This is a genomic window from Nocardia jiangsuensis (assembly GCF_042650385.1).
In the GTDB taxonomy this organism is placed as follows: Bacteria; Actinomycetota; Actinomycetes; order Mycobacteriales; family Mycobacteriaceae; genus Nocardia; species Nocardia jiangsuensis.
The window spans coordinates 168,716-281,072 of sequence record NZ_JBHSAX010000007.1 but is presented as its reverse complement, the minus strand read 5'-3'; the positions used below and the strand labels follow the sequence as shown (position 1 = coordinate 281,072).

Here is a 112,357-nt window from a genome sequence, read left to right as displayed (position 1 = left end):
GAACGGGACATCGGCGCATCGCGCCGCCGATGCCGCGCCGTCCCCCGCGGACACAGCGATCCCGAGGCGGCGGGCGGCCGCAAACGGGCAGGCCGAAGCGGGCGCTGCCGCCGACGACGATGGACCCGGGCGGCGCGCCGCCGGCGAGCCCGCGGAGAACGGGCGGGCGCCGGGGCACGACGTGGAGAGCGTCGGACGGCGGGCCACGGAGGGGAACGGACGGGCCGAGAGCGCGGGCTCGCCGAGCGTCGATCGGGTGAGTACCGGCAGGCAGGCGGCCGAGGCGAACGGGACCGGCGAGTCCGCCGATATCCCGCGTCGGCGGCGGGCGCCGGAGGAGAGTGCCGCCGGAACGTCGGGGTCCGGCCGCCGGGCGGCCGAGCCGAGCGGTTCCGAAACCTCCGCCGTCGAGCGGCCGGCGGGCGCCTACGGCCCGACCCGGGGCGGCACCCAGCCGCCCGCCGGTCCCGAGGCACCGGCCGAGACCGCGACGCCGCGCGTCCCACGCCCGCGGTACGCCGCGGGCTCGACCAGGCAGCGCATCGCGGAGGCGCGCGCGGAATCCGCGGGCAGGGTCCCGGCGGAGCGGAGCGAGCCGTCCGCTTCCGGGCTCTCCGCGGACCGCGGCGAACCGGGCGGCGGCGCACGCCGCTCGGCCGACCGCAGCGAGCTGTCCGGCCCCACCGCACACTCGGCGGACCACATCGAACTGCCCGCTCCCACCCGTTCGTCGGCGGACCGGAGCGAGCACAGCATCCCGGCCCGGCTCTCGGCCCCGGCCGAACCCGAAGCGGCCGCACCGAGCACCGACGACGAACCCGCCGGCCCGAACCTGCGCGCGGCGGTGGAGGCGCGCCGCGCCTCCGGACGCCTCCCGCAGCGCGGGACGGCCCCCTCCCCGACCCCGCCCGGCGCGACGGCGAGCCAGGCCCCGCCCACCCCGGAGCGCACCGAACTCACCAGCCCGGACGAACCGGACCGGTGGAGCGGCCCGCGCCGCAACGGCAGCTCGCTCGGTCTCGGCGAGACCGTCGCCGCCGCCTACGACCAGGGCCTGCGCGACGGCTTCACCGGCCAGCAGGACGGTTACCGGCAGGCCCCGGCCGCGGGCTACCCGCTGGAGGAGTCCGGCGACGACTTCGCCCCGTTCGCCGACCGGCAGACCCGGGACGCGCACACCGAGCAGGTCGGCCGCCCCGGCCTCACCTCCGGCGCGATCGAGCGCCCCGGCACCGGTCAGAGCGGCCGCCCCGCCTACGACGCCGCGGCCGATCGCTCCAACTACGCCGATTTCGGCAACGGCTTCACCGGCGCGACCGCCGAGGAGACCGCGCACGCGGACAAGGTGCAGGCGATGCTCGACGAGCTGAAGCGCACCGCCGCCGCCATGCCGTTCGGCCCGCCGACCGGGGAGCAGCCGGACCAGCGGTAGTCAGGCGATGCGCTCGGCGTCGTGCGCGGCGCCGGTGATCGCCTTGGCGACGGTCACCCGGTTCTCGGCGCGCAGCAGCCGCCGCGGCCTTGCCTCGGGCGCCCGCTGCGCCCGCAGCAGCCGCTCGAGCAGGTCGCGCAGCCAGCGGTGCCCCTCGTCGGCGGTGTGCCGCGGATGCCAGGCCAGGCCGATCGGCACCTCGGGCAGCGGCAGCGGGATCTCGAAGGCGCGCAGCCCGAGCGGGCCGAGCAGCGAGGTCACCGCGGAGGCGGGCGCCGGGCACACCGCGGTGCCGCCGCGCACCGCGAGCAGCGCGGTGGTGAGGTCGGGGACGGTGCCGATCACCCGGCGGGTGCGGCCGTGCAGCGCGAGCCGGTCGTCGATGGCGCCGCGCACCCGGCCCTGCCTGCTCACGCTCAGGTGCGCGGCGGCGGCATAGGCGGCGACCGTCACCGGCTCGGTGACCAGCGGGTGGTCGGCGGCCGCGACCCCGATCAGCCGGTCGCCGTAGAGCCGCCGCAGCACGGTCTCCGGGTCGCTGCGCTCGATCACCCCGGCCTGCAGGTCGGTGCGGCCGTCGCGGAGCGCCCGCGGGTCGTCCTCCGAGCCGGCCACCAGGTTCAGCGTGACGCCGGGCGCCTCGCGGCGGACCGCGGCCAGCAGCGGCCCGGTGAGCTCCGGCCTGACCTCGTCGCCCGCGCGCACCACGAACCCGCGGCGCAGCGTGCCGGCGTCGAACTGCGGACGCGGCGTCAGCAGCCCGCGCCCCTGCTCGACCAGCCCGTGCACCTGGTGCCGCAGCTCCAGCGCGCGCGGGGTCGGCACGAGCGCCCGGCCGGAGCGGACGAGCAGCGGATCACCGAGCACCTGCCGCAGCCGCGCCAGGGTGCGGCTCATGGCGGGTACCGAGGTCTGCATCCGCTCGGCGGCCAGCGTGACGCTGTTGGTCTCCAGCAGCGCGTCCAGGGCCACCAGCAGGTTCATGTCCAGCCGGTCCACTCCTGAATTATCCCCGTATCCCGGCCGCGACCGGCGCGTTGCCACGCCGGTCGTTACCCGTCAGTGTTGAACGGCGGCCACCTGGTCGACCGGGCGCGGCTGGGTGTTCAGCTCCGGCTTGGGCGCTCCGATGACCTTCAGGTCGTCCGGGGTGACCGGGCGGAACCACTGGGCGAAGCGCTGCCTGGCCGGGAACTCCGCGTGCAGGTCGGCGAGGAGCTCGTCGATGTGGTGCACGCCGAACGGCCCGGTCTCGGTGCCGTGCGTGCCGCCGCCGGTGCGCTCGGCGAGCCAGCTCAGCCGTTCGTCCAGCGCCTCACCCATGGCGGTGGGGCCGGGCAGGTCGAGCCGGTGGGTGAGCAGCGCGGCGGTCCAGTGCGCGCCGACCTCGGCGGCGACCGCGCTGAGCGCGGAGCCGCCGTACCCGGCGAAGCTCAGCCGCGGCACCGTCGGCGGCAGGATCTGCCGGTAGAGCCGGAAGTTGCCCTCGTCGTCGGTGAGCCTGCGCTGCACGAACGGCGTGAGGAACGGCACCCGCTGCTGGTACCCGGTCGCGCAGATGACCAGGTCGGCCGGGATGGTCTGGCCGTCCGAGAGGTGCGCGACCGGCACCTTCTCGGCGCCGAGCGCGCTGATGGTGGTGTCCCGGACCACGGTGAGCCGACCGGCCCAGACCTGCTCGGTGAAGCCGTCGACCGCGAGGTCGACGGTGCCGTGCGCGACGGTGCCGAAGGGCTCGTCGGGCACCAGCTCCAGCTCGCGCAGGTGCAGGCTGCGGATGGTGCGCTCCTGGACGAGGTCCAGGTTGCTGTCGCGCACCGAACGGGCCGGGCCGTTCAGGAACTTCTCCGGGCGGCGCTGCTGCCGGTAGCCGAAGTGGCTCTCGCCGAAGCGGCTCTGCAGCAGCCGCTCCGCGTCCAGGAACCGGCCCGCGCGGCGCGGCAGCTTCCAGCGCAGCCTGCGCGCGACGACGGTGGTGGAGGCGGCGACGTGGCTGACCGCCTCGGCGATCTCGCAGGCGGCGGTGCCGTAGCCGACGACGACCACGTTCCGGCCGCGCGCCGCCGCCAGGTCGGAGAGCAGCGAGCTGTGCCCCATCTGGCCGCCGGCGCGGTGGAAGTCATCGCTGCCGGTGAACTCGGGGACCAGCGGGTCGGAGTGCACGCCGTTGGCGATGATCAGGTGGTCACAGGAGGTGCGGTGCACGCCGGTGCCGTCGCGCGCCTCGAGCAGCCAGCCGCTGTCCACCGGGTCGGCCGCGACCACCTCGGTGTTGAGGCGCAGCGCGTGCCCCAGGTCGAAGCGGCGCACGTAGCTCTCCAGGTAGGACTGCATCTGCGCGCCGTCGAGGCGGTCCGGGAAATCCTCCGGCATCGGGAGGTCGGAGAACCGGTACGTACGGCTGCTGTTCTGGGCACGCAACCCGGGGTAGCGGCGCGTAGCGCTCCACACGCCACCGACATCCGGCGCCCGGTCGAAGACCTCGACCGGAAAGCCCTCCTGTCTCAGCACTTTCGCGCAGGCCAAACCCGCTATTCCGGCGCCGACGATCGCGACACGGCTCCTGCTGGTCATGCGGCAGAGACTACCGGCTCCCCCGGACCCGCACGGCGCCGCTGTCAGGAAAGCGAGATCGGACAATCCCGCCACCCGTGTTTCACTGGACGAATGAGTGAAACGACGCTCGTCGTCGGCCCGGCCGGGCTCTGGGACGCCGAGGCGCTCGGCGACGTCGCCGCCGCCACGTTTCCGCTGGCCTGCCCACCGGGGACGGCTCCGGATGACATCGAGGCCTTCCTCGCCGCGATGCTCTCCGCGGAGCGTTTCGGCGAGTACCTCGGCGACCCGGACCGGATCGTGCTGCGCGCCGCCGAGGACGGCGAGATCGTCGGCTACGCCATGCTGCACGTCGGGACGCCGGAGGATCCGGCGATCGCCGAGGCGGTCGGGCTGAGCCCGGCGGTCGAGCTCAGCAAGCTGTACGTGCTGCCCGGCAGGCACGGCAGCGGCGTCGCCGCCGCGCTCATGCGGTCCGCGCTGGAGCACGCCGCCGCGGCGGGCGGGGCCGGGATCTGGCTCGGGGTGAACCAGCACAACACGCGCGCCCAGCGCTTCTACACCCGCAGCGGCTTCGAGCGCTGCGGCACCAAGACGTTCCGGGTCGGTGCGGAGCTGCACGACGACTTCATCATGCGGCTCCGCTTCCGAAGCCCTGGACCGCCGGGACCCGCTCCGCGGCCAGGAAGTCGACGAGCGCCCGGTGGAAGTCCGGGGAGGTGACCGCCATCAGGTGGTCGCCGGGGACGGTGACCAGGTGCGCGTCCGGCAGCGCGGCGGCCAGCCGCTCGGGCTCGGCGGCGAGCGGGTCGTCCTCGCCCGCGAGCACGAGTACCGGGAGCGTGAGGTCGGCGAGGTCGCCGATGGGGCGCTCGTCCAGCCCGGCCAGCACCGCGGCCATGGCGTCCCGGTCGGCGTGCACGGCGTCGGCGAGCAGGCGGAACGGCCTGGCCCGCGCGGTGGCGGTGCTGCCGTCGCCTGCCATGGCGGCGCGCAGGTCGTCGGCGTCGACCACCCGGCGATCCACACCGCCGCAGTCGACGACGCCGGAGCCGACGCCGCCGATCGCGAGCCGGCGCACCCGCGGGTCGTCCCCGGCCACCAGCAGCGAGACCACCGCGCCCATGGAGTAGCCGACCTGGTCGAACTGCTCGCCGCCGAGCTCGTCGTAGAGCGCGCGGACGTCACGGGCCATGGCCTGCCAGGAGTAGGCGGCGGGCTCGTGCGGCTTGGCCGACCGGCCGTGGCCGCGGGCGTCCAGGGAGACCACCGGGCGGCCGGTCGCGCGCAGCGCGTTCACCACGCCGGTGCCCATCCAGTTGGCGTTGGTGTCGGCGACGACGCCGTGCTGCAGCACGATCGGAATGCCGTCGCCTTCCCACACGCGATAGCTGAGTTCCAGGCCGTCCCAGGTGCTGAAGGTGGTCATGCCCGCGATGGTAGGCGGCCGCGGGTCAGCTGGTCGGCACCTCGAAGCGGGAGAGCGCGAGCAGGCGGGAAATGGCGCGCAGGTACTTCTTCCGGTAGCCGCCCTCGAGCATGTCGGCGGCGAAGATCTGGTCCAGCTTGGCGCCGGAGACGGTGACCGGGGTGCCCGCGTCGTAGAGCCGGTCGGCCAGCACCACCACGCGCAGCGCGACGGCCTGGTCGGTCACCGGGGCCACGTTCTCCAGGAAGACCGCGGAGACCCCGGCGATCAGCTCGCGGTACTTGGAGGGGTGCAGGGTGGCCAGGTGCGCGAGCAGCGCGCCGAACTCGTCGAGGGTGGCGTCCGGGGTGGCGGCGGCGCGCTCGCGCAGGGCGTCGGTGGCGCTCGGCTCGGGAGCGGGCGGCAGGTCGCGGTGCCGGTAGTCGGGGCCGTCCACCCGGACCGCCTCGAAGATCGAGCCGAGCTTCTTGATCTCGCGCAGGAAGTCCTGGGCGGCGAAGCGGCCCTCGCCGAGCTGGCCGGGCAGCGTGTTCGAGGTGGCGGCGATCGAGACACCGGCCGCGGAGAGCTCGGTGAGCAGCCGGGAGACCAGCATGGTGTCGCCGGGGTCGTCGAGCTCGAACTCGTCGATGCAGAGCACGCTGTTGCCGGAGAGCCGCTCGACGGTGGCGGCGAAGCCGAGCGCACCGACCAGATTGGTCACCTCGCCGAAGGTGCCGAACGACTTCGGCGCGGGCGCGCTGTGGAAGACCGAGGCGAGCAGGTGCGTCTTGCCGACGCCGAAGCCGCCGTCCAGGTACAGCCCGGCGCCGCTCACCTGCTTTTTCCTGCCGAACAGGGTTTTCTTCTTCGCGGCCTCGGTGATCCGCGCGACCTCGCCGGCGAAATCCTCCGCCTCGCGCACCGCGGCGGCCTGGCTCGGCTCGTTCGGGTCCGGGATGTAGGAGGAGAAACTGACCTCGTCGAACATGGGCGGCGGCACCATCTGGGCGACGAGCTGGTCGGCCGGGACCTCCGGGTGACGGTCGACGAGGCGTGCTGGCATGGACGAAGCCTAGAGACGTGGTGTGAGCTGTCCCTATGCAGCGTACGCACAATGCGATCCAGCTCACAGCCATCGACGACGACGAGCTGGCGCGGCTCTACGCCTACCCCCGCCAGCTCGACGCGCCGTGGCTGCGGGCGAACTTCGTCTCCAGTATCGACGGCGCCGCGACCAGCGGCGGAGTCTCCGGTGGGCTCGGCACCCCGGCCGATCGCCGGGTCTTCGGCACGCTGCGCGAACTCGCCGACGTGGTGCTGGTCGGCGCGGGCACGGTGCGGGCGGAGAACTACGGCGGCGCGGCCACCGACCCGGAGCGGCGCAGGGCGCTGGCCGCGCTCGGCTACGGCGGCGACGCCGAGGGCGCGCCGCCCCCGATCGCGGTGGTGACGGCGAGCGCGTCGCTGGATCCGGAGTCGCGGCTCTGCACCGACACCGACGTGCCGCCGATCGTGCTCACCACCGCCTCCGCGCCGTCGGATCGGGTGGCGGCGCTGATCGCGGCCGGGGCGAAGGTGGTCGAGGTCGGCACCCATGCGATCACCCCGCGCGGGCTGCTCGACGCGCTGGCCGAGCTGGGGCTGTACCGGGTGCTCTGCGAGGGCGGGCCGCACCTGGTCGGCGAGTTGATCGACGCGGACCTGCTCGACGAGCTGTGCCTGACGACCGCGCCGATGCTGGTCGGGGGTTCGGGCGGGCGAATCGCGCTGTCGTCGGGGGAATCGGCCCATCCCATGGTGCGGCGGCACGTCCTGCTGGACGACGACGGGACCGTGCTCACCCGCTGGGCCCGCCGCTGAGCACCGACGCCGGACAGCGGCCGGACCCGCGCCCGCCGCGAGCGCCCGGCCCGTCCGAGGTCACGACCGGTTCGCGCGGCGCCGCATCGCGACCGGGCAGCGCCACGGCCGGTCCGGCCGGCCCGCCCCCCGACCGCCGGTGAAACCCCGTTCGTGAAAGAACCGCCGGTATACGGCAGGCTGTAACGCATGCGCTGGACCCGGGCCGCCGTGCTTGCCACCTCCCTGACGTTCGTGCTCGCCGGTTGCGGTGCGGGGCCGTCGGATCGGCCTGGCGTCGCCGTCGAGCACCCGGTGGCCCCCGGCGGCGGGGCGGGCACCTCGGAAGCGCCGCCCGCCCCGCCGCGGGCAGGGGTGCCGACGACCGACCTGGCCTGGTCGGACTGCACTCGCGGCACCTTCGACCAGCTCGGCCTCGGGGCGCCGCCGAACGGGGTGCTCCTGGAGTGCGCCGAGTACTCCACCCCGATCGACACCGCGGGCACTGTGATCGGCAACTTCCGCAACGGCGCGGTGCGCGCCCGGCTCCCGCAGACCCCGGCGGACGCGGCGCCGCTCGTCCTCACCTCCGGCGCCGACCGCGCCTCGTCGGCCACGCTCGCCGCGCTGACGGCGGGGCCGCCGAACGGCATCCTGGCCACCCGCCCGATCGTCGCGGTCGACCGGCGCGGCATCGGCACCTCGCAGCCGGTGGACTGCCTGCCGGCCGAGGTGCGCCAGGGCTTCGCCGACAATGCCCAGTTCACCCGGATCGGCGATGCCGCGGCGCAGGCGGAGGCGCTGGTCGGCTTCAGCCAGGACGGCACCATCGCCTGCCGGGACTTCCTGCAGCCCTACGAGAACACCTTCGACGTCGGGCACGCGGCCGACGACATCGAGCAGCTGCGCAAGGAGTGGCAGGTCGACCACATCGATCTGCTCGGCACCGGTAACGGCGCCGAGGTCGCGATCAGCTACGCCCGCAAGTTCGGCGACCACCTCTCCCGCCTGGTGCTCGACTCCCCCACCAGCCTCGGCGCGGACGCCACCACCGTCGCCGAGCAGCGCGTGCAGGGCGCCGAGGCCGCGCTCACCGCGTTCGCGCAGCGCTGCGTCGCGCTCGGCTGCGCGCTCGGCCCCGACCCGAGGGCCGCGATCACCGACCTGGTGAACCGGGCCGCGGCGGGCCGGCTCGGCGATCTCTCCGCGAACGCCGTCACCACCGCGCTCACCGGCTTCCTCGGCAGCCCGCGCGCCGACCAGGCCGACCGGGTGCCCGAACTGGCCGACGCGCTGGCCGCCGCCGGGCGCGGCAACCGCGGCCCGCTGCTCGCCCTGGTCCAGCGGCAGTCGGCGGCGATCGCCAACGACGGCGAGTTCGTGAACCGCTGCGCCGACATCGAGCAGCCGCCGACGCCGAGCCGGGCCGTCGAACTCGCCGGTGACTGGGCGGGCAAATATCCGGTGTTCGGCCGGAGTGCCGCGCTGGCGCTGCTCACCTGCGCCGCCTGGCCGGTCGGGACACCGCCGGCGGCGATCGCGGACTTCGCGCTCCCGGTGCTCGTGCTGGACGGCGCCGCCGACCCGGTGGCAGGCGGTGTCGGGCAGGCCGCGGTGACCGGGGCGCTGGCCGGTGCGGGCGCCCGCACCGCGGTGCTGCGCTGGCAGGGCTGGGGGCATCCGGTGAGCGCGCGCTCCGGCTGCGGGCAGCGCGCCGTGGTGGAGTACCTGAACGAGGCGCGGCTGCCGCAGGACGGCTCCGTCTGCCCCGCCTGACCCGGGCGTAAGCCGCCGCCGCGCCGATCCCGGCAACCACCCCGGCCGGGTTCCGGTGTACCGTGCCCGGGTGCTCCTTCGACAGCTCGAGCCACGCACGGCTCGCACCACCGCCGAGGTGATCCGGTTCGCCCTGTGGCCGCTGGCGGTCATGACGGTGCTGCACCGGGTCTTCATCAAGGCTGTCAATGGATTCGTCACCGACGACTACCGGCCGGTGTACAACGCGTCGTTCCAGTTTCTCAACGGCAACCCCGTCTACACGGCCAACTTCGACTCCGTCGATCCGCACTACCTGTACCCGCCGAGCGGCACGCTGCTGATCGCCCCGATCGCGATCATCGACTACGAGAAGTCGCGCTGGCTGTTCATCCTGCTGAATGCGATCGCCATCCTGATCGCCTGGTACCTGCTGCTCAAGCTGTTCCGCTACACCGTGAACTCGGTGGCCGCGCCCGCGCTGCTGCTGGCCATGTTCGCCTCCGAGACCGTGATCAACACGCTGGTCTTCACCAATGTGAACGGCTGCCTGCTGCTCGGCGAGCTGATCTTCCTGCACCTGCTGCTCGCCCGGCGCGACCTCTGGGCGGGCGCGGTGCTCGGGCTGACGATCGCGGTGAAACCGACGCTCGCGCCGCTGCTGCTGATAGCCGCGGCGCGCGGGCAGTGGAAGGTCTTCGTCACCGGCTGCGGCGTCCCGCTCGCGCTGACCGCTGCGGCCTGGCCGCTCATGGTGGACCCGGAGAAATTCTTCACCCGCGTCTTGCCATACCTCGCCGAGACCCGCGACTACTTCAACAGCGCTATCTCGGGCAATGCGGCGTACTACGGGCTGCCGCCGTGGCTCACCCTCGGCATCCGGATCACCATGGCGCTGATCGTGCTCGGCTCACTGTGGCTGCTCTACCGGTACTACCGCGAGGACGAGCTGTTCTTCGTCTGCACCGCCTCCGGCGTGCTGCTCACCGCGGAGTTCCTGCTGACCTCGCTGGGCCAGATGTACTACTCGATGATGCTCTTCCCGTTCCTGATGACGGTGGTGCTGCGCAACTCGGTGCTGCGCAACTGGCCCGCCTGGCTCGCCATCTTCGGGTTCCTGAGCTACGACAAGTGGCTCTCGGATCGCTGGCAGGACGTCGGGCGCAACCTCGAGTACCTGCGCATCACCTTCGGCTGGGGGCTGCTGCTGCTCGTCGTGTTCTGCGTCCTCGCCGACCGGTACCTGGCCGCCCGCGCCGCGGGGACCCTGGACAAGGGGCTGGATCAGGACTGGATGCGCACCGCGCCGGACCCGCGCGGGCCGGTGAGCGAGGATGCCGAGCCCGCCGTGGGTGCGCCGACGCCGGTGGGCGAGCCCGGTCCCGCCACCGCGAACGGCACGGCCGCTACGGTCGAGCCCGCACCTCCGGCTACCGAGGTACCGGCGGGCCATCGCCCCTGACGGCTGCCGCGGGGCACGCTGCCCTCGCGCGGGTCGCATCCGTCGTAGCCGCCCGTCGACCTGCCCGGACGACCCCTCGACCGGGTCGGCGGCGCGCCGAGCGGCACGCGATTAACCTCGAAGCATGACCGATGCCGACACGTCACTGCCCACCCCGCGTATCCAGCTCACCCCGCAGGAGTGGCGCTCGAAGCTGAACCCCGCCGAATTCGCGGTGCTCCGCGAGGCCGCCACCGAGCGACCCTTCGTCGGCGAGTACACCGACACCAAGACCGACGGCGTCTACAGCTGCCGCGCCTGCGGCTCCGAGCTCTTCCGCAGCACGGAGAAATTCGACTCGCACTGCGGCTGGCCCTCGTTCTTCGACCCGGCCGATTCGGACGCCGTCATCCTGCGCGCCGACGACTCGCTCGGCACGCACCGGGTCGAAGTGCTGTGCGCGAACTGCCACAGCCACCTCGGCCACGTGTTCGAGGGCGAGGGATACAACACGCCCACCGACAAGCGCTACTGCATCAACTCCATCGCCCTGACGCTGCACCCCTCGGACAGCGGCTCGGCACGGTGAATCGGCGCGGCGCCGACCGTAGGGTACCGAGCGGTCCGCGCGCGGCGCATGCCCCGCAAATCCTTGGCACCGGAACTGGGACGCGGGGTCAGGGCAGCGAGGCGACGAGCGCGTCGAGCTCCACCCGGGGGCCGGTGTAGAACGGGATCTCCTCGCGCACGTGCAACCGGGCCTCGGTGGCGCGCAGATCGCGCATGAGATCGACGATGCGGTGCAGCTCGGGGGCCTCGAAGGCGAGGATCCACTCGTAGTCGCCGAGGGCGAAGGAGCTGACCGTGTTGGCGCGCACGTCCGCGTAGCCGCGGGCCTTCTTGCCGTGGTCGGCCAGCATCTTGCGGCGCTCCTCGTCCGGGAGCAGGTACCACTCGTAGGAGCGCACGAACGGGTAGACGCAGATGTAGGCACCCGGCTCCTCACCGGCGAGGAAGGCCGGGATGTGGCTCTTGTTGAACTCGGCCGGGCGGTGCAGGGCGACATTGCTCCACACCGGGGTGCTCGCCTTACCCAGTTCCGTGGTGCGGCGGAAGTCGGCGTAGACGGCCTGCAGGTCCTCGACCCGCTCGGCGTGCGTCCACAGCATGAAGTCGGCGTCGGCGCGCAGGCCGGAGACGTCGTAGATGCCGCGGAGCACCACCTCACGGTCGTCCAGGCCCTCGAAGAAGGCGGTGGCCTGCTTCAGGGCCGCCTCCCGGTCGTCGCCGAGCACTCCGGGGCGTACCTGGAACACGGAGAACATCAGGTACCTGATGGTGGAGTTGAGGGCCTGGTAATCGAGTCGTGCCATGCGTCCATGGTGCCACTAGCGTCCGGACGACCGGACCGGTGTCCGCAGCCGGGCACATCGGTCGGGCGCGAAGCGGGCGATTCACCGCCGGAGGCGGACCGTCAGACGAGGACGGATGCCGCGCGGGTGGCGGCGGCGGTGCCGGAGGCTACGCAGGCGGGGACGCCGACGCCGTGAAGGTAGGCCCCGGCTACGGCGAGGCCGGGGAGATCGGCGATGCCGGACTCGAGGGCGGCGATGCGCTCGGTGTGCCCGGGTGCGTACTGGGCGAGTCCACCGGGCCAGCGCTGGACGGCGAACCCGTCGGGGGCGACGGGCACCCCGGTCACGACTCGCAGATCCTCCACGGCGGCGGTGACCAGTTCCTCGTCGGTCCAGGAGAGCGGCGCCGGATCACCGAACCGGCCGAACGAGGCACGCACGAGCGCACCGCCGCGCGCGGCGAGATGCGGCCACTTCCGGCTGGAGAGCGTGAACGCTTTGGCGCGCAACCCCTCCCCGGTGCCGATCAGCACGCCGGAGTTCTGCGGCAGCTCCGTCGAGCCGGGCAGCGAGAGCGCCACCACCACCGACGAGGACAGCTCGATGGCTCCGGCCGCGGCGCTCGCCTCGGGCGCGACGGAGGCGAGCAGCCGCGCGGTGACCGGCGCCGGGGTCGCGAGGACGACGGCGTCCACCTCGCCGATCGGGTCGAGCGCCCACCCGCGCTCGGTGCGGGCCAGCGACCGCACCGCGGCGCCGGTGCGGATATCGGCCCCCGCCCGCGCGGCCAGTGCCTCCAGCAGCACGCGATACCCCTCCCGCAACCCGCCGAACACCGGCGCGGTGGATGGCGGCGGCAGCACCGACCTCACCGCGGCGGTGAGGCTCGCGGCCCCCCGGTCCAGCGCGGCGGCGAGGGTGGGCAGCGCCGCACGCACCCCGATCGACCGGGAACTCCCCGCGTACACCCCGCCGAGCAGCGGATCCACCGACCGCTCCGCGACCTGCGCCCCGAACCGCTCCGCCACCAGCGAGTACACGTCGATATCGCCGCCGACCCGCCACGTCGGCGGCCGCTCCGGCTCGGTGCGGACCCACGCCAGCGTGGCCGCGTCGACCAGCCCGTGCAACGTCTCCGCCGCGGACGGAATCCCCATCAGGGTGCGCTCCGGCAGCGGGTGCGCCCGGCCACCCGCCCAGACCAGCGGCCGCAGCCCGGACGGCGTGACGAGCTGCTCCTCGAGCCCGAGCTCACCGAGCAGCGCGGGAACCTCCGGCCGCCGCCCGACGAACGCCTCCGCCCCGAGATCGACCGGCCCACCGGCCAATTCCCCGGTGTACAGCACACCGCCCGCGCGCGGGCTCGCCTCGAGCACGGTGATCCGCGCCGCCTCGCCGAGCAGCCCGCGCAGCCGGTAGGCCGCCACCAGTCCGCTGATCCCGCCACCGGCCACCGCGATTCTCATGACATCGACGGTAGCCCCCGGGCGGCTCAGAGTTCGTGCACCAGCTGCACCAGCGCGGTGAGCACGCCCGGGTCGGTGTCCGGCAGCACGCCGTGGCCGAGGTTGAAGATGTGCCCGGTGGCGCCGAGCGCCAGGGCGGCGTCGGCCTCGTCCAGGATCCGCCTGGTCTGCGTGGCGGCGGCGTCGTACCCGGCGAAGAGCACGGCGGGGTCCAGGTTGCCCTGCAGCGCCTTGCCCGGCCCGACCCGGCGCGCCGCCTCGTCCAGCGGCACCCGCCAGTCCACCCCGACCACGTCGGCGCCCGCCTCGCCCATGGCGCCGAGCAGCTCGCCGGTGCCGACGCCGAAGTGGATGCGCGGCAGCCCGCTGTCGGCCAGCTCGGCGAAGACCCGCTCGGAGTGCGGCAGCACGTAGTGCCGGTAGTCGGCGGCGGAGAGCGCGCCCGCCCAGGAGTCGAAGAGCTGCAGCGCGTCCACCCCGGCCTCGATCTGCGCGCGCAGGAAGGCGATGGTGACGTCGGTGAGCAGGCCGAGCAGGGCGTGCCAGGTCTCCGGGTCGGCGTACATCATGGCCTTGGTGCGCTCGTGGTGCTTGGACGGCCCGCCCTCGACCAGGTAGGAGGCGAGCGTGAAGGGCGCACCGGCGAAGCCGATCAGCGGGGTGTCGCCGAGCGCGGCGGTGAGCAGCCGGACGCCCTCGCTCACCGCGCCCACCTCCTCCGGCCGCAACCGGGGCAGCGCCCGAACGTCGGCGACGGTGCGCACCGGCTGCGCGACGACCGGCCCGACGCCGGGCACGATGTCCAGGTCGATTCCGGCCGCCTTGAGCGGAACCACGATGTCGGAGAAGAGGATCGCGGCGTCGACGCCGTGTCGGCGCACCGGCTGCATGGTGATCTCGCAGACCAGTTCGGGGTCGAAGCAGGACTCGAGCATGCCGATGCCCTTGCGCAGCTCGCGGTACTCCGGCAGCGAGCGGCCGGCCTGGCGCATGAACCAGACGGGTCGGCGGCTCGGCTCGGCGCCGGTCGCGGCGGCCAGGAAGGGGGCATCGGACAACCGGCGGCGGGTATGCGTACTCATCACCGCCATCGTAGGCGGCGCGCCTCCGCCCGCGGTGAAACGTCACCGTCTACCGTCGGTCGGTGTGACACCGCTCGACTTCCGCGAGGGCGCCGCACCGGCCGAAGGGCCACACGGCGAACCCGCTTCCTTTCGCGCCGCGGTCGAAGCGATGGGGTCCGCAACCGTGCATCCTCGGATCGAACTGGCGCCCATTCGCCCGCCGCAGCGGCTGGCGCCGTACTCCTACGCGCTCGGCGCCGAGGTGACGCACGCCGACGCCGCCGCCGTCCCGACCGACTCCGAGGGCGACGCCTTCGGCAGGCTGATCCTGCTGCACGACCCGGAGGGCGACGAGACCTGGCACGGAACGTTCCGGCTCGTCGCCTACATCCAGGCCGACATCGACGCCTCGCTCGCCACCGACCCACTGCTCCCCGAGGTGGCCTGGAGCTGGCTGGTGGACGCGCTGGAATCGCGGCCCGACCCGTTCACCGCACTGGGTGGCACCGTGACCAGCACCAGCTCGGTGCGGTACGGCGACATCGCGGGGCCGCCGCGGGCGCACCAGCTCGAGCTACGCGCCTCCTGGACCGCGGTCACCGCCGAGATCCGCGGCCACGTGGAGGCCTTCTGCGAGGTACTGGCCTACTCCGCGGGGCTGCCACCGGCCGGGATCACGAGTTTGCCACCGCAGCAGCACATCGATCACGAACCGAGCTGACCGCCACGTATTGTTCTGGGCTATGCCGGTAGCCGACGACAGCCCCGCGGAGCCTCTGCTCGCCCCCGCCGACGGACTGCCGCCCGTGCTCGGTACCGCCGCCGAGGTCGCGGCGGCGGCCGCCCGGCTCGCCGCGGGCACCGGCCCGCTGGCCGTCGACGCCGAGCGGGCCTCCGGTTTCCGGTACTCCGCGCGGGCCTACCTGATCCAGTTGCGCCGGGCCGGAGCCGGCACCGTGCTGATCGACCCGATCCCGGTGACCGGTGGGCTCGGGCCGCTGGCCGACGCGATCAACGGACTGGAGTGGGTGCTGCACTCGGCCGACCAGGACCTGCCCGGCCTCGCCGACCTCGGGCTGCACCCGGACCGGCTCTTCGACACCGAATTGGGCGGGCGGCTGGCCGGATTCGAGCGGGTCGGGCTCGCGGCCATGGTGGAGAACCTGCTCGGGCGCGGGCTGCGCAAGGGGCACGGGGCGGCGGACTGGTCCACCCGGCCGCTGCCGGAGGAGTGGCTGAACTACGCCGCGCTCGACGTCGAGCTGCTGCTGGAACTGCGGGACGCGGTCGCGGCGGAGCTGGAGGCGCAGGGCAAGGCGGAGTGGGCGGCGCAGGAGTTCGAGCACGTCCGGCTCAGCAAGCCGGCGCCGCTGCGGCCGGATCGGTGGCGGCGCACGTCCGGGATTCATACGCTGCGGCGGGCCAGGCAGCTGGCGATCGTGCGTGAGCTGTGGGTGACCAGGGACGAGCTGGCGCGGGGGCGGGATGTGGCGCCTTCGCGGATTCTGCCGGATTCGGCGATCGTGGCGGCGGCCGGGGCCGATCCGAAGACGATCGCGCAGTTGCGCACGTTGCCGGTGTTCGGGGGGCCGCGGCAGCGGCGGTACTCGCGGGAGTGGTTGGCGGCTGTCGATCGGGCTCGAGCGCTCGCCGACGGGGAGTTGCCGCCTACCGCGCAGCCCTATGACGGGCCGCCGCCGGTCAATCGGTGGGAGCGGCGGGATCCCGTCGCCGCTGCTCGGTTGACCCGGGCTCGGGGAGCGATGGCGGAGTTGTCCGAGGAGCACTCGATTCCGGTGGAGAACCTGTTGTCGCCGGAGTTGGTGCGCAGGTTGTGCTGGGACGGGATCTCGTCCTACGAAGCATCCGGGACGTTGCCCGACGCGGTCGACGCGTTCCTGGCCGCCGGCGCGGCCCGCGCCTGGCAGCGCGAACTGGCCGTCCCCCGCCTGGTGGCCGCGCTCCCCGTGCCCGCCGCGGACTGACCACCCCTGTCGCATCGCCGCCGGCGGCGATGCGATATGCGTACGGACGGTGCGCGAGCGCGCGGCTCGGTCAGGTGGCGGAGAGCCAGCCGGTGATGCGGCGGGCGATGTCGGGGGCGGTGAGGCCGAGCTCGGCGTGCAGCTCACCGCGGGAGGCGTGGTCGAGGAACTGCTGGGGGACGCCGATGTCACGGGTGGGGACGTCGATGGCGGCGGTGCGGAGACGGGCGGAGACGGTGGAGCCGATGCCGCCGTGCAGTCCCCCGTCCTCGAGCGTGACCACGAGACGATAGTTCTCGGCCAGCTTCACGACGGTGTCGGAGACCGGGAGCACCCAGCGCGGGTCGACGACGGTGACCGACAGCCCGTCGGCGTGCAGGATCTCGGCCGCCGCCAGCGCGGTGCCCGCGAAGGCGCCGACGGCGAGCAGCAGCACGTCGCCCCGCGCGGTGCGGGCGGACCCGGCCTCCGGGTCGGCGAGCCGGAGCACGTCCAGCCCCTCCAACCGCTCGACGGCCGGAATGTCGGCACCGACGCTGCCTTTGGGGAAGCGCAGCGCGGTGGGCCCGTTGGCGACGGCGAGCGCCTCGGCCAGCTCTTCACGCAGCGTCGCCGCGTCCCGCGGCGCCGCCACCCGGATGCCGGGGATGATCCCGAGCACGGAGAGATCCCACATACCGTTGTGGCTGGCACCGTCGGTGCCGGTGATCCCGGCCCGGTCCAGCACCAGGGTCACCGGCTGCTCGAGCAGCGCGACATCCATGAGCAGCTGGTCGAAGGCCCGGTTCAGGAAGGTCGAGTAGATCGCCACCACCGGGTGCATGCCGCCGAGCGCCAGCCCGGCCGCCGAGGCCATGGCGTGCTGCTCGGCGATGCCGACGTCGAACATGCGATCCGGGAAACGTTCACCGAACGCGGCGAGCCCGGTCGGCCCCGGCATGGCGGCGGTGATCGCGACCACATCGCTGCGGCGTTCGGCGTGCGCGATCAGCTCCTCGGAGAAGACCGAGGTCCACCCCTGCGCCTTGGGCCCGCCGAGCGCCACGCCGGTGAGCGGGTCGATCGGGTCGCAGGCGTGCATCTGGTCGGCCAGATGATTCTCGGCGGGGGCGTAGCCACGGCCCTTCTGGGTGACCGCGTGCACCACCACCGGGCCGCCGAAGTCCTTGGCCCGGCGCAGCGCCGCCTCCATCGCCACCACGTCGTGGCCATCCACCGGCCCGACGTACTTGAGGCCGATGTCGCCGAAGAGCTCCTGCGGGCTGACCGCGTCCTTGATGCCGGCCTTCACCGCGTGCACCATCGAGTAGGCCGAATCCCCCACCCGCGGAATGCTCTTGATCAGCCGCTTGCCCGCGTCCAGCGCGTGCTCGTAGGCGGGCTGGGTGCGCAGCGCGGTGAGCCGCTCGGCCAGGCCGCCGATGGTCGGCGCGTAGGAGCGGCCGTTGTCGTTGACCACGATCACCACCGGCCGGTCCTGCGCACCCGCGATGTTGTTCAGCGCCTCCCAGCACATGCCGCCGGTGAGAGCGCCGTCGCCGACCACGGCGACCACGTGCCGCTCGCGCCCGCTCAGCGCGAACGCCTTGGCCAGGCCGTCGGCGTAGGAGAGCGCGGCGGAGGCGTGCGAGGACTCCACCCAGTCGTGCGGGCTCTCGGCCCGGCTCGGGTACCCGGAGAGCCCGCCCTGCTTGCGCAGCGAATCGAAGCCGCCCTTGCGGCCGGTCAGGATCTTGTGCACGTACGCCTGGTGCCCGGTGTCGAAGATCAGCGGGTCGGCGGGCGATTCGAAGACCCGGTGCAGCGCGATGGTCAGCTCGACGACGCCGAGGTTCGGGCCGAGGTGGCCTCCGGTCGCCGCCACCTTCTCGACCAGGAACTCGCGGATCTCGGCCGCGAGTTCGCGCAGCTGCGGCACCGTGAGCCCGCTCAGGTCTTCGGGCGACTCGACCCGGGAAAGCACTCCCACCTGACTTCGCTCCCTCCGGGGACAACCCCTGTGATTCGGAACAGTCTACGGACGCCGCCGGACGGGGCGAACCGGCGACCGCGGGGCGCGAACAGGGCTGGGCGCCGCGCGGTGCGTTTCGGTTCACGGTACCCGCTCACCGGCCACCCCCGCCGTGCCGTGAGAATCACACCGACGGCGACCACGGCGAGGGGAGCGAGCGGTGAGCGGGAAGAAGCACGGCGGCGCGGGGACGATCACGGTGACCGGGCACGGCGCCGCGCGCGGTGTGCCGGATGTCATGCGGGTGGACATCGCGGTGGAGACGCGCGCCGACACCGTCGCGGTGGCCTACGGCCGGGCAGGCGAGCGGATCGCGGCGGTCACCGCCGCGCTCCGCGGGCACGGCGTGCGCACCGCCGACATCGGCACCAGCAGGCTCTCGGTGCGCACCGAGACCACCTGGCAGCAGGAGCACGGCTCGCAGATCGTCGGCTACGTGGCGGACGCGGCGCTCGCGGTGTCGCTGCGCGAGCTCGGCGACGACGCCGACCCCGGCCCGGCGGCGATCATCGCGGCCGCGGTGGAGGCGGGCGGCGACGACGTCCGGCTCGGCGGGCTCACCTTCGGGCTCGCCGACCCGGAGGCTGTACTGGTCACCGCGCGCGACGCGGCCTGGGAGAACGCGCTGGCCAAGGCGCGGCGGTACGCCGAGAAGGCGGGGCGCGCACTGGGTCCCGTGCGCGACATCGTGGAGGGTTCCGGGGCGGGTGCCCCGGTGCCGCAGCTGAAGATGGTCGCGGCGGCGCCGGGCGGGGCCGAGTCGGGCTCGGTGCCGGTGGAGCGCGGCGAGCAGGAGATCAGCGCGCACCTCCAGGTGACCTGGGAGCTCGCGGCGCCCGCGCCGGACCGCGACGTATGAGACCGGCCGGAGGCCCTACCGCCTCCGGCCGCTGAACCGTCGGCCCGCCTCCGTCCGGGTCACGGAGGCGGGGGCGGCCGCGAGCACGGCACAGCGCGGCTCCGCCACTCGGCGCCGCGTTCAGCGCTCCAGCAACGCGAGGCACTCGACGTGGTGCGTGCCGGGGAAGGAGTCGACGACGCGCAGCTCGGTGAGCTCGTACCCGGCCTCCCGGTACAGCCCGAGGTCGCGGGCGAAGGCGGCGGGGTCGCAGCCGATGTGCACGATCCTGGCAGGCCCGGCAGCGGTGAGCGGCGCGATCACGTCGCGACCGGCGCCTGCCCGCGGCGGGTCGAGCACGACGGCGTCGGGCAGCGGCGGCCTGGCGGCGAACCACTGCTCGACCCGCAGCACCTCCAGGTCGACCCAGGGCAGGTCGGCCAGCGCGGCCTGACCCGCGGTGACGGCGCCTGCCGCGGACTCCACCGCGTGCACCGCGCCGCCCGGCCCGACCAGCTCGGCCAGCCCGGCGGCGAAGACCCCCGCGCCGCTGTACAGATCCCAGGCCCGCTGCCCGGGCGCCAGCCCGGACCACTCGGCGACCCGGTCGGAGTAGTACCCGGGCGCCGCGCGGTGCGCCTGCCAGAAGGCGGTGGCCGGCAGCTCCCAGCGCCGCTCCCCCACCACCTGCACGGCACTGCCGTCGCCGTGCAGCAACCGGGTGGCGCGCGGGGCGTGCGCGGCGGTGCGGCGGGCAGCGGCATTGCGCCGGGACTGCTCGACCCGGCCCCTGCGCGCGGCCGTCCGCGCCGCCTGGGCGGGCGGCGCGATCTCCACCACGTGCCTGGTTCCGGCGGAGTCGACGGCGACGACCAGATCGGCGCCGGGGGTGAATCGCTCCTGCTCCAGCCCATCGACCGCGCCCGCGACCGGCTGCGGGCAGCGCAGGTCGGGCACGATGTCCGAGCTCCGGTGGCCGTGCACCCCCGCGCGGCCGTCGGCGTCGACCACCAGCCGGAGCCTGGTCCGCCAGCCGCCGGTCTCGTCCGGCGCGCCGAGCGGCTCGACGGTGATGTCGCGCTCGATCAGCGCGATTCGCCGCAACTGCTCGGCGACCACGCTCGCCTTGAGCTGGCGCTGCAGCGCGGGGGTGGCGTGCGTGAAGTCGCAGCAGCCCGCGCCGCCGGGCCCGGAGACCGGGCAGGTGGCGGGCACCCGGCCCGCGACCGCCTCCACGATCTCGACCGCGTCGGCCCGCGCGAAGGAGCCGCCGCGATCCTCGGTCACCCTGGCGCGCACCAGCTCTCCGGGCAGCCCGTGCCGGACGAAGACCACCCGGCCCTCGTGCCTGCCGACGCAGAAGCCGCCGTGCCCCGGCGGCCCGAGCCGCACCTCGAATTCGTCGCCGACGCTCACGAGCGGTCCTCGTATCCGCGGCGCACCGCACCCGGCGCGTTCACCACACCCTGCTTTCTCGCCTTGGCCGAGGAGCTGAGCTGCCACGGCACGCTGGTCACCATGACGCCGGGCTCGAAGAGCAGCCTGCCCTTGAGCCGCAGCGCGGACTGGTTGTGCAGCACCTGCTCCCACCAGTGGCCGACCACGTACTCCGGGATGAACACCGTCACCACGTCGCGCGGGGCGTCCTTGCGCACCCGCTTCACATAGTCGAGCACCGGTTTGGTGATTTCCCGGTAGGGCGATTCGACCACCTTGAGCGGCACCGCCATATCGCTGCGCTCCCACTCGCGCACCAGCTTGCGGGTATCGGCGTCGTCCACGTTCACCGTCACCGCCTCCAGCGTATCGGGCCGCATGGCGCGGGCGAAGGCGAGTGCGCGGCGGGTGGGCAGGTGCAGCGTGGAGACCAGCACGATGGCGTGCGCGCGGCTGGGCAGCACGCCGTCCCACTCGGTCTCGGCCAGCTCGCGGGCGACCGAGTCGTAGTGCTTCCTGATCAGCTTCATCACCACGAAGATCGCGACCATCAGGAAGATCGCGATGTAGGCGCCCGCGAAGAACTTGGTCATCAGCACGATCACCAACACGGTGCCGGTGGCGGAGAGGCCGATGGCGTTGATCACCCGGGAGCGCTTCATCCGCCTGCGGTGCTCGGCGTCGGTCTCGGTGCGCAGCAGCCGGGTCCAGTGCCGCAGCATGCCGGTCTGGCTGAGCACGAACGAGACGAAGACGCCGACGATGTAGAGCTGGATGAGCTTGGTGACCTCGGCCCCGAAGAACACCACGAAGGCGATGGCGGCGCCGGAGAGGAACAGGATGCCGTTGCTGAACGCCAGCCGGTCGCCGCGGGTGTGCAGCTGGCGCGGCAGGTAGCGGTCCTGGGCCAGGATCGAGCCGAGGACCGGGAAGCCGTTGAAGGCGGTGTTGGCGGCGAGCACCAGGATCAGCGCGGTCACGATGGTGATGAAGAAGAAGCCGACCGGGAAGCCGGCGAAGACCGACTCGGCGAGCTGGGCGATCAGCGTCTTCTGGTGGTAGTCGGCGGGTGCGCCGATCAGGTGCGCCGGATCGTGCGCGTAGACGACGCCGATCCGCTCGGCCAGCAGGATGATCCCCATGAGCAGCACGATCGCGATGCTGCCGAGCAGCAGCAGCGTGGTCGCGGCATTGCGCGACTTGGGCTTCCGGAAGGCCGGGACGCCGTTGCTGATCGCCTCGACGCCGGTCAGCGCGGCGCAGCCGGAGGAGAAGGCGCGCGCGATCAGGAAGGCGAAGGCGAGGCCGTAGAGGTGCTCCTCCTCGGCGTCCAGCCCGAAGCCGGCCGACTCCGCGCGCAGGTCGTCGCCGAGCACGTACACCTGGAACAGCCCCCAGCCGAGCATGACGAACATGCCGACGATGAAGGCGTAGGTCGGCACCGCGAAGGCGGTTCCCGACTCCCTGACCCCGCGCAGGTTCACGGCGGTGAGCAGCGCGATGGCGACCACCGCGAAGAGCACCTTGTGCGTGGCGACGAACGGGATCGCGGAGCCGATGTTGGAGGCGGCCGACGAGATCGAGACCGCGACGGTCAGCACGTAGTCGACCAGCAGCGCGCTGCCGACGGTGAGCCCGGCGTTCGGGCCCAGGTTGGTGGTGGCCACCTCGTAGTCGCCGCCGCCGGAGGGGTAGGCGTGCACGTTCTGCCGGTAGCTGGCGACCACGACGGCCATCACGGCGGCGACGGCGAGCCCGACCCACGGCGCGTAGAGATAGGCCGAGATCCCGGCGGCCGAGAGGACCAGGAAGATCTCCTCCGGCGCGTACGCCACCGACGACATCGCGTCGGAGGCGAAGACCGGCAGCGCGATCCGCTTCGGGAGCAGGGTGTGCCCGAGCGAATCACTCCGGAACGGCCTGCCCAGCAGCACGCGCTTGGCGGCCGTCGTCAACTTGGACACCGGAGCGAGCATAGAGTGCCGTCCGGTCTCCCGCCCGCCCGACCGGGGCGTTTCCGGATGGAGGCGATCCGGCCGCGACGCCGGCCACGCCGGTGTTTGCCGGGCAGGCGCGCGGGGAAACGTGCCGGGAGGACAGTACGGGCGGTACGGTTCGGATGCCGGATCGGCCGCGGACCGAGCGCCACGGTTCAGGAACGAGGTTGTGGTGTACGTAGTGATCATGGGGTGCGGGCGGGTCGGCTCCTCGCTGGCGCGCGCGCTGATCCGGGTCGGGCACGAGGTGACGGTGATCGACCGCGACCCCAGCTCGTTCCTCCGCCTCGGCACCGACTTCCCCGGCCGCCAGGTGGTCGGCGTCGGTTTCGACCGGGATGTGCTGACCAGGGCCGGGATCGAGCGCGCCGACGCCTTCGCCGCCGTCTCCTCCGGCGACAACTCCAACATCATCTCGGCGCGGGTGGCGCGTGAGATGTTCGGCGTGGAGCGGGTCGTCGCCCGGATCTACGATGCCAAGCGCGCCGCGGTCTACGAGCGGCTCGGCATCCCGACCATCGCCACCGTCCCGTGGACCACCGACCGCTTCCTGCGCACCCTGATCGCCGACACCAGCACCACCACCTGGCGCGACCCGACCGGGACGGTGGCGGTGACCCAGCTGGCGCTGCACGAGGAGTGGTCCGGCCGCACCGTGCGCGACCTGGAGCGCGCCGTCGGCGTACGGGTGGCGTTCGTGCTGCGCTTCGGCCGCGGGCTGCTGCCGGACACCAAGACCATCGTTCAGGCCGACGACGTCGTCTACGTGGCGGTGCCATCCGGCAGCGTCGGCGAGGCCGTCGCGATGGCCGCCAAGCCCCCCGCGAGCGAGGACTGAGTATGAAGGTCGCCATTGCCGGAGCAGGCGCCGTCGGCCGCTCCATCGCGCGGGAACTGCTGCGCGGCGGGCACCGGGTGATGCTGCTCGAGCGCGAGCTGTCGCACCTCGACGAGGAGGCCATCCCGGACGCGATCTGGGTGCACGCCGACGCCTGCGAGCTCTCCCTGCTGGAGGAGGCGGGGATGGAGACCTACGAGGTGGTCATCGCCGCGACCGGCGACGACAAGGTGAACCTGGTGCACAGCCTGCTCGCCAAGACCGAGTTCGGGGTGAGCCGGGTGGTGGCGCGGGTGAACGATCCGCGCAACGAATGGCTCTTCGATTCGTCCTGGGGCGTGGACGTCGCCGTCTCCACCCCGCGGCTGCTTGCCTCGCTGGTCGAGGAGGCCGTCTCGGTCGGCGACCTGGTGCGGCTGATGACGCTGCGGCAGGGGCAGGCGAACCTGGTGGAGATCACCCTGCCGAACGACACCGCGCTCGCCGGCAAACCGGTCCGCTCGCTGCGGCTGCCGAGGGACACCGCGCTGGTGACGATCCTGCGCGGGGGCCGGGTCATCGTGCCGCAGGCCGACGATCCCTTCGAGGGCGACGACGAACTGCTCTTCGTTGCCTCGGTCGAGGCCGAGGAAGATCTGCGAGTAGCCCTCGCAGACCACGGCATCAGACCCTGAGCAGTGCGGGGCCGCGCTCAGGCGGCGGTCTGCAGCTCCTTGCGGAGCTTGTTCAGCGCGCGGTGCTGCATGACCCGGACCACGCCGGGGCTGGTGCCGATGGCCTCGGCGGTCTCGGCCGCGCTCCAGCCGAGCACGATCCGCATGACCAGCACCTGGCGGTGCGCGGGGGCGAGCACCTTCATCAGCTCGCGGGTCTCGGTCCTGCGCTCGGAGGCCAGTGCCCACTCCTCGGGGCCCGCGGCCGGGCAGGCGGTGTCCGGCAGGTCGGCGGTCGGGTAGGCGGTCAGCTGGCCGCGGCGGAAGGCGTCGGCGACCTTGTTGGCGGCGATGCCGTAGACGAAGGCGAGGAAGGACTTGCCCTGGTCGCGGTAGCGCGGGATGGCATTCACGGTGGCGATCAGGATCTCCTGCATCACGTCGTCGGCGGTGACCTGCAGGTGCGCGCTGTTGCCCAGCCGGGCCAGGCAGTAGCGGCGGACCAGCGGCTGCACGATCCGCAGGATCTCGCCGACGGCCCGCTGGTCGCCGGCGGCGGCGGGGCCGATCAGCGCGTCCAGCTCGGCGCCGATCCGCCTGCTCTCGGAGTTCACCGCGGTGGCGGCCTTGGCGGGACGGCTCGAAGAGATCCGGGTGGAGTGCGTCGCGGTGGTGTGCTCGGTGGCCATTGCTCCGAGGTCCTTTCTCGCCGTGTGGTATTCGGTGACGAGAAAATCGTCCGTCGAAACGGAGCTCGGAAACAGGTACCCCAGGGTGGGGAACACCCCCACCTCCCGGTGGTCCGGGCACCCCCTAGCGGGCGGCGTGCCGCCCGGCGGACTTCGCGGACCCGACCGGGGCGTGCCCGGCGCGGCGCACCGCCCACACGGTGACCACCAGCGCGACAGCGGTCAGCGGCCAGCCCATCCCGATCCTGGCGACCGCGAGCCAGCCGGTGTGGTCGGTGTCGTACAGCTCGGACTGCACCAGGTAGCGGGCGCCGAAGACGACCACCCAGGCCAGCGTGGCGAGGTCGTAGAGCCGCACGAAGGCGGGGTCCTCGCGCCAGGTGGAGCCGTGGCCGTTCAGCACGCTCCAGATGACCCCGACCAGCGGCCTGCGCACCAGGATCGAGGCGAGGAAGATCCCGGCGTAGACCAGGCTGGTGTAGATGCCGAACAGGAAGTAGCCCTTGGCCTCACCCACCCGATAGGCGATGAGAGCACAGATCCCGACGCCGATGAAGCCGGAGACGGCGGGCTGGATCGGGCTGCGCCGCACCAGCCGCCAGACCAGGATCGCGGCGGCGACGCCGAGCGCGGCCCAGACCGCGGCGGTGAGCCCCCACAGCGTGTTCACCGGCACGAAGACCAGCACCGGGAGGGTGGAGTAGATCAGGCCGCTGATGCCGCCGAGTTGTTCCAGGAGGGTCTGTTCGGAGCGCTCCGCCCGCGCTTCGGGTTCGGCGGCGGGCTCGTCCCTGGTCCCGGTGTCGTCACTGGTCGGCATACGTCAGCTGTTCCCACGCAGTTCGTAGTAGGGGTTGAAGATCACCTTGCGGCCGTCCCGCTCGCCGACCCGGCCGCGCACCAGGATCTTGCGGCCCGGCTCGATGCCCGGGATCCGCTTGCGCCCGATCCACACCAGGGTGATGGCGTCGGTGCCGTCGAACAGCTCGGCCTCGATGGCGGCGCCGACCGCCTTCGAACAGGCCTCCACGCTGCGCAGCCTGCCGAGCATGGAGACCTCCTCGCCGCGGCGGCATTCCGAGGCGCGACACGCACCGGAGGCCTCGGCCGACTCGGCCAGCTCCTCGGCGTCCAGATGGTCGATATCCGCGGTGAGCCGGCGGCCGAGCCGTCGGAAATATCCCGAGGCAGCGGATGACATGGCACGCTCTCCTGGCATTCGCGACGTGGGTTGCACGCCGTCGTTGGGTCCTCGCGCCGGCCGGTTGTGGCCGTACTCCGCCAACTGTAGATGGCGGGGAGTTACCCCGCTACGCTCGGCCCGATGTTGCTCTCCCCCGAACCGGCCGCGGTGGTGGCCCTGCCCGGTACCGGCTCCGATTCGCACTTCGCGCAGCGTGCCTTCGGGGCCGCGTGTGCCGCCCGTGACCTGCGGATCGTCGCGGTACAGCCGGATCCGGGTGCGGTCGTCGCGAGCTGCCTCGAGGCGCTGGATTCCGCCGCCCGGCGGCATGGGCGGGTGGTCGCGGCCGGGATCTCGCTCGGGGCGGCGATCGCGGTCGAGTGGGCGGGCGCGAATCCGGAGTCCACGGCCGGGGTCGTCGCGGGGCTGCCCGCCTGGACCGGGGGGTCGGGCGGGGAGTCTCCGGCGGCGCTGAGTGCCCGGGTCACCGCGGAGTCGGTGCGGGCGGACGGGCTGGAGGCGACCATCGCGCAGATGCGCGCCAGCAGCCCCGCCTGGCTGGCGGAGACGCTGACCCGCTCCTGGCGCGGGTACGGCTCCGCGCTCCCCGACGCGCTCCTCGAGGCCGCGGGCTACTCCTGGCCCACCGAACCGCTGCTGCGTTCGCTCGCCGTGCCGACGGTGGTGGTCGGAGCCGTCGACGACCCCATCCACCCGTTCCCCGTCGCCGAGCGGTGGGCGGCCCTCATCCCCGGCGCGGTCCTGCACACGATGACCCTCGCCGAATTCGGCGCCGACCCCGCTCTGCTCGGCCACCTCGCCATCGGCCCCCGCTGATCGAGCGGGTCAGTTGCGGTTGAGCTGCTGCATGGCCGAGCCCTCGGCACCCCGGCGCGGCTGATCCGGCACCGGCTGCGGGACGACGGGGCGCGGTGCGGCCGCGGCGGCAGCGGCGGCCTGGGCGGCGGCTTGCGCCTGGGCCGCCTCGACCTGCTGCTGGTGCGCGGCGGCCAGCTGCTCGGCGAGATCCTTGGGCAGCACGACGGGCAGCGGGTCCCGGACCGGAAGCGGCTCGGTGCCGCGCCGGACGACGGTCTCGCTCATGATGGCCCGCGCCGCCCGCACGAGCGGCCCGTCGTCGGCGACCGACCCGGTCGGCCCCGCGGCGACGAGCCGCACCATCCAGCGGTACCCGTCGACGCCGATGAACCGCAGATCGGCCCCCTCGGTGACGGCGACCAGCTCGCGCCCCCACGGCCCGTTCTCGGTGGAGACCTGCGCGCCGTCCTTGCGCAGCGACTCGGCCAGGTCGGCGGCGACCGTGCGCCACTGCCCCGAGGTCTTGGGCGCCGCGTACGCGGCGACGGTGAGCCGCCCGTGCTCGGTGGCCAGGTGCACCGCCTGCGGCGTGCCGTCCCCGGCCATCTCCACCTGCAGCTGCCCGCCCGGCGGCACCGGGATGATCACCGAGCCGAGGTCGAGCCGCTGCTCGGCGATCGCCTCCAGCTCCGCGGTGACATCGGCGTAGTCGTACGGCCCGCGCGGCTCGTCCCCGCTCGCACGGGCGACGGGCGCCTCGGCCGCCACCTCGGCCTCCGGCACGCTGTGCTCGGACCGCCGCGGCGCCGCTTCAGCGGGCTCGTCACCGGCGCGCCCCGGACCGCCGGCGCGCCTGCGCCTGCCCCCGCGGCGCGGTGCGGGCTCCGGCTCGGCGGCTACCTGCACGGGGTGCTCGTCGGTGTCGTAGTCGTCCGCGAACGGCTGGAACCCCGGATCGCCCGGGTACAGCACCGGGATCGGGTGCTCGTCGGTGTCGTACTCGTCACCGAAGTCGTCGTCGAAGTCGCCGTGCTCGCCGGCCCGGCCGCTGCCCTTCTTCCCCCGTCCGAAGATTCCCATCACGCCTCCTCGGCGAGGCTCGCGTGCCCGCCGCTCGATCCGTAGCCCCCCGCGCCCCGCGCGGTCTCGTCCAGCGTCTCGACCTCGACGAAATCCACCAGCTCCACCCGCTGCACGAGCAGCTGCGCGATCCGGTCACCGCGGCGCAGCTCGATCGCGGTGCGCGGATCGTGGTTGATCAGGCAGACCTTGATCTCGCCGCGGTAGCCGGCATCGATCGTGCCCGGCGTGTTCACCACCGAGAGCCCGGTCTTCGCCGCCAGCCCGGAGCGCGGATGCACCAGCCCGACCGTCCCCCGCGGCAGCGCGACCGCGACGCCGGTGCCGACCAGCACCCGCTCCCCCGGCTCCAGCACCACGTCCTCGGTGGTGCACAGATCGACCCCCGCGTCACCGGCATGGGCGCGGGCGGGAAGGGGGATGCCGGGGTCTGTCCGCAGCAGGGGTATCGGTGACAGTGCGCTCACGGTGGACGAGCCTACGCGCAGGCGAGGCGGGTCCGTCGCCTAGTGTTGAGTCGTGTCCGACCTGCCCGATCCCGTGAGCAAACCCGCGAACCCGGGTGCCGACCGGCGCGCTTCCGCCGCGGCGCCGACACCGGCGACGCGGCCCCCCGCACCGTCCTATCGGGAGCGGCTGTGGGTGCCGCTGTGGTGGTGGCCGATCGGCTTCGGGGTGGCGGCTCTGCTGGCCGCGGAGATCCACATGGGCGGGCACGGCGTGCGCGCCTGGCTGCCCTACGGGGCGCTGCTCCCGGTAGCGGCGTGGGTGCTGCTCTGGTTCGGCAGGCATCGCATCGAGGTCGCCGCCGACGAGCGGGGCAACCCGGAACTGCGGGTCGACCGGGCACACCTCCCGGTCGAATTCGTCGCCCGTGCGGCGATCGTCCCCCCCGCTGCGAAGAGCGCGGCACTGGGTCGCCAGCTGGACCCGGCCGCGTATCTGCAGCACCGCCCGTGGGTGCGGCCGATGCTGCTGCTGGTGCTCGACGACCCGGACGACCCCACGCCGTACTGGCTGATCAGTACGCGGAGGCCCGAACGGGTCCTCGCCGCGCTCGGCTTGCCGAGCGCGGTCGATTGACCGCGTGCTCGCTCAGGAGCCGCAATCCATGCAGATCAACTGATTGCCCTTCTCGCTGGCGAGCCTGCTCCGGTGGTGTACCAGGAAACAGCTGGAACAGGTGAACTCGTCCGCCTGCTTCGGAATCACTCGAACGCTCAGCACTTCCTCGGACAGGTCCGCGCCGGGAAGCTCGAACGACTCCGCGGTATCGGATTCGTCGATATCCACGACGGCGGACTGCGCCTCGTTGCGACGAGCCTTCAGCTCCTCCAGCGAATCCTCCGACACGTCGTCGGATTCGGTGCGCCTCGGTGCGTCATAGTCGGTTGCCATGTCGTCTTCCCCTCGTCCTTACTCCGTATATCCCGGTTCGGCGTGGTCACACCGATCCCCGCTGGGAATCGAGCTGACCCACACCGCCCCGCCGGTGGCACACATCACACGGCTACCGGCTCTCCACCAGGAGCGGATCCGAGGATCCACGCCCGGCGGCGCTTGGTGAACGCGGGACATGCCCTGCTTGTTCCCGCAACCGACCACGCCATTCCACCTGGGTGATTCGATCTGGGCCGCCAGACAATAGCGGACCACGGGGGAAAAGTCGCAACCGAAACACACTCGCCACACAAACGACCTTTCACCGACGTCCGGCGACCGCTCGTCGCGCGCCGAACGGCCGCATCGTTACGCGCGGCGCTGCCCCGCCGTGACATTTCGTAGAGTGTCCCCGTGGTTTCACTGATCACCGAAGGACGCGCATCCGACCGCAGCGGTCGGCCCTTCATCCGCCGGCGCATCGAACCGTGGCTCATCCTCGTCGGCGTCCTGGCGTTGGTGTCGACGGTGATCTGGATCAAGGCACTCACCATGGAGGACACCGACACCACAGCGATGAGCTGCAACTCCCCGAGCCCCGCCACCGACCAGGGCGCCACCGCCCCGCCTGTCGCGCTCGGCCAGCGCGTCGGCGCGGGCCGGCTCGACGAGGTGGAGCCCGCGCCCCTGCAGAGCACCAAGGTGCGCGTGCTGAACGCCAACAACCAGCGCGGCCAGGCCTCGCACGTCGCCGCCCAGCTGGGCGATCTCGGCTTCGCCGGGGCGCCGGGTCAGCCGGTCGGCAACGACCAGGTCTACGTCAACGGCGATCTGGAGTGCACCGGTCAGATCCGGTTCGGGGTGAACGGCCGCCCGGCCGCCGCCTCGGTGCAGCTGGTGGTGCCGTGCGCCGAGCTGATCGAGGACCAGCGCGGCGACGACACCGTCGATCTGGTACTCGGCTCGCTCTTCCGGGACATCCGGCCGAGCACCGACGCCGAGGAGGTGCTGCGCTCGCTGAAGAACCCGGCGCCGGGCGGCGCCGCGCTGGACGTCGGGCTGCTGGACGCCGCCCGCAAGGCCCAGTGCTGAGCCACTGACTCGGCGCGGCGCGACAGTCGCCGCATCCGGTCCGGCGGCGCAGGCGTCGCCGGACCGGCGCGGCTCAGGGCTGGGGGATCGGCGCGGCCGCGCCGGTGCGCTCGAAGAGCGCGAGCAGTTCGTCCGCGATCCCGGGCGCGGCGGCGAGCACCAGGTCGCCCGCTGCGCCGCCCGCGGTGGCGGGGGGCAGCACCAGCCGCGCCCCCGCCTCCGCGGCGACCAGGGCGCCCGCCGCCCAGTCCCAGGTGTTCAGCCCGTGCTCGTAGAAGGCGTCCAGCCTGCCCGCGCCGACCAGGCACAGATCCAGCGCGGCGGCGCCGAGCCTGCGGATGTCGCGCACCGCGGGCAGCAGCTGGGCCACCAGCCCGGCCTGCTCGGTCCGGCGCGCGGTGCCGTAGGCGAAGCCGGTGGCCACGAGCGCCATCGACGCCTCCCGGACCGGGGTGCAGCGCAGGTGCTCGACGGTGCCGTCGGAGTCGACGCGCAGCGCGCCGAGTCCGCGCGCCGCGCTGTAGGTGGCGGCGCGCTCCACGTCGACCACGGCGCCGGCCACCGAGCGCCCGTTCCGCATCGCGGCCACCGAGACGGCGTACCCGGGCAGGCCGTAGAGGAAGTTCACGGTGCCGTCGATCGGGTCGATCACCCAGGAGATCCGGTCGCCCGCGTTCGCGAGGTCGCCGCCGCCCTCCTCGCCGACCACCAGGTCGTGCGGGCGCTGCTCGGCGAGCAGAGCGCGCACCAGCTCCTCGGTCTCGGTGTCGACCACCGTCACCGGGTCGGTCGGGGTGCTCTTGGCCTGCACGGCGCCCGCGGCGACGATCCCGGCCGGGCCGAAGACCTCGGGGCGGCGGGCGCGGACGTGCGCGGCCGCGCTCTCGGCCAGGTCGACCGCGATCCGGCGCAGTTCGGCGGGGTCGGTGGTGGTCGCGTCGGTGGCGGCGGTGTCGAGCGGGGCCGGGCGCGGTACTGAGGTGGGATGCGGCACGGCACCATGCCATCACAGATCCCGGCCGGGCGCGCGAGGGCGGTCGGCGATCATGATCGGACGCGCCCGACTACCCTTTGTCGTGCACGACACAGCGCCGTCGTCGGGCAACCCGACGTCACGCGGCACCGGGGACCTGTGCGGCGCGATGTGGACCACGACACCGGCACAGGAACGAGGGGTTGAGAGATGTCCGCTCGGGGGCACGCATTCGGGATCGACATCGGCGGCAGCGGTGTCAAGGGCGCCGTGGTGAACCTGGACACCGGTGAGCTCGCCCAGGAGCGCATCAAGATCGCGACGCCGCAGCCGTCCACCCCGGAGGCGGTCGCGGCGACCGTGGCCGAGCTGGTCGCGAAGGCGGACTGGGACGGCCCGGTCGGCATCACGCTGCCCGCGGTGGTGCTGGACGGTGTCGCGCGCACCGCGGCCAACATCGACCGCGGCTGGATCGGCACCGACGCCCGCGCGCTCTTCGCCGACGCGCTCGGCGGCAGGCAGGTCACCGTGCTCAACGACGCCGACGCGGCGGGGCTGGCCGAGGACCGCTACGGCGCGGCGCGCGAGTACGCCGGCTCGGTCCTGCTGCTCACCTTCGGCACCGGGATCGGCTCCGCGCTGATCTACCGCGGCGCGCTCGTGCCGAACACCGAACTCGGGCACATGGAGGTCGGCGGGATGGAGACCGAGCACCGCGCCGCCGCCTCGGTGAAGGAGCGCAGGGAACTGAGCTTCGCGCAGTGGGCCGCCGAGGTGAGCACGGTGTTGATCGCGCTGGAGAATTTGTTCTGGCCGAATGTCATCGTGGCCGGTGGCGGCATCAGCCGGGACAGCGACCAGTGGATTCCGCTGCTCACCAACCGGACCCCGGTGATTCCCGCGCACCTCAGGAACACCGCGGGCATCGTCGGCGCGGCCATGGCGGTACACGACGGCATCACGCCCTGACGCGGAACGGCGCCACCCGGGCGCGGGCCGCGAATCTGCCCGTCGTTGGCATGGGTACCCTGGTTCGATCGTTACAATGGAACCTGTCCGGCGGAAAGCCGCCAACCCCCACCCGGCACACCGGCTCGCGCCGGTGCGAGCCGACAGCCGGCGCTCCGCCGGCGCCACCCGACAGACCGCTCCGCCGGATCACTCTGGCGTGACGCCGCACGAGACCGTCACGAAAGGGCGTACGTGGTAGCCACGAATACCCGTCAGACCGCCGAATCGGCCGACGCCGACTCCGCGGAAGCAATCGCCGCGCGGCCGGTCCGCAAGGCACCGGTGAAGAAGGCGCCTGCCAAGAAGGCCGTCGCCAAGAAGGCACCGGCGAAGAAGGTGGCCGCCGCCAAGAAGGCGCCCGCGAAGAAGGCGGGCACCAAGAAGGCGGGTCCGGACGGCGAGCCGGGCGCCGACGAGGGCACCGAGGAGGAGAACCTCGAGCTCGAGGATCTGGAGATCTCCGAGGACGAACTCGCCGAGGACGCCGAGGAGCCGGTCGAGGAGGCCGCCGAGGCCCCCGAGGCCGAGGGTGCCGCCGAACCGACCCCCGCCGACAAGGCCTCCGGTGACTTCGTCTGGGACGAGGAGGAATCCGAGGCGCTCCGCCAGGCCCGCAAGGACGCCGAGCTCACCGCCTCCGCCGACTCGGTGCGCGCCTACCTCAAGCAGATCGGCAAGGTCGCGCTGCTCAACGCGGAGGAGGAGGTCGAGCTCGCCAAGCGGATCGAGGCCGGGCTCTACGCCGCGGAGAAGATGCGCGAGTTCGCCGACTCCGGCGAGAAGCTGCCGGTGGCCACCCGCCGTGACTTCAACTGGATCATCCGCGACGGCAACCGGGCCAAGAACCACCTGCTCGAAGCCAACCTGCGGCTCGTCGTCTCGCTCGCCAAGCGCTACACCGGCCGTGGCATGGCGTTCCTGGATCTGATCCAGGAGGGCAACCTCGGCCTCATCCGCGCGGTGGAGAAGTTCGACTACACCAAGGGCTACAAGTTCTCCACGTACGCCACCTGGTGGATCCGGCAGGCCATCACCCGCGCCATGGCCGACCAGGCCCGCACCATCCGCATCCCGGTGCACATGGTCGAGGTCATCAACAAGCTCGGCCGCATCCAGCGCGAGCTGCTCCAGGACCTGGGCCGCGAGCCCACCCCGGAGGAGCTGGCCAAGGAGATGGACATCACCCCGGAGAAGGTGCTGGAGATCCAGCAGTACGCCAGGGAGCCCATCTCGCTCGACCAGACCATCGGCGACGAGGGCGACAGCCAGCTCGGTGACTTCATCGAGGATTCCGAGGCGGTCGTCGCCGTCGACGCGGTCAGCTTCACCCTGCTGCAGGACCAGCTGCAGTCGGTGCTGGAGACGCTCTCCGAGCGCGAGGCGGGCGTGGTCCGGCTGCGCTTCGGCCTCACCGACGGGCAGCCGCGCACCCTGGACGAGATCGGCCAGGTCTACGGCGTCACCCGCGAGCGGATCCGGCAGATCGAGTCCAAGACCATGAGCAAGCTGCGGCACCCCAGCCGGTCGCAGGTGCTCCGGGACTACCTGGACTAGGCACGGCGCGCCACGAGGGCCCCACGGTTTCCGCCGTGGGGCCCTCGTCGCGTTCCGGGGTCAGCCGAGCTCGGCGCGGTCCGCGGCGCCGAGCGGCAGCGAATCGTCCTTGAGGTCGACGCCGGAGCGGCCGAGCGCGCGGGCGCCCTCGATCAGGGCGGCGACGATCCGGGCGGCGCGCTCGTAGCCGAGACCGTCGGGCGGGTGGATGTTGGAGAGGCAGTTGCGTTCGGCGTCGGTGCGGCCGGGGCGCGGGTGGTGGGTGAGGTAGATGCCGAGGCTGTCGGCGACCGAGAGGCCGGGGCGCTCGCCGATCAGCAGGACCAGGGTGGTGACGCCGAGCGCGGCGCCGATGTGGTCGCCGAGCGCGACCCGGGCCTGGGTGGCGAGCACCGGCGGGGCGGTGCTGAGCGCGGGGGGTAGCGCGGTGGTCAGGGCGGCGAGGGTGGCCGGGCCGTGCTCGGCGACGGCGAAGGCGGAGAGGCCGTCGGCGAGCACGAAGCCGACGTCCGCCGAAACCTTCCCGGGCAGCTCGGAGCCGGGGAGCCTGCCGAGGTCGGGGCGGCGCAGGTACTCGTCGCGGTCGCGGGCGCGGCTGGCGACGACGGTGGCGTCGCCGAGGCCGCGGGCGGCGAGATCGGCGGCCAGCGCGGCGGTGTCGAGGGCGGCGTGCACGGCGTCGCGGGCGGCGGAGTGCGCGGCGCGGAACTCCAGCACCCGCTCGGTGGGCAGCGCGTCACCGGCCCGGCCGAGCCCGATCCGCGCCTGCGTGCTGCGGCGCAGCGGCTCCCAGAACTCCGCGCTGCTCATCGCCCGGCCGCCAGTGCGCGCAGCGGCGAGGCGGCGGCGTCGACCGGGAGGATCCGGCCGCCCGCGTCGATCATGCCGAGCCCGCGCAGCCAGTCCGCGAACTCCGGCGCGGGGCGCAGCCCGAGCACCCGCCTGGCGTAGAGCACGTCGTGGAAGCTCAAGCTCTGGTAGCCGAGCATCACGTCGTCGGCGCCGGGCACCGCGATGACGAAGGCGGTGCCCGCCGCGCCGAGCAGGGTGAGCAGGGTGTCCATGTCGTCCTGGTCGGCCTCGGCGTGGTTGGTGTAGCAGACGTCGACGCCCATGGGCAGCCCGAGCAGCTTGCCGCAGAAGTGGTCCTCCAGCCCGGCCCGGACGATCTGCTTGCCGTCGTAGAGGTACTCCGGGCCGATGAAGCCGACGACGGTGTTCACCAGCAGCGGCTCCAGCTCCCGCGCGACGGCGTAGGCGCGGGCCTCCAGGGTCTGCTGGTCGACGGGGCGGTCGCCGGCGCCGAGGTGCGCGCCCGCCGAGAGCGCCGAGCCCTGCCCGGTCTCCAGGTACATGACGTTGCCGCCCACGATGCCGCGGCCGAGCGAGCGCGCCGCCTCCGCGCCCTCGCGCAGCAGCGCCAGATCGACCCCGAAGCTCCGGTTGGCGCCCTCGGTTCCGGCGACCGACTGGAACACCAGGTCCACCGGCGCGCCGGTCTCGATCAGCCGGAGGGTGGTGGTGACGTGCGCGAGCACGCAGGACTGCACCGGGATGTCGAACCGGGTGCGCACGTCGTCGAGCAGGCGGAGCAGCTCGCCCGCGGCGTGCGGGGAGTCGGTGGCCGGGTTGATGCCGATCACGGCATCGCCGCAGCCGAGCAGCAGCCCGTCCAGCACCGCGGCGGCGATCCCGCGCGGGTCGTCGGTGGGGTGGTTGGGCTGGAGCCGGGTGGCGAGCGTGCCGGGAGCGCCGATGGTGGTGCGGAAGGCGCTGGTGACGCGGGCGGCGGCGGCGACGGCGATCAGGTCCTGGTTGCGCATGAGCTTGCAGACGGCGGCCACCATCTCCGGGGTGAGGCCGGGGGCGAGGGCGCTCAGGGTGGTGGCGGCGTCGTCGGTGGCGGCCACCGTGAGCAGATGGTCGCGCAGCTCGCCGACGGTCTGCGCGGCGATCGGGGCGAAGGCGGCGCGGTCGTGCCGCTCCAGGATCAGCCGGGTGACCTCGTCGGTCTCGCCCGGCACGACCTGATCGTCCAGGAACGTCCGGAGCGGGACGTCGGCGAGCGCCCACTGCGCGGCGGCGCGCTCGGCGTCGGATTCGGCGGCGCAGCCGGCGAGCTCGTCCCCGCTGCGCCGCGGCGACGCCTTGGCCAGCAGCTCGACCAGGCCGTCGAAGCGGTAGCCGGTGCCGCGCAGTGGCTGCGTGAAGGTCGGCACGGTCACTCCCTCCTTCCGGCCGGATGCCGGGATCGCCCCGATTCTCGGCCGCCGGTGTTGCCCCGGCGTTACGGGTCAGCGACGGCGGCAGACCACGGCGACGATCCGGTCACCGAGCGATTCCGCGACGTAGAAGTGGTCGCCACCGGCCGCGGTCGCCGCCCTGGCGATCTCCTCGACGGCGCGGTGGATATCGCTGTGGCCGTAGCGGTTCAGCTTCAGCTCGACGGTGCCGATGGCCTCGTACCCGGTGAGATCGGCCCGCTGGATCTCGACAGCCCTCGTGCGCCGCATCACGTCAGGGTAGCCCCGGCACCGGCGCGCGCGAGCGGATTCCGGGCGGGGTTCCGGCAGACTGGCCGGGTGCCCGACTCGCCCCCCGCACCGTGGTTGCGCACCCTGGACGCGACCGACTGCGTGCGGGCGGTCACCGGCCGGCTGCGGGCGCCGGGGCTGCCGCGCCGGATCGGGCCAGCGGTGCGGGCGCACTTCGCGGGCGCGCCGGCCAGCACCGCCTACGTGTTCACGCTGCTGGTCACCTGGTGGACGCTGCGCGGGCTGAGCCCGCAGGCCGAGCGGGCGCTGATCCTCTCCGCCTCGACCAACCTGCACAACATGCGGGAGAACCCGATCCAGGTGCTGGTGGCGTCGGCGTTCTGGACCGAGGGCGGCTTCCCGTACTGGGTTCTCCCGCAGTTCCTGGTGGTGACGGCGTTCGCCGAGCGCAGGCTCGGGACCGCGCGCTGGATCGCGCTCTTCGCGATCGGGCACGTGGGGGCGACGCTGCTCACCGTCACCGCCATCTCCTACGGCATCGACCACGGGGTCATCCCGTACCGGGTGGCGGTCGCGGCCGACGTGGGCAGCAGCTACGGGGGCACCGCGATCATGGCGGCGATGTCGTTCCTCTTCCGCGGAGGGTTGCGGCTGGCCTGGGCCGGGACCCTGGTGGCCGTGCTGGCGGCGGCCTACTGGATCGGGCCGACCTTCACCGACTACGGGCACCTGTGCGCGGCCGGTATCGGCCTCGTCGCCGGTGCGGCGGGCAGCGCGTTCCAGCGCAGGCGCGCCCGCCGCGCGGGACAGACCGTGGCGTGAGCCGCGAGCGCGCGAGATCCGGAGGTCGAACGACAGCGGGCGGGCCGCGGGGTCACCGGCCGACGGCGGCAGCGGGCGGGCCCCGGTGCAGCAGGGCGTACGCGGGCTCGGCGAGCCGCGCCGCGACCGGCCCGATGATCGCCATGAGCAGGACGTAGGCCGAGGCGAGCGCGGCGAGTTCGGTGGCCGCGGTGCCGATGCCGATGGCGAGCCCGGCGATCACGATGGAGAACTCGCCGCGCGCCACCAGCGCCGCCCCCGCCCTGGCCCGCCCCGGCGCCCTGATCCCCTGCCTGCCCGCCGCCCACCACCCGGTGGCCACCTTGGTCACCGTGCTGACCACCGCGAGCGCGACCGCCCAGCCGAGCACCGGCGGGATCGCCGCCGGGTCGGTGTTCAGCCCGAAGGCGACGAAGAAGATGGCGGCGAAGAGATCGCGCAGCGGCTCGAGCAGCTTCACCGCCTGCCGCGCCGTCGCGCCGGAGATGGCGATGCCGAGCAGGAACGCCCCGACCGCCGCCGAGACGTGCAGCGCGGAGGCCACCCCGGCCACCAGCAGCGCCGCGCCGAGCAGCTCGAGCAGGAACACCTCGCGGTCGTCGCTGGCCAGCAGCGCCGAGACCTGCCGCCCGTAGCGCAGCGCGAGCAGCAGCACCACGGTGACGCAGGCCAGTGCGGTGCCGAGCGCGCGCAGCCCGCTGAGCACGCTCAGCCCGGCCAGCACGGTGGTCAGGATCGGCAGGTACAGCGCCATCGCCAGATCCTCGAAGACCAGGATGGAGAGCACCACCGGGGTCTCCCGGTTACCGAGCCTGCCCAGGTCGGCGAGGACCTTCGCCACGATCCCGGAGGACGAGATGTAGGTGACCCCCGCCATCGTGATGGCCCCGGTCGCGCCCCAGCCGAGCAGCAGCGCCACCACCGCGCCGGGCGTGGCATTGGCCACCAGGTCGACCAGCCCGGCCGGCCAGGAGCGGCGCAGCCCGGTGACGAGCTCGGGCGCGGTGTACTCCAGCCCGAGCAGGAGCAGCAGCAGGACGACGCCGATCTCGGCGGCCAGGTGGCCGAAGTCGTTGGCCCCGCTCAGCTCGACGAAGCCACCCTGCCCGAAGGCGAGCCCGCCGAGCAGGTAGAGCGGGATCGGCGACATCCCGGCCCGCCCGGCCAGCCTGCCGAGCAGGCCGAGGACGAACAGCACCGCACCGAGCTCGAGCAACGCGAGCGCGGTGCCGTCCACCGGTCAACCGTGGGTGAGGATCTTCGCGGCCGTGTCGAGCCCCTCCGGCGTTCCGACGACCACGAGCAGGTCGTCGGCGCCGAAGGTGAAGTCGGGGCCGGGTGAGGGGTAGACCTGCCCGGCCCGCATCACGGCGACGATCGACGCCTTGGTGCGGGTGCGCATACCGGTCTCCCCCAGCGTGCGGCCCTCGTACGGGGAGTCCGCCTTGATCGGCAGCTGCCTGGTCAGGATGCCGGGCATGTCGCGGTGGTCCTCGCGCAGCTGGGCGACCAGCTGCGGGGCCCCGAGCAGGTTGGCCAGCACCGCCGCCTCGTCCGCCGTGAGCGGGATCTCGGCCGCGCAGGCGTCCGGATCGTCCAGCTTGGAGACGATGAGGTCGATGCCGCCGTCGCGGAGATCGACCACCCCGATCCGGCGGCCGGACCGGGCCTGGAAGTCCTTGCGCACCCCGATCCCGGGCAATGCTGTGACATCGACGTTCACGGACTCCAGCGTAGACCTGCCGACGGCCCCCGTCGCGGGTGACCGTCCGGCTGGTCGGTTCGGCGGAATCCCCGCCCGGTGCCCGCTAGCGCGCGAGCGGCGCGAAGACCCCGTCCCCGTCCGGCCGGTACTCGTCGATGGCGGTGACCGCTCCCGCCGGCAGCGGGCCGTAGAGGTGCGGAAACAGCATGGACTCCGGGTCGGTGGGTACCCCGGGCTCCCACTTCACCGGCGCGCCGAGCCGGGCCGGGTCGATCCGGAGCAGCACGAGATCCCGTCGGCCGGAGAACAATCGGTTGGCGGGCAGGTGCGCCTGCTGCGGGGTCGACAGGTGCACGAACCCGGCCACCTCGAGCGAGGCCGGGCGCAGCTCGCCCGACTGCCGCGCCGCCAGCCAATCCGCCAGCGTGCAGATGTGAACCAGGGTGTGAGTGTCATAGGTCACGGGTAGTCTCCCGGTAGACAACTGGATCGGACTGTTCGAGTACGAGATTGGCGTGCTTTCGGAGCTGAGCAGGGATGTTCGCCCACGGCGGAAATCCCAGGTCGTGTTATCGAAAACACATCGGATCCTCACCGGGAACAAACCCCGGACCCCGAACGTCTGTCAGAGTAGTCATACCCCTGCTGGGAAGTAGCGGATGTGAGCCCGCGGAGTGACCACGGGCCCGACACCAGGTGAACGGACTGTGTGCCGGAAGCCAGGACGGAGGAGTCATGCCAGGAACCCTGACCAGCACCCCACTGACCGCGGTCGATCGCTGCGACCGGTGCGGGGCCGCTGCCCGAGTGCGTGCCGTTCTGCCAGCGGGTGGAGAGTTGCTCTTCTGCCAGCACCACGCCAACGAACACATGGAGCGCCTGCGCGAGCTCGATGCCGTGATCAACACGGAATCCGCTCCCGCTCTGTAGACCCCCTCCTCGCGTCCGACACAACAGCATCCGACAACAGAATCCGCGACAGCGGGCGATCCGATCCGGATCGCCCGCTGTTCCGTCTCCGGGGTCACGCTCCGGCCGCCGCGCCCGGCTTTCCGCTCAGCAGGATTCCATCGATCAGCACGTCGAGGCCGTATTCGAAGTCGCCGTCCGGGTCGCCCGGCGCCTGGTACCGCTCACCCACCGCGGCCCCGACCCGCGCCGCCGTCGGGAACTCGCGCTCCGGCATGACGGCGGCGAGCAGCGGGCCGTGCGCGGCCCACCAGGCGGCGTCGTCGCCTGCCCGGCGCGCGGCCACCGCGGTCCCGGCATTGCCGGTGGCGAACTCGGTCAGCACGCGCACCGACCGGTCGAGGGCGACGTCGTCCAGCCCGAGCCCCGTCAGCGCGGCCAGCTGCCGGTCGTAGCGGCGCAACCGGCCGGGGCCGAGCACCAGCCGCCACGGCGAGACCTCGAGCAGCCACGGGTGCGCGAGCAGCTCGGCGCGCACCTGGCGGGCCACCGCCGCCACCCGCTCGCGCGGGGCACCGCCCGGCAGCGGGCCGTCGCGGGCAGCCAGCTCGTCCACCATGGCGGCGAGCAGCTCGTCCTTGCCCGGGACGTAGGTGTAGAGGCTCATGGGGCGCAGGCCGAGCTGCGTGGCGACCGCGCGGATGGAGACCCCGGCCAGGCCGTCCCGGTCGGCCAGCGCCACCGCGGCATCGATCACGGCGTCCACGTTCACCGTCTGGCGGGGGCCGCGGGTGGGCGGGCGCGGCGGCAGGTGGCGCCGCCACAGCAGGGCGATGAGCCGCGCGGCGCGCTCGTCGGCGGTCGGCTCGGCCACGGCTCCCCCTTCCGGGAACAAATCCCGTACGGTGTACGTTGTCGGTTTTCCGTACACCTTACGCTGTTCTCCGAAGGGGGCCGTACCCTGTCCGCACTGCAAGCCACCTACCTCCCGGACCGGCACCTCGTCGCGCTGTGGACCTGGGCAGGCGGCCCCGGCGCCGCCCCGCCGGGGGCCGGGGAGCGGGAAACGCTGCCGCTGGTGCTGCCCGGCCCGGACGGGCTCGCGGTCACCGACGTGCCGTGCGCACTGCTCACCCCGGCCGAGTTCACCGCCGACCCGCGCACCGGCGGGCCGTCGCACACCGCCTGGACCGCCGCCTTCACCGATCCGGCCGCCGCGCCCGCGCTGCCGCCCGCGGCGCACGCCGTGCCCAATGCCACCGGCACCGCCGTGCTGGCCCCCGAGCGCGCGCTGGCCGTCGCGCGGGAGACCGCCTCGGTGCCGGAGCGGCTGGCGGGCAGGCTGCACGTCGAACTGCGGCCGTACCAGGCGCGCGGGATCGGCTGGCTGCACGAGACGGTCGCCGCGCACGGCGGCGCGGTGCTGGCCGACGAGATGGGGCTCGGCAAGACGGTGCAGGCCATCGGCTTCCTGGCCGACCGGGCGGACGGGCCGAACCTGGTGGTGGCGCCGACCTCGCTGGTGGGCAACTGGATTCACGAGATCACCCGCTTCGCGCCGGAGCTGCGGGCACGGGCGTGGCGCCGCGGCCCACCGGCGGCGGCACCGGGGACGGTGCTGGTCACCGGCTACCCGACGCTGCGGCTGCACCACCGCGAGCTGGCCGGATCCCGCTGGGAGACGGTGATCTTCGACGAGGCGCAGGCGCTGAAGAACCCGCGCACCCAGGTCGCGGTGGCCGCGCGCGGGCTGGACGCCGCCGCGCGGGTCGCGTTGACCGGCACCCCGGTGGAGAACGACCTGGACGAGCTCTTCGCGCTGCTGCACCTGGTGGCGCCGCGGCTCTTCCCGCACCGCAGCCGGTTCCGGCGGCGCTACGCCAAGCCCATCGCCGAGGGCGACGCGGGCGCGGCGGCCCGGCTGCGCGACGCGCTGGAGCCGGTGCTGCTGGCCAGGCGCAAGTCCCAGGTGGCCGCCGGGCTGCCCGCCAAGATCCGCAGCGACCTGCTCTGCGACCTCACCGCCGAGCAGGCCGCGCTCTACGACCGGGTGCTCGACGAGGCCGCGGACACCGGGTTCGGCACCGGGCTGCAGCGGCACGGCCGCGTGCTGGCCGCGCTCACCGCGCTGAAGCAGGTTTGCGACCACCCGGGGCTGATCACCGGCGACCTGGCCGAGATCGGCGGACGCTCCGGCAAGATCGACCTCTGCACCGACATCGTGGCAGCCAACCTGGCCAACGAGGCCCCGACCCTGCTCTTCACCCAGTACCGCGGCGCGGGCGAGCTGCTGGTCAGGCACTTCGCCGAGACCTTCGGGCTCGCCGTCCCCTTCCTGCACGGCGGGCTCGACCCCGCCGCGCGGGCCGGGATCGTGCGGGACTTCCAGCGCCCGGACGGCCCACCGGTGCTGGTGCTGAGCCTGCGCGCGGCAGGCACCGGGCTCACCCTGACCCGCGCCGCCGACGTGGTGCACGTGGACCGCTGGTGGAACCCGGCGGTCGAGGCGCAGGCCACAGACCGGGTGCACCGGATCGGGCAGACCCGCACCGTCACCGTCACCACGCTCACCACCGCCACCACCGTGGAGGAGCACATCGCCCGGCTGCACGACCGCAAGGCCGCGCTCACCGACCTCGGCGACAGCGCCGGGATCGCGGCGCTGGCCCGGCTGGACGACGCCGGGCTGATGGAGATCCTGCGCCGCTCGCGGGGTGCCGCCTGATGCCGGAGAACGAGTTCGGCTACACCCGGTGGGGCATGGACTGGGTGCGGCTCGCCGAGCCGCTGCGCAGCACCCGCCCGGAGCCGTTGCTGCCGCGCGCCCGCAGCATCGCGCGCAACAGCGGGGTGCGCACGGTGGTCGACGGCAGGCTGGTGCGGGCGACCATCCAGCGCGGCGGGCAGGCCTCGGTGACGCACCTCGAGGTCGCGCCGCCCGCCAGGGCCGCGGTGGCGGCGGTGGCCGGGCTGGTGCCCGACCCGGCGCTGCTCGGCGACGACGCGCACGCGGCGCTGCGCGCGGCCGGGATCGACCCGGCTCCCGTGCTCGCCGCCACCGACTGCTCCTGCTCGGCGCGGCGCGAGCGCTGCGTGCACCTGCTCGCACTCTGCTACGAGGTGGCGCGGCAGGTCGACGCCGAGCCGGCGCTGGCCCTGCGGATCGGCGGCTTCCTCGATCCCGCCGCAGGCGCGCCGGATACCCCGGCGGCCCCGCGCCGCTGGATCCCGCTGGACGACATGGACGCTGCGGGCTGGTTCGACACTCCGCCGTGAACCATCGGCTCCGCCGGCCGGATCCCCGCCCCGCCGGGCGGCCGCATGCGGCGCACCGAGCTCGAGCGTTGGTGCCCCGAGCGGCGGCATCCCTACGGCCCGGCGCGCGGCCCGCGCGACGTCACCGGCGGCGCAGGGCCGCTATCCGCTCGTGCAGCTGATCGGCGCTGGCCAGCGCGGTGGGCGGGCCCCCGCACTCGCGGCGCAGCTCACCGTGGATGACGCCGTGCGGCTTGCCGGTGCGATGGTGGTGCATGGCGACCAGGCTGTTCAGCTCGCGGCGCAGCTCGCCGAGCGCGGCGGCGGTGGCGACCCGGTCGGCGGCCGCGGCGGCGTGCGGCGCCGGCTCGGGGATCGCGGGCGGGGTGGCCGAGCGCTCGGCCACCTGCTTGGACTGCCGCTCGCGCAGCAGCGCGCGCATCTGCTCGGCGTCGAGCAGCCCGGGGATGCCGAGGTAGTCGGCCTCCTCCGCGCTGCCGGTGAAGGTCGCGGTGCCGAACGAGGAGCCGTCGTAGATCACCTGGTCCAGCTCGGCGTCGGCGGCCAGCGCGACGAACGGCTTCTCGTCCTCGCCCGGCTCGTCCTGCTGCTTGTCGGCCTGCTCGAGCAGCGCGTCCTCCAGACCTTCGGCCTGCCGGTGCGGCTTGCCGATGACGTGGTCGCGCTGCAGCTCGAGCTGCGCGGCGAGGTCGAGCAGCACCGGCACCGACGGCAGGAAGACGCTGGCCGTCTCCCCCGGCTGCCTGGCGCGCACGAACCGCCCGATGGCCTGGGCGAAGTACAGCGGGGTCGAGGCGCTGGTGGCGTAGACGCCGACCGCGAGCCGCGGCACGTCGACGCCCTCGGAGACCATCCGGACCGCGACCATCCACGGCTCGTCGCTCGCGCCGAAGCTGCCGATCCGGGCCGATGAGGTCGGGTCGTCGGAGAGCACGAGCGCGGGTCTGCGGCCGGAGATGTGCTCCAGCAGCTCGGCGTAGTCGCGGGCGCGCTCCTGGTCGGTGGCGATCACCAGGCCGCCCGCGTCCGGCATGCCGGAGGCGCGCAGCTGACGCAGCCTGGTGTCGGCGGCCTGCAGCACCTTGGACATCCAGTCGCCGGCCGGGTCGAGCGCGGTGCGCCAGGCGCGCGCGGTGTGCTCGGCGCTCAGCGGCTCGCCGAGCCGGGCGCTGTACTCCTCGCCCGCGCTGTCCCGCCAGTGCGCCTCCCCGCTGTAGGCGAGGAAGACCACCGGGCGCACCACGCCGTCGGCCAGCGCGTCGGAGTAGCCGTACGAGTGGTCGGCGCGGGAGCGGTCGAAGCCGGACTCGTCCGGCTCGTAGACGATGAACGGGATCCGGCTGTCGTCGCTGCGGAACGGGGTGCCGGTGAGCGCCAGCCTGCGGGTGGCGTCGCCGAAGGCCTCGGCGACGGCGTCGCCCCAGCTCTTGGCGTCGCCGGCGTGGTGGACCTCGTCCAGGATCACCAGCGTGCGCTTGTTCTCGGTGCGCACCCGGTGCTTGAACGGGTGCGCCGCCACCTGGGCGTAGGTCACCACGACGCCGTGGTAATCGCCGGAGGTGCCGCCGGTGGTGTTGGAGAAGCGCGAGTCGAGCGCGATGCCGGAGCGGGCCGCGGACTGCGCCCACTGGTGCTTCAGGTGCTCGGTCGGCGCGACCACGGTGATCTGGTCGACGGTGCGGTCGGCGAGCAGTTCGGCCGCCACCCGCAGCGCGAAGGTGGTCTTGCCCGCGCCCGGCGTCGCCACCGCGAGGAAATCGCGCGGCCTGGCCGTCAGGTACTTGGTCAGCGCACGCCGCTGCCAGGCCCGGAGCACGCCCCCGCCGCCGGGGGCCCCCGACGTCGTCGCTCCGGCCGCCGTCGCGGCACCACCTGACCCGGTCACGTCGTAGACCCTAACGGCCGGTCGCGGCGTGTCGCCAAACCGACGCGGCGGCGGGCGACATCCGTCACAGCCGCCCGGCCCGCGCGGGTTTCACCGGCCGGATGCCCCGCCGGTCCGGTGCGCGAGCGACCGGTGAGTAATGCTGTAAGGACCATGACCGACACCACGCCCACCGGCTCCGGCGCGTCCTCGGCAACCGGGCAGCAGCCCGGCTCCGACCCGGCGCCGGTGCGCGCGCGGCTGCGGCGCGCGGGCGGGCAGGCGCTGCGGCTGATCGTGCGCACCGCGGTCAAGAGCTGGGACGGGTCGATCTTCGCCAAGTCGGCGGCCGCGGCCTTCTGGCAGACGCTGTCGCTGGCCCCGCTGCTGCTCGGCGTGCTCGGCAGCCTCGGCTACGTCGGCGGCTGGTTCGGGCCGGACACGGTGGACATCGTGGAGGGCAAGATCATCGCGTTCAGCCGCGACCTGTTCAGCCCGGCGGTGGTGGAGGAGCTGATCGAGCCGACCGTGCGGGACGTGCTCGGCCGCGGCCGCGGCGCGGTGGTGTCGTTCGGCTTCGTGCTCTCGCTCTGGGCCGGCTCGTCGGCCATGGCGACCTTCGTGGACGCCATCGTGGAGGCGCACGACCAGCACGAGGCGCGGCACCCGGTCTGGCAGCGGATCTTCGCGCTGCTGCTCTATCTGCTGTTCCTGGTGGCGGCGGTGTTCATCCTGCCGCTGGTCGCGCTCGGCCCGGTGATCATCGGGCGGGCACTGCCGGACGGCTGGCGGGAGCCGGGGCTGCGGCTGCTCGACGGCTTCTACTACCCGGGCGTCGGGCTGCTGCTGATCGTCGGGCTGACCACGCTCTACAAGCTGGCGCTGCACCGTTCGCTGCCCTGGCTGCGGCTGCTCGGCGGAGCCCTGGTGGCCGGCGTCTTCTTCATGGCGGCCAGCGAGATCCTGCGCCGGTACCTGGCCTGGATCACCGCGTCCGGGGTGAGCTACGGAGCGCTGGCCACGCCGATCGCCTTCCTGCTCTTCACGTTCTTCCTCGGCTTCGCGGTGATCCTCGGTGCCGAGTTCAACGCCGCCGTGCAGGAGCTGTGGCCCGTCCACGGGTCGCGGTTGGACCGGACCAAGGAGTGGCTGGCGCACCGGGTGCTCGGGGACGGCATCGTGCGGCGTCCGCGCCCCGGCGGACGCCGCAGGCCGGCGCGTCGCGCGGCGGAGCCGCGGCGAGCCGACGACTCGGCGCCGCCGCGGCCTGCCGAGACACCAGCACCGGGGCATGCGGAAACGACCGGGGCCTGAACGCACCCCGGCTGCCGGACGCCTGGTCTCAGTCGCCCTTGCGCAGCTGCTCGTAGACCTTCTTGCAGTCCGGGCAGACCGGCGAGCCGGGCTTGGCGGAGCGCGTCACCGGGAAGACCTCACCGCAGAGCGCCACCACGTGCGTGCCCATCACGGCGCTCTCGGCGATCTTGTTCTTCTTCACGTAGTGGAAGAACTTGGGGGTGTCGTCCGCGGTCGTCTCGTCGGTGGTGGTGTCCGGCCGCGCCAGGGTGTCAGTACTCACGCCCTCCATGATGCCGCACATCTCCCACCCCGGCCGATGCGCGCGGCGCCGAACGGTGGAACACTCGAACACATGCATCAGCACGGCGACCACAGAGACGCCGACGAGCGCCGCACCGACCACTCCGCCACCGACACCGAGCACGAACCCCGCGCCACCCGATCGCGCGGCTTCTTCCGAGCGGGCGCCGACACCCCGGTCCTGATCACCGAGGCCGCGCCCTCGCTGGAGGAGCAGCACCGCGCCCGGGTCCGCCGGTACACCGTGATCATGGCGTTCCGCATCCCGTGTCTGCTCGGCGCCGCGCTGGCCTACAGCCTGTGGGCGAACGCGCTCATCTCGCTGCTGATCATCGCCGTCTCGGTCCCGCTGCCCTGGATCGCGGTGCTGATCGCCAACGACCGCCCGCCGCGCACCAAGGACGAGCCGAGCCGCTGGGACCGCCCGCGCCCGGCGCTGGAATCACGGCCGCACCGCGCCGTCGAGTGACGGGGCCTGCGGGCGCGCGACGAGGATCGAGAGCACCGCCGCCAGCCCGCACAGCCCGCCCGCCAGGTACCAGGCCGGCGTGTAGCTGCCCTGCAGGTCTCTGACCACGCCCGCGCCGGTGGCCGCGATGGCCGCGCCGACCTGGTGCGAGGCGAAGACCCAGCCGAACGCCACCGGCCCGTCCTCGCCGAAGATCTCCCGGCAGAGCGCGACGGTCGGCGGCACGGTGGCGATCCAGTCCAACCCGTAGAAGATCACGAAGACCCACATGCTCGGCTCGGTCTGCGGCGCGAACAGGTGCGGCAGGATCAGCAGCGAGAGCCCGCGCAGGCTGTAGTAGCCGACCAGCAGCAGCCGCGGATCCACCAGGTCGGTGAGCCAGCCGGAGCAGATCGTCCCGACCACGTCGAAGACACCGACCAGGGCGAGCAGCCCGGCCGCGGTGGTCACCGGCATGCCGTGGTCGTGCGCCGCGCTGACGAAGTGTGTGCCGACCAGCCCGTTGGTCGAGGCGCCGCAGATGGCGAAGCCGCCGGCCAGCAGCCAGAAGCCGGGCTTGCGGGCCGCGAGGCGCAGCACCGTGAGCGCGCGCAGCGCACCGCCGGCGACCGCGACCCTGGTCCCCGCGGTACTGCCGTCGGGGGCGCCGTAGGCGAGCCGCCCGACGTCGCTCGGGTAGTCCCGGACGAAGCAGAGCACCAGCGGCACCACGGCCAGCGCGACGGCGGCCACCACCAGCGCGGGCAGCCGCCAGCCGTGCCGGTCGGCCAGCCAGGCGATCAGCGGGAGGAAGACCAGCTGCCCGGTCGCGCCCGCGGCGGTGAGCACCCCGGTGACCAGCCCCCGGTGCCGGACGAACCAGCGGGAGGTGATGGTCGCGACGAACGGCATGGACATCGAGCCCACCCCGACGCCGACCAGCAGCCCCCAGGTCGCCACCAACTGCCAGGGCTGGGTCATGAACACCGTGAGCCCGCTGCCGAGCGCGACCAGCACCAGCGCGCAGGCGACGACGAGCCGGATGCCGAAGCGATCCATCAGCGCCGCCGCGAACGGCGAGATCAACCCGTAGAGCAGCAGGTTCAGCGAGACCGCCGTGCCGATGGTCCCGTGCGACCAGCCGAACTCGTCGTGCAGCGGATCCATCAGCACACCGGGCACCGAGCGGAAAGCGGCCGCGCCGATCAGCGCGACGAATCCTACGGCGGCCACGGTCCAGGCCGGGTGCGGCCACCGGCCCGCGGCGTCCGGGCGGCGGGCGGTACGCAGTGAGGTCACCGGCAGATCCTGCCGGAGGTGGAGCACGCCCGCGAGTGGCAGTTCCGCCAGGTTCCGCCGATATCCCGCCAAGCTCGACAGCAGCCGCGGCCCCGCTCTAGTGTCGGAGCGAATCGACACGAGGAGCTGCGAATGATCCAGTGGGTCTGGGCTTTTCTCGACCGTCCCGCCGCCGGGTTCGACGAATCGGCCCGGTTCTGGGCGGCGGTCACCGGCACAGCGGTGTCCGCGAAGCGGGGCGAGTTCTCCGAGTTCGTCACGCTGGAGCCCGCCGCGGGGCCGGGCACCCTGAAGATGCAGGCGGTGCCGGAGGCCGGCCGCGTGCACCTCGACCTGGATGTCGCCGACGTGCCCGGCGCGCGGGAGACCGCCACCCGGCTCGGCGCCGAGCTGGTGTTCGAGCACCCGGACTACGCCGTCTTCCGCTCCCCCGCCGGGCTCACCTTCTGCCTCACCCCCGACGGCAGGGCCGAGCCGGGCGAGCGGCCGCTCGTGTCCGGCCCCGGCGGCCTCACCACCCGGCTGGACCAGGTGTGCCTCGATATCGGGGCGAGCGATATCGAGCGCGAGACCGAGTTCTGGCGCAAGCTCACCGGGCTGCCCTACCGGGTCGGCCGCCGCCCCGAGTTCGCGCTGCTGCGCGGCAGGCCCGGCCTCGGCTACGACCTGCTGCTGCAACGGCTGGACGAGGACCGGCCCGCGAGCGCGCACCTCGACTTCGCCGCCTCCGACCCGGCGGCCGCCGCCGAGCAGCACACCGCGCTCGGTGCCACCGTGCTGCGCCGCTTCGAGCACTGGATCGTGATGTCCGACCCGGACGGCCACCCCTACTGCCTCACCGCCCGCGACCCGCACGGAGTCTGAGCACCGGCGATGGCAGAGTAGCTGCGTGCCAGACGCCGCGAACCGCCTCGCCACCCGCACCGATCCCACCGCCGCGCCGCTCGTCGCGCTCTGCCCCGGCCTGCGCACCGCGCTGGAGCGGGCGGAATACGACGCCGACACCCTGCTCGCGGTGCTCGGGCCCGCGGCGCACGCCGCGCTCGGCCGCTCCGAGCCGGTCCCGGTGCGCCGCGCCGCCCGCGCCGCCGGCGACCTCGGCACGCTGATCGCGCTCTTCCTGCTGCACGACGACGTCCCGGTCGCCGCGGCGACCGCGGCACTGGCCCCGGTCGAGATCGCCGACGCGGTCGCAGCCGGGCTGCTCGAGCGGGACGGCGAGACGGTGCGCGCCGCGCTCGACCTGCGCCCCCTCGACGCCGGCGCCGGCACCCGCTGGATCATCTCCGACCTGGACGACTCCATGCGCCGCCGCACCCTGACCGAGGAGCACGTGCTCGGCGTCGGGCACGCCTCGCTCTCCCTGCTCCGCGCCACCCCCACCGATCCGGCGGGCACCGTGCTCGACCTCGGCACGGGCTGCGGCGTGCAGGCCGTGCACGCCGCCTCCGCCGCGGGCGCCGTCACCGCCACCGACGTGAACCCGCGCGCGCTCGCGCTGGCCGCGGCCACCTGCGCGCTGAACGGGCTCGAGGTCGAGCTGCTCGCGGGCTCCTGGTTCGAGCCGGTGGCCGGGCGCCGCTTCGACCGGATCGTGGCCAACCCGCCGTTCGTCGTCGGGCCCGCCCGGGTCGAGCACACCTACCGCGACTCCGGGCTCGCCCTGGACGGCGCCAGCGAGCTGGTGATCTCGACCGCGCCGGAGCTGCTCGCGCCGGGCGGCACCGCGGCGCTGCTCGCCGCCTGGGTGCACCGTGACGGCGAGGACTGGCGGGCCCGGGTCGCGTCCTGGCTGCCCGCGCACGGGGTGGACGCCTGGGTGGTGCAGCGCGACGTCGCCGACCCCGCGCTCTACGTCGGCACCTGGCTGCGCGACGCCGGGCTCGACCCGCGCGAGCCCGAGGCGCAGCGCCGCGCGGAGACCTGGCTGGACGTCTTCGAGACGGAAGACGTCACCGGGATCGGCTTCGGCTTCGTCTACCTGCGCGCGATCGACGGCCCCACCGAGCTGCTCGCCGAGGATCTCACGCACGGCTTCGACGACCCGCTCGGCCCGGAGGCCACCGCCTACTTCGAGCGCTCGGCCTGGCTGCGCGCCGTCGCCGCCGACCCGGAGGTGGCCTGGAACGCGCGCTTCCTCGTCCCGGACGCCACCGCGCTGGAGCGCGTCGCGCTGGCCGGCCCCGACGGCTGGGAACCGCTGGTCGCGCGGGTGCACCGCGGAGACGGGCCACGCTGGCAGCACGAGGTGGACGAGGCCGGGATCGCACTGCTCGCGGGAATGCGGCCGGACGGTCTGGCGTTGTCCGATCTGACGGAATTGCTCGCTCTCGCACACGGCTCCGGAGAGACGGCCCCCGAGTTCGCGAGCGCGGTGCTGGCCCTGGTGACGGGGTTGGTCCGGCACGGTCTCGTAGTGCCGGCGTAGCCACGCGCAGGCGTTCGCCGACGGGGTGCCCTTCTCAGGAACTTCTCAGCCGAAGGTGATGGAAAGCGCAGGCCAGAGCCTGTTTACCCGGACCGTCCCCGGGAACTTTCTCACTGTCGGTTCCGTTGATCCGAGTGAGACACCACCGACAGGAGGCAAGTCATGACAAGCCCCGCCACGACTCGTGTGCGCCCCAGCGATGCCGATATCGACGCCCAGAGCCCGGCCGCCGACCTGGTCCGCGTGTACCTGAACGGGATCGGCCGGACGGCGCTGCTCACGGCGGCCGACGAGGTGGAGCTGGCGAAGCGCATCGAGGCGGGTCTGTACGCGCAGAACCTGCTGGAGACCGGCAAGCGGCTCTCCGCCACGCGCAAGCGCGATCTGGCGGTCGTCGTCCGGGAGGGCCAGGCGGCCCGCTCGCACCTGCTGGAAGCCAACCTGCGCCTCGTGGTCTCCCTCGCCAAGCGCTACACCGGCCGCGGCATGCCGCTGCTCGACCTCATCCAGGAGGGCAACCTCGGGCTGATCCGCGCCATGGAGAAGTTCGACTACGCCAAGGGCTTCAAGTTCTCGACCTACGCCACCTGGTGGATCCGGCAGGCCATCACCCGCGGCATGGCCGACCAGAGCCGCACCATCCGGCTCCCCGTGCACCTCGTGGAGCAGGTGAACAAGCTGGCCAGGATCAAGCGCGAGCTGCACCAGCAGCTCGGCCGCGAGGCCACCGACGACGAGCTGGCCACCGAGTCCGGCATCCCGGTGGAGAAGATCGCCGACCTGCTCGACCACAGCCGGGATCCGGTGAGCCTGGACATGCCGGTCGGCAACGACGAAGAGGCCCCGCTCGGTGATTTCATCGAGGACTCCGAGGCCACCTCGGCCGAGTCGGCGGTGATCGCCGGGCTGCTGCACCGTGACGTGCGCAGCGTGCTCGCCACCCTGGACGAGCGCGAGCAGCAGGTCATCCGGCTGCGCTTCGGCCTCGACGACGGCCAGCCGCGCACCCTCGACCAGATCGGCAAGCTCTTCGGGCTCTCCCGCGAGCGGGTGCGCCAGATCGAGCGCGAGGTCATGACCAAGCTGCGCAAGGGCGAGCGGGCCGACCGGCTCCGCGCCTACGCCAGCTGATCCCCTCCCGAACACCGACGTCCTGGGCCGATCCCTCCGATCGGCCCAGCGTGGCATCCGGGGCCGCTACTGCTGGTCGACCTGCACGTCGTAGTTGACCGTGTCGCCCTCCACGCTGGTCACTGTGACGGTGAGGCCGAGGGTGTCGCCACCCGCGCTCAGCGTGCAGCGCATGGTGGTGCCGACGCTGCCGTTCAGATCACCGGGGCAGTCGATGGAGTCGGGGGTCTGCCCGACCTCCTCGGCCAGCGTCTGCGACACCGACTTCTCCAGATCGGTTTCGTCGATCTTCGGATCGCCGCCGACCGACACCGAACAGGCCGACAGCGCACACCCCAGCGCGAACAGGGTGGCGGCGCCGACGAGCCGGGCCGTCCGCCCGCGCACGCGCGGGGCGGTACGAACAGACGGGTCGGTCTTGGTGATGGTCATGGGGTTCCCTCTCCGGTCAGACGCAGTGATCGCGACAAGATCGCCGCACCCGGGCTGGTTGTTACCCCCCGACCCGTGCGACCCAGATTGTGCGACAAGATCGCCCGGCGCGGAGCGTTTTCCGACGTCGTTCATCCGATGGATACCGCGATGCCCGAAGTTCGCTCCGCACCCCGCACGGTCAGGCCAATCGGCGCGGGCCGATATCGAAGCGGCTCGGCTCCGGGCCGAATCGTGCCCGCGCGTACAGGATCGAGGCCGCCTGGGGCGCGGCCAGCACCGGATCGAAGGAGATCTCGCGCAGCTCGGGTAGATCGTCGAAGAGCGCCGAGATGCGCTGCGCCAGTTCGATCAGCGCCGCCTTGTCGACCCGCGGGCTGGCCGGTGTACCGGAGAGCAGCGGGGCCGCCCGCGGGGCGTCGATCAGCGCGGCCGCCTCGTCCTCGGTGAGCGGAAGCGCCCGGTAGGCCCGGTCGCCGAGCAGCTCGATGATCAGGCCGGAGAGCCCGAACTCCAGCACCGAGCCGAACGACGGGTCGTCGGTGACCCGCAGCACGCAGCCGACGCCCTTGGTCGCCATCCGCTGCACGTGCAGCACCGGGTCGCCACTGAGCCGTACCAGGTCCGCGTAGGCCTGGCGCACCGCCTCCGGCCGCCACAGGTCCAGCCGCACCCCGCTCAGGTCGGCGCGGCGCCGCCACAGCTCACCGGTCGCCTTGGCCGCCACCGGGTAGCCGAGCTCCTCGGCCGCCGCGACCGCCTCGTCCGCGCTGTGCACCTCGCGGAACTCCACCACCTCGATGCCGTAGCAGCCGAGCAGCCGCACCGTCTCCAGGTCGGTGAGCCAGCGCCCCTCCGGCGCCGCCGCCTGCCAGCCACGCAGCAGCTCCGCGGCCCGCTCGGCGTCGATGCCGGGCGGGCGGACCACCGCGGAGACCGGGCGGGTGCGCCAGTCGGCGTAGCGCCACACCCGGGCCAGCGCCCGCGCCGCGCGCTCCGGGTCCGGGTAGGACGGGATGGAGCCGCGGACCGGGATGGCGTTGTCGCCGCGCACCGCGAGCAGATTCGGCAGCCCCTCCTCCGCCATGAAGGTGGTGAGCAGCGGCTTGCGCGCCTCCGGAACAGCCGCCGCGGCCGAGCGGATGGCGTCGGCGAACCCGGCCATGGGCAGCGGCACCGGAGGGGCGAAGACCGCGATCACCGCATCCACCTCGTCGCTGCGCAGCGCCGCGACCACCGCGTCGAAGTAGTCGCCGGGCGTGGCCTGCGGGCCGAGATCGACCGGCTCCTGCTGGTCCTCGTGGTCGACCCAGCGCTCGGTGGGCCGGGGCCGCCGCGGCCGGGTGCGGCGCTGCCGCACCGGCCGCTGCACGCGCAGCCCCTCGCCCCTGGCGGCGTCCACCGCGAGCCAGTTCAGCGCCGCGCTGTTGCCGACCACCGCGACCCGGGGCCCGGCAGGCAGCGGCTGGTAGGCCAGCAGCGCGGCGCAGTCGAAGAGCTCGGAGATGGTGTCCACCTGGACGATTCCGGCCTGCCCGAACAGGTCGCGCACGATCGAGCGGTCCATGTCGCCCTCGGGGGTGGCGCGGGCGGCGAGCCTGCCGCTGCTCACCGCGACGATCGGCTTGTGCCTGGCCACCCGGCGCGCGATCCGGTTGAACTTGCGCGGGTTGCCGAAGCTCTCCAGGTAGAGCAGCACCACCTCGGTGCCGGGGTCGGTGTCCCAGTACTGCAGCAGGTCGTTGCCGGAGAGATCGGCGCGGTTGCCCGCGGAGACGAAGGTGGAGAGCCCGAGGTTGCGGGCCGCGGCCTGACCGAGAATGGCGACGCCGAGCGGGCCGGACTGGCAGAAGAACCCGATCCGGCCACAGTGCGGCAGCAGCGGGGCCAGCGTCGCGTTCATCGCGACCGCCGGGTCGGTGTTGGCGATGCCGAGCGCGCTCGGCCCGACCACCCGCATGCCGTGCCCGCGGGCCTCGGCCACCAGGTGCCGCTCGGCGGCGACGCCGTCCTCCCCGGTCTCGCCGAACCCGGCGGTCAGCACCACCAGCCCCTTCACCCGCTTGGCGAGGCAGTCGTCGAGCACCGAGTCGATGGCGGTGGCAGGCACCGCCACCACCGCGAGGTCGACCTCGTCCGGGATGTCGCGCAGGGTCGGGTAGGCGTGTACGCCGCGCACCGAGCGCCGATTCGGGTTCACCGGGTAGACCGGCCCCTGGAACACCCCGGCCAGCAGGTTGGCCAGGACCACGCCGCCGACCCGGCCGGTGCCCGGCGTCGCGCCGATCACCGCGATCGAGCGCGGGGCGAGCAGGTTGCCGACGCTGCGCGCCTCCGAGGCGCGCTCGCGCGCGTCGCGCACCGAGACCAGCGCCTCGGTCGGGTCGATGGCGAACTCCAGGTGCAGCACCGAGCCGTCCCGCGACCGCTCCACCTGGTAGCCGGCATCCCGGAAGACCGTGACCATCACGGTGTTCTCGGCGAGCACCTCGGCGACGAAGGTGGCGATGTCGTTCTCCGCGGCCGCGCCGGCGAGATGCTCGAGCAGCACCGAGCCCAGGCCGCGGCCCTGGTGCTCGTCGGCCACCACGAAGGCCACCTCGGCGGCGCGCGCGCCGGCCCGGTCGAGCAGCTCGTACCGGCCGACGGCGATGATCGCCTCGCCCAGTTCACACACCAGCCCCACCCGGTCGCGGTGGTCGACGTGCGTCGAGCGGTACAGGTCGCGCGGCGAGATCCGCGGGTAGGGGCCGAAGTAGCGCAGGTACCTGCTGCGCTCGGAGAGCCTGCCGTGGAACTCCTGCAGCCGCTCCGCGTCGTCCGTGGTGATCGGGCGCACCCGTACCACGCCACCGTCCGAGGCGAGCACGTCGGCGAACCAGTGCTGCGGCGGCGGGGGCGGCACCGCAGGCGTGCCGGGCTCGTCGGGGTACGGCTCAGTCACGGGGATCCTCCGGGTCGAGGCCGAGCAGCCCGAAGGCGGCGCGGCGGGTGGCGAGCACCGCGGTGTCGACGGCGCGGCGGGCCCGGTCGATCTGGGCGTCGCCGGTCTCGACGGCGCCTCCCGGCCCGTCCCACGGCTGGTAGCGGGTGTCGCCGCCCTCCCCGATGACCGTGGGCGGCTCCACCCGGGGCGCGACTACCCGCGCCCGCTCCCGCCACGCCTCCGGCAGCGGCGTCTCCGGCGGCAGCGGCCGGTCGAGCGCGGTGGCCAGCAGCTGGGTCCAGGCCCGGGGCACCACCCGGACCAGCCCGTACCCGCCGCCGCCGACGGCGAGCCAGCGGCCGTCGGCGTATCGGTCGGCGAGTTCGCGCATGGCGAGGAAGGCCGCCGTCTGCCCGTCGACGGTCAGCTCCAGATCGGCCAGCGGGTCCTCCCGGTGCGTGTCCACCCCGCACTGGCTGATCAGGATCTGCGGCCGGAAGGCGGCCAGCGCGCCGGGCACCACCGCGTGGAAGCCGCGCAGCCAGGCGGCGTCCCTGGTACCGGGCAGCAGCGCCAGGTTCAGCGCGGTGCCCTCGGCGGGCCCGGCGCCGACCTCGTCCGGCCAGCCGGTGCTCGGCCACAGCGTGGCCGGGTGCTGGTGGATGGAGACGGTCATGACCCGCGGGTCACCGTAGAAGGCGCGCTGCACCCCGTCGCCGTGGTGCACGTCGACGTCGACATAGGCGATCCGGTCGAAGCCGTGGTCGAGCAGCCAGGAAATGGCGACCGCGGCGTCGTTGTAGATGCAGAAACCGGCGGCCGAGTTCGCCATCGCGTGGTGCATTCCGCCGCCGATGCTCACCGCCCTCCGCGTGCGCCCCTCGGCGATCTCCCGCGCCGCCGCGAGCGTGCCACCGACGATCACCGACGCGGCGTCGTGCATTCCGGGAAATACCGGATTGTCGTCCGAGCCGAGCCCGAAGAGCGGCGCCGACGGGCGATTGCCCGGCGAGCCGGAATCCGGGACGGCGTGTCGCACCGCGTCGATGTACTCCGGGGTGTGCACGCGGAGCAGATCCGGCATTCCGGCCGGTTCCGGGCGAACCGTCTCGACCCCGGCGAGCAGCCCGAGTTCCCCGGCCAGCGCCATGGTGAGGTCGAGTCGTGCCGGTTTCATCGGGTGCTCCGGAGTCCAGGTGTACTCCAGGAATCGATCACTCCAGACGACCGTCGCGGAGGGCTCCGTCGATTGAGTGGCCATGCTCGCAACGCTAGCGGGAAGCACGGAACACCGCGAAGCGTTGACATGCAGTAGAAATACACGGGAGTGCGTTTCCAGTGGCGTGGCCGTTCCCGGGTAGAATTCGCGTTGACGAAGGGGTGACTGGTGAAGGATCTGGTCGATACGACGGAGATGTATCTCCGTACGATTTACGACCTGGAAGAAGAGGGCGTCGTACCCCTGCGCGCCCGCATCGCGGAGCGCCTGGAACAGAGCGGCCCCACCGTCAGCCAGACGGTCGCCCGGATGGAGCGCGACGGCCTGCTGCTGGTGGCGGGCGACCGGCACCTCGAGCTCACCGACAAGGGCCGCGGCATGGCGGTCGCGGTGATGCGCAAGCACCGCCTCGCCGAGCGCCTGCTGGTCGACATCATCGGCTTGGACTGGCAGAACGTGCACGCCGAGGCCTGTCGCTGGGAGCACGTCATGAGCGAGGACGTGGAGCGCAGGCTGGTCGAGGTGCTCAACAACCCGACCACCTCCCCCTACGGCAACCCCATCCCCGGCCTGGACGAGCTGGGCGTGATCCCGGCGTACCCCGGGGAGGAGCAGCTGATCCGGCTCTCCGACCTGGTGCCGGGCCAGGTGCACGCGGTCGTCGTACGCCGGCTCGCCGAGCACATCCAGACCGACCCGGATGTCATCGGCAGCCTGCGCGAGGCCGGTGTGGTGCCGGATGCGAGGGTCTCCGTGGAGAACCGCCCCGGCTCGGTGCTGATCACGGTCCCCGGCCATCAGGGCTTCGAACTGTCCGACGAGATGGCGCACGCCATCCAGGTGAAACTGGTCTGATACGTGAAACTTCTGGTCACGGGTGGCGCGGGCTACGTCGGCGGCGTCTGCGCGCAGGTTCTGCTCGAACGCGGCCACCAGGTGGTCGTGGTGGACGATCTGTCCACCGGCAACGCCGAGGGCGTGCCCGCCGGCGCCCGCTTCGTCGAGGGCGACATCGCCACCGCGGGCGTGGAGCTGATCGGCTCGGAGAGCTTCGACGGCGTGCTGCACTTCGCGGCGCAGTCGCTGGTCGGCGAGTCGGTGCAGCAGCCGGAGAAGTACTGGCACGGCAATGTGGTGAAGACGCTGACGCTGCTCGAGGCGCTGCGCCGCAGCGGAATCGGGCGCCTGGTCTTCTCCTCGACGGCGGCGGTGTACGGCGAGCCGGAGCAGGTGCCGATCACCGAGGAGGCGCCGGCCCGGCCGACCAATCCGTACGGCGCATCGAAGCTCGCCATCGACCACGCCATCACCTCCTACGCGGTGGCGCACGGCCTCGCGGCGACCAGCCTGCGGTACTTCAACGTGGCGGGCGCCTACGGTGGCCTCGGCGAGAACCGCGTGGTGGAAACCCATCTCATCCCCCTCGTGCTCCAGGTCGCGGCCGGGCACCGGGAGTCGATCGCGGTGTACGGCACCGACTGGCCGACCCCGGACGGCACGGCCGTCCGCGACTACATCCACATCCGTGATCTCGCCGACGCGCACCTGCTCGCGCTGACCAGCTCCGAGCCGGGTACGCACCGGATCTACAACCTGGGCAGCGGCACCGGCTTCTCGGTGCGCGAGGTGATCGCGGCCGTCCGGCGGGTCACCGGGCTGGAGATCGCCGCGGTGGACGCGCCCCGCCGGGCGGGCGATCCGGCCACCCTGGTGGCCGCCAGCGAGCGCGCCATCCGGGAGCTGGGCTGGCGCCCCGAGCACAACGACCTCGACGAGATCGTCGCCGACGCCTGGGAGTTCCTGCGCGGCCTCGGCGCGCGGGCGCACTCCGCTCCCGCCGCCACCGGTTCCTGACGTTCTCCGCCACCGGTCATCGGCGCGGCCCCAGGTCCAGCCCGAGATCGGTGGCGGACTCGTATCCGCACAGCACCAGCCGGCGCAGCTGCGCCGGGCGCATTCCCGAGCGCAGCGAGTTCTCCAGCAGGACCGCCATCGGATGCCCGGGTAGCGCGTCGAGCGCGAGATCGAAGGCGATGCCCGCGAGAGGGCCGTCGCCGCGCAGGTAGGCGCTGTAGCCGAGCAGAACGGCGGCCTCGGCGCGGTCGGCGCCGGTGAGGGCGCGGGTGAGCAGCAGCCAGAGCCGCTCGGCGGCGGTGGCGTGCGGGCCCGCGGCGAGCGCGAACATGATGTCGCGCACCGCGCGGTCGCGCAGCCCGACTGCGATCCGGGCCAGCTCGCGCGGCTGCGGCTCCGCGCCGGACTCCGGCGCGGAGATCTGCCGGAGCACGAATTCGGCCGTCTGCCTGCTGTATTCGAGCGGGACCCCGCGCCGCACGGCGTCGGCGTAGTCGGCGCGGGTGGCGGCCGCGACGGCGGGGAGTTCGCGCTCGACAGCGGCCGTCAGGTCAGGGGCGGCCGCGACCAGGTCGGTGAGTTCGGTGCGGGAGCCGCGCAGCGGCTGGCCGGACAGCACGTGCCCGAAGGCCACCGGCGAATCCGCCGGGTCGGGGAGCGTGCCCGCGGCCGCCGGGTCGAGCAGGTCCCGCCAGCGGGCGCCCGCGGTGAAGCCGGACAGGGAGTAGGCGGCGCCGAGCGTGAGCCCGGCCGCACCGAGGTGCTCGGCCAGCCCGGTCACCAGTGCGCTCCCCCGCTCGTGCTGCCCGCGCTCGTCGACGACGACGGCGATGATCTGCTCCACCCGGCCGGGGCCCTGGATGTCGGCGACGCATTCCGCGACGGCGTCGGCGGGCAGCGCGACCCCGCGCTCGGACTCCAGATCGAAGCGGACCACCGCGTCCACCCGTGCCGTGCCCGGCGGCGCCTGCTGCCGGTCGCCGGGTACCCGCAGCACCACGATCACCAGCGAGCGTTCCGGGGTGAACCCGACCATCGCGGGCACCGAGGCCAGGAGCGCGCCGGGCTCGCCCAGGTAGACGGTGGGCGCGTCGAACGGGGGATCATCGCCCTCGCCGCAGGACAACGGGGGCATCGGTCCGGGCGGCGGACCGGGAAGGGAGTGCGCTGGAGTGGACATGGGGCCACTGTGCCCGGTGCCCACGTTCGGCTCCCGACGCCGACCTGGGCGGAAAGGAACCTGGGGACAACCGCGCCCCTGTGGACAACTCAGCGCTCGCGGACCCGCTCGACCGCGGTCTCGAACAGCTCCTGCACCGGCCCCGGCTCCGGCTCGGAGCCGCCGAACACCATGCCGGTGACGGTGATGCGCACATCCCCCACCTGCCCGATCACCGTGCGCATGGTCTGCGTGAGCGCGGCGCCGCCGCGATCCGGCAGCACCGTGCGGAGCAGCGCGAGCGCGTCGTCCGGGGCGGGGGTGGCGGCGGGCGGATCGTCGAGCAGGTCGGTGACGACGGTGGCGCCCGCGCCCGCCCGCTGCACCCGGATGCTCCCGCAGTCCGCGAGCCGGGTGCGCAGCCGGGCCAGCGGCTGATCGGTGCGGCTCAGCTCCACGGTGAGGCTGGCCCGCGACTCCTCGTCGGTGCCGACCGCGACGGCGGTGCTCCCGGGATCGGCGCGCGCGGCGGGCGGGGTGCAGCGCGCCGGCTCGACGGTCGCGCCCGGCCCGACCCCGTCCAGGTCGCCCGCCGCCTGCACCGCGGCCTCGGCGGGCAGCCGCACCGCCGGGTACCCGGCCGGGAAGGACTCCGGCGCGGGCACCAGCTCGGCCAGCTCCGCGCCGACCGGCGCGCCGATCCGGGTCTGCTCGGCCGATCCCGGAGCGCCGGGTACCACCGAACCGCAGCCGGCCAGCAGTACGGCCGCGGCCGACAGCCAGCAGGCGGGCAGGAGGCGGTGCCGGGGCAGCCAGACGGGGGTCACACCTTCACTCTGCAACACCCTTACGGCGTGCCGCGTCCTGCCACGCCGCGAATCGAAGGTGATGAACCAGGATCCCCGGGTACCCCGCCAGCAGATCAGGGAATGTCCCGGCACCGTCGGGGCGTTGACCGAGGCGGGTGCGCGACGACCGGGAACGGCCCGGTACGCGGCACGAGTTCCATGAGCGACAATGGAACAGGGTTCGCAGCACGACAGGCGGGCGTGTGAGCCGGAGAGTTCCCCCGCCCGGGTGTGGCGGATCGCGCAGGAAGGAGTACGCGATGGACAACGAGTCGCGGATGTACGAACTGGAGTTCCCCGCTCCGCAGCTGTCGGCGCCCGACGGCTCGGGGCCGGTCCTTGTACACGGACTGGAGGGCTTCACCGACGCGGGTCACGCCGTGCGGCTGGCCACCACGCACCTGCGGGAGAGCCTGGAGAGCGAGCTGGTGGCCTCCTTCGACGTGGACGAGCTGCTCGACTACCGCTCGCGCCGGCCGCTGATGACCTTCAAGACCGACCACTTCGCCGACTACGCCGAGCCGGAGCTGAATCTGTGGGCGCTGCGTGACACCGCGGGCACCCCGTTCCTGCTGCTCGCCGGGATGGAGCCGGACCTGCGGTGGGAGAAGTTCACCACCGCGGTGCGGCTGCTGGCCGAGCAGCTCGGCGTGCGCCGCACGGTGGGGCTGAGCGCGATCCCGATGGCGATCCCGCACACCCGCCCGCTCGGCGTCACCGCGCACTCCTCGGACCGCTCGCTGATCGGCGACCACCAGCGCTGGCCCGGTGAGCTGCAGGTTCCCGGCAGCGCCTCGTCGCTGCTGGAGTACCGGATGGGGCAGCACGGCTACGAGTCGGTCGGGTTCAGCGTGCACGTGCCGCACTACCTGTCGCAGACCGCCTATCCGGAGGCCGCGCAGACGCTGCTGGAGAACGTCGCCGACAACGCCGGGCTGACCTTCCCGCTGGCCGCGCTCGGTGAGGCCGGTGCGCGGGTCCGCGAGCAGGTGAACGAGCACATCGCGGGCAACCCCGAGGTGGAGACGGTGGTGCAGGCGCTGGAGCGGCAGTACGACAGCTTCGTCACCGCACAGGAGCGGCAGTCCAGCCTGCTGGTCGGCGAGGGCGAGCTGCTGCCGAGCGGCGACGAGCTCGGCGCCGAGTTCGAACGCTTCCTCGCCGAGCAGACCGGCACCGACGACAAGGACGATCCGGGCGACCGCTGACCCGCCGACCGAGCCGCCGCACCGGGAATCCCGGTGCGTAGGGTGGTCGGAGTGGATCTGACCGAGCTGCTCGACATTCCGGGCACCGACGCCGACGCGCTCTACGAGTCGTTCGGCGCCTGGGCCGCCGAGCGCGGGACGGCGCTCTACCCGGCGCAGGACGAGGCGCTGCTGGAGCTGGCCTCCGGCTCGAACGTCATCCTGGCCACGCCGACCGGTTCGGGCAAATCGCTGGTCGCCGTCGGCGCGCACCTGTTCGCGCTGACCCGAGGGGTGCGCAGCTACTACACCGCACCGATCAAGGCGCTGGTGAGCGAGAAGTTCTTCGCGCTCTGCGAGCTGTTCGGCGCGGAGCGGGTCGGGATGGTCACCGGCGACGCCGCGGTGAACGCCGACGCCCCGATCATCTGCGCCACCGCCGAGATCCTGGCCAACCTGGCGCTGCGCGAGGGTTCGGCGGCCGAGGTCGGCCAGATCGTGATGGACGAGTTCCACTTCTACGCCGACCCCGATCGCGGCTGGGCCTGGCAGGTGCCGCTGCTGGAGCTGCCCGGCGCGCAGTTCCTGCTGATGTCGGCGACGCTCGGCGAGGTCGACTTCTTCGCCGAGGATCTGCGCCGCCGCACCGGAAACGCCACCGCCGTGGTCAGCGGCACGGAACGTCCGGTGCCGCTGACCTTCTCCTACGCCCGCACGCCGATCACCGAGACGCTGGAGGAGCTGGTCACCACGCACCAGGCTCCGGTCTATGTCGTGCACTTCACCCAGGCCGCGGCGCTGGAGCGGGCGCAGGCGCTGACCAGCGTCAACTTCGCCACCCGTGCGGAGAAGGACGCGATCGCCGACGCTATCGGGAACTTCCGCTTCGCCGCCGGCTTCGGCCGCACCCTGTCCCGGCTGATCCGGCACGGCATCGGCGTGCACCACGCGGGCATGCTGCCCAAGTACCGCCGGCTGGTGGAGCGGCTGGCTCAGGACGGGCTGCTCAAGGTGGTCTGCGGCACCGACACGCTCGGCGTCGGGATCAACGTCCCGATCCGGACCGTGCTGCTCACCGGGCTCACCAAGTACGACGGCACCCGGACCCGCCGGCTCAAGGCCAGGGAGTTCCACCAGATCTCCGGCCGGGCCGGGCGCGCGGGCTTCGACACCATGGGCACCGTCGTGGTGCAGGCCCCCGACCACGAGGTGGAGAACACCCGGCTGCTGGCCAAGGCAGGCGACGACCCCAAGAAGCAGCGCAAGGTGCAGCGGCGCAAGCCGCCGGAGGGCTTCGTCTCCTGGAGCGAGGAGACCTTCCTGCGCCTGGTGGACGCGCAGCCCGAGCCCATGGTCTCCCGCTTCCGGGTGACGAACTCGCTGCTGCTCAACGTGATCGCGCGGCCGGGCAACTGCTTCGCCGCCATGCGGCACCTGCTGGAGGAGAACCACGAGCCGCGCCCGGCGCAGCGCAGGCACATCCTGCGCGCGATCCGGCTCTACCGCGCGCTGCGCGACGCCGGGGTGGTGCAGCAGCTGGACGAACCGGACCGGTACGGCCGGATGGCCAGGCTCACCGTCGACCTGCAGCGCGATTTCGCGCTCGACCAGCCGCTCTCGCCGTTCGCGCTGGCCGCGCTGGAACTGCTGGACCGCGCGGCGCCGAGCTACACCCTCGACGTGGTCTCGCTGATCGAGTCCACCCTGGAGGATCCCAGGCAGCTGCTGATGGCGCAGCAGCACAAGGCCAGGGGCGCGGCGGTGGCCGAGATGAAGGCCGACGGCATCGAGTACGAGGAGCGGATGGAGCTGCTCGAGGAGGTCACCTGGCCCAAGCCGCTGGCCGAGCTGATCGAGCCCGCCTTCGAGACCTACCGCGCCGGGCACCCGTGGGTCTCCGAGTTCGCGCCGGCGCCGAAGTCCGTCGTCCGCGACATGATCGAGCGCGCCATGACCTTCGCCGAGCTGATCGCGCACTACGAGCTGGCCCGCTCCGAGGGCGTCGTGCTGCGGTACCTGGCCGACGCCTACCGCGCGCTGCGCCGCACGGTGCCGGAGGCGGCGCGCACCGAAGAGCTCGACGACCTCACCGAGTGGCTGGGCGAGCTGGTGCGGCAGGTGGATTCGAGCCTGCTGGACGAGTGGGAGCAGCTCACCGCGCCGGGCGCCGAGGCCGATCAGCAGCAGCTCGCCTACGGCGCGGAGTCGGTGCGGCCGATCACAGCCAACGAGCGCGCCTTCCGGGTGCTGGTGCGCAACGCGCTGTTCCGCCGGGTCGAGCTGGCCGCGCTGCGGCGCTGGGCCGCGCTCGCCGAGCTCGACGCGGAGCCGGACTGGGAGACCGAGCTGGCGCCGTACTTCGCCGAGTACGGCGAGATCGGTACCGGGCCCGATGCCCGCGGCCCGCAGCTCTTCCTGGTCGAGCAGCGCCCCGAGTTCTGGCACGTCAGGCAGACCCTGGCCGACCCGGCCGGCGACCACGGCTGGGCGATCGAGGCGGTCGTCGACCTCGCCGAATCCGACGCCGCGGGCGAGGTGGTCTTCGACGAGGTCACGGTGGCCGCGGGGTGATCGACGGCTCGACCTCGCCGTACCTGGTCCTCTATCCCGACCGGGTCGCGGCGGCCTACCGCGCGCTCGGCGCGGCCCTGCCCGGAGCGCGGATCCGCTACGCGGTCAAGGCCACTCCGGTGCCCGAGGTGCTCCTGGCGCTCGCCGCCGCGGGTGCGGAGTTCGACGTCGCGAGCCCGGGCGAGATCGAGCTCTGCCTCGGGCTCGGGATCGCGCCGGAGCTGCTCTGCTACGGCAATACGGTGAAGAAGGCGGCGCAGATCGCCGGGGCGCACGCGCGCGGCGTGCGGCGGTACGCCTTCGACACCGCCGACGACCTGCGCCGGATCGCACGGCACGCACCGGGCGCCGAGGTGGAGTGCCGGTTCCTGCCCGCGACGCCGCCCTCGCGCACCCCGTTCGGCGGCAAGTTCGGCTGCGCCCCCGGCGAGGTGGCGCCGCTGCTGACCATGGCCCGCGATCTCGGGCTGGTGCCGGCGGGACCGTACTTCCACGTCGGCTCACAGCAGACCGACCCCGCCGCCTGGCGGATCGGGCTGGAGCAGGCGGGCCGGATCGCCGGCGAGCTCGCCGCCGCTGGGATTCCGGTGCGCAGCGTGAACATCGGTGGCGGGCTGCCGATCCCGTACGCCGAGCCGGCGCCCGGGCTCGCCGAACTCGGTGCGGTGATCACCGCGGCGGCGCGCGAGCACCTGCCGCCCGGCACCGCGCTGGTGGTGGAGCCGGGGCGGGCGCTGACCGGCGCGGCGGGCGAGCTGCACTGCGAGGTGGTCGCGGTGCGCATCGCGCCGGACGGGCGGCGCTGGGTGTACCTCGACGTCGGCCGCTACAGCGGGCTGGCCGAGACGGAGAACGAGTACATCGTGTACCGGATCGCCACCGAACGGGACGGCGATCCGCGCACCGAGGCGGTGCTGGCCGGGCCGACCTGCGACGGCGACGATGTATTGTATCAATGCACGCGCATCCTGCTCCCGGTCACACTGCGAGCGGGCGATCGCGTCCGAATCCTCGACGCCGGCGCCTATACCGCGAGCTACGCGTCGGTGTCCTTCAACGGTTTTCCGCCCCTGACGGTGCATGTCACGGGCGCTGAGCGAGAGTGGGTGCAGTCATGACGGCGGAGTTCACCGGCAGGCACGTGCTGGCCGAGTTCGGTGGAGTCGACCCGGCGCTCTGCGACGATCCCGAACGCCTGGAGGTCGCGCTGCGCGCGGCGCTGGCCGAGGCGGGCGCGACCGTCTGCGACGTGGTGCGCCGCAAGTTCGAGCCGCAGGGCGCGACGGTGCTGGCGCTGCTCGCCGAGTCGCACGCCTCGCTGCACACCTACCCGGAGACCGGCGACATCTTCGTCGACGTCTTCACCTGCGGCAGCCTCGGCGCCGGCGCCGAGCACGCCGTCGAGTTGCTGCGCAAGGCACTCGACCCGGCGGAGGTGCGGATGTCGACGGTGCCGCGCGGGCGCGCCGGGCAGCGAATCGAGGAGCCGCTGGCTCCCGGGCTGACCCGGGCATGGGATCTCGCCGAGGTCATCGTCGACACGCACACCCCCTACCAGCACATGGTGATCGCGCGGACCGCGCAGGGCATCACGCTGTTCTCCGACAACGACCGGCAGTCCGCCGAGACCGCGCAGCTCACCTACCACGAGGCCATGATGGTCCCCGCCTTCGTGCTGGCCGAGAAGCTGGACACGGTGCTGATCATCGGCTCCGGCGAGGGCGTCGCCAGCGGGATGGCGGTGGCGGCCGGTGTCACTCGGGTCGACCACGTCGACATCGACCGGCTGGAGGTCGAGCTGTGCGCGCGGCACCTGCCCTACGGCTACACCCCGGACGAACTGGACGCCGCGGTCCGCGGCGACGGCCCGGTCACCGTGCACTACGCCGACGGCTGGGACTTCCTGGCGCGGGCCGCCGCCGCGGGCACCCGCTACGACATCATCGTGATCGACCTCCCGGACGAGCGGCCGGAGGAGGCGCAGCACAACCGGCTATACGAGGCCGAGTTCCTCACTCGCTGCCGGGAGCGGCTCGCTCCGGGCGGAGTGCTCACCGCGCAGGCCGGCTGCGCGACGCTGTGGCGCAACGAGACCCTGAAACGCTCCTGGCAGCGCTTCCACGAGCACTTCGGCACCGTGGTGCACTACGGCAGCGACGAGCACGAGTGGTCGTTCCTGTTCGGCCTGGTCGATCGGATCGGCGACCCGGTGCCAGGCATGGTCGACCGGCTCGGCACGCTGCCCTACCGGGCGAGCACCGTCGACGCGCGAGCGCTGTGGCGGGGCACCATCGAGCCGCGCTCGCTGCGGGCCTGAACCGCTCAGCGCGGCCGGTATTCGCGGATCAGCGCGGCGAGCTGCTCGTAGTCGTCGCGGCGGCCGGTGGAGGAGCGGAAGACCAGCCCGATGGTCCGGCCGGGCGCGGGCGCGGCGAAGCGCGCGGTGTCCAGCGTGCCGCGCGCGGTCTCGGCGGCCACCGCGGACTCCGGGATGAGCGTCACGCCGAGGCCGCCCGCGACGCACTGCACCACCGTCGCGAGCGAGGCCGCCCTGGTGTCGCCGACCGAGCCGGGGTGCGCCTCCGCGGTGCGGCACAGCTCGAGGGTCTGGTCGCGCAGGCAGTGCCCCTCGTCGAGCAGCAGCAGCGGCAACGCGTCGAGCGCGGCGGGCGGCAGGTCGGCGCGCCCGCCGAGCTCATGGCCCGGCGGGGTGATCAGCACGAATTCCTCGAAGTAGAGCTCGATCTCGCGGACGCCGGGCGCCTCGGTCGGCAGCGCGAGCAGCGCGACGTCGAGCACGCCGGTGCGCAGCCCGTCCAGCAGCCGGGCGGTCTGGTCCTCCACCACCTGCGGCAGCAGCCCCGGCATGTGCTCGCGCAGCCGGGGCAGCAGCGCGGGCAGCAGGTAGGGGGCGACGGTGGGGATGATGCCGAGCCGCAGCGTGCCGCCGAGCCCGTCGCCGGTGGCCGAGGCGAGGAAGCGATCCGCCGCGTCCAGGGTCGCGCGGGCCTGCGGCAGCAGCCGCAGCCCGGCTGCGGTGACCAGCACCCGGCGGGTGCTGCGCTCGATCAGCTGCAACCCGAGGCCGTGCTCCAAAGCGGCCAGTGCCTGCGACAACGTGGGTTGGCTCACACGGAGCCGGGCAGCGGCCGTGCCGAAGTGCCGGTACTCGGCGACCGCGACGAACGCACGCAGCTGTGACAGGGTGGGCTGATAAGTCTGATCAGACACGCCTATCAGTGTAGTGCGACCGATCACCTTTACCTTTAACTGGCAGCCCGGCAAGATCGGCGGTGAGTTCTTTCCATTCCGAACAATCCCGAGGAGACCAAGAATGGCCCTGCTGACCATCGGCGACCAGTTCCCGGCGTACAACCTCACCGCTGTCATCGGCGGTGACCTGTCGAAGGTCGACGCTCAGCAGCCCGACGACTACTTCACCCGGGTGACCAGCGACGACCACGCGGGCAAGTGGCGGATCGTCTTCTTCTGGCCCAAGGACTTCACCTTCGTGTGCCCCACCGAGATCGCCGCCTTCGGCAAGCTGAACGAGGAGTTCGCCGACCGCGACGCGCAGGTGCTCGGCGCCTCGGTGGACAACGAGTTCGTGCACTTCCAGTGGCGGGCCCAGCACGAGGACCTCAAGACCCTCCCCTTCCCGATCCTGTCGGACCTGAAGCGCGAGCTGGCCACCGCGGCCGGCGTGCTGAACGCCGACGGCGTCGCCGACCGGGCCACCTTCATCGTGGATCCGAACAACGAGGTCCAGTTCGTCTCGGTCACCGCGGGTTCCGTCGGCCGGAACGTGGACGAGGTGCTGCGTGTGCTGGACGCGCTGCAGTCCGACGAGCTGTGCGCCTGCAACTGGAAGAAGGGCGATCCGACGATCGACGCGGGCGCGCTGCTCTCCGCCGGCGTCTGACCGTCTCCGCCCCCGCACCACCCGAACCACGAAAGAGGAGCTCCCGCATGAGCATTGAGAACCTGAAGAGCGCCCTGCCCGAGTATGCCAAGGACCTCAAGCTCAACCTGTCGTCCATCACCCGCAGCACCGTGCTCTCCGAGCAGCAGCTGTGGGGCACCCTGCTGGCGGCGGCGGCCGCGACCCGGTCCGCCACCACCCTGCGCGAGATCGCCGAGGAGGCCGCCGACACCCTGTCGGCCGAGGCGTACGACGCCGCGCTCGGCGCCGCCTCGATCATGGGGATGAACAACGTCTTCTACCGGGGCAAGGCGTTCCTCGGTGGCAAGTACGACGACCTGCGGGCCGGGCTGCGCATGCAGATCATCGGCAACCCCGGGGTCGCGAAGGCCGATTTCGAGCTGTGGTCGTTCGCGGTCTCCTCGATCAACGGCTGCCAGCACTGCCTGGAGGCGCACGAGCACACCCTGCGCGAGGAGGGCGTCTCCCGCGAGGTGATCTTCGAATCGCTGCGCGCGGCCGCCATCGTCGCCGGTGTCGGCCAGGCCGTGCAGTCGACCGAGGCGCTCGCCACCGCGGCGGTCTGACCCGCTCCCGCCCGGGCCCCGCCCACGCCGTGGACGGGGCCCGGGCGCGTTCTCGCCGCGGGTAGGCTGGCCCGACATGGGCATCCGAGTGGAAGTGGTCCGTGTGTTCACCGACGCGAGCGGCCGGTTCGGCAACCGGCTCGGGATCGCCCGCGCGGCCGACGTCGCCGAATCGGAGCGGCAGGAGCTGGCCCGGCGGGCCGGGTACAGCGAGACGGTGGTGGTCGCCGAGCCGGTCGACGGCATCGCGACGCTGCGGATCTACACCCCCGCCGTCGAGCTGCCCTTCGCCGGGCATCCCTCGGTCGGCACCGCCTGGTGGTTCCTGCGCCGGGGGATCCCGGTGACGGCGCTGCGGGTGCCCGCCGGAGACGTCGCGGTGGCGAACGCCGACGGCCTCACCTGGATCACCGCGAAGGCCGACTGGACCCCGGATTTCGTGTTCCACCGCTACCCGTCGGCCGCCGAGGTGACCGCCCTCGACCCGGCCGACTTCCCCGGCGGCCCGCACTACGCGTGGGCGTGGAGCGACGAGCATCGCGGCAGCATCCGCAGCCGGATGTTCGGCCCGACCATGGGGATCACGGAGGACGAGGCGACCGGCGCCGCGGCGGTGGCGCTCACCGCGCAGCTGCGCCGCGGGCTGCACATCACCCAGGGTGCGGGGTCGCACCTGTTCACGCAGTGGGATTCGGACGGCTGGGTCCGGCTCGGCGGGCGGGTCGCCGATGACTCCGTCGCCGAGTTCTGATCAGCTCCGCGGCCGCGGGTGCCTGAGCTCGCCGATCCCCGCCACCGCGGCCGCGAGCAGCACGAACACCACGGTGAGCAGGACCAGCCCGAGCGTCAGCGAGACGTACCCCTGCTGCCTCGGGTCCAGGAACGGATACGGGTACCAGTCCACCGCGGGGCCGCGCAGCAGCGTGTAGAGCGCGTACCCCGCCGGGTACACCAGCCAGGCGCCGATCAGGCCGGGGGTGATCCCGAGCCGGCGCGGCACCAGGATCCAGTCGGCCAGCAGCACCAGCGGCAGGATGCGGTGCAGCACGTCGTTGATCCAGCGATCAGTGAGCATGACATCGATATCGGCCAGCAGCACCGCGTAGACCACGCCGGTGATCACCAGGTAGAGCGTGGCCGCGCCGCGCAGCAGCTGCCAGCGCCTGCCGTCCGGGTCGAGCACGCCGCCGACCAGCAGCACCAGCACCCCGATCACGTTCGACTGGATGGTGAAGTAGCTGAAGTAGTTGCCGATCGAGAACTCCGGCACGTCCAGGTTGCGGAGCGGGATCCAGAGCAGCGCCAGCACCCCGAGCGCCCCGAGGACGACCCGTGCCGCGCGGATCCACCCGGCCGTGCCCGCACCTGTCATCCACCGATGATCGCATGCGGCCGGGCGGGCCGATGCTGGTGGGCGAACCCCCGGCTACCCCGCGGCGCACAGTCGGACCGCGCCGGCGGCGCCGTGCCCCCGGTCACCGGCTGCTGTGCCGCTGATCACCGGAGAGAAACGCAGGCGCGGGAACAGCACCGTCTTCGCTAGGCTGGTGGACGCAATGAGCAGCACAACCGCCACCGGACGCCGCGAGCTCCGCACCCGCCTGGCGAACCTCTCGCTTCGCGACGAACACCGGCTGCGCCGCAGGCTGGACCGGGCCGATGGCCCCGAGCAGGCCGCGCTGGAAGCCGAGATCACCGCCGCCGAACAGCGGATCGAGGCGCGCCGCGCCGCCGTGCCCGCGATCGGGTACCCCGAGCAGCTGCCGGTCACCGCGCGGCGCGCGGACATCGCCGCGGCCATCGCCGCCAACCAGGTGGTGATCGTGGCGGGCGAGACCGGCTCCGGCAAGACCACCCAGATCCCGAAGATCTGCCTGGAGCTGGGGCGCGGTATCCGCGGCACCATCGGGCACACCCAGCCGCGCAGGCTCGCGGCGCGCACCGTGGCCGAGCGGATCGCCGAGGAGCTCGGCACCGAGCTGGGCGACGTCGTCGGCTACACCGTGCGCTTCACCGACCAGGCCTCGGACCGCACCCTGGTCAAGCTCATGACCGACGGCATCCTGCTCGCCGAGATCCAGCGTGACCGGATGCTGCGCCGCTACGACACGATCATCATCGACGAGGCGCACGAGCGCAGCCTCAACATCGACTTCCTCCTCGGCTACCTGGCCCAGCTGCTGCCGCGCAGGCCCGATCTCAAGATCGTGATCACCTCGGCGACCATCGACCCGGAGCTGTTCGCCAGGCACTTCGCCGCGCCGGACGGCACCCCGGCGCCGATCGTCGAAGTGTCGGGGCGGTCGTTCCCGGTGGAGATCCGATATCGGCCGCTCTCGCTGGAGCTGCCGTCGTCGCGGGACGAGGACGACGAGGAATCCACCGTGGTGGATCGCGACCCCGTGGACGCCATCGGCGACGCGGTGCGCGAGCTCTTCGCCGAGGGCGACGGCGACGTGCTCGTCTTCCTCTCCGGCGAGCGCGAGATCAGGGACACCGCCGACGCGCTGCGCGAGCTGAAACTGCCGCGCACCGAGATCCTGCCGCTGTATGCCCGGCTCTCCGCCGCCGAGCAGCACCGGGTCTTCGCCCCGCACACCGGGCGGCGCGTCGTGCTCGCCACCAATGTGGCCGAGACCTCGCTGACCGTGCCCGGGATCCGGTACGTGATCGATCCGGGCACCGCGCGGATCTCCCGCTACTCCATGCGCACCAAGGTGCAGCGGCTGCCGATCGAAGCGGTGTCACAGGCGTCGGCGCGGCAGCGCTCCGGGCGCTGCGGGCGCGTCGCCGACGGCATCGCCATCCGGCTCTACAGCGAGGAGGACTTCGAGTCCAGGCCCGCCTTCACCGAGCCGGAGATCCTGCGCACCAACCTGGCCGCCGTCATCCTGCAGATGACCGCGCTCGGGCTCGGCGACATCGAGAGCTTCCCGTTCCTGCAGGCGCCGGAGCATCGCGCCATCCGCGACGGCATCGCGCTGCTGCAGGAGCTCGGCGCGCTCGGCGCGGCCGATGCGACGACCGAGGGGGCGGCGCGCACCGAGGCGCAGCGGCTCGTGCTCACCGCCGTCGGGCGGGAGATGGCGCAGCTGCCGGTCGACCCGCGGATGGCGCGCATGCTGGTCGAGGCACAGCGCACCGGGTGCCTGGCCGAGGTGCTGGTGATCGTGGCGGCGCTCTCCATCCAGGACGTGCGGGAACGTCCGGTGGAGCAGCAGCAGGCGGCGGACGCCAAACACGCGCGGTTCGTCGTCGAGGGCTCCGACTTCCTCGCCTTCCTGAAGCTGTGGGACCACCTCGGTGAGCAGCGGAGGTCGCTCAGCGGCAACCAGTTCCGCCGCATGTGCCGCGAGGACTTCCTGCACTACCTCCGGATTCGGGAGTGGCAGGACCTGCACGGGCAGCTGCGCACCATCACGAGGGGGCTGGGGTGGGACGCCGCGGGCGACGGCGCCGCAACCGGGTCCCGGCGGCGCGGGGCCGGTGCCGACGGTCCCGGCGTCCAGCGCGCGGACGACCGGCGCCCGGCGCGCGACGGCTCGGCGCAGACTCGTACCGCACGCGGCGCTACCGGCGACTCGAGCAACGGTGCGGCACAGGCCGACAGCGCGCCGGGAGCCGCAGGCGCCAAGAATCCTCGCCGCCGTGGCGGCCGACCGGCGCGCACAGCGGAACCGGCACCGAACCCCGCCGCGCAGGACGGCGAGACCACCTACGACGCCACGTCGATCCACCAGGCCCTGCTGGCAGGCATGCTCTCCCACCTCGGTCTCCGAGAGGCCGAGACCCGGGAATTCCTCGGGGCCCGCAACGCCAGGTTCATGATCTTCCCCGGCTCCGCGCTCGCCAGGAAGCCCCCGCGCTGGGTGATGGCCGCCGAACTCGTCGAAACCTCCCGCCTGTGGGGCCGGATGGTGGCGAAGGTGGAACCGGAGTGGGCCGAGCGCCTCGCGGGCGACCTGGTGAAGCGCACCTACTCCGAACCGCACTGGTCGGCCAGGCGCGGCGCCGCGCAGGCGTACGAGCGGGTCACGCTCTACGGCTTGCCGCTGGTCCCGCGCCGCGCCGTCGACTTCGGCCGGATCGACCCCGAGGTCTCCCGCGAACTACTCATCCGGCACGCGCTGGTGCAGGGCGAGTGGCAGACGAAGCACGAGTTCTTCCATCGCAACCGCGCCCTGCTGGAGGACGTCGCCGACCTGGAGCACCGGGCCCGCCGCCGCGACATCCTGGTCGACGACGAGGTGCTGTTCCAGTTCTACGACGAGCGGCTGCCCGCCGACATCGTCTCGGTGCGGCACTTCGACAGCTGGTGGCGCACGGCCCGCAGGACCGAGCCCGCGCTGCTCGATTTCGACACCGCCACCGTCGTCAACGAGGGCGTGGCCGCGCTCGACCCCACCGATTTCCCGGACACCTGGCGGCAGGGCGAGCTCACCTTCCCGCTGACCTACCAGTTCGAGCCGGGCACCGAGGAGGACGGGCTGACCGTCCGGATCCCGGTGGAGCAGCTGGCGCACGTGCGCCCGGTCGGCTTCGACTGGCTGGTGCCAGGCATGCGCGTCGAGCTCGCCACCGCGCTGATCAAGACGCTGCCGAAATCGCTGCGGCGCAGCGTCGTTCCGGCGCCGGATTTCGCCGCCGCCGCGCTGGCCGCGCTCACCCCGCGCGCCGAACCGCTGGTCACCGGCTTGGCCAGGGAACTGTCCCGGCTCGGCTCGGTGACCATCGCCCCGCGCGACCTGGACACCGCCGCGCTCCCGCCGCACCTGCGCGCCACCTTCGCCGCGCTCGACCGGGCTGGCCGGGTGCTGGATCGGGACAAGAGCCTGGCCGCGCTGAAATCGCGGCTGGCCGAGGATGTCTCGCGCTCGGTGGCGAAGGCCACCGCCGGCGCCGAGCGCGCACCGGCGGCGGTGTGGACCTCGGAATCGCTCGGCACCCTGGCGCCGACGGTGCGGCGCGAGGTCGCGGGCCAGACCGTCACCGGCTACCCGGCGCTGGTGCCGGAGCCTGCCGGTGTCGCGGTGCGGGTGCTGAGTTCACCCGCCGAGCAGGCCGCCGCCATGCGCGCGGGCACCCGCGCGCTGCTGCTGGCGGCGCTGCCGGGCAGTACGAAGGCGGTCACCTCGGGGCTGGCCCCTGCGGACCGGCTGGCGCTCGGCCGCAATCCGTACGGTTCGCTGGATGCCCTGGTCGAGGACTGTCGCGCGGCGGCCGCCGACGAGCTGCTGGCCGCGGAGGGCGGGCCGGTGCGCGACCCGAAGGAGTTCGCGGCTCTGGTCGCCCGGGTGCGTCCGCGCTTCACCGGCGCCGTCGCCGCGATCGTGCGGCTGGTGGCGCCGGTGCTCGCCGCCGCCACCGAGGTGGAGGGCGCGCTCGCCGACACCGTCGAGCGCGATATCGCCGACGACGTCCGGCGCCAGCTCGACGACCTGGTCTACCCCGGCTTCATCGCCGAGCACGGCCCCCAGCGGCTCCGCGACCTCCCCCGCTACCTGCGCGCCGCCGCCGCCCGGCTGCACGCCCTCCCCGCCTCGGCCGTCCGCGACCGCCAGGGCATGGACCAGCTCGACCGCGTCCTCACCGCCTACGACCGCCTGCTCGGCACCCTCCCCGAAGCCCGCCGCCGCACCCGCGCGGTCACCGACATCTGGTGGATGATCGAGGAACTCCGGGTCAGCCTCTTCGCCCAGAAACTCGGGACCCCCTACCCGATCTCCGCCAAACGGATCGAGAAGGCGATCGCGGGCATCCGCGGTTGACGGGTGGTGGCCGGCCGGACGCCCGCCGCGGGTCAGCCGATCAGCGAGGGCGACGCCGTGCTCTCGGTCGTGAAGAGCGGTGAGCCCGGCGACTGCTCCTCATTCGCTCAGTCCGCGGCGACGGCGCGGGCTTCGCGCATCTGGGTGATCTCGCGCTCGAAATCCGCTGCGGAGGTGAAGGAGCGGTAGACGGAGGCGAAGCGGAGGTAGGCGACCTCGTCGAGATCGCGCAACGGGCCGAGGATGGCGAGGCCGACCTCGTGGCTCGGCACCTCGGGAGATCCCTTCGCGCGCACAGCGTCCTCCACCTTCTGGGCGAGCAGGTTCAGGGCGTCGTCGTCGACTTCGCGGCCCTGGCACGCGCGGCGGACGCCGCGGATGACCTTCTCGCGGCTGAACGGCTCGGTGACGCCGCTGCGCTTGACCACCGAGAGGATGGCGGTCTCGACCGTCGTGAAGCGCCTGCCGCACTGCGGGCAGGAGCGGCGGCGGCGGATGGCCGTGCCTTCCTCCGCCTCACGGGAGTCGACGACCCGGGAGTCGGGGTGCCTGCAGTACGGGCAATGCATCCGGGAGTCCTTCGTCCAGGCGGGTGCTCGCGGCCGGGCCGGGTGGGGAGCGCGCTGTCGCGACCCGGCGAGCACATGTGCCGGGCGCGTCCGCCGCGACACGGGGTGAACCGGCGCCACCCGGCGCGTTCACCGCTATCACACGCAGGATACCCGGCCGGAGGCGGCGGCGGGTCGGCTCCACCCCTGCTCGGCGCCGGGTACCGCACCGCTCATCCCCCGATCCGCCACTGGCCGGACAGGTCGGCGAGCAGTTCGGGCAGCCGGGCGGCCAACCTGCCGCGGGACAGCTTGGCCGGGAACGGCTCGGCCAGCACCCCGGCGGCACGCGTCGCGTCCCGTTTCAGGTCGATGTGCCTGAGCACCAGATCCCCGGTGATGTAGCGCCAGCGATCGTCCCGATCGGCCCAGTTGAAGCCGGGCAGCGGGGTGCGCAGCACCAGGTCGCCCGCCCGCACGGTGGCGGGGGCGAAGGTGCCCGGCGCCCGCACGCCGGGGACCGCGGGCTTCGCCGCGATGGTGCTGACGTAGGTGAGCACCCGGCCGATGCCGTCCCTGGCCGCGGCGGTGGCGTCCCACTGGTCGGGGACGATGGCGTTCTGTTCGCGATCGGTCATCCGGTACAGCGCATCGATGTAGCCCGCGGTACCGCCCGCGGCGATCCCGGCCCAGGCGGCGCGCAGGGTGCCGTCGATCGCCCCGGCCGCGGCCAGCTCGTCGATGCCTGCCATGCCGCGCGCCAGGTATGCCTCGTGCTGCGGTACCAGGTCGATGAAGATGTGTTTCTGCATGGCCATCAGCCGGGTCTGGTACCAGGTGAGGTCAGCGGCGGTGAGCCGCGGGCCGACACCGGCGAGCAGCCGGATGTCCTCCGGGGTGCGCTCGACCAGCTCCGGCGGGGTGCGCTGCAGCAGGTCGGCGACCGCGCTGCCGAGCGCGTGCAGGCCGGGCAGGTCGATGACCCGGCCCGCGTCGTCCATGTCGAAGAAGCCGGAGGCGAAGGAGCCGCCCGCGAGCCCGGCCAGCCCGGCCCACCAGAACTCCGGGTGCGCGCTCGCCAGCCGGAGGTAGTTCACGTAGACGAGGTTGAAGGTGTGCGCGTTGACCGCGGGGCCGCGCTGCGGATCCCAGCCCGCGAGGTCGATGCCCGCGTTGCCCGCGGCGACAACGAGCCAGTACTGCCGCAGCAGCGCGGTGTAGCGGCGGGCGGGCACCCCGGCCGCGCGAGCCTGGTCCAGCGCGGCGCCGAGCACCGCCGCGTCGGACGGCAGCCCCGGGTGTACTCCGCCGGCCCGCTCGCCGTCCGCGTCGACCACCGGCAGGTCGAGGTAGCCGGCGTACAGCGGTGCGGCCCGGACCGGGGCGAGCGTGCCGGGCAGCACGAGCAGACAGGCGAGCAGGACCGCATGGCAGAGGAGTCCGAGCGCGGGAAACTCGATGCGGGAGCGCGTCATTGCGGATCCGCCTCTCGGTCGCGGCACAGGTGCGCGGGCGTGTGTGCCGCGACGATAGCAACCGGTTCCAGTTCGCGAGCAAGGTTCCGGCGAATCCCGCTACGCGAGCGGCACACTCCCCATCGGCACCGCGACCACCGCTGCGGCGCCGGACATCCCGGGTTCGGGGGCGGGTGCGGAGCGCCACTGCGCGAGCAGCAGCATCGCGACCACGATCAGCGCGGTGACGAGCGCCGTGACGGCCAGCGTGGCCAGCCCGGCCCTCGCCTGTTCGACCCGGCGCAGCGGATGCACGCCGCGCGGCCTGCGGGGCAGCGGCCGGTGGTCGGCGAGCGCGCCGCGGCGCGGCCGTCCGTCGGCGGGGCGGCGCTCGTCGATGCGGCGGGGGCGCCCGCGGGTGGGGGCGCCCCGGCGCACGACCACACCGCCGCGGCGGCCGGCGGGGGCATGGCATCCCCCGGCGCGGCCCGGCTCCGGCTGCCCGGAATCGCCCGTGCTCCTGTCGAATTCGAGCGCTGTGCTCATCGGACATTCCTCCGTGTACCGGCACCCGCCGGTCGAGTTGCTGACTGTGGCTCGTCAGGGCCGTCGGGGGGACGGCGATGTTGCGCTGCTGCAACTGCCGGAACCGGCTGCGACGTGCGGATTTTCCGCCGCCGATCGAACCGGTTCGCTCACATGTTCGAGGGAACGTATGTTCGATTTCTACCACGCGGGGCGGGTGCGCGCCAGCCGCGACACGGACTAGCGTCGAACAGGTGTTTGATACTCGGCCCGCGGCAGTCTAGGTTTGGAGCAACACCCGGGCGCGAGGCCCGGAGACGGACGCCCCGGGCGGCATCCGGGCGGGGCGCGGACAGGAAGGCGGGTTGCGGTGGGCCACAGGGACGACGCGGGCGACGAGGGCGGTCCCGGTACCGGTACCCGCGGTACCGACACCATCGGTGCCGACGGCAACGGGGCCGGGGCGGATCTCACCGCGCGTCAGCGCCGGGTGCTCGACGTCATCCGGTCGTCGGTGAGCGAGCGCGGGTATCCGCCCAGCATCCGGGAGATCGGCGACGCGGTGGGGCTCACCTCCACCTCGTCGGTGGCGCACCAGCTGCGGGCACTGGAGCGCAAGGGCTACCTCCGGCGCGATCCGAACCGCCCGCGCGCGGTGGACGTGCGCGGGCTGGACGAGGCCGTGCGCGCGGTGACGAGCCTGCCCGCAGGCGGCGCGGTCGACACCGACGAGGTGCCGGAGAGCGCCACCCCGACCCCGGCCTTCGTCCCGGTGCTCGGCCGGATCGCCGCCGGTGGCCCGATCCTCGCCGAGCAGGCGGTGGAGGATGTCTTCCCGCTGCCGAAGGAGCTGGTCGGCGAGGGCTCGCTGTTCCTGCTCAGGGTGGTCGGCCAGTCCATGGTGGACGCCGCGATCTGCGACGGCGACTGGGTGGTGGTGCGGCAGCAGAACGTCGCCGAGAACGGCGACATCGTGGCCGCCATGCTGGACGGCGAGGCCACGGTGAAGACGTTCAAGCGCACCGGCACCGACGTCTGGCTGATGCCGCACAACGCGCACTTCGAGCCGATCGCGGGCAACGACGCGCAGATCCTCGGCAAGGTCGTCACCGTCATCCGCAAGATCTGAGCCGTGCCGGGGCCGGCCGAGCCCCTCGGTCCGGCGCCGCGCGACGCGGCGGCGCCGGACCGGCTCTGGTACGCGGCCTACGGCTCCAACATGCACGCCGACCGGATCCGCTGCTACCTCGCGGGCGGGGTCCCCGCCGGCTCCGCGCACAGCTGTCCGGGGTGCCGGGATCCGCGTGACCCCGAGCGGTCGGAGGCGGTGTGGCTGCCCGGCACGCTCTACTTCGCCACCGAATCGCTGGTCTGGACCGGCGGCCGGGCCTTCTACGACCCCGACGGCGACGGCGCCGTCGCCGCCAGGGCGCACCTGGTGACCGCCGAACAGTTCGCCGACCTGGTGGCGCAGGAGATGTACCGCCCGCCAGGCACCGACCTCGACCTGGCCGCGGTGCTCGCCGCCGGCCGGTACGCCATCGGCCCCGGACGCTACGAAACGCTGGTCCACGCCGGTGACAGGGCGGGGCTGCCGGTACTCACCTGCACCGCTCCCGCCCGATACCGGGCGCTGCCGGGCAACCCGCCGTCGGCAGCGTATCTCCGGCACCTCGGCGCCGGGCTGGCCGAAGCACACGGCTGGACGCCGGAACGAGCCGCCCGCTACCTCGCGACCGCGCCCGGCGCGCACGGGCGCTGGACCGCCGACGCGGTGGAAGCGGTGTTGCGCGGGCATGATCCCGTGCCCCCCGGGTAGCCCGGCCGCATGAACCGGACACGCCCCCTCGCCCTGGTCACCGGAGCCTCGCGCGGAATCGGACTGGAGCTCGCGCGGCAGTTCGCCGACCACGGATACGACCTGGTGCTCGCCGCCGAGGACGTCGCCGTCGAAGACGCTGCCGCCGAGCTCAGGCACGACGGCTGCGACGTGCGCGCCGTCCAGGTCGATCTGCGCACCGCCGAGGGCGTCCAGCGGCTGTACTCCGCCGCCACCGAGGACGAACGGCCACTCGACGCCGTCGCGCTCAACGCGGGCATCGGCATCGGCGGCGACTTCGTCGACACCGATCTGGATACCGAGCTCGACATCATCGCGCTGAACGTGCGCTCCACCGTGCATCTGGCCAAACTGGTGCTCGGCGACATGGTGCGCCGGGACAGCGGCAAACTGCTCTTCACCTCGTCGGTGCTGTCGATGATGCCCGGCGCGAAACAGGCCGTGTACGCCGCCTCCAAGTCGTTCGTCCAGTCCTTCGCGCAGGCGCTGCGCAACGAGGTGCACGACACCGGGGTCACCGTGACCGCGCTGCTGCCCGGCCCCACCGACACCGACTTCTTCCGCCGTGCGGGCATGCTCGACACCGTGATCGGGCGTGGCCCGAAGGAGGATCCGGCGCTGGTCGCGCGGCAGGGCGTCGACGCGCTGCTGCGGGACCAGCAGAAGGTGGTCGGTGGATCCCTCGGCACCAGGGCCATGGCGACGCTCGACCACGTGCTCCCGGACGCCGTGAAAGCCACCGCGAACCGGGTGATGTCGGCCGCGCTGCCGAGCAGGCACTGACGCCGTGCCCGCGCTGAATCGCGTCGTCGGGACGCGCCTGCTCTACTTCTTCATCCTCGGCGACGTGCTCGGCGCCGGGGTGTACGTGCTGATCGGCGAGATCGCGGGCCGCTCCGGCGGCGCGGTCTGGCTGCCGCTGCTCGTCGCGCTCGGGCTGGCCTGCCTCACCGCGGGCTCCTACGCCGAACTCGCCACCAAGTACCCGCGCGCGGGCGGCTCCGCGCACTACACCACGCTCGCCTTCGGCCCGGCCGCCGGCTCGCTGGTCGGGTTCTGCATGCTCGCCGCCGGGGTGGTCTCGGTCGCGGCGCTGGCCCGCGGCTTCGCCTCCGACTACCTCGCCGAACTGGTCACGCTGCCCACCCTCGCGGTGGTCGTGGTCTTCCTGCTGGTGCTGGCGGCGCTGAACATCCGCGGCGTGCGGGAATCGCTGGGCGCCAACGTGGTCGCCACCCTGGTCGAGCTCGGCGGGCTGCTACTGGTGATCGGGCTCGGTGCCTGGATCCTGCTGCGCGGCGACGCCGATCCGGGCAGGCTCACCGCCCTCGGCACCGCCGAACACGGTGCGGCCGGGGCGATCCTGGCCGGTGCGGTGCTCGCCTACTACTCCTTCGTCGGCTTCGAGACCTCGGTGAACCTGGCCGAGGAGGTCGCCGATCCGCGCCGCAGCTACCCGCGGGCGCTCTTCGGCGCGCTGCTCACCGCGGGCGTGGTCTACGTGCTGCTCGGGCTGCTCACCTCGGCGGCGGTGCCGACCGACGTCCTGGCCGGGTCGTCGGGGCCGCTGCTGGAGGTGGTGCGGATCGCAGGCGGCGTGCCGGAGCGGCTGTTCGCGGTGATCGCGCTGGTCGCGGTGGCGAACGGCGCGCTGCTCACCGGGATCATGGGGTCCAGGCTGGCCTACGGCATGGCGCGGGACGGGCTGCTGCCCGCCGCGCTGGCCCGGGTGCTGCCGCGGCGCCGGACCCCGTGGGTCGCCGTGCTGGTCACCACCGCCGCCTCGGTGGCGCTCGCGCTCACCGGTGAGATCGACGCGCTCGCCGAGACCCTGGTGCTGCTCCTGCTCGTGGTCTTCACCGGGGTGAACGCCGCGGCCATCGCGCTGCGCCGGGACCCGGGCACCGGCGAACACTTCCGGGTGCCGATCGCGGTGCCCGTCCTCGGGATCGCCTCCTGCCTGCTGCTCGCCACGCAGGTGGCGGCGGAGGTGTGGCTGCGCGGGCTGGTCCTGATCGGCATCGGGGTGCTGCTCGCCGCGGTCAACGAGGTGCGGCGGCGGCGCGGCGGCGAACTGGCCGACAGCGCGGATCAGGCGTCGAAGAGCAGGTAGAGCCCGGTGAAGGTGAAGCCGACCATGATCAGCATGAGCGCGAGCTGACCGGTGGCGCGGTGCGCCTTCGGCAGCACCCGCAGGCTGCGGTCGTGCGCGGCGGCGACGCCGAGCACGTGCCCGGTGACCACCGCGAGCACCTTGATCGTGCCGAGCACCGCCGGGTGGTTCGAGAGCAGGTAGGCGACATCGCGATCGGCGAGGCCGAGCAGGTTCCAGCCCCGGTCGTAGGGGTCGGCGAAGAGGATCGCGGTCGCCTGGCCCTTCTCGACCAGGAAGGTGAGGTAGTGCGCCACGATGTAACCGGCCACGATCGGGGTCAGGCTGTGCGCCAGCATGCCGGGCAGCAGGCGGCGCTCCGCCCTGCTGACGCCGCCGGTCGCGCGCGCGGCGCCCCAGAACAGCACCGCCACGATCAGCACGAACCCGAGTAGCGCCGCGGTCTTCAGCAAGGTCGGCTGGCCGGAGTCGACGAGCTGCCGCCGCCAGACCGGGAACTGGGAGAAGCTGTCGAAGGCGGTGGAGCCGAGCAGCACCGCCGCCACCGCCACCGAGCCGGGGAGCACCGGGGTGCCCGCGAGATTCGCGAGTGGCGCGCGCAGCACGAGTTCACCGGTGCCCGCGCGCCTGCCGACCGGGCTGAGCCTGCCCACCAGCGCGCTGTACACCTCGAGTGGGTCGGCGCGCTCGGCCCACACGGTGCCGAAGACGACGATCCCGGCCAGGGTGATCAGCAGGTAGAGACCGAGCCAGGTCGCCACCGCCGCGACCGCGCCCGGGTCCGGCGCGGCCAGCTCCAGCCAGACGAGGGAGAAGAGCCCGAGCACCGCGGGCCGGATCCCGAGCCGCTCCGGGTAGGTTAGGAAACCGCGCTGCGGCGGCCGCCGCAGCAGCGCGCAGAGCGCCCGGTGCAGCGCCCGCGCCGGGGAGAGCACCTTCCACACCGGCCCGGCCAGCAGCGAGAGCACCGCGACCCCGACCCACAGGTACACGTAGAGCACGCCGGGCACGGGGTTGCGCGCCGGGTCACCCGAGCCGTACAGCGCGACCGCCGCGACAAGCGCCGTCGCCGCCACGCTCAGCACCCCGAGCAGCGCGCGCGTCCACCGGGAATCAACGGCCGCGCGCAGCACCGCGGGCAGCGGGCGGCCGGGCGAGTCCGGGTCGAGTCGCGGCTCGCGCCAGGCGAAGAGCAGCAGCGCGAAGGAGAAGGTGAGGGCCCAGGCGGCGCCGATCAGGGCGTAGGTGAGCGGGATCGGCAGGTCGGTCGCCCCGCCGAGGCCGTGGGCGAGCAGCGTCATCGGACCAGGATCGTCGCCACCGTGCGACCGGCCTCGTGCAGCTCGACCTCTACCCGGCCGGGCACGCCGACGGTGAAGGAGAAGCGCTGCCCGGCGGCGGGTTCCACCTCGAAGGTGTGGTCGGGGTCGGCGTGCACGTGCAGCTCGTCGCTGGTGTCGCTGTCCACCACCAGCTCGATGGGCTGGCCGACGGCGGCCTCGACCCTGGTGTCGTCCGGGGTCACGGTGCCCGCCGCGAGTCGCACCGCGATGACCACCGCTTGCGGCTGGACGTCGACCGGCGGCGCGGGCACCGAGCTCTGATCGGCGTGCTCCCCCTCGTCGGCGCTCGCGCAGCCCGCGGTGAGCAGCCCGGCCAGCAGGACGAGGGCGCAGCCCCGGCGCGCGTTCCTCACGTCTCCTCCTCGGACTGTTCGGTGTCGTCGTCGCCTGCCCTGCGGTCGCGGACCGCGATGAACACCACGACGCCGACCAGTGCGAAGGCGGGCAGGAAGGCCGGGATGGCCAGCAGGATCGAGTGATCCGCGAGCACGTCCACGCCGTCGTACCCGGCGATCATGCCGATGCCACCGGCTCCGCGGACGCGCTGCGGGTGGTGTGCGGGTAGCGGTCGTTGACCCGGCCCGCACCCCAGGAGAGCGCCGCGACCAGGATCAGGCTGCACGCCAGCACCACCAGCGAGGCCGCGCCGAACAGCCAGGACGGGTAGTCGAAGCTGCGCTCCCGCTGCAGCACCGTGATCTCCGGGACGAACGGCCGGGTGAAGGTGTTCAGTGCGGGCACCTCCTCGGCGCCGATGCCGGGATCGGCGGGCATGAACACCGGAAGCGCGGTGTGGATGCGGCCGTCCTGCACCCGCAGCACCGTCTTCCAGCTGCCGGAGACCGGCACCGGCGCGGTGGAGACGTAGTGCCCGGCCTCGACCCGCTCCAGCCGGTCGACGACGAGGCCGCGGCCGGGGCTCTCGCTGCCAACGCCGCCCTGCCAGCCGAGGATCTCGATCCACTCGGGATCGTCGCCGACCAGATCCGTCGGATCGATCCGGACGTCGGCGAAGACCATGCGCTCGCCGTTCTGCGACGGCGCCTCGGTGAGCGCGATGGTGGCGGTGGCGTTCTCCGGCACGGTGTGCGAGAGCCCGTTGGCCACGGCGGCGCCGACGATCAGCACGGCCGCCACCACCAGGGTGCGGCGCACCGCGGGCTTCGGCAGCGGCTCGCCGCGCAGCACGGTGCCGAGCATGCCGCCGATGACGCCGCCCGCGATGCCGACCGGCACCGACATGGCCAGCAACTCGGGCCAGATCGACGCGGGCCACGGATTCACGAACATGGCGTCGACCCACAGCGATTCGAGCCACAGCCCGACGGTGGCGGCGGCCAGGCCGCAGAGCGCGCCCCACAGCACCGGCCTGCGCACCAGCGGCAGCAGCGCGAGCACCTCGACCACCAGCGCGATCCCCAGGTACAGCGGGAAGACGTTGCGCGGGGCATCGATGATCGGCCCGCCGACCAGCAGCGCGACAACGGTGCGGACCACCACCGCGAAGCCGACCACGACGAGCGTGCTGAAACGGCCGAGGACCAGCCGCGCCGCGACCAGGCTGACGGTGGCGGCGGCGACGATCAGCATGGGCTGGAACACCATCCGGAACTGCTGCACGCCGAAGTCGAACTCCACCTGGAAGACCGAGAGCCCGATCAGCAGCCCGCCGAAGGCGAAGGAGCGCAGCAGCCACATCCGCCTGCTGTCCGCCTCCTCCGGGCGCGGGCGGTTGTGCCTGCCCTCGAACTCCAGCAGCAGCACGCCGATCAGGGAGAACCCGGCGCCGCCGATCAGCATCAGGTGGGTGGGGCCCCAGAGCGTCACATCCTGACCGAAAATGCGATGCCAGACGTCGTCCAGCGGGAAGCCGATCAGCGCGTAGAGCCCGGCGCCGGCCAGCAGGATGCCGCCGACCGGGGCGTACCAGGTGCGGGTGATCCGCACCGCGGCCGGGCCCGGCTTCTCGTCCAGCGGCAGCACGATCGCGGCCATGCCCGCCATGAACAGGAAGAACAGCCCGACCAGGATGAAGTAGTGCGCGGGGTTGGCCAGCGGCCCCGCGTCCCTGCCCTTGCCGACGTGCAGGCTGACGTCCCAGATGAAGCCGAGCAGCGCGGTCAGGATGGTGGCCAGGAAGAGCGCCAGCGGCAACGCCACCCAGCCGGGCTGGTTGAAGTAGGTGCCGAGCCGGTCGGCCACGGTCTGCAGCCAGGTGATCCGGCGGTTGCGGTGCAGGTAACCGATCCACAGCAGGACCAGGGCGAGCACGCCCGCGGCGCCGGTCATGATCAGAACCTGATCGAGCGCCGCACCCCCACCTTCCCCTCCGGTCTGGGCGAACACTGACAAATCGGGCGCGGCGCTCGGCACGGCAGACCTCCGGTCGTTGAGACCTGTACTAAGTGTGACGAAAAGTAGCACGAACCGGACCACACAGCTATGGCCCGGACGTGCGAGTCTTACCCATCGGACACCGGGTCATTCGCACATCCCGTGTCCGTGGTCACCCCCGCCCGGGCGACCACTCAGCGCACGGGCGCAGGCGCCGCCGCCGCGTGCCGGGCGAAGAGCCCGGTCCAGAGCGCGATCCCGACGAGGGTCGTGCCCGCGCCGAACGCGCAGATCAGCAACCAGCCGCCGGCCTGGTGCGCGAAGCCGGCGATCACCGAGCCCACCACCCCGCCGCCGAAGTAGGTGACCATGTAGGCGGTGGTCAACCGGCTCCGCACGGCCGGGTCGAGGGCGTAGACGGCGTTCTGATTGGCCAGCTGGACGCCCTGGATGCCGAAGTCGAAGACCAGCAGCGCCACGATCAGCACCAGCACCTGCTGCCCGCCCCAGGCCAGCAGCGCCCATCCGGCGAGGACGGTCAGCCAGACCCCGGTCGTCACCGCGCGCAGATTCCCGCGATCGGCCAGCTTCCCGACCAGCGGGGCGCCGAGCGCACCGGCCGCACCGGCCAGGCCGAAGAGCCCGATCACGATCTCCGGGTAGTGGTACGGGCTGCCGTGCGCGCCGGAGAGCAGGAAGGCGAGCGCGGTCCAGACGGCGGAGAAGCAGGCCATGCTCAGGAAGCCGAGGACCATCCGGTGCCGGAGTACCGGGTGCCTGCGGATCAGGGTCGGGATCGTGGCCAGCACCACGCTGTAGCGCTCACCGTCCGCCGCCCGCCCGCCTGCCGGGGCCAGCCGGTGGACCGCGATCGACGTGGCGAGCTGCAGTCCGGCGGCGACCAGCAGCACCGCGCGCCACCCCGCGACCTCCGCGACGGCCCCGGCCAGCACCCGGGAGAGCAGGATGCCGAGCAGCAGCCCGCTCATCACCGCGCCGACCACCTCGCCGCGCCGCTCCGGCTCGGCCAGCGCCGAGGCCCACGGCACCACGACCTGGGCCGCCGACGCGGTCACCCCGGTGGCGAAGACGCTCACCAGCAGCAGCGGGAAGACCGGGGTGAGCGCCGAGACCACCAGCGCGAGCACCGAAGCCGCGAGCAGCGCGGGCACCATCCGCCTGCGCTCCAGGAAGTCGCCGAGCGGCACCAGCAGGGCCAGGCCGCACAGATATCCGACCTGCGCCGCGCTGACCAGCAGCGCGGCGGTGGCGGTCGAGACGGCCAGGTCGGCGGCGACCTCGTGCAACAGCGGCTGCAGGTAGTAGAGACAGCCCGCGGAGGAGCCCGCGGCGATGGCGAACACGAGCACGACGGCTCGGGTGGCGGGAGTGGCGGGTGCTGTGGTCATGGTCCGAGCATGCGCCGGAGTCGCAATCGACAAAAGCGATGGTTGTCGATGGGGCCATCGACGGCAGCGATACCATCGGACGATGGAGCTGCGGCAGATCGAGTGCTTCCTCGCCTGCCGGGAGCACGGCTCGTTCACCGCGGCGGCGCGGTCGCTGAACATGGTGCAGTCCGCGGTCTCGGCGAGCGTGGCGAAGCTGGAGCGCGAACTCGGCGCGCGGCTCTTCGACCGCACCCCGCGCGCGCTGCTGCTCACCGAGGCGGGCGCGGCCGTGGTGGAGCCGGCGCTGGGCATGCTGCGGGCGCGCCGCGCCATCGGGGACGGGGTGGCGGCGGCGCGCGGCGAGGTGCGCGGCGAGGTGGTGCTCGGCAACCTGCTCGACATCCACCTGATCGACCTGGCCGGGGTGCTGGCCGGGCTGCACCGGCGGTATCCGGCGGTGACGGTGCGGATGCGGCAGAGCGCGGCGGGCGCGGCGGGCAATCTGGCCGGGCTGCGCGACGGCAGTCTGGATCTGGCGCTGCTGGTCGGGGTGCCCGCCGAGCTGCCGGGGATCACCAGGTACCCGCTGGCCGAGGAGAGTGTTGTGCTCTGCACCGCCCCCGGCCACCCGCTCGCCGGGCGGCCGTTCCGCCCGGAGGAGCTGGACGGCGAGCGGTTCATCGACTTCCCGCCCGGCTGGGGCACCAGGACGGTGGCCGATGCCGTGCTGCCGCTGCGGCGCCCGGTGATCGAGGTGGCCGAGCAGGCGTTCGCGCTGGAGCTGGCGGCGAAGGGGTTCGGCGTGGTGCTGGTCCCCCGATCGGTGGCGGCGGTGGCGCCCGGCATCCGGTACGGCGAGCGGACTGGCGCGCCGATCCCGTGGCACCTGACGGTCGGGCACGCCGCCGGGCGCACCCCGACCAATGCCGCGCGGACCGTGCTCACGGCCCTGCTGAACCGCTGACTCCGCCGCCACCCGGCGCCCCGCCGCGATCTCAGCCCTGCCGCGGCCGCCGCACGGCGAGCCCGAAGAGCCCGGCCAGCGCCGCGAACACGGCGATCACGATCCAGGCCCGGTGGAAGACCTCGAGCGCCCGCTCCGGCCCTGACGGGGTGCCGACCAGCGCGACCAGCACCGCGACGCCGACCGCGAGCCCGACCTGCCGCGCCGTGCTGAGCACCGCCGAGCCGGTGGCGAAGCGCTCCGGCGGCAGCCCGCCGGTGCCGACCGCGAACGAGGTCGGCAGCACCAGCCCCACCCCGACACCGGTGACGAGCATGCCGCCGAGCAACCCGCCCGCGTAGTCCGGGTGCAGCGTGATCGCCTGCGACCACCAGAGCGTGCCCGCCCCGAACACCACCCCGCCCGCCATGATCACCGGGCCGGGGCCGACCCGGGCGATCAGCCGCCCGGCCAGCAGCGCCACGATCGGGACGAGCAGCGGCCCCGGCGCGATGGCGAGCCCGGTGCGCAGCGCGGACCAGCCCCAGGCGGTCTGCGCCCACAGCACCACCGAGAGCAGCATGCCGCCGAAGGCGATATTGAAGAACACGGCATTGCCGGTCATCAGTGCGAAGTTCGGGGCGCGCAGCAGCGCGGGGGCCACGATCGGGCTGTGGTGCCGGGCGGAGGAGACCGCGAAGCCGATCCCGCACAGCACCGCGAGCGCGAAGGCGCCGAGCACCCCCGGCGAGCTCCACCCCCACTCCGGCCCCTGGACCAGGCCGAGCACCAGCCCGGCCACCGCCAGCGCGGCGAGCACCGCGCCGCGCAGGTCGGGCAAGCCGCCGCCGTCACCGGGCACGACCGGGAGCACGCGCACCCCGGCCAGCAGCGCCACCAGCCCGATCGGCACGTTCACCAGGAACACCAGGCGCCAGTCGGCCTGCACCAGGATGCCGCCGAGCACCGGGCCGAGCGCGGCGCCGAGCCCGCCGAAGGCCACCCAGAGCCGCACCGCCATCGGGCGCCGCTCCGGTGGGCTCGCCGCCAGCACCAGCCCCAGCGAGGCCGGGGTGAGCACGGCGGCACCGGCGGCCTGCAGGATGCGGAAACCGACCAGCGACTCCACGTTCCACGCGGTCGCGCAGAGCGCCGAGCCGAGCACGAAGAGGCCGAGCCCGAGCAGGAACGTGGTGCGGATGCCGCTCCGGTCGCCCAGCCGCCCGGCCGGCACGAGCAGCGCGGCGAAGACGATGGCGTAGGCGTTGAGCACCCAGGAGAGCTCGGCGATCGGCACCCCGGCGAAGTCGGCGGCGATGTCGGAGAGCGCGACGTTGACGATGAACAGGTCGAGGCTGGAGAGCAGTACGCCCGCGTTCACCACGACGAGGACCTTGCGCAGGTCGATGGCGGCGCGCGGCGCCGCGGTCACGGAGGTCACGGCGCGCCTCAGCCCAGCACGCGGCGGGTCTGCCTGGCGGTGGCGAGCAGCCGCCCGTCCCTCGCCCTGAGCTCGGTGTCATCGACCGACCAGCCGCCACCGGTCGAGGCGTTCACCGTCGTCACCAGAACCGGCTGCGCCGCAACCGGTTCCGCGTGCAGATACAGGGAGAGGGCGACGGTCGGCGCGGCGACCGGGGCGCGCAACGCCGCGAAGAGAGCGGGCGGCAGCGCGTCGGCCAGGATTGCCAGCGCGGCGGCGTCTATCGGGAACCTGTCGGCGCCACCCCCCTCCGGGCGCAGCGTGACCCAGGCGCGGAGCTCGCGCTCGGCCGAGCCGGTCAGCGGCAGCACATCGCTCGCCGGGCGGATCTCGAAACGCGCGCCCGCCGGGACGATCTCGGGCGGCAGCCGGAACTCCGCGCACTCCTCCGGCGCGGGCACCGCGGGGGCCGGTGCCCCCGCATAGGTGGCGACCTCGCTCGGAACCGTGCGCCCGAGCGTCACGGCGGCTGCCGCCACGGCGACCCCGCCCTGCTCCGCCCGTACGTCCACCACGGCGGTATTCCGCCCGACGGCGGTCGCCGCGGCGGCGAACTCCAGCACACCGGTGGCCGGACGGCCGAGGAACCGCAGGTCCACCGCGCGCACCGGCAGCGGCTCGGCGGCGGCGCGCAACGCGACCTCGACGAGCAGCGCCGCGACCACGCCGCCGTGCGGCCCGCTCCACCCCTGCCAGGTCTCGTCGACCCGCGCGGTGTGCCGACCGTCCCCGGTCGCGGTCAGATCGAACGCCCCGGCGATCCCGGGGGTAGTGAGTTGCGTCATGCAACGCACTGTAGGACGCGTGAGTTCTTTCACGCAACCGACTACTCTGGAGTAATGCGCAGAACGAGCTTCGCCGACATGAACTGCTCCCTGGCCCAGTGCCTGGAGGTGGTCGGCGAGTGGTGGACGTTGCTGATCGTGCGCGACGCCCTGCTCGGCGTCACCCGCTTCGACGACTTCCGGAGCCGGCTCGGGATCGCCCGCAACGTGCTCACCCAGCGGCTGGAGCACCTGGTCGAGCACGGCATCCTGACCCGCGAGCCGTACCAGGAGAACCCGGTGCGCCACGACTACCGGCTCACCGAGAAGGGCCGCGCGCTCTGGCTGGTCGTGACGGCCATGCGGCAGTGGGGCGACGAGTGGGCCGCCGCCGACGGCCCGCCGATCCAGTTGCGGCACAAGACGTGCGGCCACCTCATGACGGTTGAGCCGGCCTGCTCCGAGTGCGGCGAGCCGGTGCACCGCGGCGAGCTGCGCGCACTGCTCGGCCCCGGCGCCAAAGACGAATCGCTGCTGCCGAACCCGCGGTAGCGGCCGGATTGCCAGCCTACGGACCTACCAGACATACCTCCCGCGGCCGGGGCGTCCGGGAATTCCGTGATCGCGTCATCGAAGTCGGGCGGCGGCGGTTTCGGCGGGGCTGCGCGTTCGGCCACAGTGTGCGTGAGTTCCACGCCCTGGAGGACGCATGTGTTCTGCCATTCTCGATCTCGGCGCCGCGCCGGTCGATCCCGACGCCTACATCCGGGCCCTGATGCGCTGGCATTTCGACCCCGCGACCGGTAGCCCGTACTGGCTGCGCCGGGCGCACACCCTCGATTTCGATCCGCTGACCGAGGTCGGCACCTTCGACGACCTCACCCGATTCCCCAATGTCGTGGACGAATTCCGCGACATCGAGGTCGCCGAGCTGATCCCGCGCGGGCTCACCGGCGCGGACCGGGAGATCGCCGGGATCTTCGAGAGCGGCGGCACCACCGGGCTGCCGAAGCGCTTCGTGATGTTCGAGCCGTGGATGGAGTTCGCGCTGGGCTGGGACGAGTTCCACTACGCCGGGCTCGGGACCGTGAACACGCTCGCCATCGCACCGAGCGGCCCGCACATGTTCGGCGAGTTCGCGACCAGGAGGGCGCGCAGGCACGACGGCGTCAAGTTCACCATCGACCTGGATCCGCGCTGGATCAAGCAGCTGCTCGCCCGCGGCGCCGCCGAGGAGGCGGAGCGCTATGCCGAGCACCTGATCGATCAGGTGGGGCACATCCTCACCACCCAGTCGATCGGCATCCTCATCACCACGCCGCCGCTGCTGGAGCGGGTGGCCCGGCGGCCGGAGCTGGTCGACTCGATCCGGAAGCAGGTGCGGTTCATCTGCTGGAGCGGCGCGCACATGGACGCCGACACCCGCGACATCTTCCGCACCGAGATCTTCCCGGGAATTCCGCTGAAGGGGCTGTACGGCAGCACCACCATCCTCGGCATGTCCCGGGAGCGCGGGGAGGACCACCCGGACGGGCTGCCGGTCTTCGACGCCCCGAGCCCCTACATCGCCTTCCGGGTGGTCGACCCGGCCACCGGGCGGGACGTGGCGTACGGCGAGCGCGGGCAGGTGGTGATGAACCACCTCACGAAATACGCGCTGCTGCCGAACAACACCGAGCGCGACACCGCGGTGAAGCTGCCCCCGCTGCCGGGTGCATGGGGCTGCGCCGTCGCCGATGTGGGGCCGGTCGAAACCTTCGGCGATCGCGCCGTGATCGAGGGGGTCTACTGATGGACGTCCGGATCGACGCGCTCGGCCCGGCCGGCGCCTACCGCTCCCGGGAGCGGCTCCCGCTGACCGCGCTCTCCGGCGCGACCGTCGGCGAGATCAGTCAGGTGCCGCCGCTCTACGTGCGCCGCACGCTGACCGCCATGCGCGCCGCCACCGTGCTCGCGGTGCCCGAGCGGCTGGCCGCGCTGGACAAGGCGGCCGAGCTCTTCCTGCACGGCACGGTGGCCGGACTGGACCCGCACGAGTACGCCCGTCTGGTCTGCACCGTCTCCGGGGTGCCGCTCGCGGTGGTGCGGCAGTCGGTGCAGTGGGTGGCCGACGTGCTGCGCGCCCAGCGCGAGACCCGCACGCTCGCCATGCCGCGCGGCGCGGTGGACGAGTGGGACGCCGAGCGCACGCTCACCGGGTCGGGGGTCTGGACCCGCCGCGGCGACCTGTTCGCGGTGCACGCCGCCGGCAACACCCCCGCGGTGCACGGCCTCTGGCCGGAGGCGCTCGCGCTCGGCTACAAGGTCGCGGTGCGCCCATCGACCCGCGAGCCGTTCACCCCGTTCCGGCTGATCACGGCGCTGCGCGAGGCCGGCTTCCCGCCGGGCACGGTGACCATGCTGCCGACCGACTACGCCGCCGCGGACGTGATCATCGCGGAGTCCGACTACGCCATCGTCTACGGCGGGCAGGACGTGGTGGACAAGTACGGCCGCGACCCGCGGGTGCTCACCCAGGGGCCGGGGCGCTCCAAGATCCTGATCACCGCGGAGGTGGACTGGCGGTCGAAGATCGAGCTGCTCGCGGGCTCGGTGAGCCACCTCGGCGGCGCCGCCTGCACCTGTGCCACCGCCGTGCTGGTCGAGGGCGACCCGGAGCCGGTCGCGGCGGCGCTGGCCGAGGCGCTGGCTACCATCCCGAGCCTGCCCGCCGATCACCCGGACGCCGTCCTCACCGTGCAGCCCATCGAGTCGGCCCGCGCCGTGGACCGGTACCTGCGCGAGGTCGCCGGGGACGCACGGGCGCTGCTCGGCGGCGACACCATCGTGGACGAGCTGCCAGCCGGCGGCGCGGTGCTGCGGCCCGCCGTGCACCTGGTGCCGGACGGCGGCGACCCGCGGCTCGGGATCGAGCTCGGCTTCCCGTGCGTGTGGGTCGGGCGGTGGCGGCCGCAGGACGGCATCGGCCCGCTGCGGAACTCGCTGGTGCTCACTGCCATGACCACCCGCCGCGAGCTGATCGACCGGCTGCTGGACGAGCCGACCGTCACCAACCTCTACCTCGGCGACAACCCGACCACCTGGCTCGGCCCCGGCGTCCCGCACGACGGCTACCTGGGTGAACACCTCATGCGGAGCAAGGGCATGATCCGCGGCGCGCTCTGACCGGCGACCCGGTGCGCGGCCGCGCGCACCGGTGTCGCAGGATCGGAAGCATGGCTATCGACCTCCCCACCGTGGCGCAGATCCGCGAGATCCCGGCCACGCTCACCGCGGACGTGACCGAGCGCGAGATCGACGCCAACGGCCACATGAACGTCGTCTACTACCTGCGGCACGGCATCGTGGCCGCGGACGCGCTGCTGCAGACCGCCGGTCTCGACGACCGCTACCGCCGCGAGCGCGGGCGGGGGCTCTTCACCACCGAGCACCACCTGCGCTACCACAGCGAGCTGCGGCTCGGCGACTCGCTGGCGGTGCACGCCCGGGTGCTCGAGCGCAGCGCCAAGGCGGTGCACATGATGGCCTTCCTGGTCGACCAGGGCCGGGACCGGCTCGCCAACACCGTGGAGATCCTGCTGGTGCACGTGGATCTGGAGCTGCGGCGCTCCGCTCCCATCCCCGATGACCTGGCCACCGCGCTGGACGACATGATCGCCGCCTCCGGCAAGCTGGAGTGGGCGGCACCGGTCACCGGGGTGATGGGAATCCGTCAGCCCTCCTGAGCCACCGCCTCCTCCTTCGGCTCCGGCTCCGGTTCCGCCGGGGCAGGCTTCGGCAGCAGCGAGTAGGCGAGGCAGACCACCGCGAAGAAGAGGTAGCCGAGCGCGACCTGCGGAGCCGCCGCCCACGCCACCTCGGGGGCGTGGATCAGCCCGATCCAGCTGAGCAGCGCGCCGACCACCGCCGCGATCGCGGCGGCGTGGAACCGCTTGTCCAGCACGAAGGTCACCAGCGCGCCGAGCACCAGCCCGGCGAGCACCGCGCCCTCGCCGAGGATCTGCAGCCCGTGGTAGACGACGCCCGCCTGGCCGAGTGCCTCCTCCCCCACCTGCTCCGCGCTGGTGCCCGCGGCGCTCAGCGCGTTGTCGATCAGCCCGACCGCCCACTCCGCCAGGTTCGGCAGCAGCGCCGCGACCACCGCGACCGCGTGCAGCTTCGGCACGGCCTGGAAGGCCTGGGCGCCGATGAGCAGTCCGATGTAGAGCAGGATCGGCACGATCGCCGGGATCGGTAGGATCGTGGCGAGCACGCCGAAGAGCCCGAGCAGACACATCACGCCGATGGCCGCGCCCGCGGCGAGCGAGTAGCCGGTGCGGCCGCCCGCGTCCTTCCAGCCGGGGTGGCCGATGTAGACGGCGGGCGGGAACGGCGAGCCGAAGCCGGCGCCGAGCACCGCCCCGAAGCCGTCGGCCAGCAGCACGCTGCGCAGGTTGTAGTTGTCGCCCGCGGCGGCCGCGCTCTCCACATTGCTCATGGCCTCGGTGAAGTTGTAGACGCCGAGCGGGATGGCGGTGGCGAGCAGCGGGGCCAGGTCACCGAGTCCGTCGAAGAGCAGGTCGAACCGCAGGTCGGGCAGACCGAGCGCGATGTCGCCGACCGCGGCGGAGACGTCCGGCGCCGACATGTACCCCCCGATCCAGCCGATGGCGGTGCCGACCAGCAGCGCGACCAGCCCGACCGGGACGTTGCCCGGCAGCTTCACGTCGGTGAAGAAGCCGACCAGGATGATGGCGAGCACCGGGAGCCCGATCCACGCCGCCTCCCACATCTGCGCGGCGGGGCGCATGGCGATGAAGGTGATCGAGATCCCGGCCAGGGTGCCGAGCATGGCCGCGCGCGGGGTGATCTTCCGGATGAACGGCCCGACGAAGGCGCCGATCATCACGATCACGCCGATCATGAAGGCCCACGCCAACCCCGCCGACCAGGCCCGCAGGGCATCGCCGGTCTGCAGGTAGATGGGCAGCATGACGACGAAGACCACGATGAACATGTGCGGCACGCTCGGCCCGTACGGCAGCGCGGTCACGGTGTCGCGGTTCTCGCGCCGCGCCAGCCTGCGGGCCAGCACCATGTAGTAGAGGTTGCCGAGCACCAGCGCGACGCCGAGCGCGGGCAGCACGGTGCCGAGCACGTCGCCGCTCGGGATCTGCACCACCGCGATCGAGAGCGTGGTGAGCGTGAGGACGTTGACCAGGATGTTGAAGGCCAGCCCGAAGAAGGCGTTGGTGTCGCCCCTGGTCCACCACGGGAGCCGCAGCGGCGGGGCGGGTTCGGCCTGCTCGGCCGGTTTCGTGTCGAGCGTCATCGCGGGATCCTGTTCACCGGGCCGGGCTGGGGGCGGGGGCCAGCGCGTCGAGCACGGCGGCCGAATCGGCGGTCCAGCCGAAGATGCCGCCCTGGGCGGCGATCATGGCCAGCCCGACCCGCTGGAATTCGGGGAAGTACGAGCCGACGCAGTCGGCAACGACCAGGCACTCGTAGCCGCGGTCGTTCGCCTCGCGCACGGTGGTGTGCACGCAGACCTCGGTGGTCACCCCGGTGACGAGCAGCGAGGTGATGCCGCGGCGCTCCAGCACGGCGGCGAGTTCGGTGGCGTAGAAGGCCCCCTTGCCCGGCTTGTCGATCACCACCTCGCCCTCGATCGGCGCCAGCTCGTCCACGATGTCGTGGCCGTACTCGCCGCGGATCAGGATGCGGCCGAAGGCGCCGGGGTCGCCGATGCGCTGGGACGGGGTGCCGCGCCGCAGTTTCGCGGGCGGGCAGTCGGAGAGGTCGGGCAGGTGCCCCTCCCTGGTGTGGATCACCGGCAGCCCGGCCGCCCGCGCCGCGGCGATCAGCCGGGCCAGCGGCGGGATCACGCTGCGCAATTGCTCCACGTCGTTGCCGAGGCTCGCACCGAAACCGCCGGGTAGCAGGAAGTCCCGCTGCATGTCGATCACCAGCAGCGCGGTGCCGCCCGGGTCGAAGGTGAACTGGTCCGGCTGGGCCGGCACGTGACGGGGAGTCATGGCGGTCGTCCTTCCGCGCCGAGCATCGGCACCCGTCGATTGTGAAAAGGGTGTGTGACTCGGATGGGGCCCCCGTGTATCCGCTGTGTTAGCGATTCGGTCGCCGTGCCGGTAAATTAGAACAGGTTTCAATTCGAGGAGGCGACCGTGGATATCGCGACCCTGGGCGACCTGGTGATGGCCGGGTTCCGGAAACTGGGCTTCATCCGCTACGCCGGAATCGAGGGCGTCGAGTTCGCCGAGGGGCGCAATGCCGTCGCCATGACGCCAGGCCCGGAGCACCTCAACCACAACGGCGACGTGCACGCCGCAGTACTGTTCGGGCTCGCGGAGACGGCGGCCATGGGCGCGGCGGTCTCCGGGATCGCGGCGCACATGACGGATTCGTTCGTCGTCGCCAGGGACGGCCGGATCGAGTACCTGGCCAGGGCGAAGGGCACGGCGGGGCCGTTCCTGGCGACCGCCGAGCTCCCCGGTGACACCCTGGAGTCACTGCGCACCGAGGCGGCGGCGCGCAGGCCGGTGGAGTTCACCGTGCCGGTGCGGATCACCGGCGGTGACGAAATCACCGTCGCCGCCGCCGATTTCACCGCGGTCATCCGGCCGAGGCGGAGCTGACCCGCGAATACTGGAAGATACTGGACTTCACTGGAAGTTCTGATTACAGTCCGGCAGTGTGCCGGACAATGCCGAGCAACTCGAGGATCGCATCGCGGAACTGCGCGCTGCGGTTCGGCGCGCGGTCGCCGCGGGTGATCGCGCCACGGCCCGGCAACTGCGCGCGGAGCTGCGCCGCGCGGAGAACGACTGGGACGACGCCGTGCTCGGGCTGCAGCCGGGCGCGGAGCCGGTCCGCGAGATCGTCCCCGCGGTCCCGGTGCGCGAGCACGTGCACCGGGCGCTCACCCTGCTCGGCGCGCCCGCCGCGCCGAAACTGGTGCTCGCGGTGCACGACGCCTTCTTCTCCGGCGACCTGGTCGCGGCCCGGCTGACCAGCCTGCGCCGGGACGAGGAGCGCTCCTTCCGGGCCGCGCCGCTGGCCCGGCCGTACTACATCTGCTCGGCGCTCAACGCCGACCTGCTCGCGCCCGCGCGCGGGCTGCTCGCGGTGAGCAGCTGGCCCACCGAGCGGCGGGTGGTCGGGCCGCTCAGCCCGCGCGTCGACCTGCTGACCGCGACCATCCGGCTCGCCGAGCACCTCGCCGCGCTCCCCGAGCCGGGGCCGGACGCGCGGCGGGTGGTCTGGAAGCTGGCCGTCTCGGTGCCGGGGGTGCGCGGCGCCCCGGACGCGATCGACCTCGAGCGGGTCGTCGAGTCCGCGAGCCGGGAACTGGCCGTACACCGCGCCGACGACGCCGCGCACCGGCTGCGCGCCGCCGAGCGGGCGAGCGCGCAACTCGACGACACGGCACAGCTGTTCGGCGTCCGCCTGGCTGTGACCGGCACGCGACGAAAGGAGGCCGGGTGACCACTCCGCTCCCGGCACGCTTGGACCGGCTGCGCGGCACCGCGACCGCGTGCAGGCACAATGCCCGCACCATCGCGGCGCTCACCGCGAACCCCGGCTGCGCGCGGCGCGCCCTGCTCGACGCCGCCGCGGTGGACAAGACCGTGATCGCGCGGGAACTCGGCTTCCCGCCCCGCTTCGGCCAGTCCCAGTTCGCCATCACCAGGGGCAATGCCTTCGAGGCGATGGTGAAGGCGAACGGCTGCGCCGAGCTGCTCGCGCTGCTCCGCACCGAGCTGGATCTCAGCGTCCCCGAGGTCGAGTACTACGACCTCGCCTCGGTCGGCGACAACACCGCGAACGCGGTGCGCTACCGGCGCACCAGGCAGCTCTTCGACCACGCCGTCGTCACCGGCGAGGGCACGCTCTTCGACCACCCGCTGCTCCGCCTCGACATCGCCGGGGCCACCGCGTATCTGGAGCCGGACGTGGTCGCGCTGCGGCTCGGCGGCCAGTTCCACGTGGTGGAGATCAAGTCCTTCGCGGTGGTGGACGGCCAGGCCGACCCGGCGCAGGTGGCCGCGGCGGCCAGGCAGTCGGCGGTGTACGTGATCGCGCTGCGCGAGCTCATCGCCGACCTCGGCGAGGACCCGGACGCGCTGGTCTCGCACAACGGCATCCTGGTCTGCACCAACGACTTCACCAACCGCCCCACCGCCGCCCTCGTCGACCTGCGCAAGCAGATCGCGGTGGTCGGCCGCCAGCTCTCCCGGCTGACCTCGATCGAGCAGCTGCTGGACGAGCTGCCCGACGGCGTCAGCTTCGAGCCGGGGCCGGAGCTGGCCCGCACCGTCGCCGGGATCGACGCGCGCTACACCCCCGAGTGCATGGCCAGCTGCGAACTCGCCTTCGCCTGCCGCGCCGAGGCCAGGCAGGAGGGCACGGTGGATGTGCTCGGCCGCGGCGTCTGCGACGACCTGGGCGGGCTGGAGGACATGGCAACCGTGCTCGCCCTCGCCGACGGCTCGGTCGAGCCACCCGCCGAATTCGACGACATCGCCCGGCTGCTCCGGCAGGCGCGGCGGATGCGGCTGGAGATCGCCGGGTGAGCGTGCTGACCGCGCTGGCCAGGCTGGAGGCGGTGCGCGCCGGGCGCGCGCAGCCGATCGCCGGGGTCTGCCACACGCACCTGGCCCGGCGGCCGCTGGTGCTGGTGCCGCTGAAGCTGGCGGGCGAGGCCGCGGCGCCGCTCGCGCTGCTGGCGGGCACCGCGGCGGACGAGCCGCGGCTGCTCGTGGTGCCGCAGCCGCGCGACCGGGTGCTGCGGCTGCGGTTCATCGCCCAGCTCGCCGAGATCGTGCTGCCCTACGTCACCGAGCACACCGTCGAGGTCGAGGAGAAGACGACGAAGGCGGGCGAGACCTACACCCGCTGCCTGGACGCACCGCAGCTGTGGACGCCGAACACCGGCGGCATCGAGTTCCTGCGGCTGCTCGGGCGCTCGGTACGCTTCCACCGCACCGAGGGCGAGAACCCGGTGCCGCCGGAGGTCCCGCTGCTCGGCCGCTGGCTCACCTGGTTCTGCGACCGCGCCGAGCACCCGGGCTCGGCGGTGCTGCTCCCGATGACCTCGGTGCTCGCCGCGCACTGGGCCAGCGGCCAGTCCGCGCTGGAGGACGCCAATCTCGCCGCGCTGCTCGGCTGGATCGCGCCGCCGCCGGGGCGCTCCGGCGCCGAGGCCGCCGCGCGCGCCGAGGACCCGCTCGCCGTTCCGCCCGCGGGCCCGGCCACCGACCCCGGCTTCGACAACGAGGAGCTGGCCCCGCTGATCACCGGCTACGACGAGGCACCGGAGGGCGCGGCGAAGGTCACCGCGGAGCAGCGGCTGCGCCGCGCCCTGCTGCGCCAGCTGGAGCCGACCTGGCAGCTGCTCTGGCAGGGGCTGAACCTGCTGCGCGCGCTACCGGAGGGCGCGCACGTGCCCGGCCGGTGGAACGACGACATCGGCGCGTTCAGCTACTTCCTCGGCACCGTGCCGGAGGGGGTGCCGCAGCCGCGCCGCGACTCCGCGGTCTCGGCGGTGCGCAGGCTGCTGGACCGGGAGCGCGCGCTGGAACGGTACGAGGCCGAGCGCGCGTTCGACGACCCCCGGCGCATGCTGGAGCACCGGTTGGCGGGGGCGGCCTTCCACGGCACCGTGGTCGAGGCCGACCCCACCCGGGTCACCGTGCCGGAGGGCAAGAGCAAGAAGGTGCTCCGCCCCGCACTCCGGGTGCGGACCAGCGATCCGTTCGTGCCGGTGCCCGGTGAGAAGCTGTGCAATATCGGCTACTCCAAGCAGTCGGGCGAGGTGCTCGAGGTCGACGGCGACACCGTCCTGCTCGAGCTCTCCGGCGGGATGGGCCGCAAGCTGATCCCGGAGCCGGGCACCGTGCCCGGGGTCGGCACCGCGGTCGGCTTCGCCCGCTTCTCCCCCGCCGGCTCCTCCCGGCCCACCTCGCTGCCGAGCCGGGAGGAGACGCCGTGGACGCACGGCGGCCCGCCGCCGGAGTGGCTGCCCACCGCGGAGACCTTCGAGGAGCTGTGACCGAGAATCTCTCCGCCGCGGCGGAATCCGCCGTCACCGGCATCCTCGCCGACCTGGCCGGCGGCACCGACCGGGCCGTCGTGGTCGACTCGCCGCCGGGGGCGGGCAAGTCCACCCTGGTGGTGCGCGCCGCGCGGCAGCTGGCCGAGTCCGGCCGCCCGCACATGATCGTGGCACAGACCAACGAGCAGGTCGACGACCTGATCGAGCGGCTCGCCACCGCCGACCCGGCGCTGGCCATCGGCCGGGTGTCGAGCCAGAGCTACACCGAGTCGGCGCGCGTCCAGCACCCGAACGTGGTGTCCAGGCAGAAGATCGCTGACCTGGAGGACCGCACGGTGCTGATCGGCACCGCGGCCAAGTGGGCCACCATCGACGAGGGGCGCTGGGAGCACGCCATCATCGACGAGGCGTACCAGATGCGCTCGGACATGCTGCTGCGCATCGCGAACCGCTTCGAGCGCGGGCTCTTCGTCGGCGACCCCGGCCAGCTCGACCCCTTCGCCACCGTGGACACCGGGCGCTGGGCCGGGCTCGGCTGGGACCCGACGACCAGCGCGGTCGCGGTGATGCTCACCAACAATCCGGAGATCGTGCCGCACACGCTCCCGGTCTCCTGGCGGCTCTCCGCGTCCGCGGCGCCGGTGGTGTCGGCGGCGTTCTACCCGTTCACGCCGTTCCGCGCGGGGACGGGCAGCGCCGACCGGCGGCTCGAATTCGCGGCGCGCGGCCTGCGCACCCCGGTCGACCTGGTGCTCGACGAGGCCGCCGAGCACGGCTGGGGCTGGTACGAGCTGCCGCGGCGGCACACGCTGCGCACCGACAGCGCGGCGGTGCGCGCGGTCGCCGACATCACCCGCCGGGTGCTGGAGCGGGCCGCCACCGCGCACTCCGAGCAGGGCTCGCGGCCGGTCACCGCGGAGCGGGTGGCGATCGGCACCGCGCACCGCGACCAGGCCGAGGCGGTGCGCAACGCGCTGCGCGGCACGGTCGCCGACGGGGTCACGGTGGACACCGCGAACCGGTTGCAGGGGCGCGAGTACGACCTCACCGTCGTGCTGCACCCGCTCTCCGGCCGGCGCGACGCGGGCGCCTTCCACCTGGAGGCAGGGCGGCTCTGCGTGCTCGCCTCCCGGCACCGGCACGCCTGCGTCATGGTCGGGCGGGCCGGAATTCCCGAGCTCCTCGACTCGCACCCCTCCGCCGAGCCGGTGCACCTGGGGGTGCCGGTCAAGTTCCCGGACGGGTGGGAGGCGAACCACGCGGTGCTCAGCCACCTCGCGAAGCACCGGGTGCCTGCCGACGGGTAGGCGCGGGCCGCGCCACCCCGGGCCGCGCCACCCCGGGCCGCGCCACCCCGGGCCGGGCCAAGCCGGGCCGGGCCGGGCCCTACCGAACCCAGGGCGGGCCGGGCGCGAAGCGCGCCGGCCTCGCGCGGCGCGGCGCGGCCGCACACTGTTCGGGAGGCGTGCTCAGAGCTCGGCGGGCGCCGCGAAGGTGGCGGCGAGGGCGCGCGCGACTTCCTCGGGCGCGCCGACGTAGGCGAGGTATCCGTCCGGGCGCACCAGGTAGGCGGCGTCCTCGGCGGCGTAGCTGCGCGCGAAATCGCCCGCGCTGTCCCTGATCACCGGCAGCACCGTCTCGACCGGCGTCTCCGGCCCCGCCACCAGGTACACGTCGAGCTGCCCGTGCGCGGCCCGCCGCGCGTCGTCCGCCACCCGTTCGAGCGCCGCGAACCACGTCGGCCCAGGCTCCCCTCCCGCATACAGCAGCAGCGTGTGTCCCGCCCCTGCGAGCAGCGAGAACAGCCGGATCGGGAACTGCACGAGCTCCCGGGTGAGCCCCGCCGCGTCCGGCGCGCGGCGACCCGCCGCCACCTCGCCCAGCGCCGATGACAGCACGATCGGACTGTCCCGGTAATCGAGCAGCAACTGCGCCTCGCGACGCAGCATCCGCTCCGGATCGCCCGTCCCCGCCCCGATCCCCTCCCTGGCGTGCCGCACCGTGCGACCCACCACCTCCTCCCCGACCGGCCTGCGCTCGGCGTCGTAGCTCGCGAGCAGCTCGACCCCGGCCACCCCGGCGACGGCGAGCGCCAGCTTCCAGCCGAGGTTGTGCGCGTCCTGGATGCCGGTGTTCATCCCCTGCGCCCCGGTCGGCGGATGGATGTGCGCGGCGTCGCCCGCGACGAGGACCCGGCCGGTGCCGTAGCTGTCCACGATCCGGTGGCTGATCCGGAACACCGAGGACCAGCGCAGGTTTCGCGCGGTCGCGGGCTCGGGGGCGAGCCGGTCCAGCACCGCCTGGATGTGGTGCAGCTCCGGCGCCCGATCGCCCTCCATGCCGTGCGCCACGGCATCGGTCGCCGGCACGGCGAGCTCCTCCGGCGCCAGCATGGAGACCCGGTACCGGCGGTGCCCCGGCAGCGGGATGCAGACCAGCACGTCCGCGCCGCGGCTGGACCGCACGCCGTAGCCGGACGGCGCGCTCCAATCCAGCTCCACGTCGCCGAGCATGTACTGCTCGGCGAAGGCCGCGCCCTCGAAGGTCAGCCCGAGCCCCTTGCGCACCACGCTGTGCGCACCATCCGCGCCGATCAGGTACCCGGCGCGCACGGTCTCCGCACCGTCGGGCCCGCGCAGCACCGCGGTGACGCCGGTGTCGTCCTGCGCGAAGGAGACCAGCGCGGTCCGGTACTCCACCCGCACCCCGCACCGCACCAGCCGCTCGCCGAGCACCCGCTCGGTCTCGTACTGCGGCAGCGCCGCGAAGCCGTACGGAATGTCCGGCGGCGGCGCCAGATCGAGCCGCGCCACCTCGGCGCCGTCGGCGTACACGAGCTGCCCCCGCATGCGCACCGCGGCGTCCAGGATCTCGCGCAGCACCCCCATCCCCTCGAACACCTCGAGCGTGCGCGGCTGCACCCCGACCGCCTTGGCGAACCGGGGCCGCTCGGGCAGCTGTTCCAGCACCCGGCAGCGCACCCCGCGCCGCGCCAGCTCCACCGCCGCGGCCAGCCCGACCGGTCCAGCGCCGACGACGAGCACATCCGGTTCCGCCATCCGGCGATTCTAGATCCGCGGCCCGCCGGTTAGCACACTTTCAGCAAACTATCCCGAGCTAGGGTGACCCGGGTGCTGACCGAGCTGAACCGCGCGCATCCCTGGAGCCACAACGACCACTACGCCGGCTGGGTGGTCCGCCGGGTCCGCGAATCCCGCGCCCGCCGCGTCCTCGACATCGGCTGCGGCACCGGCAATCTGGTCGCCCGGCTGCGCGACCACTGCGCCATCACCGGGCTGGAGCGCGACCCGGAGACGGCGGCCGTCGCCGCGCACCGCTTCCGCGACGACCCCGCCGTCCGCATCCTGCCCATCGACTTCGCCGACCGCGACCCGGAGACCCGCTGGGACGCCATCACCCTCGTCGCGGTACTGCACCACCTCCCGCTCGACGCCGCGCTGCGCGCCCTGCGCGACAGCCTCGCGCCGGGCGGCAGGCTCGTCGTGGTCGGCTGCCACCGCGACGCCACCGTCGGCGACGCGCTCACCCGGCTGCCCGCCGTCCTGCTCAACCCGATCATCGGCGCGGTGAAACACCCGGCCCGCGCCACCGAGCCACCACCGCACATGCGGGCTCCGATCGCCGAGCCGCGGGAGACGCTGGCCGAGATCCGAGCGGCGGCTGCCAGGGCGTTGCCGGGCGCGCGAATCCGGCGTCGGCTGTTCTGGCGCTACACCCTGGTGTACGACGACCGCGTTTGAGGACGCGGCCGAGGGCTAAGCCTGCGGACACGGGCGGCGCACGCCGCCACCCGCGACACGGAGGTCTCCCCCATGCCAGGAACGAGGAAGGTGCCCGCGCTGCTCGCACCCGCCGTCGGCGTGACCGCCCTGGTGGCGTGCACCGTCGCCCTGCTGCCGCTCACGGTGCAGGCCGCCGAGCCGCCCTGCGGGATCAGCGGCGCGGATTACCAGGGCGTCACCTACCGGGTGGCGACCGGGGCCGCGGAGCCGACCGGCGAATTCACCCTCGACCCGGAGACCGCCGCGCTGCGCACCGGCACCGACGCACTGCACGGCAGCTGGAGCACGGTCGCCGCGGGCGACGCCGGCTTCGCGCTGCGGGTGCGGCTCGACACCGACCAGCACGGCAACCCGGCCGGTACGGCGCTCGACCTGCGGGTCACCGAGTGCCGGGCGGACGGCCGGGTGACCGCGCTCGCCGGCGACCAGACGCTGCCGGACGGCACCGTCCGCCCGGTCAGCGCCGAAGCCGCCGAGAGCTGAGCGTGAATCGGGCGGCACGCCGGGTACCCCTAGGCTGATCGCGCCGGTGACGGACCGGCGAACGAACGGGAGAGGCGAACGGCGTGCTGCAGAAGTTCCTGGACAAGGGTGTCGTCGCGGTACTGGACCGGGCGGCGGAGGTGCAGACGCCGCTGGTGGCCCGCTACGCCGGATTCGTGCGCGGCAGGCACCCGGAGGAGACCCCGGACCAGCTGGTGCGCCGGATCGAGAAGCACTACCTGGTCACGGTGACGGCCAGCGGCGTCGCGGCCGGGCTCAGCGCGGCGGTGCCCGGGGTCGGCACGCTGATCGGGCTGGCCGCGGCCGGCGCCGACACGCTGCTGTTCCTGGAGGCCTCCACGGTGTTCGTGGTCGGCGCCAAGGAGGTGTCGGAGCGCTCCACCGGCACCGTGCGCGGGCCGCTGGTCTCGGCGGTGATCCTCGGCGGCGCCGGCGCCAAGGCGCTCGGCACCGCGGGGCGCTCGGCCAAGCAGTGGGACACCGCGCTGGCCAACCGGCTGCCGGTGATCTCGAAGATGTCCGAGGGCCCGGTGAAGCGCTTCGTGGTGCAGTTCCTGGTGAAGCGCGGCGCGTTGGCCTTCGGCAAGGTGATCCCGGCCGGGATCGGCGCGGTGATCGGCGGCGTCGGCAACAACGCGCTGGCCCGCGAGGTCATCCGCAACCTGCACGCCGCGCAGAAGGAGCCGGCGCTAGTGCTCGACGGTGCGCGCCAGAATGCCGAGGGTGGCGCGTAGCGCGGACTCCGGGATCACCGGGAAGAGGTCGTGCTTCCGGTACTTCTCCGCGATATTGCTCCAGTCGTAGTACGAGGTGACCAGGGTGCCGATCTCGCTCGGCTCCAGGAAGTAGCCGTAGCGGTGCTCGATCGGCGGCTGGATCTGCCCGGAGATGGTCCACTCGAGGTGCGCGTCCGGCTCGAACTCGGTGATGATCACCGTGACGTCGTACTTGCCCATCGGGAAGTCGTTGAGCGATTCGCGGTCCATGTGCACCACGAACCGGTCGCCGGCCGCGCGCACCGGCTCGCCCTCCGCGGATTGCAGCATGCCGGAGCTGTCGATGGTCACGTGCCCGGCCGGGGAGCAGAGCAGGGCGAAGATCTGCTCGGGTGCGGCGGCGATCTGCCGCCGCACCTCGAAACGTTCGTCGGTCATGGGTTCAGCTTGGCACGGGCGGCTCGGCGGCAGGTTCCGGGCGTGGCCGCTGCCGCCACAGCCGGTACCCGCGGTGCGCCGCGAAGACGCCGAGCACGGCGGTGACGCACCAGACCCCGATCGCGGTGTAGGCGAGCGGCGCCGAGAACTCGCCGATGGAGGCGCCGAGCGCCGTGTAGACGAAGGCGCGCGGCGCCGAGCCGATGAACGACCCGGCCACCATCTGCCAGAGCGGGACGCCGAAGGCGCCGAACACGTACGAGGCCATGGCGTCGGAGATGCCGGGGACGAAGCGCTGCCCGACCACCGCCCACAGCCCGCCGCGGGCGATCTGCGCATCGATCCGGTCCGACCGCTCCGCGCCGATCAGCCCGCGCGCGCTCGCCCGCCCCGCGCGCCTGCCGAGCAGGCTGGTGACCGCGGCCGTACCGACCGCGGAGAACAGCGTGACGACGGTGCCGGCCAGCGGCCCGAACAACAGCCCGCTCATGGCGGCGAGCAGCGTTCCCGGCACGAAGATCGCTCCGAGCAGCGCCGAGACCGGCACGAAGACCAAGGGCGCGACCGGCCCTGCGGCGCGGATCAGGTCGCGCACCGCTTCGATGTCGATCACCTGCCGCACCGCGACCAGGTAGAAGAGCACCGCGAGGAACAGGGCGACGACACCGAGCCTGGCAGCGGCGCGGCGGCGGCTCGGAGCCGGGATCTCCTCGGTCATGATGCCGCCAATCCTGCCGCACCGCGGCGACGCCGACACGGTGGGCTCCGGGTCGCGAGTCCGCTCACCGGCCCCGGCGAGCGCGGCCGGCTCGTCACCGGGCCGCGTCAGCGCCCAGTACCGCGCGCAGCGGCCGCAGCCAGCTCCTCACCGGGCCGAGTCAGCGCCCAGTACGCGCGCAGCCGGCCACAGCCCCAGCCGTCACCGAGCCGCGTCGGCGTCCGGTTCCGTGGCACACCGGGCGGCGGCCGGGTCGTCGTCGGGCCGCGGCGGGGTCCGGACCCGCGCCGCGATCCCCGCCGCGACCAGGCACGCCGCGGCGCCGACCAGCAGCGCCACCCGCGGCCCGGCCGCATCGCAGATCCAGCCGGTCAGCGGGCTGCCGATCGGGGTGGTGCCGAGGTAGACGAAGACCCAGAGCGCCATGATCCGCCCCCGGTACGCCGGATCGGAGTGCAGCTGCAGCGCGGTCGAGGCCAGCGTGACGAAGCAGAACGCCGCGATCCCGGTGGCCATCAGCGCGGCGCACGCGGTACCGAGGTTCGGCGCCACCGCGGTCGCCACCAGGCACGCGCCGAAGGCTGTCGCCGCCGCTACGAGGTACACCCGCCGCGGGTGCCGCACCAGCCCGACTGCGAGCGACCCCGCCACCGAGCCGATGCTGAGCATGGTGGAGAGCAACCCGTAGGTGCCGCCGGTGCCGTGGAAGGTGTCCTTGGCCAGCACCGGCAGGATCACCGCGAAGTTGAACGCGAGCAGCCCGACCAGCGCCATCATCACCAGCGGCAGCCAGAGCTGCTGCCTGGTGCGGGCGTAGCGCAGCCCGGCCGCCACCCCCTGCGGGGTCTTCTCGGTGGCGGCCGATACCGCCGGCGGCCGGATGGCGAAGAGCGCGCCGATCACCGCCAGGTACGAGACGGCGTTGACCGCGAAGCAGGGCGTGGTGCCGATGGTCGCGATGAGCACCCCGGCCAGCGCGGGCCCGACCACCCGCGCGCTGTTCATCACCACGCCGTTGACGCTCGCCGCGCTCGCCAGATCGGCAGGCGGCACCAGCCGGGCCACGAACGCCTGCCTGGCCGGGCTGTCCACGATCTGCACCACGCCGCCGAGCACCGTCACCGCGATCACCAGCGGGACGCCCGCGTACCCGCTCGCCGCCGCCAGCCAGAGCGCCACCGCGAGCACCGCCGACGCCGCCTGGGTGCCGATCAACAGTGTGCGCAGGTCGACCCGGTCCGCGATCACCCCGCCCCACGGCCCGAAGAGCAGCGGCGGCACCCCGCTCGCCGCCAGTACCAGCCCGAGCGAGGCGGGCGAGCCGGTGATCCCCAGCACCAGCCAGCCGATCGCCGTCGTCTGCACGAAGGTGCCGCTGACCGAGGCGATCTGCCCGCCGAAGTACCAGCGGAACGGCACCGAGCGCAGCGCGCGGAAGGCATTCGCGCGCCGCGGCTTCGGCGCGATCGGCGCGGCCTCCGGGACGACCGCGAGCGCGTCCCGCTCCATCACGGCCGCGGCACCTCGCGCACATCGTCCGCCACCGTGCGGTGCATACCCTGGCCTTCCGACGAGCCCGACCGTCCCGCGCGGGTGCGTGGAACTCCGCACCACTCTCGCCGCCGCCGCCCACTCCGCGCCCCGCCTGACGTGCCGGGTTTCGCTGGAAAACAGCCACCCGGGGTCCCACCGCACCCGCCGCGCACCGGCTACCGTTGGCGGATGCTCGATCACCTCGCCCTGCAGTGCGCCGACCCGGATCGAGCCGCCGCCTTCTACACCCGGGTCTTCGCCGCGCTCGGCGTGCGCGAGGCCATGCGCGTCGACCGCCCGGAGGGCGCGGTCGTCGGCCTCGGCGGCCCGGACGGCTTCCCGCACCTCTGGCTCGGCCCGCGCGTCGACGACGGCCACCGCCCGGTGCACGTCGCGCTCACCGCGGACTCCAGGGACGCCGTGCACGCGGTGCACGCGGCCGCCGTCGCCGACGGCGCCGAGATCCTGCACGAGCCCCGGCTCTGGCCGGAGTACCACCCCGGCTACTACGCGGTCTTCCTCCGCGACCCGGACGGCAACAACGTCGAGGCCGTGCACCACCACTTCGGCGGCTGAACGCGAAAGCCCCCCGTCCCGGCGGGACGGGGGGCGAGCGCGGGGGTGGTCAGGACAGCTTCAGCGACCGCCCGATGATCTCCTTCATGATCTCGGTGGTGCCGCCGTAGATCGTCTGGATGCGCGCGTCCATGTAGGCGCGGGCGATCGGGTACTCCTTCATGTAGCCGTACCCGCCGTGCAGCTGCAGGCAGCGGTTGATCAGGTCGAGCTGCTCCTCGGTGCTCCACCACTTGGCCATGGCGGCGTCCTCGGCGGAGAGCTTGCCGTCGTTCAGGTCCTGCACGAAGCGGTCGACGAGGACGCGCACCGCGGTGGTCTTGGTGGTCAGCTCGGCCAGCACGAAGCGGGTGTTCTGCAGGGCGCCGATCGGCTTGCCGAACGCCTTGCGGTCGCGCACGTACTGGATGGTCATCTCCAGGCAGGCCTCCATGGCGCCCGCCGCCATCACGGCGATGGAGAGCCGCTCCTGCGGCAGGTTCTGCATGAGGTGGACGAAGCCCATGCCCTCGGTGCCGAGCAGGTTCTTGCCCGGCACCCGGACGTCGGTGAAGCTGAGCTCGGCGGTGTCCTGTGCCTTGAGCCCGATCTTGTCCAGGTTGCGGCCGCGCTCGAAGCCGGGCATGCCGCGCTCCACCACGAGCAGGCTGAAGCCCATGGCGCCCTTGGCCGGGTCGGTCTGCGCGACCACGATCACGATGTCGGCGTTGATGCCGTTGGTGATGAAGGTCTTGGCGCCGTTCAGGATCCAGTCGTCGCCGTCGCGGACCGCCTTGGTCTTGATGCCCTGCAGGTCGGAGCCGGTGCCCGGCTCGGTCATGGCGATCGCGGTGATGATCTCGCCGGAACAGAAGCCGGGCAGCCAGCGCTGCTTCTGCTCCTCGTTCGCCAGCTCCAGCAGGTACGGCGCGATGACGTCGTTGTGCAGCCCGAAGCCGAGGCCGCTGTACTGGCCACGCACCGCCTCCTCGGTGACCACCGCGTTGTAGCGGAAGTCCTTCACCCCGCCACCGCCGTACTCCTCCGGCACGGCCATGCCGAGGAAGCCCTGCTTACCGGCCTCCAGCCAGACGTCGCGGTCGACGAGGCCCTGCTCCTCCCACTTCGCGTGGTTCGGCGCGACGTGCTGATCGAGAAACTTGCGGAACGACTCCCGGAACAGATCGTGCTCGGGTTCGAACAGTGTGCGCTCCACGCCTACCTCCTTGTGCGGCACCGGCCGGGCCACCCGGCGGTCGATGTCTCACACGGTACCCGCAATGAGAATGGCTGTTCACTTCACACCTGAAATCGATACCTCCACCTGCCCCGCGAGCGGCCCAGGTAGTGAGTATCAGCAATTCTCGGCAAACCTCGGCGGCGGGCACGGCGACGCGCGGCACCGTTCGATACCGCGCCGCGGGGGGTCGGTCAGAGGCGGCGGAGCAAACCCTTGACCCGGCCGACCAGGCCGCGCCCGCTGTCCCGCTCGCGCTCGGCGAAGAGGAAGCGCAGCTCCTCCTCCAGCCCCTTGCGGACCACGCCGGCCAGCTCGGTGGCGGCGGTTGCCACATCGGGGGCGCCGCGCCAGGGCGCCGGGTCGATGGGCGCGCCCGCGGCGAAGTAGAACCGCTCCGGACGCGGGACGACGGTGGGGCCGATGCCGCGCACCACCGGTGGGATCAGCCCGGCGGGCAGCCCGAGCGCCCGCGCGGCCCAGCGCACCGGGCGCATGACCGGATGGTCGGCGTCGAGCACGATGTCGAAGGCGTCGTCGATGCCGATCATGGCGACCGGGACGATCGGCGCGCCCGCCTCGATGGCCATTCGCGCGAAACCGGTCCGGCCGTCCCACTTCAGCGTGTACTTCTCGTTCTTGCGGCGGGCCGCCTCCCTGCTCCCGCCGGGGAAGACGATGACCGCCTCCCCCCTGGCGAGCAGTGCCAGGCAGTTCGCCCTCGTCCCGCGGACGACGCCGTAGCGGTGCAGCACGTGCCGCACGCCGGGCACCGCCATGAGCACGTTCTCCGCGAGGCCGCGGATGAGCCTGCCGCGGCGGCGCAGCACCTCGGGCAGCAACAGCGGGGCATCGATGCCGCCGAGCAGGTTGTGGTTACCGACCAGCAGCACCGGACCGTCGGCCGGGATGTTCTCCAGGCCGTAGAAGCGCGGGCTGGACCACGCCCGCAGCGGCGCGAGAACCGCGTCCAGCAGCCGCATCTCGATGCCGCTCGGCGAAACACGGAGCGGCGCACCGTCGGTGAGCGTGCCGGAAACGGTGGCGCCGGAACGCGGCGCCGCCGGTGTAGCCCCGCCCGAACGGTGCTGCGACATGGGTTGTCCTCCTGCTGGGCGATGCGACGTCGCTCAGCCTAACCACCCGGCAGCATCCCGGCTACCCCGGCGGGAACGCCCGAAACCACTGCACCGCAGCAGGAGTGCCGTTCAGCCCTCCCGCTCGGGCGCGGATCCGGCGAACGGGGTCAAGGCCGCGGCGAGCGCGTGCGGCACCCTGGCGCGCACCCGGGTACCGCCCTCCTCGTGCTCGGTGGCCAGGATCCGGCCCTCGGCGTGCACCCGGGCCAGCAGATCGCCCCTGGTGTAGGGCAGCAGCACGGTGACGTCCACGTCCAGCCCACCGAGCAGGGTGGCGACCCGCTCGCGCAGCTCGGCCACGCCGGCACCGGTGGCGGCGGAGACGAAGACCGCGTCCGGCAGCTGCGCCCGCAGCCGGGCCAGCGCCAGCTCGTCCACCGCATCGATCTTGTTGACCACCAGCAACTCCGGCGGCGCCGGGACACCGGAATCCTTCACCACGTCGGTGATCACCTCGCGCACCGCCTCGATCTGCCCGGCGGGCAGCGGGTCGGCGCCGTCCACCACGTGCAGCAGCAGGTCGGCGGCGGTGACCTCCTCCAGGGTCGAGCGGAAGGCCTCGACCAGCTGGGTCGGCAGATGCCGGACGAACCCGACGGTGTCGGTGACGACGATCTCGCGGCCGTCGTCCAGCGCGGCCCGCCGGGTGGTGGGGTCGAGGGTGGCGAAGAGCGCGTCCTGCACCAGGATCCCGGCGTCGGTGAGCGCGTTCATCAGGCTGGACTTGCCCGCGTTGGTGTAGCCGACGATGGCGACGGCGGGCACCCCGCCGTTCACCCGGCGGGCGCGCATGGTGTCGCGCGCGGTCTTCATCTCGCGGATCTGCCTGCGCAGCTTGGCCATCCGCTCGCGGATCCGGCGCCGATCGGTCTCGATCTTGGTCTCACCCGGACCGCGCAGGCCGACGCCGCCGTTGCTGCCCGCGCGGCCACCGGCCTGCCGGGACATCGACTCACCCCAGCCGCGCAGCCGGGGCAGCATGTACTCCATCTGCGCCAGCGTGACCTGCGCCTTGCCCTCCCTGGAGGTGGCGTGCTGGGCGAAGATGTCCAGGATCAGCGCGGTCCGGTCGACCACCTTGACCTTCGCCACCTTCTCCAGCGCGGTCAGCTGCGCCGGGGTCAGCTCGCCGTCGCAGATGACGGTGTCGGCGCCGGTCTCCAGCACCACGGCACGCAGCTCCTCGGCCTTGCCGGAGCCGATGTAGGTGGCCGGGTCGGGGCGGTCGCGGCGCTGGATCAGCGCCTGCAGCACCTGCGAGCCCGCGGTCTCGGCGAGCGCGGCCAGCTCGGCCATCGAGGCGTCGGCGGCCGCGGCGGTGCCCTCGGTCCAGACCCCGACCAGCACGACGCGCTCCAGGCGCAGCTGCCGGTACTCGACCTCGGTGATGTCGGTGAGCTCGGTGGAAAGCCCGGCCACGCGGCGCAGCGAGCTGCGCTCGTCGAGCTGCAGCTCGCCGACGGTCGGGTCGGCGGACCAGCCGGTGCGGGCCATGCGCTCGGCGTGCCGGGCGAGCGCGTCGTCGGAGTCGGTGGCGGCGGACTCGGCATCGACATCAGCGGGCTCGATGTCGAAGGCGTCCTCGAACGTCACCGGGAGCGGGAACCTGTCAGATTTTTTCATACGCTGTCCATGCTGCCACTGCGCGGCGAACGGCGCATCGTGATATTCACCGGGCGGCTCAGTGCTCGAGCCACCACTCGCCCGCGAGCCGGCCGTGCGCGAGCAGCACCGACGGTCCGCGCAGCCACGCCTGCCCGCCGGCCAGCCGGACCGAGACGGCGCCGCCGGGCACTCGGACCCGCACCTCGCCGGAGTCCTCGGCGATCCGGAAGCCCTCCCGGTGCAGCACCGCGGCGGCGGCCGCGACGGTGCCGGTGCCGCAGGAGCGGGTCTCGCCGACGCCGCGCTCGTAGACCCGCATGTCGACGGCGGGTTCCGCGTCGGCCGGGAGCGGGGTGACGAACTCGATGTTCACGCCCTGCGGGAAGAGGTCGGGGTCGTAGCCGGGGGGCACGGTGAGGTCCAGTTTGGCCAGGTCGTCGCCGGAGAGGTCGGCGGCGACGCAGGCCAGGTGCGGGTTGCCGACGTCGATGCCGATGCCGGGGTAGGCCCAGCCTGCCAGCGACGCGGTGGACGGGCCCAGCTCGCGGACCAGCCCCATCGCCACCGTCACCGCGCCGTGCACCGCGTCCCCGCTGTGCACGGTCACCGGCCTGGCGCCCGCCCGGCTGCCGACCACGTAGTCGGTCCGCTGCTCCCAGCCCGCCGCGGCCAGGTAGTGCGCGAACACCCGCACGCCGTTCCCGCACATCTCCGCGATCGAGCCGTCGCCGTTGCGGTAGTCCATGAACCAGTCGTCGCCCGCGACACCCTCCGGCAGTGCGTCCAGCACCCCCGCGTCCAGCAGCTTCCCGGCCTTGGCGACCCGGAGCACACCGTCCGCGCCGATCCCCGCCCGACGATCACACAGCGCGGCGACCCTGGACGCGGTCAGCTCCAGCGCCGCCTCGGGATCGGGAAGCACCACGAAGTCGTTCTCCGTGCCGTGCCCCTTGCTGAACTCGACTGCATCCAACTAAAAGCTCCTGTGTTCTCTGTCCGCTGGCGCGGACGG

The 112,357-nt window shown here is 73.3% G+C and carries 107 protein-coding genes (1 of these 107 only partly in view); 53 read left to right on the top strand and 54 right to left on the bottom strand.

Features of this window, described 5'->3' with window-relative positions:
• A protein-coding gene (locus ACFO0B_RS09040; protein ID WP_378611869.1) for a hypothetical protein crosses the window boundary here: on the top strand, positions 1-1,432 show its 3' portion. 476 nt of this gene lie to the left of the window's left edge; only the last 1,432 of its 1,908 coding nucleotides appear in the window; its start codon lies beyond the left edge, outside the window; the stop codon is at positions 1,430-1,432.
• On the opposite strand, the gene ACFO0B_RS09035 is transcribed toward ACFO0B_RS09040, so the two are convergent.
• Both ACFO0B_RS09035 and ACFO0B_RS09030 read right to left on the bottom strand, forming a co-directional pair.
• A complete protein-coding gene (locus ACFO0B_RS09035; RefSeq protein WP_378611868.1) occupies positions 1,433-2,431 on the bottom strand; it encodes a LysR family transcriptional regulator in 999 nt (332 codons plus the stop codon).
• Positions 2,432-2,491: 60 nt separating this feature from the next.
• Complete coding sequence (locus ACFO0B_RS09030; RefSeq protein WP_378611867.1) at positions 2,492-4,006, bottom strand: flavin-containing monooxygenase; 1,515 nt, start codon at positions 4,004-4,006, stop codon at positions 2,492-2,494.
• A gap of 93 nt (positions 4,007-4,099) precedes the next feature.
• On the opposite strand from ACFO0B_RS09030, the gene ACFO0B_RS09025 reads away from it, so the two are divergent.
• A complete protein-coding gene (locus tag ACFO0B_RS09025; protein WP_378611866.1) occupies positions 4,100-4,711 on the top strand; it encodes a GNAT family N-acetyltransferase in 612 nt (203 codons plus the stop codon).
• Here the strand turns inward: ACFO0B_RS09025 and ACFO0B_RS09020 are convergent.
• Together ACFO0B_RS09020 and zapE are read right to left on the bottom strand one after the other, a co-directional pair.
• The gene (locus ACFO0B_RS09020) at positions 4,620-5,417 is read right to left on the bottom strand and encodes an alpha/beta fold hydrolase (RefSeq protein WP_378611865.1); all 798 of its coding nucleotides are present in this window, start codon (positions 5,415-5,417) and stop codon (positions 4,620-4,622) included. The genes ACFO0B_RS09025 and ACFO0B_RS09020 overlap by 92 nt on opposite strands.
• A 25-nt stretch (positions 5,418-5,442) precedes the next feature.
• Positions 5,443-6,462 (bottom strand): cell division protein ZapE, encoded by a 1,020-nt coding sequence (gene zapE, locus ACFO0B_RS09015; protein ID WP_378611864.1) that lies wholly within the window; start codon positions 6,460-6,462, stop codon positions 5,443-5,445.
• Positions 6,463-6,497: 35 nt separating this feature from the next.
• Here zapE and ACFO0B_RS09010 point away from each other — a divergent pair, with 35 nt between their 5' ends.
• From ACFO0B_RS09010 to msrB, 4 genes are all read left to right on the top strand, one after another.
• Positions 6,498-7,259 (top strand): pyrimidine reductase family protein, encoded by a 762-nt coding sequence (locus tag ACFO0B_RS09010; RefSeq protein WP_378611863.1) that lies wholly within the window; start codon positions 6,498-6,500, stop codon positions 7,257-7,259.
• A 189-nt stretch (positions 7,260-7,448) separates the two neighbouring features.
• On the top strand, positions 7,449-9,014 hold the full coding sequence (locus ACFO0B_RS09005) for an alpha/beta hydrolase (RefSeq protein ID WP_378611862.1): 1,566 nt from the start codon (positions 7,449-7,451) through the stop codon (positions 9,012-9,014).
• Between the two features lie 70 nt (positions 9,015-9,084).
• A complete protein-coding gene (locus tag ACFO0B_RS09000; RefSeq protein ID WP_378611861.1) occupies positions 9,085-10,455 on the top strand; it encodes a glycosyltransferase family 87 protein in 1,371 nt (456 codons plus the stop codon).
• Positions 10,456-10,579: 124 nt separating this feature from the next.
• Entirely contained in the window at positions 10,580-11,023 is a 444-nt protein-coding gene (gene msrB, locus ACFO0B_RS08995) for a peptide-methionine (R)-S-oxide reductase MsrB (protein WP_378611860.1), read from the top strand.
• Between the two features lie 88 nt (positions 11,024-11,111).
• On the opposite strand, the gene hemQ is transcribed toward msrB, so the two are convergent.
• From hemQ to hemE, 3 genes are all read right to left on the bottom strand, one after another.
• Positions 11,112-11,807: a hydrogen peroxide-dependent heme synthase gene (gene hemQ, locus ACFO0B_RS08990; RefSeq protein ID WP_378611859.1), complete on the bottom strand. Its 696-nt coding sequence runs from the start codon at positions 11,805-11,807 to the stop codon at positions 11,112-11,114.
• A 101-nt stretch (positions 11,808-11,908) separates the two neighbouring features.
• Complete coding sequence (locus ACFO0B_RS08985) at positions 11,909-13,255, bottom strand: protoporphyrinogen oxidase (protein WP_378611858.1); 1,347 nt, start codon at positions 13,253-13,255, stop codon at positions 11,909-11,911.
• Between the two features lie 26 nt (positions 13,256-13,281).
• Positions 13,282-14,346 (bottom strand): uroporphyrinogen decarboxylase, encoded by a 1,065-nt coding sequence (gene hemE / locus ACFO0B_RS08980; RefSeq protein WP_378611857.1) that lies wholly within the window; start codon positions 14,344-14,346, stop codon positions 13,282-13,284.
• A gap of 55 nt (positions 14,347-14,401) precedes the next feature.
• Here hemE and ACFO0B_RS08975 point away from each other — a divergent pair, with 55 nt between their 5' ends.
• Both ACFO0B_RS08975 and ACFO0B_RS08970 read left to right on the top strand, forming a co-directional pair.
• Positions 14,402-15,040 (top strand): DUF3000 domain-containing protein, encoded by a 639-nt coding sequence (locus ACFO0B_RS08975; protein WP_378611856.1) that lies wholly within the window; start codon positions 14,402-14,404, stop codon positions 15,038-15,040.
• A gap of 22 nt (positions 15,041-15,062) precedes the next feature.
• Positions 15,063-16,304 (top strand): HRDC domain-containing protein, encoded by a 1,242-nt coding sequence (locus ACFO0B_RS08970; RefSeq protein ID WP_378611855.1) that lies wholly within the window; start codon positions 15,063-15,065, stop codon positions 16,302-16,304.
• Positions 16,305-16,374: 70 nt separating this feature from the next.
• Here the strand turns inward: ACFO0B_RS08970 and dxs are convergent, their stop codons facing one another.
• The gene (gene dxs / locus ACFO0B_RS08965; protein ID WP_378611854.1) at positions 16,375-18,273 is read right to left on the bottom strand and encodes a 1-deoxy-D-xylulose-5-phosphate synthase; all 1,899 of its coding nucleotides are present in this window, start codon (positions 18,271-18,273) and stop codon (positions 16,375-16,377) included.
• 202 nt (positions 18,274-18,475) lie between these two features.
• On the opposite strand from dxs, the gene ACFO0B_RS08960 reads away from it, so the two are divergent.
• The gene (locus ACFO0B_RS08960) at positions 18,476-19,174 is read left to right on the top strand and encodes an SIMPL domain-containing protein (RefSeq protein ID WP_378611853.1); all 699 of its coding nucleotides are present in this window, start codon (positions 18,476-18,478) and stop codon (positions 19,172-19,174) included.
• A 120-nt stretch (positions 19,175-19,294) separates the two neighbouring features.
• Here the strand turns inward: ACFO0B_RS08960 and ACFO0B_RS08955 are convergent, their stop codons facing one another.
• Both ACFO0B_RS08955 and ACFO0B_RS08950 read right to left on the bottom strand, forming a co-directional pair.
• Positions 19,295-20,569 (bottom strand): class I SAM-dependent RNA methyltransferase, encoded by a 1,275-nt coding sequence (locus ACFO0B_RS08955; RefSeq protein ID WP_378611852.1) that lies wholly within the window; start codon positions 20,567-20,569, stop codon positions 19,295-19,297.
• Entirely contained in the window at positions 20,566-22,554 is a 1,989-nt protein-coding gene (locus tag ACFO0B_RS08950; protein WP_378611851.1) for an APC family permease, read from the bottom strand. The genes ACFO0B_RS08955 and ACFO0B_RS08950 overlap by 4 nt, the downstream gene beginning before the upstream one ends.
• Before the next feature lie 205 nt (positions 22,555-22,759).
• On the opposite strand from ACFO0B_RS08950, the gene ACFO0B_RS08945 reads away from it, so the two are divergent.
• Positions 22,760-23,425 carry a potassium channel family protein gene (locus ACFO0B_RS08945; protein WP_378611850.1) on the top strand — a complete coding sequence of 222 codons (666 nt, stop codon included), beginning with the start codon at positions 22,760-22,762 and terminating at the stop codon, positions 23,423-23,425.
• A gap of 2 nt (positions 23,426-23,427) precedes the next feature.
• Positions 23,428-24,099 carry a potassium channel family protein gene (locus tag ACFO0B_RS08940; RefSeq protein ID WP_233019483.1) on the top strand — a complete coding sequence of 224 codons (672 nt, stop codon included), beginning with the start codon at positions 23,428-23,430 and terminating at the stop codon, positions 24,097-24,099.
• Between the two features lie 17 nt (positions 24,100-24,116).
• Here the strand turns inward: ACFO0B_RS08940 and ACFO0B_RS08935 are convergent, their stop codons facing one another.
• The 3 genes from ACFO0B_RS08935 to ACFO0B_RS08925 all read right to left on the bottom strand — a co-directional run bounded on the left by ACFO0B_RS08935 (position 24,117) and on the right by ACFO0B_RS08925 (position 25,968).
• A complete protein-coding gene (locus ACFO0B_RS08935; RefSeq protein ID WP_378611849.1) occupies positions 24,117-24,767 on the bottom strand; it encodes a sigma-70 family RNA polymerase sigma factor in 651 nt (216 codons plus the stop codon).
• A 124-nt stretch (positions 24,768-24,891) separates the two neighbouring features.
• Positions 24,892-25,587 carry a DUF3159 domain-containing protein gene (locus ACFO0B_RS08930; RefSeq protein ID WP_378611848.1) on the bottom strand — a complete coding sequence of 232 codons (696 nt, stop codon included), beginning with the start codon at positions 25,585-25,587 and terminating at the stop codon, positions 24,892-24,894.
• Between the two features lie 3 nt (positions 25,588-25,590).
• Positions 25,591-25,968, bottom strand: coding sequence for an OB-fold nucleic acid binding domain-containing protein (locus ACFO0B_RS08925; RefSeq protein WP_233019486.1), 378 nt, complete (start codon positions 25,966-25,968; stop codon positions 25,591-25,593).
• Positions 25,969-26,091: 123 nt separating this feature from the next.
• Here ACFO0B_RS08925 and ACFO0B_RS08920 point away from each other — a divergent pair, with 123 nt between their 5' ends.
• The gene (locus tag ACFO0B_RS08920; protein WP_378611847.1) at positions 26,092-26,787 is read left to right on the top strand and encodes an alpha/beta fold hydrolase; all 696 of its coding nucleotides are present in this window, start codon (positions 26,092-26,094) and stop codon (positions 26,785-26,787) included.
• A gap of 9 nt (positions 26,788-26,796) precedes the next feature.
• On the opposite strand, the gene ACFO0B_RS08915 is transcribed toward ACFO0B_RS08920, so the two are convergent.
• Positions 26,797-27,843: a DUF3710 domain-containing protein gene (locus ACFO0B_RS08915; RefSeq protein ID WP_378611897.1), complete on the bottom strand. Its 1,047-nt coding sequence runs from the start codon at positions 27,841-27,843 to the stop codon at positions 26,797-26,799.
• A 5-nt stretch (positions 27,844-27,848) separates the two neighbouring features.
• Complete coding sequence (dut, locus tag ACFO0B_RS08910; protein WP_378611846.1) at positions 27,849-28,316, bottom strand: dUTP diphosphatase; 468 nt, start codon at positions 28,314-28,316, stop codon at positions 27,849-27,851.
• 169 nt (positions 28,317-28,485) lie between these two features.
• On the opposite strand from dut, the gene ACFO0B_RS08905 reads away from it, so the two are divergent.
• Complete coding sequence (locus tag ACFO0B_RS08905; RefSeq protein ID WP_378611896.1) at positions 28,486-28,932, top strand: DUF3093 domain-containing protein; 447 nt, start codon at positions 28,486-28,488, stop codon at positions 28,930-28,932.
• A gap of 12 nt (positions 28,933-28,944) precedes the next feature.
• Here the strand turns inward: ACFO0B_RS08905 and ACFO0B_RS08900 are convergent, their stop codons facing one another.
• Positions 28,945-29,247, bottom strand: coding sequence for a DUF4193 domain-containing protein (locus ACFO0B_RS08900; protein ID WP_233019489.1), 303 nt, complete (start codon positions 29,245-29,247; stop codon positions 28,945-28,947).
• Positions 29,248-29,643: 396 nt separating this feature from the next.
• Between ACFO0B_RS08900 and cei the strand changes: the two genes are divergently transcribed.
• Positions 29,644-30,321, top strand: coding sequence for an envelope integrity protein Cei (cei, locus tag ACFO0B_RS08895; RefSeq protein WP_378611845.1), 678 nt, complete (start codon positions 29,644-29,646; stop codon positions 30,319-30,321).
• Positions 30,322-30,394: 73 nt separating this feature from the next.
• Here cei and ACFO0B_RS08890 read toward each other — a convergent pair whose 3' ends face one another.
• Positions 30,395-31,315, bottom strand: coding sequence for an inositol monophosphatase family protein (locus ACFO0B_RS08890; RefSeq protein ID WP_378611844.1), 921 nt, complete (start codon positions 31,313-31,315; stop codon positions 30,395-30,397).
• A 189-nt stretch (positions 31,316-31,504) separates the two neighbouring features.
• Here ACFO0B_RS08890 and ppgK point away from each other — a divergent pair, with 189 nt between their 5' ends.
• Positions 31,505-32,263, top strand: coding sequence for a polyphosphate--glucose phosphotransferase (gene ppgK, locus ACFO0B_RS08885; protein WP_378611843.1), 759 nt, complete (start codon positions 31,505-31,507; stop codon positions 32,261-32,263).
• 234 nt (positions 32,264-32,497) lie between these two features.
• Positions 32,498-33,859, top strand: a complete 1,362-nt coding sequence (locus tag ACFO0B_RS08880) for an RNA polymerase sigma factor (protein ID WP_378611842.1) — start codon at positions 32,498-32,500, stop codon at positions 33,857-33,859.
• 60 nt (positions 33,860-33,919) lie between these two features.
• On the opposite strand, the gene eutC is transcribed toward ACFO0B_RS08880, so the two are convergent.
• From eutC to ACFO0B_RS08865, 3 genes are all read right to left on the bottom strand, one after another.
• Positions 33,920-34,669, bottom strand: a complete 750-nt coding sequence (gene eutC, locus ACFO0B_RS08875) for an ethanolamine ammonia-lyase subunit EutC (protein ID WP_378611841.1) — start codon at positions 34,667-34,669, stop codon at positions 33,920-33,922.
• Positions 34,666-36,078 (bottom strand): ethanolamine ammonia-lyase subunit EutB, encoded by a 1,413-nt coding sequence (locus ACFO0B_RS08870; protein ID WP_378611895.1) that lies wholly within the window; start codon positions 36,076-36,078, stop codon positions 34,666-34,668. The genes eutC and ACFO0B_RS08870 overlap by 4 nt, the downstream gene beginning before the upstream one ends.
• Before the next feature lie 75 nt (positions 36,079-36,153).
• A complete protein-coding gene (locus ACFO0B_RS08865; RefSeq protein WP_378611840.1) occupies positions 36,154-36,372 on the bottom strand; it encodes a hypothetical protein in 219 nt (72 codons plus the stop codon).
• A gap of 69 nt (positions 36,373-36,441) precedes the next feature.
• Here ACFO0B_RS08865 and ACFO0B_RS08860 point away from each other — a divergent pair, with 69 nt between their 5' ends.
• Complete coding sequence (locus ACFO0B_RS08860; protein WP_378611839.1) at positions 36,442-37,176, top strand: rhomboid-like protein; 735 nt, start codon at positions 36,442-36,444, stop codon at positions 37,174-37,176.
• A gap of 52 nt (positions 37,177-37,228) precedes the next feature.
• On the opposite strand, the gene ACFO0B_RS08855 is transcribed toward ACFO0B_RS08860, so the two are convergent.
• The 3 genes from ACFO0B_RS08855 to ACFO0B_RS08845 all read right to left on the bottom strand — a co-directional run bounded on the left by ACFO0B_RS08855 (position 37,229) and on the right by ACFO0B_RS08845 (position 39,344).
• A complete protein-coding gene (locus tag ACFO0B_RS08855) occupies positions 37,229-38,413 on the bottom strand; it encodes a cation:proton antiporter (RefSeq protein ID WP_378611838.1) in 1,185 nt (394 codons plus the stop codon).
• A gap of 3 nt (positions 38,414-38,416) precedes the next feature.
• The gene (locus ACFO0B_RS08850; RefSeq protein WP_378611837.1) at positions 38,417-38,899 is read right to left on the bottom strand and encodes a cation:proton antiporter regulatory subunit; all 483 of its coding nucleotides are present in this window, start codon (positions 38,897-38,899) and stop codon (positions 38,417-38,419) included.
• 85 nt (positions 38,900-38,984) lie between these two features.
• The gene (locus ACFO0B_RS08845; protein ID WP_378611836.1) at positions 38,985-39,344 is read right to left on the bottom strand and encodes a DUF952 domain-containing protein; all 360 of its coding nucleotides are present in this window, start codon (positions 39,342-39,344) and stop codon (positions 38,985-38,987) included.
• 272 nt (positions 39,345-39,616) lie between these two features.
• Between ACFO0B_RS08845 and ACFO0B_RS08840 the strand changes: the two genes are divergently transcribed.
• Positions 39,617-39,811, top strand: coding sequence for a DUF7455 domain-containing protein (locus tag ACFO0B_RS08840; protein ID WP_378611835.1), 195 nt, complete (start codon positions 39,617-39,619; stop codon positions 39,809-39,811).
• A gap of 94 nt (positions 39,812-39,905) precedes the next feature.
• Here the strand turns inward: ACFO0B_RS08840 and ACFO0B_RS08835 are convergent, their stop codons facing one another.
• A complete protein-coding gene (locus ACFO0B_RS08835) occupies positions 39,906-40,664 on the bottom strand; it encodes a TetR/AcrR family transcriptional regulator (RefSeq protein WP_378611834.1) in 759 nt (252 codons plus the stop codon).
• Positions 40,665-40,799: 135 nt separating this feature from the next.
• On the opposite strand from ACFO0B_RS08835, the gene ACFO0B_RS08830 reads away from it, so the two are divergent.
• Together ACFO0B_RS08830 and ACFO0B_RS08825 are read left to right on the top strand one after the other, a co-directional pair.
• Complete coding sequence (locus tag ACFO0B_RS08830; protein ID WP_378611893.1) at positions 40,800-42,515, top strand: DEAD/DEAH box helicase; 1,716 nt, start codon at positions 40,800-40,802, stop codon at positions 42,513-42,515.
• Positions 42,515-43,066: a hypothetical protein gene (locus ACFO0B_RS08825; protein WP_378611833.1), complete on the top strand. Its 552-nt coding sequence runs from the start codon at positions 42,515-42,517 to the stop codon at positions 43,064-43,066. The genes ACFO0B_RS08830 and ACFO0B_RS08825 overlap by 1 nt, the downstream gene beginning before the upstream one ends.
• Before the next feature lie 121 nt (positions 43,067-43,187).
• Here ACFO0B_RS08825 and ACFO0B_RS08820 read toward each other — a convergent pair whose 3' ends face one another.
• A complete protein-coding gene (locus ACFO0B_RS08820; protein ID WP_378611832.1) occupies positions 43,188-44,951 on the bottom strand; it encodes a DEAD/DEAH box helicase in 1,764 nt (587 codons plus the stop codon).
• Between the two features lie 153 nt (positions 44,952-45,104).
• Between ACFO0B_RS08820 and ACFO0B_RS08815 the strand changes: the two genes are divergently transcribed.
• Entirely contained in the window at positions 45,105-46,244 is a 1,140-nt protein-coding gene (locus tag ACFO0B_RS08815; protein WP_378611831.1) for a YihY/virulence factor BrkB family protein, read from the top strand.
• Positions 46,245-46,272: 28 nt separating this feature from the next.
• Here ACFO0B_RS08815 and ACFO0B_RS08810 read toward each other — a convergent pair whose 3' ends face one another.
• Entirely contained in the window at positions 46,273-46,509 is a 237-nt protein-coding gene (locus ACFO0B_RS08810; protein WP_233019508.1) for a DUF3039 domain-containing protein, read from the bottom strand.
• A 72-nt stretch (positions 46,510-46,581) separates the two neighbouring features.
• On the opposite strand from ACFO0B_RS08810, the gene ACFO0B_RS08805 reads away from it, so the two are divergent.
• Positions 46,582-46,998: a DUF3099 domain-containing protein gene (locus tag ACFO0B_RS08805; protein ID WP_378611830.1), complete on the top strand. Its 417-nt coding sequence runs from the start codon at positions 46,582-46,584 to the stop codon at positions 46,996-46,998.
• Here ACFO0B_RS08805 and ACFO0B_RS08800 read toward each other — a convergent pair.
• Entirely contained in the window at positions 46,972-48,276 is a 1,305-nt protein-coding gene (locus tag ACFO0B_RS08800) for an MFS transporter (RefSeq protein ID WP_378611829.1), read from the bottom strand. The two genes, ACFO0B_RS08805 and ACFO0B_RS08800, sit on opposite strands and share 27 nt — an antisense overlap.
• A gap of 132 nt (positions 48,277-48,408) precedes the next feature.
• Between ACFO0B_RS08800 and ACFO0B_RS08795 the strand changes: the two genes are divergently transcribed.
• The 3 genes from ACFO0B_RS08795 to ACFO0B_RS08785 all read left to right on the top strand — a co-directional run bounded on the left by ACFO0B_RS08795 (position 48,409) and on the right by ACFO0B_RS08785 (position 51,835).
• The gene (locus ACFO0B_RS08795; protein WP_378611828.1) at positions 48,409-49,140 is read left to right on the top strand and encodes a VOC family protein; all 732 of its coding nucleotides are present in this window, start codon (positions 48,409-48,411) and stop codon (positions 49,138-49,140) included.
• A 25-nt stretch (positions 49,141-49,165) separates the two neighbouring features.
• Positions 49,166-50,704, top strand: a complete 1,539-nt coding sequence (locus ACFO0B_RS08790; protein WP_378611827.1) for a DUF7782 domain-containing protein — start codon at positions 49,166-49,168, stop codon at positions 50,702-50,704.
• A 162-nt stretch (positions 50,705-50,866) separates the two neighbouring features.
• Positions 50,867-51,835: a sigma-70 family RNA polymerase sigma factor gene (locus ACFO0B_RS08785; protein WP_233019513.1), complete on the top strand. Its 969-nt coding sequence runs from the start codon at positions 50,867-50,869 to the stop codon at positions 51,833-51,835.
• A 66-nt stretch (positions 51,836-51,901) separates the two neighbouring features.
• On the opposite strand, the gene ACFO0B_RS08780 is transcribed toward ACFO0B_RS08785, so the two are convergent.
• The 3 genes from ACFO0B_RS08780 to ACFO0B_RS08770 all read right to left on the bottom strand — a co-directional run bounded on the left by ACFO0B_RS08780 (position 51,902) and on the right by ACFO0B_RS08770 (position 56,454).
• A complete protein-coding gene (locus ACFO0B_RS08780; protein WP_378611826.1) occupies positions 51,902-52,267 on the bottom strand; it encodes a DUF4333 domain-containing protein in 366 nt (121 codons plus the stop codon).
• Positions 52,268-52,448: 181 nt separating this feature from the next.
• Complete coding sequence (locus tag ACFO0B_RS08775) at positions 52,449-55,211, bottom strand: bifunctional acetate--CoA ligase family protein/GNAT family N-acetyltransferase (RefSeq protein WP_378611825.1); 2,763 nt, start codon at positions 55,209-55,211, stop codon at positions 52,449-52,451.
• Positions 55,204-56,454: an acetoin utilization protein AcuC gene (locus ACFO0B_RS08770; protein ID WP_378611824.1), complete on the bottom strand. Its 1,251-nt coding sequence runs from the start codon at positions 56,452-56,454 to the stop codon at positions 55,204-55,206. The genes ACFO0B_RS08775 and ACFO0B_RS08770 overlap by 8 nt, the downstream gene beginning before the upstream one ends.
• Before the next feature lie 126 nt (positions 56,455-56,580).
• Between ACFO0B_RS08770 and ACFO0B_RS08765 the strand changes: the two genes are divergently transcribed.
• Positions 56,581-57,267 (top strand): metal-dependent transcriptional regulator, encoded by a 687-nt coding sequence (locus tag ACFO0B_RS08765; protein ID WP_233019517.1) that lies wholly within the window; start codon positions 56,581-56,583, stop codon positions 57,265-57,267.
• 3 nt (positions 57,268-57,270) lie between these two features.
• The gene (gene galE, locus ACFO0B_RS08760; protein ID WP_378611823.1) at positions 57,271-58,266 is read left to right on the top strand and encodes a UDP-glucose 4-epimerase GalE; all 996 of its coding nucleotides are present in this window, start codon (positions 57,271-57,273) and stop codon (positions 58,264-58,266) included.
• Positions 58,267-58,282: 16 nt separating this feature from the next.
• Here galE and ACFO0B_RS08755 read toward each other — a convergent pair whose 3' ends face one another.
• Together ACFO0B_RS08755 and ACFO0B_RS08750 are read right to left on the bottom strand one after the other, a co-directional pair.
• The gene (locus ACFO0B_RS08755; protein ID WP_378611822.1) at positions 58,283-59,446 is read right to left on the bottom strand and encodes a DUF4192 domain-containing protein; all 1,164 of its coding nucleotides are present in this window, start codon (positions 59,444-59,446) and stop codon (positions 58,283-58,285) included.
• An 89-nt stretch (positions 59,447-59,535) separates the two neighbouring features.
• Complete coding sequence (locus tag ACFO0B_RS08750; protein ID WP_378611821.1) at positions 59,536-60,252, bottom strand: sensor domain-containing protein; 717 nt, start codon at positions 60,250-60,252, stop codon at positions 59,536-59,538.
• A 281-nt stretch (positions 60,253-60,533) separates the two neighbouring features.
• Here ACFO0B_RS08750 and ACFO0B_RS08745 point away from each other — a divergent pair, with 281 nt between their 5' ends.
• The 4 genes from ACFO0B_RS08745 to speD all read left to right on the top strand — a co-directional run bounded on the left by ACFO0B_RS08745 (position 60,534) and on the right by speD (position 66,348).
• Positions 60,534-61,481, top strand: coding sequence for a proteasome assembly chaperone family protein (locus ACFO0B_RS08745; RefSeq protein ID WP_378611820.1), 948 nt, complete (start codon positions 60,534-60,536; stop codon positions 61,479-61,481).
• Between the two features lie 75 nt (positions 61,482-61,556).
• Positions 61,557-64,031 (top strand): DEAD/DEAH box helicase, encoded by a 2,475-nt coding sequence (locus ACFO0B_RS08740; RefSeq protein ID WP_378611892.1) that lies wholly within the window; start codon positions 61,557-61,559, stop codon positions 64,029-64,031.
• The gene (locus ACFO0B_RS08735) at positions 64,028-65,149 is read left to right on the top strand and encodes a type III PLP-dependent enzyme (protein WP_378611819.1); all 1,122 of its coding nucleotides are present in this window, start codon (positions 64,028-64,030) and stop codon (positions 65,147-65,149) included. Before ACFO0B_RS08740 ends, ACFO0B_RS08735 begins: the two co-directional genes overlap by 4 nt.
• Positions 65,146-66,348 carry an adenosylmethionine decarboxylase gene (speD, locus tag ACFO0B_RS08730; RefSeq protein ID WP_378611818.1) on the top strand — a complete coding sequence of 401 codons (1,203 nt, stop codon included), beginning with the start codon at positions 65,146-65,148 and terminating at the stop codon, positions 66,346-66,348. The genes ACFO0B_RS08735 and speD overlap by 4 nt, the downstream gene beginning before the upstream one ends.
• A gap of 5 nt (positions 66,349-66,353) precedes the next feature.
• On the opposite strand, the gene ACFO0B_RS08725 is transcribed toward speD, so the two are convergent.
• Complete coding sequence (locus tag ACFO0B_RS08725; protein WP_378611817.1) at positions 66,354-67,262, bottom strand: hydrogen peroxide-inducible genes activator; 909 nt, start codon at positions 67,260-67,262, stop codon at positions 66,354-66,356.
• A 103-nt stretch (positions 67,263-67,365) separates the two neighbouring features.
• On the opposite strand from ACFO0B_RS08725, the gene ACFO0B_RS08720 reads away from it, so the two are divergent.
• The 3 genes from ACFO0B_RS08720 to ACFO0B_RS08710 all read left to right on the top strand — a co-directional run bounded on the left by ACFO0B_RS08720 (position 67,366) and on the right by ACFO0B_RS08710 (position 69,291).
• The gene (locus ACFO0B_RS08720) at positions 67,366-67,953 is read left to right on the top strand and encodes a peroxiredoxin (protein WP_378611816.1); all 588 of its coding nucleotides are present in this window, start codon (positions 67,366-67,368) and stop codon (positions 67,951-67,953) included.
• 47 nt (positions 67,954-68,000) lie between these two features.
• Positions 68,001-68,540 carry a carboxymuconolactone decarboxylase family protein gene (locus ACFO0B_RS08715; RefSeq protein ID WP_378611815.1) on the top strand — a complete coding sequence of 180 codons (540 nt, stop codon included), beginning with the start codon at positions 68,001-68,003 and terminating at the stop codon, positions 68,538-68,540.
• A gap of 76 nt (positions 68,541-68,616) precedes the next feature.
• Positions 68,617-69,291, top strand: coding sequence for a PhzF family phenazine biosynthesis protein (locus ACFO0B_RS08710; protein ID WP_378611814.1), 675 nt, complete (start codon positions 68,617-68,619; stop codon positions 69,289-69,291).
• Here ACFO0B_RS08710 and ACFO0B_RS08705 read toward each other — a convergent pair whose 3' ends face one another.
• Positions 69,292-69,912, bottom strand: coding sequence for a Pr6Pr family membrane protein (locus ACFO0B_RS08705; protein WP_378611813.1), 621 nt, complete (start codon positions 69,910-69,912; stop codon positions 69,292-69,294). It abuts the gene before it with no gap.
• A gap of 184 nt (positions 69,913-70,096) precedes the next feature.
• Between ACFO0B_RS08705 and hrpA the strand changes: the two genes are divergently transcribed.
• Positions 70,097-74,308, top strand: coding sequence for an ATP-dependent RNA helicase HrpA (gene hrpA / locus ACFO0B_RS08700; RefSeq protein WP_378611812.1), 4,212 nt, complete (start codon positions 70,097-70,099; stop codon positions 74,306-74,308).
• A 107-nt stretch (positions 74,309-74,415) separates the two neighbouring features.
• Here the strand turns inward: hrpA and nrdR are convergent, their stop codons facing one another.
• From nrdR to ACFO0B_RS08685, 3 genes are all read right to left on the bottom strand, one after another.
• Positions 74,416-74,877 carry a transcriptional regulator NrdR gene (nrdR, locus tag ACFO0B_RS08695; RefSeq protein ID WP_233019530.1) on the bottom strand — a complete coding sequence of 154 codons (462 nt, stop codon included), beginning with the start codon at positions 74,875-74,877 and terminating at the stop codon, positions 74,416-74,418.
• 212 nt (positions 74,878-75,089) lie between these two features.
• Entirely contained in the window at positions 75,090-76,331 is a 1,242-nt protein-coding gene (locus tag ACFO0B_RS08690; protein ID WP_378611811.1) for a hypothetical protein, read from the bottom strand.
• A 99-nt stretch (positions 76,332-76,430) separates the two neighbouring features.
• On the bottom strand, positions 76,431-76,856 hold the full coding sequence (locus tag ACFO0B_RS08685) for a hypothetical protein (protein ID WP_378611810.1): 426 nt from the start codon (positions 76,854-76,856) through the stop codon (positions 76,431-76,433).
• A 415-nt stretch (positions 76,857-77,271) separates the two neighbouring features.
• Here ACFO0B_RS08685 and lexA point away from each other — a divergent pair, with 415 nt between their 5' ends.
• From lexA to ACFO0B_RS08665, 4 genes are read left to right on the top strand one after another with little or no spacing between them, the layout of a single operon-like run.
• Positions 77,272-77,964, top strand: coding sequence for a transcriptional repressor LexA (gene lexA / locus ACFO0B_RS08680; RefSeq protein ID WP_378611891.1), 693 nt, complete (start codon positions 77,272-77,274; stop codon positions 77,962-77,964).
• Between the two features lie 3 nt (positions 77,965-77,967).
• Positions 77,968-78,654 (top strand): histone deacetylase, encoded by a 687-nt coding sequence (locus ACFO0B_RS08675; protein WP_378611809.1) that lies wholly within the window; start codon positions 77,968-77,970, stop codon positions 78,652-78,654.
• A 9-nt stretch (positions 78,655-78,663) separates the two neighbouring features.
• Entirely contained in the window at positions 78,664-79,458 is a 795-nt protein-coding gene (locus ACFO0B_RS08670) for an SDR family NAD(P)-dependent oxidoreductase (RefSeq protein ID WP_378611808.1), read from the top strand.
• Positions 79,459-79,462: 4 nt separating this feature from the next.
• Entirely contained in the window at positions 79,463-80,788 is a 1,326-nt protein-coding gene (locus ACFO0B_RS08665; protein WP_378611807.1) for an APC family permease, read from the top strand.
• Here ACFO0B_RS08665 and ACFO0B_RS08660 read toward each other — a convergent pair.
• The 5 genes from ACFO0B_RS08660 to ACFO0B_RS08640 form a co-directional block, all read right to left on the bottom strand.
• Positions 80,767-82,089: a hypothetical protein gene (locus ACFO0B_RS08660; protein ID WP_378611806.1), complete on the bottom strand. Its 1,323-nt coding sequence runs from the start codon at positions 82,087-82,089 to the stop codon at positions 80,767-80,769. The two genes, ACFO0B_RS08665 and ACFO0B_RS08660, sit on opposite strands and share 22 nt — an antisense overlap.
• Positions 82,086-82,484, bottom strand: coding sequence for a hypothetical protein (locus tag ACFO0B_RS08655; RefSeq protein ID WP_378611805.1), 399 nt, complete (start codon positions 82,482-82,484; stop codon positions 82,086-82,088). Before ACFO0B_RS08655 ends, ACFO0B_RS08660 begins: the two co-directional genes overlap by 4 nt.
• Positions 82,481-82,648 carry a hypothetical protein gene (locus ACFO0B_RS08650; RefSeq protein ID WP_378611804.1) on the bottom strand — a complete coding sequence of 56 codons (168 nt, stop codon included), beginning with the start codon at positions 82,646-82,648 and terminating at the stop codon, positions 82,481-82,483. Before ACFO0B_RS08650 ends, ACFO0B_RS08655 begins: the two co-directional genes overlap by 4 nt.
• A complete protein-coding gene (locus ACFO0B_RS08645) occupies positions 82,645-84,420 on the bottom strand; it encodes a hypothetical protein (protein ID WP_378611803.1) in 1,776 nt (591 codons plus the stop codon). Before ACFO0B_RS08645 ends, ACFO0B_RS08650 begins: the two co-directional genes overlap by 4 nt.
• Before the next feature lie 239 nt (positions 84,421-84,659).
• Positions 84,660-85,874, bottom strand: a complete 1,215-nt coding sequence (locus ACFO0B_RS08640; protein WP_378611802.1) for an MFS transporter — start codon at positions 85,872-85,874, stop codon at positions 84,660-84,662.
• Between the two features lie 82 nt (positions 85,875-85,956).
• Between ACFO0B_RS08640 and ACFO0B_RS08635 the strand changes: the two genes are divergently transcribed.
• The gene (locus ACFO0B_RS08635) at positions 85,957-86,820 is read left to right on the top strand and encodes a LysR family transcriptional regulator (protein WP_378611801.1); all 864 of its coding nucleotides are present in this window, start codon (positions 85,957-85,959) and stop codon (positions 86,818-86,820) included.
• 31 nt (positions 86,821-86,851) lie between these two features.
• Here the strand turns inward: ACFO0B_RS08635 and ACFO0B_RS08630 are convergent, their stop codons facing one another.
• Complete coding sequence (locus ACFO0B_RS08630; protein ID WP_378611800.1) at positions 86,852-88,240, bottom strand: MFS transporter; 1,389 nt, start codon at positions 88,238-88,240, stop codon at positions 86,852-86,854.
• 8 nt (positions 88,241-88,248) lie between these two features.
• The gene (locus ACFO0B_RS08625; protein ID WP_378611798.1) at positions 88,249-89,067 is read right to left on the bottom strand and encodes an acyl-CoA thioesterase; all 819 of its coding nucleotides are present in this window, start codon (positions 89,065-89,067) and stop codon (positions 88,249-88,251) included.
• Between the two features lie 54 nt (positions 89,068-89,121).
• Here ACFO0B_RS08625 and ACFO0B_RS08620 point away from each other — a divergent pair, with 54 nt between their 5' ends.
• The 4 genes from ACFO0B_RS08620 to ACFO0B_RS08605 all read left to right on the top strand — a co-directional run bounded on the left by ACFO0B_RS08620 (position 89,122) and on the right by ACFO0B_RS08605 (position 92,771).
• Positions 89,122-89,598: a winged helix-turn-helix transcriptional regulator gene (locus ACFO0B_RS08620; RefSeq protein ID WP_378611797.1), complete on the top strand. Its 477-nt coding sequence runs from the start codon at positions 89,122-89,124 to the stop codon at positions 89,596-89,598.
• A 157-nt stretch (positions 89,599-89,755) separates the two neighbouring features.
• Entirely contained in the window at positions 89,756-90,838 is a 1,083-nt protein-coding gene (locus tag ACFO0B_RS08615; RefSeq protein ID WP_378611796.1) for a phenazine antibiotic biosynthesis protein, read from the top strand.
• Entirely contained in the window at positions 90,838-92,211 is a 1,374-nt protein-coding gene (locus ACFO0B_RS08610; RefSeq protein WP_378611794.1) for an aldehyde dehydrogenase family protein, read from the top strand. Before ACFO0B_RS08615 ends, ACFO0B_RS08610 begins: the two co-directional genes overlap by 1 nt.
• A 50-nt stretch (positions 92,212-92,261) precedes the next feature.
• Entirely contained in the window at positions 92,262-92,771 is a 510-nt protein-coding gene (locus ACFO0B_RS08605; protein WP_378611793.1) for a thioesterase family protein, read from the top strand.
• Here ACFO0B_RS08605 and ACFO0B_RS08600 read toward each other — a convergent pair.
• Positions 92,759-94,357: a regulator gene (locus ACFO0B_RS08600; protein ID WP_378611791.1), complete on the bottom strand. Its 1,599-nt coding sequence runs from the start codon at positions 94,355-94,357 to the stop codon at positions 92,759-92,761. The two genes, ACFO0B_RS08605 and ACFO0B_RS08600, sit on opposite strands and share 13 nt — an antisense overlap.
• A 13-nt stretch (positions 94,358-94,370) precedes the next feature.
• On the bottom strand, positions 94,371-95,060 hold the full coding sequence (locus ACFO0B_RS08595) for a cysteine hydrolase family protein (protein WP_378611790.1): 690 nt from the start codon (positions 95,058-95,060) through the stop codon (positions 94,371-94,373).
• Positions 95,061-95,207: 147 nt separating this feature from the next.
• On the opposite strand from ACFO0B_RS08595, the gene ACFO0B_RS08590 reads away from it, so the two are divergent.
• The 5 genes from ACFO0B_RS08590 to ACFO0B_RS08570 are packed head-to-tail and all read left to right on the top strand — an operon-like array spanning position 95,208 to position 100,404.
• Positions 95,208-95,678 (top strand): PaaI family thioesterase, encoded by a 471-nt coding sequence (locus ACFO0B_RS08590; RefSeq protein ID WP_378611788.1) that lies wholly within the window; start codon positions 95,208-95,210, stop codon positions 95,676-95,678.
• A 58-nt stretch (positions 95,679-95,736) separates the two neighbouring features.
• Entirely contained in the window at positions 95,737-96,528 is a 792-nt protein-coding gene (locus ACFO0B_RS08585; protein ID WP_378611787.1) for a hypothetical protein, read from the top strand.
• Positions 96,525-97,616 carry a hypothetical protein gene (locus ACFO0B_RS08580; RefSeq protein WP_378611786.1) on the top strand — a complete coding sequence of 364 codons (1,092 nt, stop codon included), beginning with the start codon at positions 96,525-96,527 and terminating at the stop codon, positions 97,614-97,616. Before ACFO0B_RS08585 ends, ACFO0B_RS08580 begins: the two co-directional genes overlap by 4 nt.
• Positions 97,613-99,094, top strand: coding sequence for a hypothetical protein (locus tag ACFO0B_RS08575; RefSeq protein ID WP_378611785.1), 1,482 nt, complete (start codon positions 97,613-97,615; stop codon positions 99,092-99,094). The genes ACFO0B_RS08580 and ACFO0B_RS08575 overlap by 4 nt, the downstream gene beginning before the upstream one ends.
• Positions 99,091-100,404, top strand: a complete 1,314-nt coding sequence (locus ACFO0B_RS08570) for an AAA domain-containing protein (RefSeq protein WP_378611784.1) — start codon at positions 99,091-99,093, stop codon at positions 100,402-100,404. Before ACFO0B_RS08575 ends, ACFO0B_RS08570 begins: the two co-directional genes overlap by 4 nt.
• 162 nt (positions 100,405-100,566) lie before the next feature.
• Here the strand turns inward: ACFO0B_RS08570 and ACFO0B_RS08565 are convergent, their stop codons facing one another.
• On the bottom strand, positions 100,567-102,156 hold the full coding sequence (locus ACFO0B_RS08565) for an FAD-dependent monooxygenase (protein WP_378611783.1): 1,590 nt from the start codon (positions 102,154-102,156) through the stop codon (positions 100,567-100,569).
• A 72-nt stretch (positions 102,157-102,228) separates the two neighbouring features.
• Here ACFO0B_RS08565 and ACFO0B_RS08560 point away from each other — a divergent pair, with 72 nt between their 5' ends.
• From ACFO0B_RS08560 to ACFO0B_RS08550, 3 genes are all read left to right on the top strand, one after another.
• Positions 102,229-102,858, top strand: coding sequence for a class I SAM-dependent methyltransferase (locus ACFO0B_RS08560; protein ID WP_378611782.1), 630 nt, complete (start codon positions 102,229-102,231; stop codon positions 102,856-102,858).
• 72 nt (positions 102,859-102,930) lie between these two features.
• Positions 102,931-103,383 carry a hypothetical protein gene (locus ACFO0B_RS08555; protein WP_378611781.1) on the top strand — a complete coding sequence of 151 codons (453 nt, stop codon included), beginning with the start codon at positions 102,931-102,933 and terminating at the stop codon, positions 103,381-103,383.
• Positions 103,384-103,466: 83 nt separating this feature from the next.
• Positions 103,467-104,138 (top strand): hypothetical protein, encoded by a 672-nt coding sequence (locus ACFO0B_RS08550; RefSeq protein ID WP_378611780.1) that lies wholly within the window; start codon positions 103,467-103,469, stop codon positions 104,136-104,138.
• On the opposite strand, the gene ACFO0B_RS08545 is transcribed toward ACFO0B_RS08550, so the two are convergent.
• The 3 genes from ACFO0B_RS08545 to ACFO0B_RS08535 form a co-directional block, all read right to left on the bottom strand.
• Positions 104,094-104,558, bottom strand: a complete 465-nt coding sequence (locus ACFO0B_RS08545; protein ID WP_233019559.1) for a polyketide cyclase — start codon at positions 104,556-104,558, stop codon at positions 104,094-104,096. The genes ACFO0B_RS08550 and ACFO0B_RS08545 overlap by 45 nt on opposite strands.
• 4 nt (positions 104,559-104,562) lie before the next feature.
• A complete protein-coding gene (locus ACFO0B_RS08540) occupies positions 104,563-105,276 on the bottom strand; it encodes a TVP38/TMEM64 family protein (RefSeq protein WP_378611779.1) in 714 nt (237 codons plus the stop codon).
• Positions 105,277-105,477: 201 nt separating this feature from the next.
• Positions 105,478-106,785, bottom strand: coding sequence for an MFS transporter (locus tag ACFO0B_RS08535; protein ID WP_378611890.1), 1,308 nt, complete (start codon positions 106,783-106,785; stop codon positions 105,478-105,480).
• Positions 106,786-106,998: 213 nt separating this feature from the next.
• Between ACFO0B_RS08535 and ACFO0B_RS08530 the strand changes: the two genes are divergently transcribed.
• Entirely contained in the window at positions 106,999-107,385 is a 387-nt protein-coding gene (locus ACFO0B_RS08530) for a VOC family protein (RefSeq protein WP_378611777.1), read from the top strand.
• Between the two features lie 49 nt (positions 107,386-107,434).
• On the opposite strand, the gene ACFO0B_RS08525 is transcribed toward ACFO0B_RS08530, so the two are convergent.
• From ACFO0B_RS08525 to dapF, 4 genes are all read right to left on the bottom strand, one after another.
• Positions 107,435-108,580 carry an acyl-CoA dehydrogenase family protein gene (locus tag ACFO0B_RS08525; protein ID WP_378611776.1) on the bottom strand — a complete coding sequence of 382 codons (1,146 nt, stop codon included), beginning with the start codon at positions 108,578-108,580 and terminating at the stop codon, positions 107,435-107,437.
• 215 nt (positions 108,581-108,795) lie between these two features.
• Complete coding sequence (locus ACFO0B_RS08520) at positions 108,796-109,698, bottom strand: lysophospholipid acyltransferase family protein (RefSeq protein ID WP_378611775.1); 903 nt, start codon at positions 109,696-109,698, stop codon at positions 108,796-108,798.
• Between the two features lie 111 nt (positions 109,699-109,809).
• A complete protein-coding gene (gene hflX / locus ACFO0B_RS08515) occupies positions 109,810-111,234 on the bottom strand; it encodes a GTPase HflX (protein WP_378611889.1) in 1,425 nt (474 codons plus the stop codon).
• A 187-nt stretch (positions 111,235-111,421) separates the two neighbouring features.
• Positions 111,422-112,318, bottom strand: coding sequence for a diaminopimelate epimerase (gene dapF, locus ACFO0B_RS08510; protein ID WP_378611774.1), 897 nt, complete (start codon positions 112,316-112,318; stop codon positions 111,422-111,424).
• Positions 112,319-112,357 lie beyond the last annotated feature (39 nt).

What these genes read in the sequence shown, in the direction of transcription:
- ACFO0B_RS08620 (WP_378611797.1), top strand. Translation starts at nt 89,122, where the DNA reads ATGCGCAGAACGAGCTTCGCCGACATGAACTGCTCCCTGGCCCAGTGC.
- ACFO0B_RS08840 (WP_378611835.1), top strand. Translation starts at nt 39,617, where the DNA reads ATGCCAGGAACCCTGACCAGCACCCCACTGACCGCGGTCGATCGCTGC.
- ACFO0B_RS08600 (WP_378611791.1), bottom strand. Translation starts at nt 94,357, where the DNA reads ATGACGCTCGACACGAAACCGGCCGAGCAGGCCGAACCCGCCCCGCCG.
- ACFO0B_RS08685 (WP_378611810.1), bottom strand. Translation starts at nt 76,856, where the DNA reads ATGAGCACAGCGCTCGAATTCGACAGGAGCACGGGCGATTCCGGGCAG.
- hemQ (WP_378611859.1), bottom strand. Translation starts at nt 11,807, where the DNA reads ATGGCACGACTCGATTACCAGGCCCTCAACTCCACCATCAGGTACCTG.
- ACFO0B_RS08565 (WP_378611783.1), bottom strand. Translation starts at nt 102,156, where the DNA reads ATGGCGGAACCGGATGTGCTCGTCGTCGGCGCTGGACCGGTCGGGCTG.
- ACFO0B_RS08780 (WP_378611826.1), bottom strand. Translation starts at nt 52,267, where the DNA reads ATGACCATCACCAAGACCGACCCGTCTGTTCGTACCGCCCCGCGCGTG.
- zapE (WP_378611864.1), bottom strand. Translation starts at nt 6,462, where the DNA reads ATGCCAGCACGCCTCGTCGACCGTCACCCGGAGGTCCCGGCCGACCAG.
- ACFO0B_RS08970 (WP_378611855.1), top strand. Translation starts at nt 15,063, where the DNA reads ATGCCGGTAGCCGACGACAGCCCCGCGGAGCCTCTGCTCGCCCCCGCC.
- ACFO0B_RS08925 (WP_233019486.1), bottom strand. Translation starts at nt 25,968, where the DNA reads ATGTCATCCGCTGCCTCGGGATATTTCCGACGGCTCGGCCGCCGGCTC.
- ACFO0B_RS08660 (WP_378611806.1), bottom strand. Translation starts at nt 82,089, where the DNA reads ATGACGCTGCTCGCCCACGGCCTCGGCGGGGCGACCGACCTGCCGATC.
- ACFO0B_RS08770 (WP_378611824.1), bottom strand. Translation starts at nt 56,454, where the DNA reads ATGGCCACTCAATCGACGGAGCCCTCCGCGACGGTCGTCTGGAGTGAT.
- ACFO0B_RS08520 (WP_378611775.1), bottom strand. Translation starts at nt 109,698, where the DNA reads ATGTCGCAGCACCGTTCGGGCGGGGCTACACCGGCGGCGCCGCGTTCC.
- ACFO0B_RS09025 (WP_378611866.1), top strand. Translation starts at nt 4,100, where the DNA reads ATGAGTGAAACGACGCTCGTCGTCGGCCCGGCCGGGCTCTGGGACGCC.
- ACFO0B_RS08555 (WP_378611781.1), top strand. Translation starts at nt 102,931, where the DNA reads ATGCCAGGAACGAGGAAGGTGCCCGCGCTGCTCGCACCCGCCGTCGGC.
- ACFO0B_RS08530 (WP_378611777.1), top strand. Translation starts at nt 106,999, where the DNA reads ATGCTCGATCACCTCGCCCTGCAGTGCGCCGACCCGGATCGAGCCGCC.
- nrdR (WP_233019530.1), bottom strand. Translation starts at nt 74,877, where the DNA reads ATGCATTGCCCGTACTGCAGGCACCCCGACTCCCGGGTCGTCGACTCC.
- ACFO0B_RS08785 (WP_233019513.1), top strand. Translation starts at nt 50,867, where the DNA reads ATGACAAGCCCCGCCACGACTCGTGTGCGCCCCAGCGATGCCGATATC.
- ACFO0B_RS08815 (WP_378611831.1), top strand. Translation starts at nt 45,105, where the DNA reads ATGACCGACACCACGCCCACCGGCTCCGGCGCGTCCTCGGCAACCGGG.
- ACFO0B_RS08540 (WP_378611779.1), bottom strand. Translation starts at nt 105,276, where the DNA reads ATGACCGAGGAGATCCCGGCTCCGAGCCGCCGCCGCGCCGCTGCCAGG.
- msrB (WP_378611860.1), top strand. Translation starts at nt 10,580, where the DNA reads ATGACCGATGCCGACACGTCACTGCCCACCCCGCGTATCCAGCTCACC.
- ACFO0B_RS08930 (WP_378611848.1), bottom strand. Translation starts at nt 25,587, where the DNA reads ATGCCGACCAGTGACGACACCGGGACCAGGGACGAGCCCGCCGCCGAA.
- ACFO0B_RS08805 (WP_378611830.1), top strand. Translation starts at nt 46,582, where the DNA reads ATGCATCAGCACGGCGACCACAGAGACGCCGACGAGCGCCGCACCGAC.
- ACFO0B_RS08745 (WP_378611820.1), top strand. Translation starts at nt 60,534, where the DNA reads ATGGACAACGAGTCGCGGATGTACGAACTGGAGTTCCCCGCTCCGCAG.
- ACFO0B_RS08535 (WP_378611890.1), bottom strand. Translation starts at nt 106,785, where the DNA reads ATGGAGCGGGACGCGCTCGCGGTCGTCCCGGAGGCCGCGCCGATCGCG.
- ACFO0B_RS08900 (WP_233019489.1), bottom strand. Translation starts at nt 29,247, where the DNA reads ATGGCAACCGACTATGACGCACCGAGGCGCACCGAATCCGACGACGTG.
- ACFO0B_RS08755 (WP_378611822.1), bottom strand. Translation starts at nt 59,446, where the DNA reads ATGTCCACTCCAGCGCACTCCCTTCCCGGTCCGCCGCCCGGACCGATG.
- hemE (WP_378611857.1), bottom strand. Translation starts at nt 14,346, where the DNA reads ATGGCGGTGATGAGTACGCATACCCGCCGCCGGTTGTCCGATGCCCCC.
- ACFO0B_RS08705 (WP_378611813.1), bottom strand. Translation starts at nt 69,912, where the DNA reads ATGACAGGTGCGGGCACGGCCGGGTGGATCCGCGCGGCACGGGTCGTC.
- ACFO0B_RS08615 (WP_378611796.1), top strand. Translation starts at nt 89,756, where the DNA reads ATGTGTTCTGCCATTCTCGATCTCGGCGCCGCGCCGGTCGATCCCGAC.
- ACFO0B_RS08635 (WP_378611801.1), top strand. Translation starts at nt 85,957, where the DNA reads ATGGAGCTGCGGCAGATCGAGTGCTTCCTCGCCTGCCGGGAGCACGGC.
- ACFO0B_RS08940 (WP_233019483.1), top strand. Translation starts at nt 23,428, where the DNA reads ATGAAGGTCGCCATTGCCGGAGCAGGCGCCGTCGGCCGCTCCATCGCG.
- ACFO0B_RS09030 (WP_378611867.1), bottom strand. Translation starts at nt 4,006, where the DNA reads ATGACCAGCAGGAGCCGTGTCGCGATCGTCGGCGCCGGAATAGCGGGT.
- ACFO0B_RS08610 (WP_378611794.1), top strand. Translation starts at nt 90,838, where the DNA reads ATGGACGTCCGGATCGACGCGCTCGGCCCGGCCGGCGCCTACCGCTCC.
- ACFO0B_RS09020 (WP_378611865.1), bottom strand. Translation starts at nt 5,417, where the DNA reads ATGACCACCTTCAGCACCTGGGACGGCCTGGAACTCAGCTATCGCGTG.
- hrpA (WP_378611812.1), top strand. Translation starts at nt 70,097, where the DNA reads ATGAGCAGCACAACCGCCACCGGACGCCGCGAGCTCCGCACCCGCCTG.
- ACFO0B_RS08825 (WP_378611833.1), top strand. Translation starts at nt 42,515, where the DNA reads ATGCCGGAGAACGAGTTCGGCTACACCCGGTGGGGCATGGACTGGGTG.
- ACFO0B_RS08935 (WP_378611849.1), bottom strand. Translation starts at nt 24,767, where the DNA reads ATGGCCACCGAGCACACCACCGCGACGCACTCCACCCGGATCTCTTCG.
- ACFO0B_RS08795 (WP_378611828.1), top strand. Translation starts at nt 48,409, where the DNA reads ATGATCCAGTGGGTCTGGGCTTTTCTCGACCGTCCCGCCGCCGGGTTC.
- ppgK (WP_378611843.1), top strand. Translation starts at nt 31,505, where the DNA reads ATGTCCGCTCGGGGGCACGCATTCGGGATCGACATCGGCGGCAGCGGT.
- ACFO0B_RS08640 (WP_378611802.1), bottom strand. Translation starts at nt 85,874, where the DNA reads ATGACCACAGCACCCGCCACTCCCGCCACCCGAGCCGTCGTGCTCGTG.
- hflX (WP_378611889.1), bottom strand. Translation starts at nt 111,234, where the DNA reads ATGGCCCGCACCGGCTGGTCCGCCGACCCGACCGTCGGCGAGCTGCAG.
- ACFO0B_RS08645 (WP_378611803.1), bottom strand. Translation starts at nt 84,420, where the DNA reads ATGACCGGCGCCGCGGGCGTGCTCGCCCTGGTCCTGCTGTGGATCGGT.
- eutC (WP_378611841.1), bottom strand. Translation starts at nt 34,669, where the DNA reads ATGAGCAGCGCGGAGTTCTGGGAGCCGCTGCGCCGCAGCACGCAGGCG.
- ACFO0B_RS08985 (WP_378611858.1), bottom strand. Translation starts at nt 13,255, where the DNA reads ATGAGAATCGCGGTGGCCGGTGGCGGGATCAGCGGACTGGTGGCGGCC.
- ACFO0B_RS08595 (WP_378611790.1), bottom strand. Translation starts at nt 95,060, where the DNA reads ATGACTCCCCGTCACGTGCCGGCCCAGCCGGACCAGTTCACCTTCGAC.
- ACFO0B_RS08545 (WP_233019559.1), bottom strand. Translation starts at nt 104,558, where the DNA reads ATGACCGACGAACGTTTCGAGGTGCGGCGGCAGATCGCCGCCGCACCC.
- ACFO0B_RS08605 (WP_378611793.1), top strand. Translation starts at nt 92,262, where the DNA reads ATGGCTATCGACCTCCCCACCGTGGCGCAGATCCGCGAGATCCCGGCC.
- ACFO0B_RS09005 (WP_378611862.1), top strand. Translation starts at nt 7,449, where the DNA reads ATGCGCTGGACCCGGGCCGCCGTGCTTGCCACCTCCCTGACGTTCGTG.
- ACFO0B_RS08865 (WP_378611840.1), bottom strand. Translation starts at nt 36,372, where the DNA reads ATGCGGCGCACGAGGGCTGTCGAGATCCAGCGGGCCGATCTCACCGGG.
- ACFO0B_RS08650 (WP_378611804.1), bottom strand. Translation starts at nt 82,648, where the DNA reads ATGATCGCCGGGTACGACGGCGTGGACGTGCTCGCGGATCACTCGATC.
- speD (WP_378611818.1), top strand. Translation starts at nt 65,146, where the DNA reads ATGACGGCGGAGTTCACCGGCAGGCACGTGCTGGCCGAGTTCGGTGGA.
- ACFO0B_RS08720 (WP_378611816.1), top strand. Translation starts at nt 67,366, where the DNA reads ATGGCCCTGCTGACCATCGGCGACCAGTTCCCGGCGTACAACCTCACC.
- ACFO0B_RS08715 (WP_378611815.1), top strand. Translation starts at nt 68,001, where the DNA reads ATGAGCATTGAGAACCTGAAGAGCGCCCTGCCCGAGTATGCCAAGGAC.
- ACFO0B_RS08690 (WP_378611811.1), bottom strand. Translation starts at nt 76,331, where the DNA reads ATGACGCGCTCCCGCATCGAGTTTCCCGCGCTCGGACTCCTCTGCCAT.
- ACFO0B_RS09010 (WP_378611863.1), top strand. Translation starts at nt 6,498, where the DNA reads ATGCAGCGTACGCACAATGCGATCCAGCTCACAGCCATCGACGACGAC.
- ACFO0B_RS08920 (WP_378611847.1), top strand. Translation starts at nt 26,092, where the DNA reads ATGTTGCTCTCCCCCGAACCGGCCGCGGTGGTGGCCCTGCCCGGTACC.
- ACFO0B_RS08670 (WP_378611808.1), top strand. Translation starts at nt 78,664, where the DNA reads ATGAACCGGACACGCCCCCTCGCCCTGGTCACCGGAGCCTCGCGCGGA.
- ACFO0B_RS08710 (WP_378611814.1), top strand. Translation starts at nt 68,617, where the DNA reads ATGGGCATCCGAGTGGAAGTGGTCCGTGTGTTCACCGACGCGAGCGGC.
- ACFO0B_RS08625 (WP_378611798.1), bottom strand. Translation starts at nt 89,067, where the DNA reads ATGACGCAACTCACTACCCCCGGGATCGCCGGGGCGTTCGATCTGACC.